Here is a 107,303-nt window from a genome sequence, read left to right on the forward strand (position 1 = left end):
CCCACAACTCGACCTTGGTCCCGTCAGCGGTGCCGTTGCCCACGATGTCCAGGCACCGGCCGATGGTGCTGAGGGAGCCGTTGGTGTTGTGCTGCCAGTGCTGGTCCTCGGCGTAGGTCTGGCAGTCCCAGAGCTGTACAGCGGTGCCGTTGCCGCCCGTGTCGTCCGCTGCGGCGTCGACGCACTTGCCGCCGGGGCCGGTGATCGTCCCCTGCGGCCCGTTGGGCACGTCCGTCTCACCGGAGTAGCCGACGGAGACGATGTTGGCCTGCACGGCGTTCTCGGCGGCGTCCGTCGGATAGCCGGCGACCATGACCCCTTCGAAGAAGGTGCCGCGGTTGCGGTTGCTGTTGTCGCCGCCGGTGCCCAGGATGATGCCACCCTCCTGCTGCATGGGCTGGTAGCCGCCGCGGGTGGGCAGGGCCCCGTCCCACCAGGTCGACAGGCCGCCGGACTGCGAGTTGCCGCCCTTGAGCGCGTACCTGGTCTGGCCGTTGTTCTTCAGCACCGCCGTCACATAGGTGCTGTTGTTGCCCAGGTTCGCCGTGTTGGAGCCGTTGTTCCCCTGGAACATGCCGTTCTCCATGTCGGCCTCGACCCAAGGACCCGAGCCGGTGCACGGCGCGAAGTAGCACGTCGTCGCGATGCTGACGGCGTCCATGTGGCCGTTGCCGGTGTCAGCCGGTGTGCTCTCCGCGTTGCCATAGTCGAAGCAGCAGTCGGACCCCACGTGTGTGCCGCTGGCCACCATGTAGGCACCCTCGGGCTGGCCGTTGACGGCGACGCCGGAGGCCACGCCGGTGTAGCGGTAGCCCACGCCCGGGGAGATCCAGATGCCGTACACCTTGTGGCCCCCGGCCGTCACCGCGATCTCACTCGCGTCTGCCCCGCGGTCGGCGCCGCCCGCGGTGCCCGCCGGACCTGGGGTGAGGTCGTTGTGGCGTGACGTCTGGTCGTAGACCTTCGAGATACGGCAGGTCGTGTTCTGGCAGAAGGTGTCCTGCTGGCCGGCGTTGGCGTAGCCGCCCTGCGCCAGCAGGCCGATGTCGGTCTTGGCGCCGTCGGAGGCCCGGGTGACCTGGTAGAGCGGCCCGTTGTAGGACGACAGCAGGGCACGCGTGGTGCTGTGCGCCGCGACGCACGGGGTGCCGGCGGATCCGTAGATGTCGCAAGGCAGTGAGCCCGCCGCCTCCGACGTCGTGGGAATGGCGATCAGGAATCCGATGACTAGTCCGATGACGGTCGCCGCGGCGGTGGACGTCCGCACCAGTCTGCGGGCGACGCCTCGGCCGTGTCTCAATCTCGCCTTGCGAATTGAGCGTAGTGACCTATACATGACATCCCTCTCTCAAGGGCCAGCCTCGCGGCCGGTTCGGTGTGGACCGGGAAGCTACGCACGTTGTTGATACCCGTCAATATTTGTTCCATTTCCTTGATTGGCCTTTTGCTGTCTCGTTCGAACATGATTGTTTCCGTCGTTCCTGCAACTCCCGTGCGCGCCAACCCCATTGACGCTCCGTCCGTCCGTCGCTACCTTCTGAGAGCGCTCTCAGAGGAGGCCCCATGACTCCCGTACGAAAGCCTCGAAGGTCGGAAGTACGCACCCACTCGCCCGCGGGCAGTCCGCCGCGGCATCGTCTTCGCGGTGCTCACCATGCTCGCCCCGCAGCGGGCCTTCGCGGCTGAAGCCTCCACCAACACAGTCGGCGCGACCATCTGCATCGAGTACTGCGACGCCCGCGCCCCCGGCGACTACTCCCGGCCACCGCCAGCATTGACGGACGGTTAGTCGTCCTGCATTTCGACCACACCGACGCGATGGGCTGGGCGTCCATCGACAACAGCAGCCCGAGCGACGAGGTTTGGCTCGACTGCTCCGTCGACGGCGGCCGCACCTGGAGGTTGCGGCAGCAAGATCGGCGGCACCAACATCCTGTCGGGTCAACGGGGTTGGCACGCCCTTGTACAACGTCGACGACCTGAACAACTGGAACAGCCACGGCAGTCGCCAGACCCCCTTGGGTTGCGACTCATACAGTCCTACGACGACACCGAAGGCGGCATGTGACACCCCAGAGTGGACTCGCCGCCGGTAGTGGCAGTGGCCGGCGACTGCTTGGCGTCTGCGCCGCCATTGCGACCGGCTCACCGCGCGCACACGAAGCGGTCGGCGGGGCCGGGATACGGAGCGAGCTGCCAGGAGCCGGCGCGCCGCCGCCACGGCGAGCGGAACAATGGTGACGGAACCGAATCCGCGTCCCCTTTTGCCCCTGCCTGGGCCGCCGTGGCAGCAAGAAAGGCATGGGCGAGCATGGCCATGGTGACATGGCGCATCCAGCCGACGTAGCGGCGGACTTCGTACTCGTCCGGGCCGCATTCGTTCTTCACGGCCTGGAAGCATTCCTCGATCGCCCACCGCCGCCCGGCGATCCGCATCAGCAGGTCGACGTCCGTGTCCGCCGGGGCATACGAGACAGCAGGCGATGTCATCGGGTCTGCTGATGCTGCGGCGGGCCGGCGCCCAGCGCTGACGCGTAGGCCCGTTGCCGTCGGTCCTCGATCGCGGGGATCTGGACGGCCGCCCAGTGATAGACGCGCGGGCCCTTGGCGCCGCTGCCGCACGAGCGTTTCCTTTACGGCTCGTCCGGCGCCTGCGTGAACGTGAACAGGTGGTCGATGCGGACGAACCGCAGCACCTGCTGGGACTTCGGGACGGCTGTGACGTATGCCGGGCGGTTACCCCAACCTGCTCGGGCCTGATGAGACAGTGCAGATCGCCCACGCCTACGGTCCGAACACCGCGCGGCTGCTCGCACTGAAGCGGCGCTTCGATCCGCATAATCTGCGAAACCGGACGACTCAGTACGCGGCGACCATCGGGTTGCTGGTGGCCACCACAGGGCTGGCCGCTCCTCAGGCAGTCGCGGCGACCACCGGCGTGAACACCGAACCCGCGAGCAGTGCAGCGGTCAAGCCACTGGGCAAGCTTGGTCCTTTGACGGGCCTGATCATCGAGCGCCTTCTTGTGGGCGACGATGTCGCGGCGTCCAAGTTCGGCACGGACTCGCCCATTGAAGACCCCGTGCGTGAGGCCCAGGTGCTGGAGCAGGTCCGCGTGCAGGCCGAGGCGGCCGGCGTGAACTCGCAGGCGGCGGTGGCGATCTTCCGCGACCAGATCACCGCGAGCAAGCAGGTGCAGCGCGGTCTGTTCGCCCGCTGGACCGCTCATCCCGAGGTAGCTCCCACGACGCGTCCCGACCTCGGTCAGATCCGGGCCCGACTCGACCAGTTGACCACGGCTCTGCTGGCGGAGCTCAAGAATACGGAGCTCCTGCGCGGCAGGCCGGTCGGCTGCTCAGTGCAGCTCACCCTGGCCGAAGTGACAGGAGCAGCGCTGGAACACCTGGACACGCTCCACCGCCAAGCGCTCAAGACGGCGACGGACTCGGTGTGCGGCACGAGGGAGCAGGGGCACAACGGAGTTGAGCATTCCTCGACCGGGGCCGGCGAGCATTCGTTCGCCGGCCCCGGTCGATGGGCGTGGTGCCGACCTGAACTGCGGCCTGCTGAACGCGACTCCCCGCGTCACCCATCGTGACCGCAGGTGCCGGTGACTTTCACTCAGGCCGTACGCATGCCCGCTCCACGTCGCCTTCTTCGGCGGTCAGGACTTCGCTGCGGAGGCGGTTGCGCCGCCGGTGAGTTCGGGGATGGTGCGGGCCTTGATGATGCCTTCGACGCCGTGGAGGAAGGTGTCGGAGATCAGCTTCGGGTCGAAGAGGCAGCCGGCTGCCATGGCGCCGTCGCGGAGCATGACGAAGTGCCGCCCGGCAGCGTCCGCCACCCCGTCGTCGGTTTGGGCCATCAGGCCGGTGACGGTGTCGAGGAACCACTGCCGGTGGGCCAGGACGGCTTGGTGGATCGGGTGGGCGGGATCGGAGTATTCGGCCGCCGCGTTGAGGAAGGCGCAGCCGCGGAACCCGGTGGACTGGATGCCGTCGGTGATCGACTTGGCCACCGCCCGGACCTGGTCGTCCGGCGACGGGCTGCTGGCCTGGGCGGCGGCGACCTGTCCCCGGATGGCCTGGTCGGCCTGCGCGAGGTAGGCCAGGACAAGGTCTTCCTTGCTCGCGAAGTGCCGGTACAGCGTGGCCCGGGTCACCTTCGCCTCGGCGACGATCCGGTCGATGCCGACCGAATGGATCCCCTCCGCGTAGAAGATCCGTGTTGCCGTGTTGAGCAGCCGCGTCCGCGCCTCGGAAACGGTGCCGCCTTCAGTACTCCGACTCATGCCGTCCACGTTACCAAAGGGTAGAACGGTCAGTCTTGACACTGGATGCAGGAGCCTTCTCCAGGATGTAGACCGAACATTCTACCTCCCTCACGCTTGGTGTGTCATGCGCTTCCATCGATACGTCGTCTTCCCGAGTTTGGCCTTGGCCACCGTCGTCGGCCTCGCGAGCGCGCTCCCCTCCGTCACTTCCGAGTTGTTTCCCGCACCGGCCGATACTCAGCACGCAGACGCACCGGCTGTGCTGCTGGTACAAGTGACCCGCGCCGACTCCTTGCACACGGTCTACGCATCCGGGCGTCTGCCGGAGGGCCGACCCGAGCCCATCGGCGACGTTCCCTCGCATGCGATGACCAGGAGCTCGGCACTTGGCGCGTTCGCGGAGTGGAAAGGCATCGACGCACCGAAGCGGGCGGGCGCCTTCCACTCCCCGGTGAACAGTCATCCAGGCAGCGGTGGTTCGTCCAAGTGAAGAGGCCACACCCAGGACGCACGCAGCCGTACGACATCCACATGATCGTCCTGAAGGGTCAGCCCACCGGCCACCCCGTTCGCCGCACCACCCGTCGGCGTCCCCTCATCTTCGCACTCGTGGGACAGCTTGCGGCTCGCCTTGGGAGCCTGCGCCGCCCTGGCGGTTCGTGATCACCAGTGGCTGCCGCTCACAAGGGTGCTCGGCACCACCGTCCGCGCTGAACGCAACGCGACGACTACCTGGCGTCCGACGTCCGCGCCTCGTCACGAGTTCGCCGGGCCACGTCGTCCGCCGGGCCACGGTGATCGAAGGCGATCAGCGGGTCCCCGGTGAGCGGGTGGTCGATCACCGCGGCCCGTACGCCGAAGACCGCGGCCATCAGCTCGGGTGTGAGGACCTCGCGTGGGGGACCTGAAGCGACGACGGTTCCGGCGTGCAGAACGTGCAGACGGTCACACACGGACGCGGCGGCGTTCAGATCGTGCCGCGATACGAGGGTCGTCCGGCGTTGCGTGCGCAGCAGGGCCAGGAGTTCGATCTGATGGCGGATGTCGAGGTGGTTGGTGGGCTCGTCCAACACCAGGACATCGGGCTGCTGCGTGAACGCCCGCGCCAGCAGCGCGCGTTGGCGTTCGCCTCCGGACAGTTCTGTGAAGCGGCGTCCGGCGTGGCCGTCCATGCCGACATCGCGGAGAGCTCGATCGATGATGTCCCGGTCGGTGGCGTCCTCGCCGGCGAAGGCCCGCTTGTAGGGGATACGGCCCATGGCGACGACCTCGCGCACGGTCAGTTCGAAGTCGCTGTCCCGCTCCTGCGGGAGCGCGGCGATGTGTCGGGCCGACTGCCTCGCGGGCATCGTTCGGATGTCGGTCCCGTCCAGCAACACGCGCCCGGCCACCGGACGCAAGTGCCGGTAGACGGTGCGCAGGAGAGTGGACTTGCCGCTGCCGTTCGGGCCGGCCAGTCCCGTGATCTCCCCCGCGGCCGCTATCAGGTGGGCACCGGCTACCACCGTACGGCCCGCGTAAGCGACGTGCAGGTCGTCGATGTCGATCCTCAACTGCCACTCCCCAGGCGCCTGTCCAGCAGATACAGCAGTGCCGGAGCCCCGATGAGCGAGGTGACCACACTGATCGGCAGTTCTTGTGTGTCCATGGCCGTACGGCAGACGATGTCGACCACCACCAGGAGCAGGGCGCCGAAAAGTGCGGAAACGGGCAGCAACCGGCGGTGGTCGCCACCGAGCACCAGGCGGCAGACGTGCGGCACCATCAACGCGACGAAGGCGATCTGGCTGGATCCCTGTTGTCTCAAAACATGCGCCGAACCATGGGTACTTGAGTACCGCCGCGCAGGAGTGCGACTCCAAGTGCCCCTTGCCGTAGACCTCCGCAGGGCCCATTTCGGTCCTTGTGGCTTCAAGTCGCCTATGGGGCGGGCGCGTTGCAAGGATCATTTTTCGACGAAGCGAACTCATTCGGGGGATCGGATCGTTGGTGTACCCCGGCACTCGAAAGGGTGGCTAGCATGAGCGCGACGCGTGATCCGGAAGCGGGCCGTCCCTGATCGGTCGTGGTCCGGAACGCCGAAAATGTCCATTTGCCTACCTGCTTCATGCTCATACAGACCAAGGGACCGCGCAATGCCAAAGCCTGCTCGCCCCCGCCAGCGTCGACGCGGGAAAGGGGCAGGCTCCTCGTCGACCGTGTTCCCGGTGATCCTGCTCCTCGCGACCGCGGGTGCCGTCGCAGCGGCCGTACTCGCTCCGGACGGAGCCCGCGCCTGGGTCCTGGGCGCGGTGATCACCGCCTGGTGCTGCATCGCCGTCATCGTCGCCACCGCCTCGTATCTCCTGCGGCGTGCCCGTCGCCAGGCGGCTGCCCGGGACAGTGAGCTCGGGGTGGCCAAGGACAACTGGAAACTGCAGAGCGCCGAGGTGGCCCGGCTCGTCAGTGTGAGCCTGCCGGGTGTGGCCCGGGACGTGAAGAACCGGGCCGGCGCCGACGAAGCTCTCACCCGTGTCGTCGAGCCTTCCGATCCGCAACTGCGTCAGGTGCTGCGCACTTTCGCCGAAGAGCTTTCCGAGGCGGTTCGGCGCGCGGCCGAGGCCGAGGCCGAGCTGCAGCGGATACGCGATGAACTCACGCAGGGAAGGACGGAACTCCAGCGCCTGACCGACGAGACGCTGCCTGCCGCGGTGGCCCTGCTACGGGACGGCAGTTCCGCCAACACCGTCCTCACCAAGTTCGATTGGCCGCAGAGCCCCGCCCTGCACCGGGCGGCCGAATCGTTCGTCCGCGAACTCGCCTACAGCGAACGGCGGTCCGCCGCTGCCCAGGCCGCCTCCGCCAAGGCCCTGAGCCGGGTCCAGGCCAAGACGGTCGCCATGCTGGCCGACCTGCGTGCCATGCAGGAGCGGCACCGTGAGGACGTCCTCGGCGACCTGCTGCAACTGGATCACAGCACTTCCCAGCTCGGACTCATGACCGACCGGCTGGCACTGCTGATGGGCGGCCGCTCCAGCCGCGTCTGGAACAAGCCGATCGTCATGGAAAGCATCCTGCGTGGGTCCGTCGGCCGTATCGCCGCCTACCGGCGGGTGCGTCTGCACTCGTCCAGCAGGACGGCGATCGCGGGTTTCGCCTCCGAGGGCGTGATGCATCTGCTCGCCGAACTCATGGACAACGCTGCCAACTTCTCGCCCCCCATCGACGAGGTCCACGTCTACGTGGAAGAGCGCAGCGCCGGTCTGGTCATCACCATCGAGGACAGCGGCCTGAAGATGTCCGGCGCCGCCATGCGCCGGGCACAGGAGGCCGTCTCCGGCCAAGTCACCGACCTGGCCTCCCTGCAGGGCACCCGGCTCGGCCTGGCGGTGGTGGGACGACTCGCCAACAAGTACAACATCAGCGTCAACTACCGTCCCTCCTCGCGTGGCGGCACCGGCGTCGTCGTACTGCTGCCGCCCGAGCTGGTGGCCCAGCAGCGCGAGCCCGTCGTCGAGCTGTCCCGCCCCGCTCGCGACGTCCCGGAGGCTCCGGCACCCATCGACGAGCCCGAGGCGGCACGACCTACGCCCACCCCGTCCATCACTTCCGACCATGTGACGGCCGCCTCCGGCGCCGAGATTCCTCGTAGCCGGGACTCGGCCACCGAGAACGGACTACCCGTCCGTGCTCCTGGCCGCACCATGGCCGCCGCCGAGGAGGCACGGCGCAAGCCCGCGCCTACGACGCCCTCTGCAGAGCCCCGCGAACAGCGGCCCGCGCGCGACGTCGGGAAACAGTTCGGCGCCTTCCACCGCGCCCGGCACGCCGGCGACCCGCTCGGCGACTCCGCCGCCCCTGACGACGACGAACACCGGACCACATCCGACTAGGTTTCCAACCCCCACACGTTTCGCCCTGCGCACCCCACAGGCGGGGTCCATCAACACCCCCTCACTTCATCACCGTTCGAAGGATTGGAGGAACGGGCCGGGTGACCACCGACCGGTCACGACCCGTCCCACGCACCATGGAGACCACTGACAACAGCCTCACCTGGCTCCTGACGGGCCTGGTGAAGCGAACCCCGGGCACGCGCCACGCGCTCGTGCTGTCGCGGGACGGCCTCAAGCTCTGCTGGACAGAGCACATGACCCTCGACCAGGCCGACCAGCTGGCGGCCATCTGTTCAGGCATCCAGGCCCTCGCTCAGGGCGCCTCCGTGGAATTCGGAGACGGATCGGGCGGCGTGCGGCACTCCATGACCGAATTCCACGGGGGGCTGCTGTTCGTCGTGGAAGCCGGCGAAGGGGCGCACCTCGCGGTCGTCGCGCAGGACGACGCCGACCCCGGGGTCATCGGCCACCAGATGACCGAGCTCGTCGAGCAGATCGGCGACCATCTACGGGCCGAACCGCGTACGCCCGCGGACCGGGGTGCCTCCGCGTGATGCGCAAACCCGTGGACGTCGGCGATCCCGACCGGCTCTACATGGTCACGGGCGGGCGCAGCACAGCCGACGACTCGTTCGACCTGGTGACGCTGATCGTCAGCGAGAACGAGCCCAGTGCCGGCATGCAGTCGGAGCACGTCAGAATCCTCGAACTGTGCCGACACCCCACGGCACTGGTGGAGATCTCCGCCGAGCTGAAGCTGCCCGTCACCGTCACACGGATCCTCGTCGGCGACCTTCACGACATGGGCAAGGTCAGCGCCCGCCATCCCCGCGCGGCCGAATCCGTCGCGTCCCTTCCCGAAACCGCCTTGCTCCAGGAGGTCCTTGATGGACTCCGCAACATCTGAGCTGCCCTCTCAGCGCACGCCGCTGACCGACACCGCCGAAACCGGTCTGAAGATCGTTGTCGTGGGCGGCTTCGGAGTCGGCAAAACCACCCTGGTCCGCGCGGTCAGCGAGATCCGGCCGCTCAACACCGAAGAGGTGATGACGCAGGCAGGGCAGGGCGTCGACGAGACGGCCGGCGTAGAGCGCAAGACCACCACGACGGTCGCGTTCGACTTCGGTCGCATCAGTCTCAACCAGCGCATGGTGCTGTACCTGTTCGGTGCCCCGGGTCAGGAGCGCTTCTGGTTCCTGTGGGACCGCCTGTTCTCCGGCACGCTGGGCGCGGTCGTCCTCGTCGACACGCGCCGTATGGAGGACTCCTGGTACGCGATAGACAGGCTGGAACACCACAAGACCCCGTTCGTGGTGGCCGTCAACCGCTTCGACGACGACACCAACCGCTTCTCCCTCGAGGAGATCCGCAAAGCCCTTGCCCTGGGCGAACACGTGCCGATGATCGACTGTGACGCCCGGCTCAGGTCCTCGGGCAAGGAGGTCCTCATCACGCTCGTGGACCACCTCTACTCAATGGCACTGTCCCAGGAGAGCACACCGTGAGCGACCCCGCCGGCTCCCCGTCCGCGCCCACTCCCCCACCCGGCTGCCCCGCACATCACTCGGCGGTGCAACTGGGCGGCCTGCAGTACCAGCAGACACCATCGCAGTTGTACCGCTCCATGCGTCGTGAGCACGGAGCGGTCGCGCCGGTGCTGCTCGACAACGACATCCCGGCCTGGCTCGTCCTCGGCTATCCCGAAGTCAGCTACGTGACCAGCCACGACGAACTGTTCGCGCGGGACTCGCGGCGCTGGAACCAGTGGGATCACATTCCGCCGGACTGGCCGTTGCTGCCGTACGTCGGCTACCAGCCGTCCGTCCTGTTCACCGAGGGGACCGAGCACCAGCGCCGGGCCGGTGTGATCACGAAGGCGCTGGAGGGCGTGGACCAGTTCGAACTGGCCCGCGAATGCGAACTGATCGCAGACCAGCTGATCTCCACGTTCTCCGGCAGCGGTCAGGCCGAACTCATGAGCCTGTACGCGCACGCGCTGCCGGCCCGAGCCGTGCTGTGGATGTGCGGCATGCCGCAGGACGGCACCGACACCGAGCGCCTCGTCGACGACCTGCGGATCTCCCTCGACGCGGGGGAAGGTGACGACCCGGTCGCCGCGTACACGCGTGTCGGCGAGCGGATCGCTCAGCTCGTCAAGGAGAAGCGGGAGCGCCCCGGACCGGATGTCACCTCCCGGATGCTGCTGGACCCGGCCGGGCTCAGCGACGAGGAGATCGTGCAGGACCTGATCTCGGTCATCGCCGCGGCGCAGCAGCCGACCGCCAACTGGATCTGCAACACGCTACGACTGCTGCTGACCGACGAACGCTTCGCGCTCAATGTCTCCGGCGGCAGGGTCAGCGTGGGAGACGCGCTCAATGAAGTGCTGTGGCTCGACACCCCCACGCAGAACTTCATCGGCCGGTGGGCGGTGCGCGACACCCAGCTCGGCGGGCGCCTCATCCGGGAGGGAGACTGCCTCGTCCTCGGACTCGCGGCGGCCAACACCGACCCTCAGATCTGGCCGGAGGCGCACGTCGGCGCCGAGAACTCGGCGCACCTGTCCTTCAGCAACGGCGAGCACCGCTGCCCCTATCCCGCACCGCTCCTGGCGGACGTGATGGCTCGTACGGCCGTGGAGACACTCCTCGAACGCCTCCCCGACCTCGTGCTGGCCGTCGAGCCGGAGGAACTCACCTGGCGTCCCTCGATCTGGATGCGCGGCCTGACCTCCCTGCCGGTGCAGTTCACCCCGTCCATGCATTGACGTCCTCCCCGGCCCATGGGGCCGGGGATTTCCGCCTGCTCGCACACAAGGAGGTGCGAACGCTGCTGCTCAGTAAGTGCTCGGGGTGAAACGCACCGGCAGCGACTGCGGGCCGCGGGTGAACACGCCCTGCTCGACCGGGTCGAACCCGTCGGCGAGACGAAGGTCGGGCATCGCGTCCAGCAGTTGGTTCACGCCGGTCTCGACCTCCGCCTTGGCCAGCAGCGCGCCGACGCAGAAGTGTCGGCCCAGCGCGAAGGCCAGATGGTCGGCGGCCGCTGAGAACGCCGACGTCGTGGTGAGGTCGTCACGGAAGATGTCGAATCGGTCAGGGTCGTGGAAGCGCTGCTCGTCACGGTTGGCCGCGCCGATGAGGCACGTCACCGTCGCTCCGGCCGGAATGGTGCCGCCGGTCACCTCGACCTCGGTGGCCGACTGACGCATGATCATGTGCACCGGAGGGGTGAACCTCAGGGTCTCGGCGAAGGCCGCGGGTATCAGGCTTCGGTCCTCGCGAACCGCTGCCAATTGCTCGGGGTGCATGAGCAGGTTGGCCAGGATGCTCGCGATGGCCTTGTCGGTGGTCTCACCGCCGGCCGCCAGCAGCAGGCTGCAGAACGCCTTGATGTCCTCGTCGCTCATCCGGACGCCGTCGACCTCGGCGGCGCAGAGCGTGGACAGCAGGTCCTCGCCCAGGTTGCCGCGCCGCTCCCGGATGATCGGAATCATGTACTCGGCGAACTCCACCCGCGTGCGCTCACCGGCCGCGGTCACCTCCGCATCGCCGGACAGATTGCCGAGGAAGGCGATGACCGCGGTGTACCAGCCGTGGAAGCGGGCGTGATCGGCCTTGTCCAGGCCCAGCATGTCCGCGATCACGTTGACCGGGAACCGGGTCGCATAGTCGTGGACGATGTCGGCGGAGCCGGTGTGCCGGAAGGCATCGATGAGTTCGCGCGAGTTGCGCTCGATGACCGGCAGGAACTTCTCCTGCAGGTCACTGCCGCGGAAGGCGGGGGCGACCAGCGCCCGGCGTACCGCATGCTCACGACCGCTGAGCTGCAGGATCGTCTTGCCGTGAACGGGCTCGAGTTGCCAGTTGTAGTTGTCGGTCGTGAACTCGGACTTCTTGTCCTTGAAGACGCGCTCGACGTCCTCGTAGCGCGAGATGATGTAGCTCTGGGTTGCCTCGTGCCAGATCAGGGGTTCTTTCTCTCGCATCACCGCGTAGGCGGGGTAGGGGTCAGCGGCGAATTCGGGCGAAAGGATGTCAGTAACCTGCGGGGCAGCGGACACGGGACTCCTCGAAGTAGATGCCGACGCTGCACACCAGATTAATGATCTTCCGGTGGCTTAAACAGGCCAGTCCTGGCCGAAGTTCAGCGTGCAGATCCTAGAGCCATCCGGCGTACCCCGCGGCCAGTCCGTGGTGCATGCTCACAGCGTTTGCCACGCCGTATACGCCGTCGAGCACCATGGCGTCAGCCCTCGGCAGCAAACTCGCCATCGCGGAAGCGACCTCGACAGCTTCGTGCTCGCGAACGGCGGCGGCCATCTGCGAGATGACCGCACGTCGCGCCTCCGCGCTTCGCTCCGCAGCCCTGAACTGAATGACACTCATCAATCCCAGGTCGGCGAGGAAATCGAGTCCGTCGGCGTCGCACTGCGCGAACGAGCCGATCAGCAGCACGCCCTGTACACGCCGAGGATCCACCTCCCCGGCGGCCATGGCATGGGGTCCGCCTGAAGACCACCTCGCCACCAGATAGCGCTCTACTCCGAGATGATTCATCAGGGCACAGCTCGCCTCGGTCGCATCGGCAAGGGTGCGCCCCGGCACTGGAGTCGAAGCACCATAGCCGGGGCGTGTGTACGTGACGACGCGGTATCCCCGTTCTGTGGCTGAGCGGAACAATGAGCCGACCGAAACCGCCGAACCCGGCATGCCGTGGTGGACGAATACGACCGGTCCGTCATCAGGCCCTCGTACTGCGTACTCGAGAACTCAACCGCCGCCCAGATCCAGGGACTTCACCGGCTCTTCTGCAGAGCCGCGCACCCGTCCGGCGGCGCCCCCACAGCACGTCGCCCATGCACCGCGCACTTGACGCACCACCGAGGCGCAAGTGACCCGGCCGACCTTCTACCGGCACTTCCCCAGCAAGGAAGATCTTGTGCTCGCTCACCTGAGGAGCCGCACCGAGCCGAACCCGACCAAGCTGACGCAGCCTTCGCTGCGGAGCTGCCGACAGCGGACACCCTCAGCGCGTCCATCGCACAGAGGATCCAGGTCCCTGGCTTCCGGGGCTGCGCGTTCCTCAATGCTGTCGCCGAATATCCCGACCCTGATCATCGGGTGCACCTGGCCGTACTCGCCCACCGTCAGCGGTTCCTCGAGACGGTTGCACAGTTGCTGGCCAAGGTGCGGGAAGCTCCGGCTGAAGCAGCCGCTCATCACTTCGTGATGATGCTGGATGGCGCAACAGCCGCCGGTTGCCTGTTTGACCAGTCAGTGGTGCGCGAGACATTTCTGCGCGGGGTCGACGTACTTCTGCGAGCCCACGCCACAGCTCCTTACGCCGAGCCGGATAAGATGTCGACTGCCGCGCACTGAACACCCCGGCCTGTCGCAGCAGTTCGCCGGCGCCTGTCGCCAACTGCCAAGCCACCTTCACCTGTTCTCGACCGCCGCTCCTGCTTCCTGTCTGCTGCGGCGCTGGACCGCGGGCGTACCTGACGGGGTGCAATAGGCGATCGAGTCGCCTGACTGCAGTCGGCTTCAGTGCTCGCGGCCTGCTGTGGTTACGGCCGGTCTCGTCAGCAGGGGTGCGCCCAGGACAGCGAGTTGCCGAACGCTGCCGCACAATGTCGTACACACCCCTGCGGGCATGTGTGAGGGCCGACTGTTGCTGAGCAAAGTCGGTCCCTCACACACGCTCCCACGCAGGGCCCGACCTTGTATCCCCGCTAAGGGTGTCAGCTCGGGGCCTTGGCGCGGATTAGTCCGTCTTCGCCGCCGTACGGCCCAGACGGAGGGCCGAGATGAGGAAGAAGATGGCACCCGGCACGGCATAGCCGATCGCGCTGGTCAGCTTGGGGTCGTCCGCGCCGGCCGACGCGATGAACGACGCGCCCGCCAGCACCGAGATGCCGCCACTAAGGATCATGGGCCACTGGCCGCCCATCGCGCGTCGCGGAACGGCGACGCTCAGCTGGACCAGACCGGCCACAACGGCCCAGGCACCCCACACGCGCAGCACAGCCGGAATGCCGGACGCGCAGGCGACGCCGACGCCGATGGCGGTGATGAGGCTGACGGCCATGTTCACGTACAGCAGTCGGGCGGATCCCTCCGTGCGGGAGACTTTCGCGTCGTAGATGGCGGCGCCGACGTCGAACAGCGGGTACAGCACCAGGAGTACGGCCCCGACCGGCGTGATCTTCGAGGCCATCGTGAGCATCACGGCGGCCCAGACGATGGCGAAGGCGAACCGGACGAAGTAGAGCCGCCGCAGGGCGGACGCGGTGCCGGATATGCCGGACGGAGCAGCGAGGGTGCTCACTGTGTTCCTTTCGATGGTCAGGAGGGGGCGGAAGGTCGGTCCGGCGGGGGAACACGTGAACGCCGCCGGTGAGACGACTGAGCGATCCGCAGCCATACGAGGCCGTGTTCGGCGACCGGCGAGAACGACCGATCCGTCTCGCAGCATGCCAAGGAGTCGGCTCACCGTCAAGACAGAACGTTCTCTCCTTAGCAACGGGGGTGACCGTCACCCCACACAGCGGGGCCGGAGTGATCAAGGAGCTGAGGCGCGAGGGATCCGGTCCGAGCGGCAGCGGCTGACTGCAGGCTCGTGACCGCGGCCATCAAAACCAGATCGAGCAAAAGTGACTGACACCATTTACAAAGGCATCGCCACGTCCACCGGCGACGGCAGAGCGGGAGGCCGGGCACGGACCAGCGATGGCCTGCTCGGCGTCACCCTGGCGATCCCGAAGGTCCACTCAGCCCTCAAGGCCGTGGCGGCACAGCAGAAGACTCAGCTCTTCGACTCCGCAGTCGCCGCCGAGGTGGGGGTGGAGAAGACCCCGGAGGGCGGGTTCGGTCTCAACGCCATCCTGCATGTCGAACTGTCCGGCGTTGAGCAGGAGGCGGCGGACAAGCTGGTTGAGGCAGCCCATGCGATGTGCCCATACTCCAACGCGACTCGCGGAAACATTCCGGTGAGCCTCGATGTCACGGTGGCATGACGCCGCTGATCGGGGGGAGGACTACGCCTGCCCCGGTCAACCGGACGTACTATGGTTTGAATCGAACGTTCTATCTCTTGGGGATGTGGTCGTGGGCGTATGAGTCGGAGCACTGAAGGCGGCACCGTTTCCGAGGCGCGGACGCGGCTGCTCAACACGGCAACGCGGATTTTCTACGCCGAGGGGATCCATTCGGTCGGCATCGACCGGATCGTCGCGGAGGCGCAGGTGACCCGGGCCACCCTGTACCGGCACTTCCCGAGCAAAGAGGACCTGGTGCTGGCCTACCTCAAGCAGGCAGACCAAGGCATACGAGGACAGGTCGAGGCTGCCCGGGCCAGCAGTCCGTCACCGACCGACCAGGTCCGGGCCGTAGCCAAGTCGATCACCGACGGCATTCAGTCCACTGGATTCCGCGGCTGCGCCTTCCTGAACGCGGCAGCCGAGTACTCCGATCCCAACCACCCTATCCACCAAGCCGTCCTGTCCCACCGGCAGTGGTTCCTCACCACCGTCACCGACCTGCTGGCGCAGACCAGCGAACAGCCGGCCGCCGCCGCAGGCCGCCACTTCATCATGCTCCGCGACGGCGCCATGGCAGCCGGCTGCCTCTTCGACCCGAAGCTGATCTCCGACACCTTCCTCCACGGCGTCGAAGGCATCATCAAGGCCCGCACCATCCCCGAACTCACCGCGCCTACAACCACCACCGCAGCACAGTCCTGACCGCACTCCCCCTCTGAGGTTCCATCGGTCCCCCGGCTGCTGCTGATCGGCGGCCTGTGGAACCACGGCCAACTGGCCTGTGGAACCACGGCCAACTCGCCGACGCACTCAGTCACATCTCCGGCAGGCACATAGTCGTCCAGGGTCGGCATGACCGCGCGCCTGGTGTGCAGGGCGCCTCGAGGACCAGGTGCGCGCGGCGGACCGGAGACCTTGTCAGGGACGGGGTGGAGCGTCCGCTTGTACGAGGGCCCGTGCGAGGTCGGTGCTCTGCGAAAGGGTGTCAAGTGGGACCGGCAACATGGCGAGAGCACCCTCGTGGAGGACGAGGAGTCGTATGGCGAGGGTGGCTGGATCACAGCAATGCGCTGTGGCTGCCAGGTCCTCGAACAGGCGCAACAGCCATCGCTTTTGGTCCGCCGCGATGCGATGCGCGGGATGTGTCGGCTCCGGGAGCTCGGCCAGCGCGTTGAGAAATGCACATCCGCGCGTGTTGGTGCTACTCCACGTCCGCAACGCGTCAAAGGGCGCGGTGACGGCCGCGACAGGGTCGTCACACGCTTCGACGGTGGCGAGGACGAGGGTGCGCCAGCGCTGGTCGCGTGCCGCGAGGTAGGTCGCGACGAGTTGGCTCTTCGATCCGAACTGGTTGTACAGGGTCCTCTTGGTCACACCGGAGTGCTCGGCGATCAGATCCACCCCGACCGATGTGATTCCGCGGTTGTAGAACAGGTCCTCGGCGACCGCCGCTATGCGCCTGCCGGCCGGCGTGATGGGTCGTTCGTCCCGCATCAGGTGTTCCCTCGTCGATCTGTGTACGGTGGATGAGTTCACAGAACAGTATATCTATCGAGAGGTTCGATCTTATGGATGTGCCCAGGACCATGCGGGCGGTTCGGATCACGAGGCACGGAGGACCGGAAGTCCTTGAGATGGCAGAGCTGGCGGTGCCCACCCCGCAGCCCGGAGAGGCACTGGTCCGGGTCGGCACAGTGGCTCTGAACAACACCGACCTGTGGACCCGAGAGGGCGCCTACGGCGTCCCGGGAGACCCACAGGCGCTGTCGGGCTGGCGGGGCCCGATCGACTTTCCGCGCATCCAGGGCGCCGACGTTGTCGGCCGCGTTGTGGCCGTCGGTGTCGGCGTCGACGGGAGCCTCGTAGGCCGGCGTGTACTCATCGACCCCGCCATCTACGACGCCGACGGGCCGGACGCGAACCCCGTGGGCCTGATGGGCAGCGAACGCGACGGTGGTTACGCCGAATTCGTGACGGCTCCGGCGGAACGTGTCCACGACGCGACGGATTCCCCGCTCACCGACGACCAGCTCGCCGCGCTGCCGACCGCCTACGGCACGGCCCTCGGCATGATCGAGCGAGGCCGGATGCGTAAAGGCGAGACCGTTCTGGTCTCCGGGGCATCAGGCGGAGTCGGCCTCGCGGCCGTTCAGATCGCCCGGGCACGCGGCGCAAAGGTGGTCGCTATCAGCAGCGGTACGAAGATCACCGCGGTGCGCGAGGCCGGTGCACACGAGGTCCTCGACCGTGCGCGGGACGTCACTGAACAGCTCCGCTTCGCCGCCCCGGAAGGCATCGACGTCGCACTCGACGTCGTCGCGGGCGATCTGGTCGGCGAACTACTGCCCCTGCTGCGTGAGGGCGGCCGGTGGGTCATTGCCGGTGCACTCGGCGGATACGGGGTGGCATTCGACGTACGCCGTCTGTACCTGCACAACGCTCAGGTGATCGGATCCGCCATGCACACGCCCACGCACTTCCGCCGGCTCATGACCTTGGCTCGCCAGGCTGAGATCCAGCCCGTTATCGCTGCGGTATTCCCCTTGGACCAAGCCGCCAAGGCACAGGAGGAACTCGCCCGCAGGGCCCATGTGGGGAAGATCGTCATGCACCCTCATGGGTGAGGTCGTCGAGGCCGACAGCCGGCCGGAATACGCATGCGGGGGCACCAGTTGCAACCGAACATGCAGGATGATCAGAAGCCACCCGGCGGCATACACCCTTTGCTCGCTGAGCGCTTCAGCCCCTATCAGTTCGATCCTTCCGTGGCCGTCGACGACCACGCGCTCGGACTGCTGCTGGAAGCCGCTCGGTGGGCACCGTCGGCGGGCAACTCTCAGCCGTGGGGCTTCTTCACGAGTAGGCCCGGTGAGCCGGACCACGACCGCGTTCTCCCCCACCTTGCACCCAGCTCGGCCCGCTGGGCGGCGGACGCAGGTCTGCTCGTCGTCGCGCTGACGCGCCGGTACGTCGATGACACGCAGCTGCTCTACTCCGAGTTCGCGGAGTACGACCTCGGCCAGGCCGTCGCCCACATGACCATTCAGGCGCAGGCCATGGGACTGGCCTCGTACCAGTTCCGGGCCTTCGACCTGGAGGGGCTCACCAAGGAGCTGAAACCCAACGCAGGTTGGGTGATCGTCTCCATGGTCGCGGTGGGCGGGGCGGCCGACGGACCCCTCAAGGCCCGCACCCGGCGCAGCCTCGCCGATGTGCGCTCCGCTCCCTGGTCACCCATGCCGTAGCGGTCGCCCCGTGGACACCTCTGCTCCTCGCCCGCGATGCGACCGCCTTCGGTCCGAGCTGCCATTGACCACCGGCTGACCGAACTCTGTGACAGCCGGCGAGGCAGGTCGCTCTCCAGCCTGAGAGCGGTCCCTGTGTGGGCACGTAGGACGTTGGCGGCGTACGTGTTCAAGTGGCCATTAGGCTACGGCTCATGTCGGACGACTCCCTCAGCGCTGCGCGCCCAGCGCATCGGGTTCGTGTTCCAGCAGTCCCATTCGGCCGTCGGCGTCCCGGTGGTGGACGCGGTGGCGGACGGCCTGCTGTATTCGGGTGTGCCCATGTGCTCCGACCCCGCGTGCCCCAACAGCGGACAGCTCTGACCGGCTGACTGCACTCGGTTACACCAACGTTCGCAAGTACCGCGAGGGCGTTCAGGACTGGGGGAGGCTGGACTGCCCATCGAGTCCGCTTGACCTGTCTGAGAGGTGGCGTCGTCTTCGGTGACTCTCATGCGTTGACCGGATTCGGCCGCACCATGGCCCCCTGAAGGGCGAGACAGCAGCCTACGAGAGACGGATGGCTGCTGTCAGCGTTGTACAAGACGCTGACAGCAGCCACCTATCTCCACCATTGCGCAGGGCTACTTGACAGCTGAGCTATTGGGCCTTGTGTTTGTCGAACGCAGCCGCGAGCGCGTGGATAGGGCCACGGCCCTCGAGCTCGACACTCTTTCCGTCCGCCATGGTGATCGTGAACGGCTGCCAATTCTTGCCGTTCTCGACCTTGATGGATGCGATGCGCTCCAGCGGCATCTGGCCGAGGTGCTGGCCAACTCGGTTAAGCATCGGGTCGGCAGCCCACACGTGCAAGGCGCTGTCGCTGAGACCGAAGACGACTGCGGCGTCGAGCGGGATATCGGTCTCTTCGGTCATCTTCTTCGCGGCCGCGCGGGCGGCCGGCCTGGCTATCAGGTAGTTGCCCAGGGGCGAAAGCATCCGCGCCGGGCTGAGCACGGTGTTAACCCTGGCATACGCTGCCGCGACGATCTTTTCGTCGCCGAGCTGCTCGGTCAGGGCGTTGACCAGTTCCGCATCCGTTGCGCGCATCAGCGGTTCCTCTCCATCAGGTTGGAAATGGGCCCATCCCGGCTATCACCCGCCCGCATCATGACAACGTTGTGGCTGCGGCCGTGTGGACGCGTGCGGGTGGTCGGGGCGGTGACAACATCAGGTAGGGGTGAAGCCCCTAGCAGGAACGGGCCTCTGAAGGCCATGTCCTCACCGGGGGGCTTCACTTGGCGTCCAGTATCGCCTACACCGGACCCCTCGGTGTCCACATGGAGACCAGCCGCAGTCGGCTTCACATCAGGCAGCGAAACCCACGTTGGTGACGTACTCGTACTGCCCCCACTGCGAGCCCAGGTCGACGATCTGGTCGGCCCACGCGTCGTCGAGCTTCTGGTCATCGCCCGCAGCCCAAGCGGCGACGATGCGGTCCCAGCGGCGCACGTTCAGGGCGCGGAAGTCCACCACCCGCTGCCGCGGCCGCGAGACACCGGACTGGTTGAGCGGGTGGATCTCCACGCGCGTGCCGCGGCCGTCACGGTTGAGGCGGGCGACGAGGTAGCGGGCGACGTTCTCGCGCCGCACGGTGCGATACGCCTGTTCGATGCGCCGCAGGTTCCGCCGCGACGGCGCGCGACGACCTTCCAGCCAGGCGCGCAGGGTGCGGTCGGTGACGGTCAGGCCGGCCGCGCGGGCCGCGGCGCGGGCGTGGTCGCTACGGGTGAGGTAGTGCAGGCGCGCTTGCAGGCCACGGCGGGCGGTGACGGGGGTGGCGATGTACCCGGCGAGGGCGTCCAGCTGCCGGGCGACGGCTTCGTAGCCCTTGATGCCGCGGGCGCCGTACTTCCCGAACTCGATGTTCCGCTCAGGCATTGGCTCTTCCGGTCCTGGGGTTGTGGATCACCATACGGCACTGTGCGGGCCGATCGTCCACCCTGGCGAGTACCGAGCAATGACGCCGTTGTGGGTGCCGACCGTCAGGAGGGTTACGTGGACTCGTCGCGGGCGACGCCGACGCGGTACGCGTCCTTGACCTTCACCTCGGCGACACCGCGGCCCTCGGCGAACACCGCGCGCCAGTCGCCGATGACGTGGAGTTCGTCGGTGCCCATCGCGCGGACGACCAACAGGCCCTCGTCGTAGGCGCGGTGGGCCTTCCACCACAGGTTCGCGAAGGCCTGTGAGCGGATCAGGTGCATCCAGTCCGTGCGGTACAGCTCTCGGTTGTAGTTCGACTCCCCCAGCGTGGAGACGAACTTCGAGTACATCGCCTTGACGTACTCCAGCGTCACCTCGTCGCCTTCGCCGATCGCCCGGTCCCGGGCGTCCTTCAGCGCGACTCGGAACTTCTCCAACAGGCCCTCCGTCGCCCCCGAGGTCCACGACTCGTGGATCTGCGGCGGGTCACACAGGCCGTACTTCGGGCCCGCCAGGCGCAGCAGGAGGCGCAGGGTCGGCTCGGTCACCCACAGTGGACCCGGCTCGTCCCGGCTGCCGATGGGGTTGGGCAGATGGTCCTCGTGGTCCCAGGCGGGCGGAGTGATCAGGTGGACTCCCGCGCGGCGCGGATTGTGCTCGTTGCCGGTGGAGTGCTCCAACTGGCCGATCGGCAGATGGGTCTTGAGGGCACTCAGGTAGGCACCGTTGATGTCGAGCGCGGTGACCTCGTGCTCGCCGGCCGGCAGTTCGGGCCTGGCCCAATTGGGGCGGGCCTCCCAGATCTGGTCCGCGCCGCGGGAGGACTGCTTGCGCAGGACGTCCGGCAGCCACGGGTGCGCGATCACGTCGTAGCGGCCGCCCTTGCGACTGTGGTCCAGCAACGCCATCGCATCCGGGATCGCCCGCTTCACCAACGCCGCGGTGGCCGCCTCGACATCACCGGCGTGCTCGTCGAGCGCGGCCGCGACAGCGGAGGCGATCAGGTCCGGGCTGTCGGCAGGCTGCATGCGGCGGCCGACGGGGACGACTTTGACACCGCGTCCCGCTTGCCCCCGCCGACCAGTGGTTGGTGCACGCCGAGATTCCGGGCGCGCAGCAGGCGTCACCGGCACCGCAGGCTCGCTTGTCTGCGCGGGTTCGGCCGCTTGGCACTCAGTGGGGTCCAGATGCTGGGGGAACCCCGCGACCTGATGTCGGGCCGGCTGTCCGCACAGTACGCACGGCTGGGGGGTGGCGAGCGTGTCGACGTCGTCGTCCTCACCGGCCGCCGGTTCGACATCCGCGTGATCGTCGTTCTGTTTCTCGGCCGAAATTTCCTTGGCCGGCGTCTCCTCGGCCGCCTCCGTTGCTTCGGCGGCCAGTTTGGTCCTCGCTCCCTCCAGGAAGTACGCGTACTTCTCCCGCACTTCGCCGCTCGGGTCCCGTCCCGACTCCCAGCCCCCGACCGTGGACGGGCTCACGCCCAGCACCTTGGCGAGCTGGGCGCGCGAGAGGTTCAGCCCCTCGCGCAGAGCGCGCCGTTCCTCGGCGGGCGGCAGCGCCACCTCCTTCCTGGCACCGGCGAGCAGGGCGTCGATCGCACCGAAGTCCGTCATCAGACGCCTCCCTCGACGGCAGCAGGACGGCGGGGACTGACCGGGCGGCCGGGGACGCGGCGGCGCGCATCGGGCAGCGCCTCCGTGGCCCGGGTGGGGCCCGCCATGAGTTCGAGTACGTCTATGCCGTAATGCGCGGCGACGGCCTCGCAGTCCGTCAGACTCCAGGCCGCGGTGCCGGACTGACGACGGCTCACCTGGGCCTGACTCACGCCCAAGGCGGCGGCGAGTTCGGTCTGCGACTCACCGGCCACATGCAGGAGCGCCGCCACCGCCGACCGCACCCGCTCTTCCAAGCCCATACGCATGGCGCAGAATCTACCACTCAAACCTCATCGCCCATGCCTATACCGCATAGTCCGCAACACACCCCGCACACGGCACGGCAGTCGCTACGCCCCTACCGGGACGGTGTGGCCGGTGGCGTGGCGAGTGGCAACGTACCTGCAAGGGCAGGCAGTTGCCGTCTCTTGCACGCGCCACCGTGTGGCGCCTGTCACCCTCTGTGATCAGCTGCGCCGGAGTGCTGCGATCTTCTGCTGGGCGGTCACGACCGCCCGCGCCAGTTCGCTGCGCGCGTCCTCCTGCTTCATGGCCTTGACGAGCTGGAGGCGGAGCTCCATGAGGCTCACATCCGCCGCCTGGCCCGGATTGGGCAGGGCGGTCGCGCAGTGCTCTTCTACGCACTCGACCACCCTGACCAGTTCGGGGCGGAGAGCCTCGGCGTGGTCGGCGACGCCGCACGCCCCCACGTCCGCCGGGCGCACACCACAAGGTCCTCCCCCGCCCCGCGCGCCCTACCCGCCGTCGCCGTGTCGGCCGCAACTTGCCTGGCGCTTCGGCGCCCCCGACTACCTCCTCGAAGCCTGCGCAGGCACTACCGGTGTCCGTCCACAGGCATCACCCGCAACTGGAGCATGGCGGCGAAACGTGCCTCCGGGTTGTCCAGGTCGATGCCGCCGACCTCGGCCAGCCGGTGGAGGCGATAGCGGAAGGTGTTGGGGTGGACGTGCACGGCCGCCGCGGCCGCGTTGATGTCCCCGAAGGCGTCCAGCCAGGCACGCAGGGTCTCGATGAGGTTGGACCGGCGTTGCTCGTCGTACGCGGCCAGTCGCGCGATGGGGCCGGTGAACTGGTCGCCACGGGCCGCCACGATGTCGCGCAGTTCGCACAGCAGCGCCTCGACATGCACATCGGCCAGCCGTGCCACCCGCCGCTCGGCCCCCTCGGTACGCAGCACTCGTAGAGCCAGGTCGGCACCGGAGCGCGCGCGGGCGAGGCCGCCGGCGTCCTCGCCGGTCGGACCGAGGCCGATCACCGCGCCGGTCCGCGCTCCGACCCGGTCGAGGAAGTCGGCCGCTATGCGCACGGCCCGTTCCTCACCGGCGTCGCGGTCCTGCTGAGCGGGAACCAGCCCGTAGACGGTGTCGCCGAGCAGAGCGGCGGCGCTGTGCGGATGCACGGCGCCCAGGTGCATCGCCAGCGCGTCGGCCAGTCGTTCCCGCTCGGTGGTCGCACTCGCGTCCTCGCCGACAGATGCACCCGCGTCGGCGGCGTCCCGCAGGCCGAGCGCCATGACCACCAGCGGCCGGCCGGCCAGGCCGAGCCTGCTCAGTGCCTCGCGCGCACCGGCTCTGCCCTCCAGGGCGGTGCTCATGAGATCGGCGCGCAGCCTGCGTTCGACGTCGGCGCCGGCCCGTAGGCGCAGCATGTGAAGGGCGACGACCTTGGCGGCGTCTTGCAGGGCCAGGGACCGCTGGGGGCTCAGTGGCTCGCGGACGGCGGCCCAGATCGAGCCGATCGCCTCGTCGCCCGCCCGCACCGCGACGGCGACGCGCGGCACGGTGGGGCCGTCCGAGCCGTCCTGCAGCGGCGGGATGTGCACTGGCCCGGCGCTGCGGTAGAGGTCACGGAAGACGCCACGGCTGGCGAGCATCCGCGAGAAACGCTCCGGGACCTGACGGCCCAGGATCGTCTCGATCCGGGAGGCGTCGGCTTTGTCCTGCTGCCCCGAGAAGGCCAGCACCCGTGAGTGCCGGTCCTCGATGGTCACGGGGGCGTCGATCAGTGCGGCGATCGCGTTGGCCACGGCGAACAGGTCGCCGAAGAGGGTACTGCCCAGCGTCTCGGGGCCGTCCGCGCCGATGTCCCCCTCGGCCAGGACCGCCCGCAGCAGGGCGGTGACCTGGACCCAGGACGCCCCGCGGGTGAGCCCGAGAACGCCGACGCCCGATGCTTCGGCCGCGGCCGCGAGCCCGGCATCCAGCGGAACCGGCGCCCGCACGATCAGGGCGACGGCACGCCGGCGTCCCAGTTCTTTCAGGAGGCGGGCGATCTCCTCTGGTTCGCGCAGGCCGACGCCGAGCATCAGCGCGTTCGGTGGCAAAGCGGAATCCTCGACAGGATCGTGGATGATGAGGCCGCCGATGTCCTCGGTGTCGCGCGCCCCGGGGTGGACGACGTCGAGCAGAGTGCTGCCCAGGTGATGCAGGACCCTGGCCAGGCTGCCATGTGCGTGTGCGTTCATGCAGCGGTGCCTTCCGAGGACGACGGCGACGACAGCACCACAGTCAGTGCGCGTTCACCAACCTGCCCACACTCAATGTGCGTTCACCAACCTGCCCCCCACTCGATGCGCATTCCCCAACCTGCCCCCACTTGCGCTGCCCGTCCACGCCATCATGGTCATACGGCCTGGCCGGGGATCCACTCGATACGGCGCGTGACGCCGTCCAGCTCTCCCTCCAGCGGGACCACGCCGATGCCGGGGTCGGTGGGCACCGTCAGATGGCCCTCGCGCACGACGAACGGCTCGGTGATGTCGGTCTTGTAGTAGCGCTCCGAGCCCGAGGTGTCTCCCGGCAGGGTGAAGCCCGGCAGGGCGGCGAGCGCGAGGTTCGCGGCCCTGCCGATGCCCGTCTCCAGCATTCCGCCGCACCAGACCGGCACGCCGTGCGCGGCGCAGACGTCGTGGATGCGTCGCGCTTCCAGGTAACCGCCCACCCGGCCGGGCTTGATGTTGACGATCGCGCAGGCGCCGAGCCGGATCGCGTCCGCCGCCGCGCGCGCCGACGTGATGGACTCGTCGAGGCAGATGGGTGTGCGGATCTGCTGAGCCAGCCGGGCGTGGGCGAGGATGTCGTCCTCGGGCAGCGGTTGCTCGATCAGCAGCAGGTCGTAGCCGTCCAGGCGGGCCAGGTGGCGGGCGTCGGCCAGGGTGTACGCGGCGTTCGCGTCGACCTGGAGCAGCAGGTCGTCCCCGAAGCGTTCGCGCACGGCACGCACCGGCGCCACGTCCCAGCCGGGCTCGATCTTGAGCTTGATGCGGACGTAGCCGGCGTCGAGATATCCGGCGACGCTGTCGAGCAGCGCCGGGATTGAGTCCATGATGCCGACCGAGACGCCACACGCCACCCGGTCCCGCACGGCGCCCAACTCGCGGGCCAACGGGCGTTCCGCCGCCCGTAGTTCGGCGTCCAGGACACCCATCTCCAGCGCTGCCTTGGCCATCCGGTGACCCTGGAACGGGGCCAGCGCGGTGGCAACCGAGCCGGCATCGAGACGGTCCGCGCGGGCGAGCGCCGGGATCAGGAAGCGGCGCAGCATGTCGGCGGCGGCGTCGGTGTATTCGGAGGAGTACAGCGGGCTCGCCATCGCCACGCACTCGCCCCATCCCTCGCCCTCGTCGGTGACGACGCGAAGGATCAGTGCTTCCCGGCTGGTGACGGTGCCGAAGGACGTACGGAACGGCGCCACCAGGGGCATGTCGATGTGGCGCAGCTCAACACCCGTCAGCTTCATCGTTCTTCCTCGCTCTTCGCGTCGGACTCCGTCATACGGGACGCCCCGGGGCGCCGCAGGATGTACCAGCCGCTCCGGTCGAAGCCGGTGACATGGGCGCCCTCCGCCATCAAGCCGCCCAGGACTTCGCGCAGTGCCGCGCGCCAGTCCTTGGCCGCCCCCGGAGCGGCAAGCCGCAGGCGCTCGATGTCCGCAGGGACCGCTACGAGCAGGGTGGAGGAGGCGAACGTGCCCGTCACCGGGCCGCCGCTGGGACCTCGGTCCAGGGCCACCGCGGCGCCCGCCGCCCGGCAGCTCGCGGCGTCGGCCGGGGCGAAATCGCCGGCGCAGGCCGCGCGGACCGGCTCACCGGCCAGCTGCCACCGCGTCAGCAGACGGTCGGTGTCGTCGCCGCCGTTGATGGCGTCATGGACGCCGCCGTAGAAGTTGGTCAGATACTCCTCGGGCCGGGCGCCGAGCTTGACCAGGTTGAAGTAGGCGTTGCGGCGGATCAGCGGGTCGAAGGTCCAGTGGATTTCCGACACGCCCCGCTGCAGGGACCAGGCCCGCTGATGCAGCTTGAGGGCATAGCCCACGCTGCGGCCGCGGGCCACCTCCAACACCCCGGCGATGTGGCTGTGCAGGGTTTCGTCGGCCGGCGCGCCGAAGAAGCCGACGCAGGCGCCGACCAGTTCGTCGCCGTCGAAGGCTCCGCCGACGTAGTTGCCCGACTTCGCCAGAGCCCGCAGCAGTTCGCCGGTCATCGGTGCGCCGAGGGGACCGGGCTGCCAGATGCCGTTGAACAGGCTGTGCACCGCGTCGAGTTCACGAGCGGAGGTCACCTCGCGGACCTGCGTCCCGGCGGCGGCCGCCGCCGCGGCGGCCTGGGTCACGGCTTCGCTCGCGACGGCGCGGATCGCTTCCCCGGCGGGTTCGCCAGGGTCGAGGACAGGCATGACGCTGCCTGCCGGTGGAACGTCCGTCATGAAGGGTCTCCCTCGGGCGGCCGGATGTTCCCGGCCGGCTGATACGCCCTGTCCCGGGGCGATGGATCGGCCAGCAGATCGTCCGTCAGGGCGGTCAACAGCGCGGTACGGCCGGGCAGTTCGGCGACGATCACATGCTCGTCGTCGGCGTGCGCTCCGCCCCCCACCGCGCCGAGCCCGTCCAGGGTCGGCGTGCCGACGCCCGCGGTGAGATTGCCGTCGGAGGCTCCCCCGACGGCCGCGCCAGTGGGCGCGGCCAGACCGAGCCGGTCGGCCAGGGTGACCGCGCGGGCGAAGAGCACGGCGGACGCCTCGTGTTCCAGCGGCGGACGGTTGGGGCCGCCGGTGATCTCCAGCCGGGCGCCGTCCGACACCGGCCGCAGCGCCCGCATCGCCCGGTCCACGCGCGCCTGTTCGGCCGCGTCCCGTACGCGTACGTCGACGGTGAACCGCCCGGCTTCGGGGACGGTGTTGGTGGTGGTACCCGACGTCAGTACCGTCGGCGTCACACTCGTACCCCGCCCGGGGTCGGCGAGCGCGCCCACCGCGATGACCTGATGGGCCAGTTCGAGCGTGGTGTTGACACCACGTTCGGGTTCGAGGCCGGCGTGCGCGGCCCGGCCGTACGCCTCGACCCCGTACAACGACACACCCTTGCGCGCGGTCTTGAGGGCGCCGCCGTCGGCGGAGGCCTCCAGCACGAGCGCCGCGGCGCAGCCGGACGCCTCCTCCTCGACCAGCCACCGTGACGTCGGCGATCCCATCTCCTCGTCGCCGGTGACCAACACGGTGACACCCGACGGGTCGGGCAGGGCCGCGACAGCATGGAACGCCATGACCAGTCCGGCCTTCATGTCGAAGCACCCGGGGCCGCGTACGACGCCGTCCTCGACCACGAAGGGGTGGCGGCCTAGCGAGCCGATCGGCCACACCGTGTCGTGGTGCCCGAGCAGCAGCACCCGCGCGGGCCCATCGCCCAGCCGCCACCGCAGATGCGTACGCCCCTCGATCGTGATCCGTTCGGGCCGGACGCCGAGCCGGGCGGTGCCCAGTTCGGTGACCACGTCGGCGCTCGCGGCGACGGCGTCGAGATCGGCGCTCGGTGACTCGCAGCGCACGAGGGTCTCGAGGTCGGCGAGCATCTGGGGCAGGGCCGCCGTCATGCGGGCGACAAGGGGGCGATCCGTCATGAGGTGGTCACCATGGGCGTGGCGCGTGCGCCGTGGTGCAGATACCGCTCGCCGCCGGCCAGTGTGTAGAAGATCACCGGACGCCAGGTGCGGGTGTCTTCGTCCCGTACGGCGAAGTGGTCACCGGAGGCGTCCAGGGGGAGCATGGTGTACTCCTCCACGGGGTCGGGGACCAGTTCGGCCAGCGGACCCGTGATGGTGATCCGCAGCACCCCCTCGCCGTCCCGCTCCAGGACCTCCATGCGTGCTCCGGCGCGCTCGTAGAGGCCGACGTGGGGTGCGAGGTCGACCGTGGGCGGATGCGCCGGTGGTGCCACCGTGCGCGGCATGTCGAGGCCGGCCAGCTCGGCGAAGAGCTCCTGGAAGAGGTCCTCGTACAGATCGCGTGCGTTGCCGCCGTTGGTCAGGAGTGTGACGGCGAGGCCCTCGGACGGCAGCAGGCGCAGGAACGCGGCCTGGCCGATGGTGTTTCCGTCGTGGCCCAGCACCAGTTGCCCGTCCCAGGTGAACCGGATCCAGCCGAGGCCCCAGGAGTCGCCGAGGGTGTACGGATCGGGCAGTTCGGCGTGCCGGTCGGCCATCTGCGTGGCCGCGGCCTCGCTGAGGAGTCGGCCGCCGTCCGCGGTGCGTCCGCCGTGCAGGTGTGCGCGGGCGAAGGCCAGCACGTCAGCGGCGGTGGAGGTGATCAGGCCGGCCGGTCCCAGTGAACGGGGCAGGCCCCACACCGGTGCCCGCCGCGGGGAACCGTCGTCGTCGAATCCGTCGTGGCCGACCGCCGCGCGGTACAGCAGCGCCTCCTCGGGCATGGTCACGGTGTGCCGCAGTCCCAGACGGGCGAAGACCCGCTCGTTGATCGCCTGGTCCCAGGTGGTACCGGTGATCTTCTCCACGACCCGGCCCATGAGGGAGAAGCCGGAGTTGCAGTACGACCATGTGGCGCCGAGGGGGTGGTTCTGCGGCACGTCCGCGAGGCCCGCGACGTATTTCTCCAGGCAGTCGTCGCCGCGCCCGGTGTCGGTGAAGACGTCGCCGTCGATGCCGCTGGTGTGCGTGAGCAGATGCCGCATCGTCACGGCCTTGGTGATCTCCGCGTCGGCCAGGGCCAGTTCGGGCAGAACGGTGATCAGTGGTGCGTCCAGGTCGAGCAGGCCCTCGTCGACCAGTTGCATGACCATGGTGGCCGTCCAGACCTTCGACACCGAGCCGATCTGGAAGAGCGAGTCGGTGGTCGCCGTCACCCCTGTCTCGACGTTGAGCACACCGTGGGCGGCCTCGACCAGCTCGTCGTCCTGGGCGCCGTTCGCGTCCGGACGGGTCCGCAGGATGCCGAGGGTCGCGCCGGGTACCCGGTGTCGCGCTGCCAGGGCGGCGAGCCGCCGCTGCCAGTGCGCGCGGTCGATCGGCGGCCGCCTCCTGCCCTCGCCGCCGGCGTACCGTTCCACCCACTCGGCGACCCGGCCGTTGAAGTCCAGCAGGTGCGACGGGGGGCCTTCGAGTACGAACAGGTGGGAGCCGCCGGGGTAGAGGACCATCTGGGTCGGCACGTCGCGCTCGCGCAGGGCGGTGTGCCACTGGGTGGCCTGGCCCACCGGGCAGACCAGGTCGTCGGTGCCGTGCAGGATCAGGGTGGGGGTGTGCACCTGGTCGACCCGGGTCAGGGGGGACATGGCGGCGTACCGGTCGGGATCCGCCCAGGGCGGTCCGCCGAATTCGTACGTGGCCAGGAAGTGCCCGTCCTCGGCGGAGCCGGCCATGCTGGTCAGGTCGCTGACGATGCCGCCGGCGACTGCGGCGGCGAACCGGTCGTCGTGGCTGGTCAGATAGCAGGTCATATAGCCGCCGTAGCTGTATCCCGTGACCGCGAGCCGGGCCGGGTCGGCGATGCCCTCGGCGACCAGCGCGTCCACCGGCTCCAGGAAGTCCTGCGCGTCGCCGACGCCCCATACTCCGTTGACGGCGTCGAAGAACGCCTCTCCGTATCCGTCGCTGCCGCGCGGGTTGATCAGCAGTACGTTCCAGCCGCGGGCGGCCAGGAGCTGGTGGTAGAGGTGAATGGAATCGGCGGCGGCGTTCCACGCGTTGTGCGGGCCGCCGTGTATGTCGAGCAGCAGCGGCCGCGGCGCAAAGTCATCCGCCGACCGCCCGCTGATCAGCCAGCCCTGGACCACGGTGCCGTCGGAGATGGTGAACTCCCGCTCCACGCGCGGGAACAGCTCGACGTCGGACAGGGGCGCACCGTGCGCGGTGCGGACGGTCCACGACCCCGACGTGAGGTCGAGGACGGCGATCTCGCCGAAGGAGGTGGGGGTGGCGAGGACGAGCGCGACGGTGCTGCCGCGAACCGTCATGCCGGAGATGGTGTGCCCGGCGCCGCCGAGCAGCAGGCGGGGTTCGTACCCCCGGTCCGTGCCGTCGAGATCGGCGGCGTAGAGGTGTGTGCAGCCGCGGTCGCGGACGCAGAACAGCACCGTGCGGCCGTCGCCGGTGAGTTGGGGCAGCGCGCCGGGGTAGCCGGGGCCTCCCGGCATGACATTGCGGTCGAGCGACGAGGCGAGGTCCGTGACACCCGTGCCGGATTCTCCGTCGACCGGGACGTGCAGCAGGCGTGCGTGGCCCACTGGTTCGCCGAGGTGGCCGACGACCAGCAGCGCGTCGCCGTCCGCCGTCCAGTCGGCGCTCGTGGCCACGCATTCGGCGGGGCCGACCCGTACGGGTGTCGCCGCGGGGTCGTCGACGGCGACGATGTGGGTGGCGGACTGCGCGGTCAGGTCGGCGTTGGGCGCCGTCGCGGCGGTGAACGCCAGCCGCGTGCCGTCCGGGGACCAGGCGGGCCGGGAGGCGTACCAGTCCCCGTCGGTGATCTGACGGCACCGGCCGGTGGTGAGGTCGAGGACGTGCAGATGCCGGCGGACGGTGCCGGCCAGCCCTGCCCCGTCGCTCTGGAAGTCGAGCCGGTCGACGACCACCGGCCGGCCCGTCGCGCTCGGTCCCGGCGCGTCCGGGACGGCGGCGATGTCGACCGGCGCGCTGAAGGCGATCCGGGTGCCGTCCGGGCTCCACAAGGGAGCACCGGCACCGAGGGGCAGCGAGGTCAACTGCTCGGCCTCGCCGCCGTCCACCGGCAGTTGCCACAGCTGCGGGGGGCCGTCGCTCGCGCGCAGGAAAGCGATCCGCGTACCGTCCGGCGACCAGCCCGGCGCCTGGTCACCGCCGCCTCGGGTCAACTGCCGGGCGTCGCCTGCGGCTCGGGCTATCAGCCAGAGGTTGTGGACGATCCGGTCGGCCTCCAGGTCGCTGGTGCGCAGCACGTACACGATCCGTTCGCCGTCCGGCGACAGCGCGGGATGCTCGGGGGTCGCGATGCCTGCCAGGTCCTCCAGGCGCAGGGACCGAGTCATGAAGGGCCTCCTCAGTGATGACGTGCGGGTGTGTAAGGGGCAAGAGAGCGCGGCGCGTTCACGTCGCCACGTCCGACGACGTGGACAGAGCGGCGGCGTAGTGGCAGGCGGTGGAGTGCATACGGCCAAGGGCGCCGACCGTGGGGTCGAGGCTCAGGCAGTCGGTACGGCTGGGCAGCGCCAGCGGTCCTACGGGACAGCGCGGGTGGAAGCGGCATCCGGCCGGCGCGTGGTGCGGGTCGGGCGGTTCGGTGTCCATGACGGCGCCGCTCTCCTCACGCACACCGTCCCCTGCGTATCCGTCCCGGTGCGGTGCCGCCGCCAGCAGCTCCCGGGTGTAGGGGTGCTGAGGGTCCGTCAGCACCTCGTGGGCGGGGCCGCATTCGACGATACGGCCGAGGTACATCACCGCGATGATGTCGCTGACGTAGCGCACCACGGCGAGGTTGTGCGAGATGAACAACATGCCCAGCCGGGTACGCCGTTGCAGGTCGCGCACGAGGTTGAGCACGGTGCCCTGCACCGACACGTCCAGCGCCGAGGTGATCTCGTCCGCGACGACGATCTGCGGCCGGGCCGCCAACGCCCGTGCCAGCGCGACGCGTTGGCACTGCCCGCCGGAGAGCTCGGCCGGCCGGGAGGAGACGTGCGCCGCGTCCAGGCCCACCAGGCCGAAGAGCCGGGCGACCTCGGCGCGACGCGTGGCGGCGTCGGTGCGCGGGATCGCCTCGGCCACCGAGTCGCCGGCACTCATCCGCGGGTCCAGGGAGGCGTACGGCTCCTGGAACACCATCTGCACCGCCTTGCCGGACCTGCCCGCCGTACGGTGACGGATGTCGCGGCCGTCGAGCAGGACCCGTCCCGCGGCGACCGGCGCCAGACCGACGGCCGCGCGGGCCAGCGTGGACTTGCCCGAGCCGGAATCCCCCACCAGGCCGACCACCTGCCCCGTGGGCACGGTCAGGCTCACCCCGTCGACGGCTCTCATGGCCCTGCGCCCGGTGCCGTAGCACACGGTGACATCCTCGAAGCGCAGCTCGCTCACGGCTGTTCACCTTCTTCAACGAGGGGTTCGGGCTCTTCGGCGGTGGGTCCGGCCTCCTCGGCGGCAGGTTCGGCCCCTACGGCGATGAATTCGGCGTCTACGGCGGTGAGTTCGGCGTCTTCGGCGGTGAGTTCGCCCCTTTCGCCGATGAATGCGGCCCCGTGCTCCGCGTCGGTCTGCGGATACCAGCAGGCGACCCGGTGGCCCGGCTCGACCATCTCCAGCCGCGGGTCGTCCGTGCGGCACCGGTCCTGCGCGAAGGGGCACCGGGCCGCGAAAGCGCACCCGGCCGGTATCCGGTCCGGTGTCACAGGCCGCCCCGGGATGACGGTGAGCGGCCTGTCGAGTTCGGTCTCCATGTGCGGCACCGCGGCGATGAGCGCACGTGTGTAGGGGTGTTGGGCCGTGGTGAGCAGCCGGTCCGAGGGGAGTTCCTCGACGATGCGCCCGGCGTACATCACCAGGACGCGGTCGCAGGTCTGCGCCACCACGTTGATGTCATGGCTGATCAGCAGGAGCGCGACGCCGTCCCCGGCGCGGATTCGGTCCAGCAGCCGCAGCACCTGCCGCTGCACGGTGACGTCCAGCGCCGTCGTGGGCTCGTCGGCGACGATGAGTCGGGGCCGGCCCATCAGAGCGAGGGCGATCATCGCGCGCTGGCGCATCCCGCCGGACAACTCGTGCGGGTACTGCGCAGCCCGCCGTTCGGCCGCCGATATCCGTACCTGGCGCAGTCGTTCGACGGCCCGCGACAGTGCCTCGGGTCGGCTGCTCCCGAGGTGCTGCTCCGCCGTCTCGGACAGCTGCCGCCCGATCCGCATGGTGGGGTTGAAGGAGGTCATGGGGTCCTGGAAGACCATGGCGAGCGAGGTGCCGAGCAGGCGCCGGTTGACGGCGCCGTGCGCCGGCTCGGTGAGCAGGGACGTACCGAGGAACTCGATCCGGTCGGCGTCCACCGCACCGGGATGCTCCACCAACCGGCTCACGGCGAGCGCGGTGAGGCTCTTGCCGGACCCCGACTCCCCCACGACGCCCACTGCCTCGCCCTCGCCGACGTGGAAGCCGACCCCGCGCACCGCGGTGACCGGACCGTCCGGGCCAGGGAAGCTCACCCGCAGCCCCTCCACCCTCAACACCGGCTGTTTGTTGGGGGCTTCGGCGTCATCCGCCACCGGTACCACCGCCGTGGCCGGGGTGGCCGTGGGCGACTTGGTGGGGCGTAGGGCGCGCGACCAGGACGCGGTGGGAACACCGACGGCCTTGGCCACGGCCTCTCCGGTGAGGTTGAAGGCCAGTCCGGCGATCACCACGGCGGCGCCCGGCGCCAGGGCGGCGGCGGGGTGGGTGTAGATGCCGTTGAGGCCCTCGCCGAGCAGCCGTCCCCAGTCGTACGACGGTGCCTGCACGCCCAGGCCGAGGAAGGAGAGCCCGGAGAAGGCGAGCAGCGCGCCGCCCGCGCCGATGGTGGCATTGACGATCAGCGGGTCGGAGACGTTCGGCAGGACATGGCGGGTGAGGACGCGCACGCGGCCGACTCCGGCGACGCGGGCCGCGTGGACGTAGTCCCGTTCGCTGAGGGACGCCACCAGGGTCTGGGTGAGCCGGGCGAAGCCGGGTGCCATCGCGAAGCCGATGGCGAGGACCGCGCCCTTGGCGCCGACCCCGAACACCACGGCGAAGAACAGCGCGAGCAGCAGCCCGGGGAAGGCCACGGCGACGTTGACGACCGCGGTCACCATTCGTCCGCCGCGGCGTCCCAGCAGGGCCGGTGCCACGCCGAGCACCAGGCCGGTCGCGACGCCCAGCGCGGTGGCGAGCAGGGCCAGGGCGATCGACAGCCGGGTGGCGACCAGCAACCGGTAGAAGATGTCCCGGCCCAGGTTGTCCGTGCCCAGCCAGTGCCGTCCCGAGGACCCCTGGAGGATCTGGCCGGTATCGATGGCGTCGGCTCGGCCGGACCACAGCAGCGGGGCGAACACCGCCAGCAGCAGGACGAGCAGCAGCAGCGTGGCCGCGCACCAGCCGAGCGGGGAACGCAGCACGCCGAGCAACCGGTTGCCGCCCGGTCGACCCCGCACATCACCGTCCTGCGCGGCGGCGCGGATCCCGCCTTGGGTTTCCTGCTCCTCGCCGGCCCTGAGGGCCTCGAACTCCACCGCCATCGGTCAGCTCTCCCGGATCGCGGAACGAGGGTCGAGCAGGGCCAGCGCGACGTCGACAGCGACGTTCACCAGCAGCACGCCGGTGCCGTAGACGAGGACGACGCCCTGCACGACGGGGTAGTCCTTGGACAGGATCGACTGCACGATGGTGCTGCCCAGGCCCGGCCAGGCGAAGACGTTCTCCACCAGCACGGTGCCGGCCACCAGGCTGCTCAGCAGCAGGCCGCCGATGGTGAGGCTCGCGGTCACGGCGTTGGGCAGGGCGTGCCGCAGATAGATCCTGCGGGGTGGCAGGCGTTTGGCGCGGGCGGTGCGGATGTAGTCCGCGTTCAGCACCGACGCCATCTCGATGCGCACGATGCGGGCCAGGACCGCCGCCGGGCCGGCGGCCAGGGACAGCACGGGCAGCACATAGGAGGACGGTCCGCCTCGGCCCGCGACCGGGAACCAGCCCAGTTGCACGCCGAAGACCCAGACGAGTCCCACGGCGAGGAGGAACTCCGGGATCGTCGCCACCAGGACACTGGTCGAGGTGAACACGAGCTCGCCGCCGTGGTGACGGCCACCGCGGGTCAGCACCGCCATCACCGTGCCCAGCGGCACCGACACCACCACCGCCAGCAGGAAGGACGCCACAGCGAGCGCGGCGGTGGACGGCAGCCGGTCACCGATCACCTGGCTCACGGGCAGGCCGCTGGTCACCGAGGTGCCGAGGTCTCCCCCTGCCAGGTTGCGCAGGAAACGCCAGTACTGCGTCGGCAGCGAGTCGTTCAGCCCCAGCATCTCCCGGCGCTGCTGCACCACCTGCTGCGAGGCGTTCATGCCGAGCGCGGCGCGTACGGGGTCGCCGGGGATGAGGTGGATCATCGCGAACGCCGCCGTGACCAGCACCCACACGGACAGCGCCAGCCGGGTCAGACGGCGCGCCGCGAAGCGGGCCCAGGGGTTCTCCAGCAGGCCGCTGACCAGGCCCGGCAAGGCGTGCGACTGCTCGGTGCCGGGACCGGAACCGGGGCCTGGGCCCGTGAGGAGCTGGTCGGCCGTCCGTGCGTTCATCCGTGTGCCTCCGGGTACGGCCGGCCGGTCATCCGACCATGCGGATCGTGGTCGGGGCGACGGAGCCGTCGGCCATGTCGAAGGTCGCGCCGTTGCCGAACACCGGCGTGGCCAGGTCGGCGAAGGGCACGACGTCGGCCTGCCGGAACAGCGCCTTCTCGGCGGCGGCCCATTCGGTACAGCCCTTCGCGCCGGTGAGCGCCGAGGCGGCCTTGACGTGGGCCTGGTACGCGGCGTTGTCGATCGAACCGAAGTTGTTCCCGCGTGGCGGGGTGGCACCCGAGACGAAAGGGACCGCCTGGGTGGGCAGGGTCACCGTCAGGGGCAGGAACATGGCGTCCCAGGAGCCCTGTCCGGAGATGACCTGGTCGAACTGGCTGTCGGCAGCGCCTCGCAGGGTGACCTTCACACCGGCCTTCTGCCAGACGGAGCGCAGCAGTTCCGCGGCGTTCTGCATCGGGGCGCCGCGGCTGCTCGGGTAGTAGAAGGTCAACGCGAGCTTCTTGCCGTCCTTCTGCCGAACGCCGTCGGAGCCCTTGGTCCAGCCGGCCTTGTCGAGGGCGGCCTCCGCGGCGGCCAGGTCGTGGCCCGGCAGGTTGCCGGCGACGGTGTCCGAGGTGCACGGTCCCTGGCCTTTGGCGACCAGGCCGGTGGGCGCTTCTCCGCTGCCGCTTGTGACCACCTTGCGCAGCTGCGTCAGGTCGAGGGCCTGCGTCAGCGCACGTCTGACCTCGGGGGCGGCCGTCGGCTCGCCGCGTCCCTGGTTGAACCACAGCTCACCCAGTGGCGCGTGCACCGCACGCTTGAAGTCGAGCCGGGCCGCCACCCGTTCCTTGTCCTGACCGGCGATCAGGGCCGCGTTGACCTCCCGGGCGAGCAACAGGTTGGCAGCGGTGGTCTCGTTGCTGACGACCTTCAGCACGACGGTGTCCGGAAGCCCCGCGGCATCGGCCTTCGAGCCGCCCGGCCCCCACGCATAGTCCTTGCGCCGGGTGAAGGTGTAGTGGTCGTCGACGACGGCCTGGGTGAGCGTGAACATGCCGGTGCCCGAGCCGCCCCGCTTCAGGATCGAACGGTTGGTGAGGCCCTTGCGGCACACGATGGGCAACGTGCCCACGTTGCGGCCGAGGAAGGCGTCGGCGCTCGGTGCGGTCACCGTGACGGTGCGGGATGCGTCGTCCGCCTTCGCCTTCGCTCCGACCGGCACATACAGCCCCGCCACGGTCGACCCGCTCTTCGGGTCACCGGCGTAGTTGATGTTGTCGGCCACGTCCTTCGCGGTGAGCGGGGTGCCGTCGGAGCAGGTGACGCCCTTGCGCAGGGTGTAACTCGCTGTCGTGGGCGTGCTCTTGTAGGAACTCGCCAGCGAGGGGACCTCCTTGCCGGAGGCGTCGACGGCCACCAGTGAGTCGTACATGAACAGGTCGGTCTGGTGCGCGACGGACAGTGTGGTGGCGTGCGGGTCGAGGTTGCCGGGGTCGGCGGGTATGGCGTAGGTGAAGGTCCCGCCGGCGGCGGGTCGGCCGGACGTGCTGGTGCCGCCACCGCTGCACGCGGTCAGCACGAGCGTCAGCGCCCCGGCCATCGCGATCGTCGTCGTCCCTGCGTACTTCATGGTGTCTCCAGCGGAAGGTCGCGGGCCGAGGCTCGCTGTCGGCCCGGGGCATCACTGAGCGGTACGGCGGTCCGCCCTGCCGGTGTGCAGGAACTGCGCGGGGCCGTCGGGCGTGCGCCCGACGAAGGCGTACGGCTGGTGGAAGCCGTGCTCCTCCTCCTTGGCGATGAGCGTGTCGCCGTCGAAGGCGACCAGCTCGACCGTGGTGGTCTCCATGCCCATGTCGGCAGCGAGCCCCTTGGGGACGCAGGTCACCCAGACCCGGCGGTCGTCGTCCTGGGTGACGGTGTTGTCGAACATGCGGGAGCTGTACGTGCCCAAAAAGCGGCCCGCGTCGACGGGTTGGGGGTCGGCGGGCGGCACCGGCATGGCGGGCAGGTCGACGTCCGCCAGTTCTCGCAGCAGGTGGCCCACGACCGCGTGGTAGAGGCCGAGGGTGTTGCCGCCGTTGGTCAGCAGGGCGATGGCGAGGTCGTGCTCGGGCACCAGCCGCATGAAGGCGGACTGCCCGATGGTGGAGCCGTCGTGCCCGATGAGCCCGGTGTCCTCACCGTCGAAGATCTCCCAGCCGAGCCCCCAGGCGTCACCCATCACGCCGAGGCGGGGCAGCTCCACCTCCCGCTCGCGCATGGCCTTGGCCGTGGCCTCGCTCAGTACGACGTTGCCGTTGTCGGCCGTGCCGTCGTTGAGGTGCATCCGGGCGAAGGCCAGCAGGTCGCGCGGGCGCATGGCGAGCAGGGAGCCCGCGGGCGAGTTCGAGGGGGCGATGTTCCATACGGGCGCAGGCTGAAGAGGCTCTCCGGGAGAGGGCGGCAGATGTCCGACCGCGGCCCGGTAAAGGATGGCCTCGTCCGCTCCGTGCGCCGCGTGGGTGAGACCGAGCGGAGTGAACAGGTGGTCACGCAGACAGGCGCCGTAGGGCTTGCCGCGCACCACCTCGACGAGCCGGCCCAGTACGCAGTAGCCCGCGTTGTTGTACGAGAACAGCTCGCCCGGCGCGAAGAGTTGAGGGACGTCGCCCAGACCGGCGACGTACTTCTCCACACAGTCGTCGTCCTTGCCCGTGTCCGTGAAGATGTCACCCTCGAACCCGGCGGTGTGGTTGAGGAGTTGCCTGACGGTGATCGCCGCCGCGGCGGACTCGTCGGCGATACGGAACTCCGGCAGGCGACCGCGTATCGGGGCGTCGAGCTCGACCAGGCCCTCGTCGACGAGCTGCATCACCAGGGTCGCGGTCCACACCTTGGTGATGGAACCGATCTGGAACAGTGTCTCGGCGTTCGCCTCCACCCCGGTCGACAGGCTCAGCACACCCGCACCGTGGTCGGCGACCTCTCCACCCAGGTCCACGGCGACCGCCGCACCCGGTACCTCGTACTCGTCGAGCAACGCGGGCAGTTGCTCTTCCCACCAGGCTCGTATCCGGTCGAGTTTCGTCATGCCGTGAACGTAGGGCCGCGCCCGCCGCCCCGATTCGTGACAGCGAACAAAGCCTCCCCCACGACTCCGTACGCCTGCACGAAGTCAGCGCCGGCAGGCCTGTGCCGAGGCCTCGCTCCACCGCCCGATCACACAACTCACTGCCCTACTGGGTTTTTCGGGCAGCCGCGGCGTCGTTCGGGGGACGGTGCCGGGTCCAAGGTCGGGCGTTCGGGGCGTGAGCCCGGTCGCGGGCTCTCACTCCAGCAGCAGCCGCGTCATCGATCTTGGTTCGTGGCCCGATGCCAGCCATGCCGTGGCCGCCGCGGTGAGCGGGAGGCCGACGGCGGTCAGGGCGAGGGGGAGGTAGGGGGCGCGGGCGAGGGTGCCCAGGTCGTCGGCGTAGGCGGCGAGGAGGATCGCGTAGGCTCCCGCGCCGCCCAGCAGGACGCCGCCCAGGGCGAGGAACCCGGCCGTCGCGGCCGTGAGGTTGCGCCGGATCGTCGTGGTCGCCCCGGTCGCCGTGAGCGTGCGCAGTTCGTCCGCTGCCTGGCCGCGGATCGTGCCGACGGTCATCGCGAGCACGCCGAGCGCCAGTACGGTGCCGCCGGCCACGGATGTCCAGCGCAGGGTGGCGAGTGTGTCCTGCTGGTCGCGGGCCTCGGTGACCAGGCCGTTGGCGGCGGCCAGATCGCGGGCTGCGGTGAGCTGCGCGGTGGTCAGGCCGTGTGGGGCCTGGATGAACCAGCCGACGGTGATCGGGTGCCAGCCGAGCCGGTGCAGTGCCGCGGGGGTGAGGAAGGCGTTGGGCACCGAGGTGTAGGCCGTGCCCCTGATGTGCTGGGTCCGGGCGGAGAGGTCGCGCTGCACGCTGCCCAGGAACTCCAGCCGGTTGCGGTTGGGGGTCAGCACGTCCGTGTCGGCGCGGGCCGCCGCCAGGTCGAAGCCGAAACGCTGCGCCGCCTCGGGGGTTGCGACGTACAGCGCCAAGCTGCGCCAGGTGTGCGCTCCCGCCTGCCGGCCGAGTTCCATGACCGGCTGCCCGTCGCCCGCGTCCACGTCGCCACCCTTGGACTGCGGGGTCTCGGGCGCATACGCCATCTCCAGCGGCGTCATCGTGGCGCCCAGGGCGGCGGCGTACTGGCCGACGGTGCCGCGCACCCGGGCCAGTTCGGCGGGACTGAGACGGGGGATGACGGGTTCCTTGGAACCGATCCGGATGAGGAGTTGGCCTGCCGCGAGGTTGCCCCGGTCAGCTGTCACCTGGCTTGCGGCGGCCAGCACGGACACGGCCACCGGGATGCCGATGGCGAGGGTGATCGCGGCGAGGGCGGCGCCGGAGCGGGCCTGGTGGCGTCCGAGGCCCCGCAGGGCGAGTCGCGCGGTGAAGGGCAGCCGGGTGGCTGTCGCGGCCAGCGTCCGGATACACAAGGGGCTGAGCAGAAGCAGGCCGAGGACGAACAGGGTGATGCCCAGCGAGATGAGCAGTCCGTTGGTGCGGTGTGCCGCCATCAGGGCACAAATGCCTGCGGCCAGCAGGGGTGCCGCCGCCCAGAGCGATTGCCGAGCCGGCACCGGGCGGGGCGGCCGCGCCGAGAGTGCCCGGGTGGCGGGGATGCGGGCCACCGTGCGGGCGGGCCACCAGGCTGCGGCCGTCGGCGCCGCCACGGCGGTCAGCGTCAAAAGGGCGAGCAGGGCCCAGGGCAGGGCGAGTCGGTCGATGCGGTGGCCGGCGGCCTGCTCCAGGTGCGGGGCGAGCGGCAGCCAGGCGACGGTGCCGGCGAGGGTGCCGGCGGCCGCGGCGAGGACACCGGTCAGGGCTCCGTGGGCGAGCAGAACGAGCCGTAGGTGGCGGGGGGTTGCACCGATCGAGGCCAGGATCCCGAGCTGACGCAGGCGGCGCTGGGCGAGGACGGCGAAGCCGGCGGCGGCGACCAGCGAGACGAGTAGCAGCACGATGCTGGCCAGGGCGAAGACGGCGGCTGTGACCGGCTGGCCCGGGCCCTTGCGGTCCAGGATGAATTTGGGGCTGTCGTCGGCCTGCCGGTATGCGGAGAAGGTATTTGGCGTGGCGTCGGCGAACACAACGGCCGAGGTCGCCGGGCGGTCCGCGACCTGTGGGCCGGGGGCGCTCAGAGCGAAGAGGTCGGCGAGCTTGTGCGGGTTTTCCACCAGGCCCGTGACGTGCAGCCGCTGTCCGTCGAGGGTGGCGTATGCGCCGGGCCGGGTATGGAAGAGGTCCGCGGCCACTCGGGTCAGGGCGACTTCCGTGGCCGAGACCGGATAGCGTCCGGCGACCAGCCGCAGCATGGGTGCGCTGTAGCGGCCATGGGGATTTTGTGCGCGGACGTCCAGTGCCCGCACCGAGCCGGGAATGGGCACGGCACGGTGGGAGATGACTTCCACGGTGCCCAACTGTGCTCGGGCGGCTGCTATTTGGACGCGGATCTGGTGCGTACTGCTGCCGTCGAGGCGTACCCGCTGCTGCGCTGAGCCGAAGGTGCCGGCGTCGGAGGGCGGATAGGCGTGTGCGGCGGCGAGGCCGCAGACGGCCGCGGCAACGGTGAAGGCGAGGAGGCAGACCAGCAGCAGCTGCTGTCGCCACTCGCGCCGCAGCATCCGCCACACCCAGCGCACCACGGCGCCGCGTGCGGGCAGGCCGCCGTCCGGCGGGCGGGTGTGCGGCGGGGCGGTGATCAAGGCGCTCACCGGCCGCTCTCCCCGGGGGAGGGCAGCAGGATCTCCGGCCCGTCCGGCGCCGCACTGGTGTCGACGATGCGGCCGTCGCGTACGAACACGACCCGGTCTGCCCAGGAGGCGAGTTGGGCTTCGTGGGTGACCAGCACAGCGCCCGCGCCCTGCCGGCACGCGGAGCGGATGAGGCGCATCACGCCCTCGCTGGTGTCGGTGTCCAGGGCGCCGGTGGGTTCGTCGGCGAGCAGCAGTCGCCGCTCGCCGACCAGGGCCCGGGCGATGGCCACCCGCTGGCGCATGCCCCCGGAGAGCTCGTCGGGGAAGGCGCTCGCGCGGTCGGCCATCCCGAGCTCCTCAAGGGCGCGCAGGCCCTCGGCGCGGGCCTGTCGCGCCCTCATGCCGTCGAGTTCGAGAGGCATGCTGATGTTCTCCACGGCGGTGAGGCCGGCCAGCAGGTTGAAGTCCTGGAAGACATAGCCGATATGGCGGCGGCGCAGACGGGCCCGGGCGTTGGGGCTCAGGCCGGACAACGGGGTGCCCTCGAAGAACACCTGGCCTTCGGTGGGTTCTTCCAGGCTCCCGGCGATGGTGAGCAGGGTCGACTTACCGGAGCCGCTGGGGCCCATGACGGCGACGAGTTCTCCCGCACATACCTGGAGATCGACGTCGTGGAGAGCGCGTACGCAGGCGGGTCCGGCGCCGTACGTCTTGGAGACGCTGCAGAGTTCGAGCAGGGCGGCGGTCATCGGGACACTCCGGGCAGCTCGGGCGCGGCGGCGGGGGCAGGAGCCTGGGGAGCGGCGTCCACTCGGTGGTGCCGGAGCCGCCCTTCGGCGGAGTCCAGCCAGCGGACCAGGGATTCGAGGCGGAACAGCTGCGCATCGGCGACCAGCAGGAGCGAAAGGTCGTCGGCCGCATCCTCCTTCAGGCGGGTGTACTGCCGCATCTGGCCGACCAGGTGCCGCCGATGCGCCTGCAGGATCTCGCGGACGTCGACGCCGGGCAGCCGCAGCGCGACCAGCACCTTGATCACGAGCTCGTCGCGGGGCGGCGCGTCGACGCCGGGTGGCGTACGCAGCCATGCGGCCAGTTCGTCACTGCCGGGCGGGGTGATCCGGTAGCGCTTTTGCGGCCCGTCCAAGGCGTCACCGGGATCGGAGGCGACCAGCCCGTCCCGCTCGAGGCGCTGCATCGTCGTGTACACCTGCCCGGTGTTGAGCGGCCATACCTCGCCGGTCCGCACCTCGAACTCCTGCCGCAACTGCAGCCCGTACTTGGGCCCTTCGCTGAGCAGCGCCAACAAGGCGTGCCGCACACTCATGAGACCTCCACACCCGCTCGCTGTATACCGGGTAGAGTACTCGGTATACAGGAGGTCGGCCAGAGCCGCGGGGCCTGTACCAAGGGGCCGGGCGCCGAGGACGCGTGGGCTTTGCCAGGGTGTGCGCCGTGGACGCCGGCGCGTCCTATGAACAGGCCGCTACGCGGGAACCGGCTGAAGCGCCGGGCCTTCGTGTACTGCCACGCTTGCTCGAACCGGTCGCCCCCCGAGGATTGCCAACCGTCAACACCGCCCCGGTGCGGCCCGACGACCAGACCGGCACCGGCAGGCGGCTGCCCGCGCCTCAACCAGCCGGAACAACACACACCACTGTTGGGGGCACCACGGCGGTCAGGGTGTGGGGCTCCGGGATGGCCGGTCCCCTGCTCCGGCGTCAACGGGTGTGCTGGGCAGACTCGTTGAGCGCTTTTTCCAGGTACCTATGGGCCGTCCACGGGCGTCGCGTGAAGAGCGGACGCGTCGTGCGCGCGCCGCTCCGGCGGTCAAGTGGCCTGCGCTGACGCACCGTTAGTGCTTCCGCACGCTCACCCACATGATGGACTCGCTCCGAATTCATCTGAATACGAAGGGTAGTTGACGGGGACGTCAGCGTTTTCGTCACGGCACGGGAGTCGTGCGGCCCGCCATCGCCGCAAGGTACTCACAGCCCTCTGGCGCGGCCGCGCCGTCTTCGACCCCTTCGAAGGGAGTTCTTGCTGGTGGACACTGTGATGTCCCGCCCGTACCAGCTGACCGCGCCGCCCAGGGGGCGGTGCATATCCATCGTGGCCCGGGTGTACGGGTATCCGCCGGACCACAATGCAGGCTCCGAATGGATGCTGCACTCGATGCTCCGCCCTCTGGCCGAACGCGGTCACCGGGTGGAAGTCTGGCTGTCGCACCCAGGGAGGATCGAGAAGAACTACGAGATCGACGGGGTGCAGGTCGTCCCCTATCAGGAAGGCATGGACTTCGCCGCTCATGCCCAGAAGGCGGACGTGCTGTTGTCCCACTTCGAGAACGTGCCTCTGATGGCAGGACTCGCCCGGGACCGGCTGATCCCCCTGGCCGTGATCTGCCACGACAACTTCGCGGTGAGCTTCCACAACGCGGCGGGAGCCGATCTCGTCGTGTACAACAGCGAGTGGATCAGGCGGGACGGAGAGATCTTCTACGCCCGTTACCCGCGGGAGTTCCTGCCCAGGAACAGCATCGTGGTCCGGCCCCCGGTGATCGCGGAGGAATACCACACCCAGCCAGGGGATTGTGCGACCCTCGTCAATCTCAATCCCGACAAGGGCGGCGAGGTCTTCTGGCAGATCGCCGCGTGGACCCCGGAATGGAATTTTCTCGGTGTCCGCGGCGCCTATGGGCGGCAGGTCATGCCGCCGCCACGGCTGCCCAACTGTGAAGTGGTGGACGGAGTGCCCGGGCAGCGCATGCGCGAGCACGTCTACAGCCGGTCGCGCGTGGTGTTGATGCCGAGCCTGTACGAGTCTTGGGGGCGGGTGGCCGTGGAGGCGTTCGCTTCGGGTATCCCGGTCGTCGCCCATCCCACACCCGGGCTCGTCGAGTCCCTGGGAGAGGCCGGGATCTTCGCCTACCGCGACGACCTCAACGCCTGGATCCATGCTCTGTCGTCGCTGCGGGACCCGGACAACTGGGCGCGGGCCTCCCGTCGGGCCAAGGCCCGCTCCATCGAACTGAGCGCGGCTCCCGACCTCGACCTGTGGTCCGACGCCGTCGAAGCACTGAGCAGGACCGGCCGGCGCCACGGAGTGCGCAGGCGGGCCATCGGCACGCTCGTCGACGCCGGCGACATACGCCCTGTCCCCGGTGACGGTGCCGCGGATCCGGCGGCCGACCGACGCACCTGCCCCTGAAAGTAACACCCACGGCAACGCCACGCCTTACCTGGGAAACGCCCGCGACGGCGGCCAGGCACCGGCCTTCTCCGACATCGACCTCGCCCTCAACGACAACGGATCACACGTAGTGATGTGGGTCTGCGCCAGCGCCGACAACAACGCGCCGGGAGGCAACAGCCAGGTGGCCTCCACCATCGGCCACCGCACGTCACCCTTCACCGCCGTCGCGATCATCTGAGGACCGCGACGGCGTCCACCCCCTTGCCACGGGAGGCAGACCGCAATGCCGCCAAGGACGGATTCAGCACGTCACCGACCACGCGGGCCACCCACGCGAGGCGTCCCTAGGGCTCTCGGCGCTGCCGAAGCGCCGGCACAAACACGCGATGGCTTGCCAGCAAAGGAGATCAGCATGATCGATACAGCGACACCCGAAGACACCACCTCAGCGCCGGCCGCGCTGACGACCGGAATCGAGACACTGGGCCACGCGAACCGGTTCGCCGTCTGGGACTCCGAGTTCCGCTACGACGGCCGTCTTCGCGTCCCGGTGGGCGTGAGGATCACCAAGGTTCGCTACGCGTACTACGGCAACGACAAGGCCGAGACGGAGGCAGTCCGGCTGCTGCGTGGCAGCATGGGCGTGGACCAGCAGTACGAGGTCATCGACCTGACCTTCCTGGCGGACTCCGACGTCATCACCTTCACCCTGCGCGGTGACCTCAACGTCGACGCGGCGCCCGACAAGGGCCAGTACAGCAAGACGTACCCGATCCTGGTGAGGGTCGACCTCAGCAACGGCGAGACCCGCACGGCCAGCCCGCAGGTGGAGGTGCTCTGGCCCGAATACATTCCGGACCAAGGCAGGATCGGGCGCCCCTTCGTCCGCCTGCCCTGGGACTACGTCTGGGGCGGAAATCCCAACAGCCAAGCCGGGTTCGGCTACGTCGCGGACAGTGGTTACATCCCCGGCGACAAGCTCATCGTCGACCTGGTCAACCCGCGCCAGGGCAGGGACGTCCCCGGCAGTCACAGCGACTTCGTCTACTACCAGCTGGTACACGAGGACGGCACTCCATCCCACCTCACCACCACCCCACGCAAACTGAAGGTGGAGGGGCACGCCGACGCCGGGACCAGCCGCAAGCAGACGCTGGGTGCCATCGACCTGCGCGAGGCAGGTGACAAGCCGGGGTACTACCGCTTCCTGGTGTGGCCGCAGGCCACTGACCCCAGTGGCGAGCCGAGCGCGACCAGCTGGGACCCGAGCAGGCCCGGGGACGCCTTCCAGGTCGGCAGCCTCTACTACCGCTACACCGCCCCTCACAGCGCGCAGTTCTCGGTGAGGCCGGGCGGTCCGCCGGACGTGCGGCTGGACGGCGACCATTCCGTCGGCTATCCGGGAGTGCGGCTGGAGGCCCAGGACGGCCCCGTACCTCCGCAGACCGTCCGGGTCACTCTGCCCCAGGGCATGGGGCTGCAGTTCGTCGAAGAGGGCAACCCCGGCTACCAGTTGACCGTCCAGGACGCCGACGGCACTGTGAAGCCGTACCCAGGGCGCCTGTCGGGGGACGGCCAGACGCTCACGTTCGATAACGTCGATCTGGACCTTCTGACCAGGGGATCCAGGTCCACGATCTGGGTGGCGGTGAAGGCCACCGACACCACCACCGCCGCACGCACATCCCTGACGTTCCACGTGGGAAACCAGAGCAGCCAGTCCACCCCGATCGAGGTCACCTAGGCCGGCGCGCGCCCGGCAAGTCTGGGCGCGGGCAGGCCGGTGTCGCGCGCAGCACAACTGCCCGTTGCTGCACTGGCGTTGGGGTAGTCGAAGGGACCGGCAGCCCGGGACGTATCCTGCCGTCCCGGGCCCGGTGCCGGTGCCGGTGCCTGGGGTCAGGCGGTCGGGGTCCACCTCTGCGCCGCCGTGCCGTTGCAGTCGTAGATCTGCAGTTGGGTTCCGTCGGCAGTGGCGGCTGCCGGGTCGTCGAGGCAGCGGCCCGACTGCGGGTTGACCAGTGAGGAGTTGGGGCCACTCACCCAGCGCTGTGCCCCGGTTCCGTTGCACTGCCAGAGCTGGACCTTCGTCCCGTTCGCCGTGCCGCTGTTGCTCACGTCGAGGCAGCCGCCGCGCGCACGCAGGGTGCCGCCCGCGTCCGGCACGTACGTCCACTGCTGGGCGTCGGTGCCGTTGCAGCCGTACAGCTGTACATGGGTGCCGTTGGCCGTTCCGCCGCCCTGCACATCGAGGCACTTGCCTGCGATGCCCGAAGAGAACGCCGCGGTGTGCAGCTCGCCCTGGGACTTGAGCGCCGTCTCCACGAGCGTGGCCGCCGCCCGCATTCCCGCCTCGTTGGGGTGGTAGGTCGAACGCCCAGCACTGGGACGGTAGTTCTCCACCCAGGGGTCCGCGGAGCAGGCGTCGTGTCCGTGGCTCGCGGCGGCCAGGTCGACCAGGGTGGCTCCCGTGGCGTGTGCCGCAGTGGCGGTCGCGTCCGCCAGGCGCGTGGCGATGCTGCGCTCGAAGGCTGCCTGGTCGCCGGTCAGCGGAACATTCGTGCACACCCCGGCATCCGGCAGGATGGTGAAGTAGTTGACCAGGTAGACATGCGCCTGTGGTGCAGTGCTGTGCACGGCGTTCACGACGTTCTCGATCCGACCGGCCACCTCCGGGAAGGTCCGGTTGATCGCGTCCTGGTCCACGCTGCCGCAGTTGGTGCCGCCAGCGGTCTGGCAGGAATAGACGTTGATGCTGCCCAGGTAGTCGACATCGTTGCCGCCGATGGTCACCGTGACCACACGGGTCGACGGGGTCACGGCCTGGACCTGCGGAGGTTGCCCCGCCTGACTCACCGTCAGCAGGTTCGCGGTGGTCGCGCCGCTGCACGAGACGTCCGTAAGGTTCGCCCCGGACTCACGGGCTACGACACTGGCGTAGTTGTTGGCCGACCGCGCGCACGCCGACGCTCCGCTGCCCGTCTGTGCGGGCGGAATGCCGGGTCCAGCCGCGTAGGAACTGCCCATAGCGACGTAGTCGAGCCCGGAGGCAGCGGCTGAGGCGGCTGCGGGGCGAGGAGCATCCTGTGTCGCTGCTTCGGCCTGGGCAGTCGCCGCGGGCACGGTCAGTGCCGCGGCAAACGCCGCCGCGACGGCGCACGCGGCGCGAGCTCTCTTCCAGGGGTGGACGCGGCTTTTCGTACGCGGACCCAGCATCGGGTTCCTTTCCACTCCACGTGGCCGGGAACGGCAAGGGTGCGGGACCGCACCGCGGCCTGGCAACGTTGTCGCCCCGCACCCTAACGGGCGACGGCGCCCGGGCCAAGAGCACAGAAGAGCACAGAATCAGCCTCACCTGCTCGGTACAGGAACCGCGTTGCCTGCGGCGTTGCACCGCACCGTCCATGCAGTCGTCTCCCCCGGCTCGTAGACCCTGACATCCACATCGGGGGGACGTCGGCTGCCTGACGTGTCGGCGTTGGCGGCCGTGCAGATGATCTGGCTGAGGCCGAGGCCGCCTCCGTTCATCTGCGCGACGGACACCGGGAGATGCACATCCACGGCTCCGTCTGCGGCACTCGCCGTCAACCGACCTGGGAACGAGGGCACTTCAGTGACCAGGCCGCGAGCCTTCTCAGCCGTATCGGGCCCCTTGAGGAGGAGGTCGAGGGCCTGTTGCGGGGTCGCTCGGGCGTCGACTTTGCGGGGTGCGGCCTCAATGCCGTAGGGGCCGACGAAGTAGAGACGGGCGTACTGGGCCACGGAATCGGCCCTCAAGCCCGAGGCCGGGGCACCGGCCGGAACCGGACCGGTCGAACCGACACCGCAGCCCGCCAGCATCAACGCAAGCGCCGACACAAGGATGACGTGGCAGGTGAGCCGGCGCACTACGCCTCCCCCTCCTTCGCGGGCCGGTGCGGGAGGACGATCGTGAACACCGCTCCCCCCTCAGGGAGGTTGGCCGCGGTGAGACTTCCGTCGTGCAGGCGTACGTTCTCCCGCGCGATGGCGAGCCCGAGCCCGCTGCCTTCGGAGCGGCTCCGAGCGGCGTCCGCCTTGTAGAAGCGGTCGAAGACGTGCGGCAGGACCTGGTCGGGGATGCCGGGGCCACGGTCGGCGACGGTGATCACCACGGCTTCCTGGCCGACCGTCGCCCGGACGGTGACGGGTGCGGCGCCGTGTTTGAGCGCGTTGCCGATCAGGTTGGCGAGGACGATGTCGATACGGCGTGAGTCGATACGGATCCGTGCATCGTGTGCGGGCAGTTCGGTGATGACCTTGTCCGGCGCCGGCCAGCCGCGCAGTTGAAGCGTCTTGTGGATGAGGGTGTGCAGACTCACCTCGTCCCGCTGGAGCGTCGCGGCGCCCGCGTCGAAGCGGGATATCTCCATCAGATCCTCCACCATGACGACCAACTTGCGCGTCTCGTCGCTGATCAGACGGACCGCGTCGGCGGTGTCCGGGGGCAGGCCGCCCGTGCGGGCGTCGTCGTCGAGGGCGTCGGTGACGGCCACCATCGCGGCCAGCGGGGTGCGCAGTTCGTGGGAGACGTCGGAGGCGAACCGGCGGGCGTTTGCCTCCATGCGCCGCAGTTCGGCGTCGTCGTGCTGAAGTCTGGCGGCCATGGTGTTGAAGGTGTTGGTCAGTGCGGCGAGTTCGTCGCTGCCGTTGACGTCGAGACGCGTGTCCAGATCCCCCCGCGTGATCTTCTCGGCCGCCGCGCGCAGCCGGCCCACCGGGCGCAGCACCCGCCGGGCGGCGAACAGGGCGGGCAGGACGGCCAGGACGAGCGCCGGGACGGCTCCCGCCCAGGCCGCGGTGATCAGGGCGGAGACGTCGGCCTGTTCACGATCCAGTGAGACCACCGCGTAGACGACGAGCCCCGATCGCTTCTCCGCTGTCGCGCCCAGGTCGGTGTGGTTCACGGGCATCCCGATGATCAGCCGCGGCTCACCGGGGCCCGCCACACGCTCGTAGAACGTGCTGCTGCCGCTCTTCACCGCGGCGCGCAGCGAACCGCTGACGTCACTGGCCGTGCCGATCAACGGACCGCCGGCACGGGAGACGGCCGTGTGCCAACCGCGCGAGCCGGAGGCGAGGTCGAGTTGGCGCGCGAAGACGCGCAGGTCCGCATCGGTCGGGTCGGACGGCAGATTGGGGACGAGCGAATCGACTTGGAGACGCAGGTCGTTGACGGCGCCCTTCTGGGTACGGTCCAGGATCGAGCTACGCGCCTGGTGGAAGGTGAGCGCTGCGGTGATGAGCGAGCTGAGCGCCGCGACGAGCAGGAAAACGACGACCATGCGCGGGCGCAGACCGTGGACGGGCGCGAGTCTCATGCGGGCAGCGGGCCGAAGCGGTAACCGAACCCGCGCACGGTCTGGACGTACACCGGATGGCGCGAGTCCTCCTCGATCTTGGCGCGGAGCCGCATCACGCAGGCGTCGACCAGGCGGACGTCTCCGTAGTAGCTGTGCTCCCAGATGTCCTCGAGCAGCTGCTGACGGCTGAAGGTCCGCTCGGGTGCGGCGCTCAGGAACAGCAGTAGCTTCAACTCCGATGGAGCGAGGGCGAGTTCCGCTCCGCGTTTGCGGACGATGAGCGCGCTGCGGTCGATGTCCAGATCGCCCACGGTGACCCGCCCGGCGTCCGCGCCGGTGTCGGACGGGGAAGGCGCCACGCGACGCAGGACCGCACGCATACGCGCCTCGATGAGCGCGACACTCGCGGGCTTGACGACGTAGTCGTCCGCGCCCGCCTCCAGTCCGATCACCACGTCGACGTCGTCGGTGCGCGCCGACAGGATCACGATCGGCAGGCGGCTGGTCGCGCGGATACGGCTGCAGACCTCCAGACCGCTCATTCCGGGCAGCATCAGATCGAGGAGTACGAGGTCGGGTTTGAAGGCGGCCAGCGCCTCCAGACCACTCTCGCCGGTGCCGACGGCCTCGGTCTCGTGCCCGTTGCGGGACAGGCCCAGCACGACGCCCCGGCGCACGGCCGGATCGTCCTCGATCAGCAGCACACGGCTCATGCGGACGGGATCCCTTCCCACAGACTCCGGACATCAGGTTTCACAGGAGCATCAGTCGGCTTCCGACCACGCGGTCAGGCCGCGCCCGCAGGCGTGACTCACCTGAGGCGGCTGACGTCGACCGTGCCCGCACCCAGCACCGGGACCGGGATTGCCGCCCACAGCACGACCCCGGTGAAAACCAGCGCCACCAGTGCCGCCGGTCCGCGCCGACCGCGTGCCCAGCCCGAGCGGAACCGTACCGGATCCTCGATCAGCCGTGCTGTCGCCGCAGCGGCCGCAAGCGACACCACGATCGCGACAGCCGCGCCGCCCCACCTGCCGAGCGGGGAGAGCCGGGGCAACAGCAGCAGGTACACCGGCCAGTGCCACAGATACAGGCTGTACGACAGGGTGCCCAGGCGGCGCGGGAGCCGGCTGCCCGCCACCCGGGCCGCGAGGGTGCGCGGCACTTCCACCAGGAGAACGATCAGCACGGCCGAGGCCAAGGAGTGCAGGAAGAGTCCGCCGTGGAAGAGAAGCGGCTCCTTCTCACCATCGGTGACCCCCCACGCGGCGGCGAGCGCGCACGCCAGCACCAGGCACGCCATGTCAGCGGCGCGGCGCGGCACCCGGCGCGCGATACCGCGCACGGGCTCGGTCGCCACCAGCGCCCCGAGCAGCAGTGCGGCAGCACGCGTGTCGGTCCCCTCGTAGGCCCGGGTGGTGTCCACAGCGGTGCCGAGGGAGGAGGTCAGAGCCAGGGCGACCAAGGCTCCCGAACCGGCGAGCAGCGCCACGACCCGCTCGCCGTACGGACTCCGTGCCGCCACGGCCACCACGAGTGGCCAGGCCAGATAGAACTGCCACTCCACACCGATGCTCCACAGGTGGGCGAAGACACGGGTGTCGGAGGCGTTCCAGTAGCCGATCTGGTCAGTGATGTAGTGCCAGTTGAGCACCTGGGCCCCGACCCACGGCGCATCGTCGAGCGCGAACCGCAACTGTGCCAAGGTGCCCCAGGCCCAGGTCGCGAGCAGGGTCACGGCCACCACGCAGGCCAGGGCGGGCAGCAGGCGGCGAGCACGACGGCCCCAGAACGCGATCAGGTTGATGCGGCCGCGCTCTCCCTCACCGAGCAGCAGCCCGGTGATCAGAAACCCGGACAGCACGAAGAACAGGTCGACGCCGAGGAAGCCGCCGCGGACGAACCCGGCATGGAAGAGCAGTACGGCCGCGACCGCGAATCCGCGCAGGCCGTCCAGGGCGGCAATGTGCACACGACGCTCGCTCATGAAACGCGCCGCTCCCTCAACTGTCGCACTTGAGCTTGCCGTACCGGTCGTCGCCGGTCCACGAGCCGTTCGCCCATGCGTCGACGGACGCGGGCGCGAAACCCTCGCGCTTACCGAGCTGTTTGGTGAACCAGGAGGCGAACTCGGCTGCTCCCTGCTGGCAGTTGTGGATCCCGTCCGAAGACCGCTGGGCCTTGGCGGCGGAGGCGTCGGTGCCCCACAGGTGTGAGGCGTCCAGGAACACGGCCGATCCGCCGCTGTTGCTGGCGACCCCTTTAGCGAACTCTTTGGCGACCTCTTTGGCGACCCGGGGAGCGGTACGCATCTGCGGCGCGTACTTCTTGTAGAAACCGTCGGTCTTCACGGGCGGAGCCGGAACGAACACCGCCTTGGCCCCGGCGGCCACAGCCGACTTGACGAACTTGTCGTATGCGGCGCGTTGCTGACTCTCGCTCCCCCAGTCGTACGTGGTGATCTGATAGGCGACCAAGGTGGGCCGGAACGAGTCGATGTTCTCGGTCAGTTGTTTCCACGTCTCGGCAGCGATCATCTTCGTGATCTTCTCGCTGCCGGCGACAACCGTCCCCCCGCCGTCCGACGACATGTCCTTGAACGCCACACCGCTTGCGGTCAGGGCCGCCCGCAGGGCAGGGGCTTCGGTGCCCGCAATGGAATCGCCCACCCACAGCACTTTCGTACCGGTACTTGCCGCTCTGCTCGGCGTCCGATGTGCGCCCTCCGCCCGGGGGCTGGAGTCCGCTCCACCACAACCGACCAGGGTGGTCGCGAGGGCAGCCACTGCGGCGCTTGCCGCCAGTGCGGCCGGCGCGGTCGAGGTGTTACGGGAGGGACGGCCGGGCGTGGGCCGATGCGGCCAACTGGGCTTGCGCTTGCTGTTCATGAGCCCAGCAGACCAGCCGGGAGACCGCCCGCAGCTCGCCGTCATCGTCTGCTCATAATGCGGGCAACAAACGCTCATGCACGAGCACGAGCACGAGCACGACCGCGAACGCGGACAGCCCCTCGGTGGATCTCCGACTCCTCCTGCACACACCCACCCGCCCCACCGCACGCGCAGCGTCGAACAACGGACTTCCACTCGTCCGTCAGCCGCCCCCTGGGACCGGACCGCACCGTGGTAGTGCCGGGGCTTGTCGCATGCCCCCCGCGTCTGATTGGGTTCAGCGCGTTTCATATGCGAAGGAGACGCAGGGCGGAAAGGAACAGGCAGCGTGCATCCGACGGCGCAACACAGGACCCAAGAACCGCTACCCCACGGACTCGCGCGAGCGATACGGGAGACGGCCGGTGACATTGCAACCCTGCTGCGCGGCGTCGACGACACCAGCGTTGCCGTACCCGACTCGCAGTGGACCCTCGGCGAGGCAGCCGCCCACCTGGCCCAGGCCAACGAGCTGATGGCCGACGTGGCAGCCGGGCGTGAACGCCCCTATGGAGACGGCACGCCGCAGAGTCTGGCGGCCGCCAACGCGCAAGCGCTCGCCACTTTCGAGGAGCGCAGGGCGCAGCCTCTGACGTCGATGATCCAAGAACAGGCCGACGCATTCCTCGACGCCGTTCATCGAGGAGCGAGCGACGAGAACGCCGCCCACCCGCCACTCGTCACGCCACTGGGTTCCATGAACCGGCACGTGTTCGCGTCCTACCTGCTGACCCACATGCTGGGCCACGGCTACGACCTCGCTCGCGCCCTCAAACGCCCCCACATGATCGACCGCGAACGGGTCGAACTGTGCATGCCGTTCTTCCTCTCGGTCATGCCGCGCGTCGCCGACCCGACCGCCATCGCCGATCTGGCCGCCCGCTACACCATTCGCCTCAGGGGCGGCCCGGCGTTCGGCGTCAGCCTCGCCGACCGGGCAGTGGTGGTGACCCCCACCCCGCTGGAACGCGCCGACTGCACCATCCTGCTGGAACCCGTCACCTTCCTCCTCATCGCGCTCGGCCGTCGCAACCCATGGCGGGCCATGGCACAGGGACACATCCTCGCCTGGGGCCGCAAGCCCTGGCTCGCACCCCGCTTCCCGACCCTGTTCACGGCGCCCTGACCCAAGATCCCGTGCCCAGCTGGTCCACCGATGCCGACCGGCAGCCCTTCCGCCCAGGGTGCCCGTGTGTCCTTGGCCAAGGGAAACGGAGTGCGTTGGGTCGGTGAGCAGGGCAGCATGGCGGGGTGGCTGATCTGCTGTGGGATGACGTGAGTTCCTTCTTCGACCCGGACCTGACGGCGTCGCTGCCGGACGTGAGCATTCCGGACGCATCCGGCAACAGCGGGCCTGGGCCCGGTCCACATGGAGACCAGTCTCCCTCGGTCCGCCACCCGACCGGCCAGGCACCGCAACCGTACTTAGGTTGCCACGCTGGCAAAGGGCGACCGGCCGCCGGCCCGCGAGCGGCGGCACAGGCGACCTCTATATGGACCGGGACCATCACCCCGTCCGGCAACTCGCCCAAGCGCGAGGTGAGAGACGAGATGCTCTGCTGATCTGCGGGCGGCGTGGGGAGCGACGCCTTTTGATGTCCGGCTTCCCTTCTATCGCTTGATGCGTCCGCGGATGGCGAGTGCGGCGAGACCGAGCAGGACGGGTTCGGTCAGACGGGAGATCATTTCAGTGTAGGTGCCGGCCGTGGTGAGATTTTGGTCGGATGAGCGGAAGATGACCGAGTTGACCACCACCCGCAATCCCTTTTCGAAACGTCCGCTGGAAAGGCGCTCGTGCAGAGCGTTGGTGGGGTTGATCGGGTCGGGCGGGTCGGTGGGCAGCCGTATCTGCTGGCCGGTCACACTGCCGACGGCCTGCGGCCTCCAGCCATCGGCCGGAAGGCCCCAGAGCATCATCGTAAGCAGCGTGCCGATCATCGCGAGCAGCAGCCACACCAGGGCGCGGGTAGCGCGCAATCCGTACCCGGACAGCGCCCAATACGCGGCAAGGAGAGTCCGTTCGGCACGCGGCCGGTGGTGATCATGGCGGCGCATCTCCATCTCGCCGTAGTAGAAGTCTGCCGCGTCCGGCTCGTTCTTGCTGTCCTCGAATGCCTTGCGCAGGGCCCGGTAAACCGGCGCAAGTTGCGCGGGACTTACATGTTCCAAATGCCCGGTGCCGTTGATGTTCTGCTGCCAGCCTGGAACCGCGGCCGGCCAGCAGGAGCGCCAATGGTGTTCCTCGGCGAGGGTTCGACGCTGGGTGAAGCGCAGAGGGCGCAGCCGCCGCCAGTGTGTGCCGCACGGTACGGCAGCGAAGGTGCAGTTCCCTTCCAGACGGATCTGGTCGAGGTGAACCGCCCCGGTGAACAGGCAGCGCGTCAGGTCGATGCCGGCGAGCACGAGATGGGCGGCGTCTACCCCGCGCAGCGACATGACGCGCACACCGGGGCCGGTGGTGTCGGCGAGGCAGTCTTCCAAGACGATGGAGCCGCGATCACCGCGGGAGTGAGGGAAGGGTGCTTGCGCGGCCGCGATGGTCAGGGGGTATTCGAAAACAGCGTGCGCGAAGTCGACGTCCGTATGACGCAGGCGCAGCGTGGCGGTCGATGCCCAGCCTGTCCGATAGCACTCCAGGCGCCTGGCCGCGACGGAGAGCGTCACCGGGCTACGGAACGTCGCCCCCGACAGACAGACCGTCTTCCTGCAGACCAGCGGCCCCACCTCTCCAGCTTGCTCGAACCTCGCCGCACCGAAGTCGACGTTTTCTGTGAAGCCCGTCGCCTCGAACCAGGCGTTGCCGGTGAAGGTTGCCGAGTCGAACCAGGCGTCGCCGGTGAAGGTGGCCGACTCGAACGACGCGTTGCCGGCGAAAGCGGTCTTGTGAAACCGGGCGTCGCCGGTGAAGGTGGCTGATCCGAAATCGGCGTTGCCGGCGAAGGTGGTCGACCCGAACTGGGCAGTCCCGATGCAAGTGACCGCGGGGAACCAGGCGTCCCTGGTGAAAGTAGCGCCGGTGAACCGGGCACCGCCGTTGAAGGCGGCCGCCCGGAACTGGGCGTCGGCAAAGGTGGCTGAGACGAACACAGCTGCGTCAGTGAAGTCAGCCAAGAGGAACACGGCTTGGTCGGTGAAGACGGCTGAGTGGAACTGCGCGATATCGGCGAAGGCGGCCGATTCGAATACGGCAACGCCGGTGAACGTGACCGAGTCGAACTGTGCCTCTCGGCGGAAGGTGGCCTCGTTGAACCAGCAACCGCCGGTGAAGGTGGCAGCGGAAAACCTCGCAGTGGCGTTGAAATTGGCCGAGGCGAAATCGACGCTGCCGGCGAAGGCAGCCGAGGCGAAATCGGCGGTCCCGGTGAAGGTGGACGACTCGAAGCGGGCGTCGCCGAAACGGGCGTGACCCGTGCTGGGATCCTTGAGAGCGTTGAGAAGTTGGTCAAGCAGATGGTCGGTGAATCGCGTGCCCCGGTAGTCGATGGCGGCGCCCGCGCTCAGGCTCGCCAGGTGACCAACCCGGTCAACGTCAGGCAGGTGTGCCAGGCAGGCAGAGTGCGGGTCGACGGAGCGTCCGATACAACCCGCACGCTCCCCGCCGGTGACACCGTCACCGCAGCACGGCCACTCCGGGACGACAGGAGCTGGAGTAAACAGCATGAAGTGAGTACACCCTTTGCCTACCGATCACTGCCAGGGGCTAAGCAAAAGGTGCAGCGTCCATCACAGTGGCGGAGCTACCGGCGGGCCCCAGGGCTGTCTATGCCGTGAACGACCGGTAGGAATCGTGAACATGATCGGGTCAGTGATGCTGAGTACCGGGACCCGGCTCGTGGCAACACCGCAGCTATGGGCCGCCCCCCCCCATGCCGTCGCACTGACACTGATAACGTTCCTCAACACCGCCGTCGCCCGGGCCCCCCAAACCGCCCTCCCCGCACTGTCCCAATTCGCCGCATAACGCGACACCTGCCGGCTCGCTTCCCACCGATGCGGAGGCCGTCCTCTACGACACCGGGCGCGATGCGGCCGATCAGCTGCACGATGCCGACTCTAGCCACGTTCACCTGCTGCCCGGTGCACCGCACAACGCATCGAGCAGGCGGTGCGGTATCTGCACACCACTCGTTACGGCAACCGCCGCAGCAACCACGCGACGAGCCCCCGGCAAGATCAAGCCCCGGCTGCCTTCGTTAGCAGACGCGGCCCGTGCCTCGCACCCGTCGCAAAACCCCTTTGCCCGGACTAACGCCGTGGCTCGAAGCTGAGGTCATGCTCGGATTCGTCAGGACCGACAACGAAGCCCTCGTCGCATACCTGGGCGACCCTCAGCGCACCGTTGCGGCCTACCGTGTACTGCTACGGCGCGGGCCGGCCGCGCTGAGCGCCATTCGCGCCGGCCTGCGACAGGAGAATCCCTCCATCCGCGAGGGATGCTGCCGCCTGCTCGACCACCTGGCCGACACCGACTCGGTGAGCGACCTCATCACCATGACCGACGACCCCGACGCCCGCGTCAGAATCGCCGCGTTCCACGCGCTGGCCTGCGACCGGTGCGAGGGCGACACCTGTGCACCGGGCCCGGACCTGGTCCTCGAACCTTCTCTGCACCACCTGGCCTTTGACCCCGACCCGCACGTCCGCGCCATGGCCGCCGAACTCGTCGGCAAGTTCGCCCACTCGGAGGCACGCGCCCTGGCCACCCTCAGGACATGCCACGCCGACGACCCGAGCCCCGCCGTACGCAAGAAGGCGGGCTGGTACATACCGGGCGGAGCCATCTACGAACGAACCATCCTGACTACGGCCCGACCTCGAGCAGCTCCTTGAAGGAATCACCGAGAGCCTCACCGACACGACGCCCGAAACGGCTGCCGGCTTAGACGTGGTGAGATCGATGGGCCCTGCGGGCCCGTACTGAGCGCGGCAGAGCGGGGGTTCAGCTCAGTCCGTGAGTTCGAATCGGTCGGCGATCTGCTCGATGAGCCGCAGATGCTCCTCCCAGGTCGCGCTCCCCATGCCGAGCACAAATGCTGCGTTTCCGCGCACAGTGAAGTACTCCCGGGTCTGGTAGATGACCGTTCCCTTGCTGTCGCGGCGGGTGACGAAATCCAGCGCCACCCCCGGTTGCCCGGCGAACCGGGCCTCAGTACGTGTGAAGGCGTCGTAGCCGTGGGCTTCGAGTTTCTCCTGGGCGATGTCCGCCACCTGCGCAGCGGTCTTTCCGTTGGCAGGCACCTTGAAGACGATCAGGTTTCGGCCGGGCCCCCCGGTGGCCCGCAGGATCTCCGGACCGTTGGCCGGGACGGGAGGCAGCGCCTCCCAACCGAGCGGTACGTGCAGGACAGCTCCGTAGGGGACGATCGGGATTGCTTGCCAGGTGGCATTGCTGAGATCGGACATGCGGTGGCCTTCCAGGCTCGGCGTTGCGCGGTCGCCAGTGGGGATACCGGCAATCGGCCACAGTGCGAACCTCGCACTGCGTGCCCGGCTCGGTATCCGTAACAACGGCAACCAGACGGGCATCGATCCCCGGGAGATCACCACCGTGAGCAGTCACCAGGCCGAACCGGACGCCGTCGAGCGGGAACGCCTTGTGGCGATGCACGGCCGTCTCGTCGAACGCGAGGTCGCTCGCTATCGCACGTGGCATATCGACCGGGCGGACCTGCGACAGGCCGGCATCCTCGGGCTGCTGATTGCCGCATGCCGCTTCGATCCCGATCGGGCAGTGCCCTTCGGGGCATATGCGCACACCTGGGTATGCAAGGAAATCCAGCGGGCCATCGCCCGCCAGGAGTTCCCTGCCGTCGTGCCCACCGACCTCGTCGGTCGAACCGTCGCTGTGCGACGGGCGCTCGACGAGAACGCTGACAGCCTGAACCTGGCGGCTGCCGCGCTGGGCATCTCACCAACGACAGTCGCCGCACTCCATCGGCAACTGCGCGCCGCACCCGTCGAAGACGATGACGAACTGCCCGCACCTGGCTATACCCTGACCGACCCCCAACACACCGCTATTGCAAGGGACTTCACCAGCACGGTCCGCACGGCCCTGACCCGCATCGACCCGCGCGAAGCCGAGGCGCTGATTCTGCGCTACGGCCTCGACGACCTGCCGGAAAGGTCCTTCCGGCAGATCGGCCGCCACCTGGGCATCTCCGGCCACACCGCTAAGAAACTCGTCGAACGCGCCCAGGTCGAACTACGTCGCCTCATCGACTGACGCCGCATCCATGCCGTCCAACCACGGCCGGGCACTCAAAAACTCTCCAAACTGCATCTTTACAAGTCGACAGCCCCTTGTGAAGCACGCATTACCCCAGCAAGGCCGCTGCTACGCTTTACGCCATGGCACGTAAAGACTTCGGGCAGTACTGCGGACTCGCCCGAGCCCTCGAGCTGGTCGGCGAGAGGTGGGCACTGCTGATTGTTCGCGAGCTGTTGGCCCGGCCGAGCCGTTACACCGACCTGCTCGAGGACCTGCCTGGCATCCCGACGAATGTGCTCTCCACTCGACTCAAGGAGCTCGAGCAGGTCGGCATCGTCGAGCGCAAGGTCGCTCCGGCGCCGCAGCGGGGTGTGCTGTACACGCTCAGTGAGGAGGGCCGAGCACTGCAGTCAGCCGTGTTGACCCTGGCGATGTGGGGAAATGACCGGCTCGGTGAGCAGCGAGCCGACGAATTCGTGCCTCCCTCGTCGATCGCCATGGCGTTCCGTGCCACGTTCAACGCCGAGGCAGCGCACGGCCTTTCTGCCGCCTGGGAGATCCACATCGCGGGCGTGGTGCTGTACATCGTCATCACCGAAGGGCAGTTGACCACCGGGATCGGCCCGGCACCACGTGACCCGGATCTCGTCATCACGATCCGATCCGCCCGGCTGCCGGCGTTCCAGGCGATCTTGACGGCCATCGCGAGCGGAGAGGCCGAGACGAGCGGCCGAGAAGAGCTGTTGGACACGTTCTTCGAGGTCTTCGCTCCCGCCGAGCTACGTGACAGCCTCAACCGCTGAGCCGAACCAGCCGACACCCACACGGGCTTGCCGTACCTGATCACCGGTCTAGCACGCCGCGTCGCGGTAACTGCTGTCCGTGAAGCGGTAGTTGAGTGTCAGTCGCTGTCAGTGGGCCCTGGCATGATCCCGGTCATGACTACTTCGATCGTGGAAAAGCTCGTTCTCGGAGCGGCCGAGAGGCATGGCGTCCCCGAGCCGGTCGCACACGAGATGCTCACCAGCTCCCGACCGTGCGTCCACCTGATCCCCTTCGAGGACATGACTTCCGCCCAGCAAGAAGCGGCCCGCCCTGCCGCGCGCACGGGAGGTCTCCCCTGCCTGCCGGATGGCATCGACTGGCCCGAGGGGCGCGAACCTCTGGTGCTGACCGTCCACTGTGCGGCACTCCCCCGCGAAGCGCTGGACATCGAACTGCCGCCCGACGGGGACCTGTTGTTTTTCGTCGAGATCGAGTACGAGCCGGAGTCGTCGACTGTGCTCCACGTTTCGGCCGGCGCGCGGACCACGGAACGCTCGGCGACGTACGAACTCGACGGCGAGCCTGAGCAGGCCAGGGTCTACGAACCGGCCGTTCTGTATCCGGTGCCTGGACTGACCGTCGCGCCCGACTGGCGCGACGCCCCGGCGACCCGCGCGTTCCTGGACGGCAGCGCGGAGCGATACGGCATCTTGGACGCCTTCGAGGACGCCGTGCGGGACGCGGCAGCGGGCGGTGCCTCACAAGGAGTCTCCGTCCAGCTGGGGGGTTTCTCCAGCGCCTGGCAGTCGGCTCCGGACGAGGGCGACCTGGTTCTTCTGGCACAGATACACGGCCAGTCGATCGATATCGACGTCTACACGCAGACCCTGATCGTCGGCACCCGCAAGGACATCGCAGAGCGCCGGTACCACGCCCTGCAGTTCGAACAGCAGGTCTGACACCCACCCCAGCTACCAGTTTGCGCACCACAGCCCTGGCCGGGCGAGCGTCCGCGAAGGACTGTGCCGCCTGGCCGGCCGGAGGCGCAGCCCGAAGCGTCGGTGTGCGTTCGCCAGCCTGCACAAACACATCGATCCGGATGCCTGCGCACAGGGTCCGGCCAAGTCGAGGTCGGCGTACACCAGATGGTGATCTGAATGCGCCGTGGGGCGCACGCCCTGCCCTAGGGACACAACACCTCGCAGGAATACGTAGTCGAACCTGCTGTGCCAGTCGGTGCTCGGCTCGCAGAGGTGAGCGGTCGACGGACGGCAGCGCGGGTCGGCGTCCTCGGCCAGCTTCCACAGGGCCTTGAGTTCGGGGGCGTCCGGTACGGCGTTGAAGTCACCGATGACGATCGCGTGGTCGTGCTCGGCGACTGCTGCCGCCAGGACGCGGGCCTGGTCCGCCCGGACCGTCTCCTGGCGCCGTTCGGCGAAGTGGGTGTTGAAGACCCGGACCGACCGGCCGCCCACCTCAGTGGTGACCGCCAGGTAGCCGCGGTCCTCGGAGCCGCCGTCGGGGTATTCGACGGTGGCGCGGTCCGTCATCGGTGCCGCCGAGAGGATCGCTTGGCCGTAGGCCCCGGGCTTCCAAGGGACGCCCCCGCAGCGCCCCCAGTTGCGCAGCACCGGCCCGTAGGCGACGTGGTACACCAGCCCGTAGAGGCCCTTCAGGTACTTCCGGATCCTCTCGACGTCACCCGCGCACGCCTCTTGCACACCGATGACCTGGGGCGCGTACGCGGCGATCTCCGCTGCCTGATCGACGTTGCTCGCCCCGCACGGGTTGCACAGGTTCCATGTCATGACCCGGTTCGGCACCACCTCGCGGGCCAGACCGGCAGGCAGTGACCTGGCGAAGGGCGCCCATCCTGGCGCGCCGAATCCGGTGAGCATCATGCACGCCACGATCACGACGCACGCCACCAACCGCCCATCACGTCCCAGCACATCGCCCCCTCGCCGGTTCCTGAAATGAACCTCGCCCGCTCGCTGACGTCGCAGCCTCAGACCTGCCTGGCAGCGGGCCTGAGACCGTCCATCAGGAGGTTCAGCAAGCGACTGGCCTTGGCTTCGTGCTGGGGCCGGGGGGCCACGGTGAAGATGCCGATGAGGGAGGCCGCGATGTCCTCGGCGGTGATGTCGGAGCGGAGGTCGCCCGCTGCCTGGCCGGCGTTGAGGATCGTGGTGATGGCCGTCAGTAGCTCCGCTCGGGTCTGCGCATGGGCGATCTCACCCGACTCGACCATGGCGACCAGCGTGTCGAGCATGCCGTTCTTGGTCGCGATCCAGTCCCCGAACAGGTCCATCCAGTGCCGCATCGCCTCAGCCGGGGGCATGCGGTCGAGCAGCTCCCGGGCGCCGGCCGTCAGCCGTACGACCTGGTCGCGGTAGACCGCATCGACCAGCGACTCGCGGGTCGGGAAGTGCCGGTAGAGCGTGGCGATGCCGACCCCGGCCTCGCGGGCGATCGCACGCATCGACGGCTCGTTGTCGGCGGACGCGAACACGCGGGTCGCCACCGCGAGCAGTTGGTCGCGGTTACGGGTCGCGTCCGCGCGTGGCGTGCGCATAGCTGCCTCAGTCAAAACGGATCACGCTCCGGTTATGCTACGGTCATTCATGTAAACGGAGCATAGTCCGTTTGCCTACGTTCCCTCGGTTCCAAGGAGACAGACGCACATGCTGGAGCAGAACGGTCAACCGTCGGTGGGCGCGAGCCGGGCAGTCCGGCTCGATGCATTCGGCGGTCCCGAAGTTCTGAACGTCCGCGAGGTTCCCGCACCGCAGGCAGGCCCGGAGCAGATCCGCGTGCGGGTCACCGCGGCCGGTCTGAACCCGATGGACTGGATCATGACCGCCGACGCGGACACCGCCGCCCGGTTCGGCCTGAGCCTCCCGGTGGGGTTCGGGACCGACTACGCGGGAGTGGTCGACCAGGTCGGTGACGGAGTAACCGGCTTCGCACCCGGCGACCGCGTGTTCGGGAGCGCGCTGTCCCGCGCGGTCGCCGACTTCGTGGTGATCGACCCGGCCGGGGGGCTGGCGGCCAACGAAGCCCATCACATCCCCGACGGCGTCGACGATCGCACCGCCGCGACCCTCACGATCGCAGGTCGCACGGCATCCGCCGCCCTCGCCGTGGTCGCCCTCGGCCCGGGCGACACCGTGCTGATCGGCGGCGCGGCGGGCGGGGTGGGGGTGTTCGCCGTGCAGCTGGCCCGCATCGCGGGAGCGCGCGTGATCGGGACGGGATCGGCGACCTCATTCGATTTCCTGCGCGGCCTCGGAGCCGAGCCAGTCGTCTACGGCGATGGTCTGGCCGACCGGGTCCGGGCCCTTGCTCCCGACGGTGTCACCGCCGCCCTCGACCTGCACGGAGTGGAGACAGCGCACGCAGCACGGGAACTCGGCGTCCCGGACGGCCGCATCTGCACCATCGCCGCCCAGGTCGACGGCGTATCGGCGGCCACCGGCGCGAACGCGACTCCGAGCGACCTGGAAGAGATCGCCCGCCTGGTCGCGGCGGGTCAACTGCAGGTGCCCATCGCGGAGAGTTTCCCGATCGAGCAGATCCGCCAGGCGACCGAGCTTCAGGCCGGTCGGCATGTGCACGGAAAGATCGTCATCGACCTCTGAGGTTGCACACCGCCTTCACGCGCACTGCGGCCGTCGATTTCTGCGCCTACCGTGGTGTGATGGGCATCACATTGGCGGAGAAGGTGCTGATCGTCGGTGGGGTGCTGAACCTCGCCTACGGGGCGCTGCTCGGTTTTCCCATCGTGGTGATCCGCGCGAGAGGCGCAGCTGCCGCGCCGAGGTATCTGATGTCGGCGCACATCAGCACCCTGCTGCACGGAACGGCACTGCTCGGCCTGGTGTGGGCGGCGCGGTTCTCCACCCTGGGAGCGGGGTGGGAGGAGGTGGGCGCCTGGCTGCTCATCGCCTCTTCCACGTTGGTCGCGGCCAAGGACACCTTGAACTGGCTCACCGGTGTTCAGGACGAGTTCGGCGAGAAGGCGAAACCCGCGCTGCTGGGCGCGCTCGCAGCGCTGCCGGAGACGGTGGGCATCGGGATCTTCGTCGTCGGTGTCCTCCAGGCGTTGTGACACCCGGTCGGCGGCCGTCACTCTCGTACGGCGGACCACAGTCGCCTGCCCGCCGCAGGCCACGAGCCGCATCTGCAGCGAGCAGGGGCATCCGCTGAGGCGGACGCCCCTTCGCAGCCGCAGCCTGGGCTCAAGTTGGCCCTCGTGCCCTCGGGTTACTTTCGCCAGAACAGCTCGCGCTACTTTCGCCAGAACAGGTGGTGCGTCACCCCGCTCGGGCTGGGCACGACCTCCAGGTTGAACCGATCGAGCAGCTCATCGGGGGACTCCCAAAGGCGCAGTCCGGAGCCGAGTTTCACCGGCGATACCGCCACATGCATGGTGTCCACGAGGTCGGCCTCGAGGAACTGCCGGATGGTGGTGACCCCGCCGCCGAGCCGGATGTCCTTGCCCTGCGCCGCGTCCCGTGCTCGTTCGAGGACAGCGGCCGGGGTGCCGTCGACGAAGTGGAACGTGGTGTCGGAGAGCGTGAACGACGGGCGCGTGTGGTGGGTCATGACGAACACCGGGGTGCGGAACGGGGGCTCCTCACCCCACCAGCCGCGCCACTCATGGTCCTGCCAGGGCCCGCGCTGGGGCCCGAACTTGTTGCGGCCCATGATCTCGGCACCGATGTTGCGTGCGAAATCTCGGGTGAAGTAGTCGTCGAGGCCCCGGCTCCCGCCGGGATCTGTGCGCATCGGCCAGCTCGCCGTGGCACCGGCCCAGGCGAACAGCTTCTCGGGATGGTCGTAGCCGAACGGTCGCTCGAGACTTTGGTGCTCGCCGGCACCGATGCCATCGCTCGAGACGATGAAGTTCATGACTCTCAGCAGTTGTTCCATGTGTGTCCTCGCCAGTCCTCTTACGTCATCGTGCGGCGAGGTGCCGCACATCATGACGTCGAACGGGATGAGGGCGGATCGACACCGGTCCGCAAAGTTTTCTCGTCGGGCTGTGTGAGTTCGGTCAGCATGGGCTGAAGGCGCGCGGTCAGAGCTGGGTCGGTGCGTTCGAGTTCGCGGACCAGCAAGGCGATGACGGCTTTGAGGGCTCGCCGAAGTTCCGTTTCGTCGAGCGATCGGACGAGAGTCGCTTCCAGCTGTGCGGTCAGGTCGTCCGGCAGCAGGTGCGCCCCTTTGGCGTAGCTGGTGGGGTACCCGAGGCGGAGGCAGGCCAGCGCGATCACCTGTCCGCGAAGAGCGCTGATCCAGTGTTCGGCCTGCAACGACCTGCGTCGTTCGATGCAGACGCGTGCGTGCAGGGCGTGGTGCCAGGCCAGGCCGATCAGGTGATCGCCGACTGGTGGAGCTGAGGGTTCGAGCTGAGTGGTTCGACCGAAGACCGTGCGCCAGGTGGGGCCGAACGGGCCGAAGTCGTCTGCCGGGGTGAAGGCGATGTCGACTTCCAGCCAGCCGGGGAGGAGGAACACGCGGTAGATCGAGGTCCGGGACGGCAGGTCCCAGTGGTGTACGGCGGCGAAGTTCCTGTAGAGCGTTTCGGTCCAGCGGGCCAGGGCCGGAGCGAGCTCACCGCTGACGCCGAACGCCAGATCGATGTCCGACCAGCGATCGCCTTCACCGACTGCTACGGAGCCGGTGATCGCGGCGCCCACGACCTCCGTGTCCGCCTCGGCCAGTGCCAGGAGCTGCCTCCGGACCTGTTCTCGCTGTTGTACATCGAACATTGCACAACCCTATGCGCCGTCCGTGACCAACCTTCCCTGGAGTTCGCCCAGTTACGGCCCGGTGCTGAACCGGCGCTCAGTCTTGGTGTGTCGACCGGACCGTACGGGTGATCCACAGCAGCACCAGCGCCGCGGCCTGAATTCCGGCAACCGCAGTGATCAGTGCAGGGATGGAGACGTCGTACAGAGCCCCGGTCAGGGCGCCGCCGGCCAGCGCTGTGGCCCCCATGATCCCGGCGAAGATGCCGTATGCGGTGGCCCTGCGACCGGTTGGTACGAGGTCGGCGACGGTGGCGCGCAGCGTGGATTCCTGGACCCCGACCGCTGCACCCCACACCAGCGCGCCTACGACAGCGACCCACACCGTGTCGGTGAAGGCAAGGGCCGGAACGGCCGCGGACAACAGCGGCAGGACGACCAGGACTTGGGCGCCGAACCGGTCGTAGAGCCAACCGGTGGCCAGCGCCGCCACCGCGTCCGCGGCCATGGCCGCCGCGTACAGCACCGGCACCATCGCGGTGGGCATCAGGTCGCGGGTGACCAGGTGGTAGGAGAGCACGCCGAAGGTGGCGAACCCGGTCAGGGTCGCGGCGGTGAAGGCCGCGTAGACCCAGAAGTCCCGTGGGAGCTTCGTTTCTTGGGATTCGACGGGGGCGGGGTTGCCGGGTGCCGCCGCGCCCATGGCCGTCTCGTAGGCGATCGGTTCGGGGACTCTGGCGCGGAGCCAGAACAACAGCGCGATGGCGGCCGCGCCGGGCAGGGCGAGTACGCCGAACGCCGGGGCGTAGTCGTCGCCGGTCAGGGCGAGGATGCCCGCCACTGTCAGCGGGCCGAGCAGGGCACCGATCTGGTCCATCGCCTCGTGCACCGCGAACCCGCGGCCTCGTCCGGTGACGGCGGTGGCATGTGAGAGGAGGGTGTCCTTGGCCGGGGAGCGCACCGCCTTGCCGACGCGTTCCGCGATCACCAGGGCGCTTGCCACCCACAGCACACCGGTGAGGCCGAGTACCGGGACGCTGGCCGCGGTCAGCACGTATCCGGCGATCGTCCAGGTCCAGAAGCGGCGGCTGCGGTCGGTCAGTGGTCCCGAGGCCAGCCGTAGTCCGAGCGAGGCGGCCTCGCCTGCCCCGGTGACCACGCCGACCACGGCCGCGGAGGCACCGAGGTGAGCGAGCAGCGGGCCGGTGACGGAACGAGCGCCCTCGTAGACGAAGTCCATCAGCAGGCTGACGACCCCGAACGCCATCACGAACCGCCACGGCGACAGCCCGGGGACAGGGCCGTCCCCCTGCGCGGGCGTCGTGGACGTGGTGCGGGCGGGCTTCACACGGTTCTCCCCTGGGATGTCACGCGTCGGGTGAACGGCGGAGCGCTGTTCCTGTCGCGCTCGCCTCCCCCAGATCGCCGAGCTCACCCCGATCGCCCAGGCGCACCCGGCTCGCACATCCTCCCTCTACATGACGTAGTAGCCAAGAGTCGGGTCATGTGTTGGGCCGGGCGAGGCCGTGGTCGTAGGCGAAGATGACGGCCTGGATGCGGTCGCGAGCGCCGATCTTGGCGAGGACGCGGCCGACGTGCGTCTTGACCGTGGACTCGGCCAGCACGAAGCGAGTGGCGATCTCACTGTTGGTCCAGCCCTTGCCGACGGCTACGAGGATCTCGCGTTCGCGATCGGTGAGGGAGCCGAATCCCGAGTCCTCGGCGGCGTCTGCGCGGTGAGCGGGGACGTAGCGGGCGAACTCGTCCAGGAGGCGGCGGGTGAGGGCGGGCGCGATGACGGCGTCGCCGGAGGCGACCGCCCGGATGCCGGCGAGGAGTTCCTCGGGGCGCGCGTCCTTGAGGAGGAAGCCGCTGGCGCCGGCCCGGATGGCGGCGTGGACGTACTCGTCGAGATCGAAGGTGGTGAGGACGAGGACGCGCGAGCGGCCGCCGGAGGCGACGATACGACGGGTGGCCTCGATGCCGTCCATGCCGGGCATGCGGACGTCCATCAGGACGACGTCCGGGCGTAGTTCGGCGGTCATGCGCACGGCCTCGGCGCCGTGGGCGGCCTCACCGACGACATCGGTCTCGGGGACGGAGTCCAGGAGGATGCGGAAGCCGTAGCGCTGCAGCGGCTGGTCGTCCACGACGAGCACGGTCGTCACCGGGCACCGCCCTGGGGTGCGAGGTCGAGGACGGCCTCGACGCTCCAGCCACCGCCGCCCGCCGGCCCGGCGCTGACAGTTCCGCCGTACATGGCCGCTCGTTCCCGCATGCCCACCAGGCCGTGTCCTTCCTCGTGCGGTCCGGGCTGTGTGGCCGGACCGGTGTCCTGGACCCGGATGGACAGCCGGCTGTCCTCGACGAGGATCGCCAGGTGCACCCGGGTGTCGCTGTCCGCGTGCTTCAGGGTGTTGGTGAGAGCTTCCTGGACGATGCGGTACACCGTCAGCTCCACGCCGCTGTCCAGGGCGTCCACGTCGCCCGAGGTGCGGTAGATGACCTCCAGACCGGCGGCACGCACGTTGGCGCAGAGCGCTTCGATGTCCGCGATGCCGGGCTGCGGTCTGAGTTCGGGTGCCACACCGGAGCGGTCCGGCGACTCGCGCAGTACGCCCAGCACGCGGCGCAGCTCGCTGAGGGCCTGGCGGCCGGTGTCGCCGATGAGTTGCAGGGCTTCCTTGCCGCGTTCGGGTGCGAGGTCGGTGGCGTATCTGCCGGCGTCGGCGAGGGTGATGATGACGGAGAGGTTGTGGCCGACGATGTCATGCATCTCGCGGGCGACCCGGGTGCGTTCGGTGGCCGCGGCCAGCCTGCTGCGCTGGTCGCGCTCGATCTCCAGCCGGGCCGCCCGGTCGCGCAGAACGGCGAGCTGGGCCCGGCGGATCCGTACCATCAGGCCGAGCGCGAGAGCGGCGGTCGCCGTGCTCAGCAGGAAGAACAGCGCGTCCCAGACGGACACGGCCGACGACGCGCGTACCGCCACCAGCACCATGCCGGCCGCCATGGCCCCGCATGCCCACGGCAGCTGCCGCAACCGCCCGTGCAGGGCCAGGCTGTACAGGGCGATGAAGAGGGCGATGTCCGCGCGCAACGCCGCGTTCAGAGACCACTGCAGGACGAACACCGCGGCGATGACGCCGAAGGCCGCCGCGGGCCTTCGCCGCCGCCACAGCAGGGGCAGTACGAGTCCGGCCTGCAGTGCCAGCATTTCCGTGACAGGCAGATGGGGGAACGCCAGCCGGAAGCGACGCGGGCCGTCCCCGTCGTCGACGCCGCCGTGGAACAGGTCGGGCAGGCAGAACATCAGGAAGACCAGGACCACCACCCCGGTGTCGAGCACCCACGGATGGGCCCGGTCGGCCTGCCGCAGCCGCTGGCCGCCCCGGGTGAGCCGGGCGACCAGCGGTCCCATTCCGCTGAGGTCATCGGTGGTCACGGACGTCACCTGTCCAATAGTGACGGTGTCAGACGTCGCTGCGCACGAGCCGGTACGCCGCTCCGCCCAGCGCCAGCGCCGTCCAGCAGAGGAAGACCAGCAGCCCGGCACCCGGCGACAGGGTCGTGGAGTCGTGGGTCAGCGCGAACAGCGACTGCCCGGCGTTGGACGGCAGATAGGGGCTGATGTTGTCCTGCCAGGAGCTCGGCAGCAGCGAGATCAGTCCGGGGATCAGCATGAGGGCGGCCACCAGTACCGAGATGCCGCCGGCCACCGACCGCAGGAGCGCGCCCAAGGCCGTACCGATCACGCCGACCAGACCGAGGTAGAGCCCAGCACCCAGCAGGCTGCGCAGGACTCCGGCGTGCGAGAGGCCCATGGCCGCGGGCGTGCCCGAGACGATCCCGCTGCCGATCAGGAAGGCGACGAACGCCCCTACGGTGCTCACCGCCAGCGCGACCAGCCCGAACACTCCTGCTTTGGACCACAGCACCGGCAGGCGGCGAGGCACCGCGGCGAGCGTCGAGCGGATCATGCCGGTGGAGTACTCCCCCGCGGTGACCAGCACGCCGAGCACGCCCAGGGCCAGCTGGGCGAAGTTCGTCCCGAATAGGGACAGGCTCACGGCCGTCGAGTCGGCGAAGTCAGGGTCCATGTGGCCGGAGTTGATCCCCGACTTGTAGCGACTCGCGGCGATCAGGCCGAACGCCACCAGGAACAGCAGGGCGAGGCCCAGGGTGATCCAGGTCGAGCGGAGGGACCACAGTTTGGCCCACTCGGAGGCGAGCACGCGCCGTCCTGTCACCCGGTAGGCGGGACGGGCGGGGATGGGCGTGACTTCCTCGGCGGTTGTGGTGAGGGTGCTCATGCGGGCCTCCCGAGGCTCTCGAGTCCGGTCGTGGAACCGTGGTACTCCACGGCATCCCTGGTCAGGTCCATGAACGCCGTCTCCAGAGAGACCGTCCGCGCGCTCAGCTCGAACAGCGCGATCCCGTGCTCCGCCGCCTTCAGCCCGACCTCACGTGCGGTCAGCCCGGTCACCTGCAGTTCCTCGGAGCCGATCCGGCCGGTGACCTCGACGCCCGGTCCGGCCAGCACGTCCCGGAGCCGCGCCGGGTCCTGCGTCGCGACCGTGACCGTGTCGCCGCCTGCCTTGCGGATCAGGTCTCCCACGGTCGTGTCGGCCAGCAGCCGTCCGCGCCCCACGATGATCAGGTGGTCCGCCACGAGAGCCATCTCGCTCATCAGGTGCGAGGACACGAACACCGTGCGGCCCTCGTCGGCGAGCGCCTGGAGCAGGTTGCGGATCCAGAGCACGCCCTCCGGGTCCAGCCCGTTGACCGGTTCGTCCAGCATCACGGTCTGCGGATCGCCCAGGAGCGCCGCGGCGATGCCCAGCCGCTGGCCCATTCCGAGGGAGAAGGCGCCGGCCCGCTGGTTCGCCACGCTGCCCAGCCCGGCGAGATCGATGACCTCGTCGACCCGGCTGCGCGGGATGCCGTGCGTGAGCGCGAGGGCCCGGAGGTGGTTGTACGCGGAGCGGCCCGGGTGGATCGACTTTGCCTCCAGCAGGGCGCCCACTTCCTGCAGCGGTGCCTGATGGCGGGCGTAGTGGCGTCCGTTGACGGTGACGGAGCCGCTCGTGGGGGCGTCAAGGCCCACGATCATGCGCATCGTCGTGGACTTGCCCGCGCCGTTGGGTCCCAGAAAGCCGGTCACCGTGCCGGGCTTCACCACGAAGTCCAGCCCGTCGACGGCCGTCTTCTCGCCGTACCGCTTGGTCAACTGCCGTGAGTCGATCATCCGTGCTCTCCCTGTCGGGTCCGGCGTCCATCGCCGCCTCACCGGCCACGCTAAGCGCCGGATCACCCCGATCCCGTGGTACCGGGAGGCTGAACCACCGGGGCGGTGTAGTACCGCGGTACTACGCCGCTGCCTGCGGTGACGGCACGTGTCGCGCTGCCTTTCGCCGGGCGGGCGAGCCACTGTTCCGCGCGTGGCCAGGACCACGGTGACCAAGAGCGGGACGTGGACGCCGATCGTGGTCACCGGATCACGGCCCGTCCTCGTCGTGTCCGGCGTCCTGCCCGCCCAGAAGGCGCTGCAGCAACTGCTCGTCCTCCGGCGAGAGTTCGGACACGAAGCGGGACAGCACGGCCGCTCGATCCGAGCCGCGCTCCAGCAGGCTGTGCATCCGTACGGCGGTATCGGCGGCCTCGTCCCGGACGGGTGCGTAGGCGTAGCCGCGGTCGGCGGGCTGCCGTACGAGCATGCCCTTGGCGTGCAGACGGGAAAGGATCGTCAGCACTGTCGTGTAGGCGAGGTTCCCGGGCAGCTGTTCCAGGACCTGACGTCCGGTCAGCGGCCCGTCCGCGGCCCACAGGGCTCCGAGGACGGCGCTCTCCAGCTCCCCGCGCGCCCGCCTGCCGGCCGCTGCACCGCCTTCGCCGCTGTTCCGGTCGCGCACCGTGCACCGCCTTTCGACACGACGGCCCAGCGTAGCGGGATCTACTACGGCTTGTAGGAAGCGGGACGGGTCTCCTCCCCCGACCGGCTTGTCGCGACACCGCGCAGGCCCTGCAGGGGTGGCCGATCGCCGGGCACGGGACCCGGCAAGCGGCGCGTCCACCCGTGACCGGACCGGATCAGGGACCTTCCTCGCCTTGGGCGACCTCGACCGCGTGATGAAAGTCGATGACGCCGGCCGCCCCCGCGGCGACGGAGAAGAGCGCGCAGACCACAAGGAGGAACGCGGTGGGGCGCGTCGCTCGCGAGCGTCTCCCGGCGGGGGCGAGGAGGGCCGCGACTCGTTGTGGGACCGGACCGGTGGTCGCCGCGGGCGCGAAGTCCGGGCGGCTGGAGGGGGAGGCGTTGCCCGCGAGGGCGGCGCGTGCGATGGCAGTGGCGATCAGACGGCGATTTCCGATGACGCCGGCGGCGGCCTCGTCGGCGGCCCGCTCGGCGGCGAGCCGGATGTCGTCGCGCGCTCGGCGCAGGGCCGGGTGGCAGTGGGCGGCGAGTTCGGCGGCGGCGAGGAAGTAGTGGTGGCCCGCCCGGTTGTGGGCACGTTCATGGGCGAAGAGCGCCTCGCGCTCGACCGGTCCCAGACTGCGCAGCATCGCGGTGGTGACGACGATGCGGTGGGGTCGTCCGGGCAGGGCATAGGCGTCCGCGTGGGGCGAGTCGACGACGCAGAGGTCACCGGCTGCCGGACGGCGGTCGGCCTGCGTCCGGGCGGCGCGGAAAGCGCGGGCCTGCCGGAGGGCCGAGCGCACGAGAGTCAGGACGCTGAGGGTGAGCACCCCGGTGGCCGCCGTCGCCGCGGGAACAACGACGTAGTCGGAAGGTGTGCGCAGCGGGTGGATGAGTTCACCCAGGGTGGCGAAGGCGGGGAGCTTGAGCAGTCCGGTCAGGACCAGGGCTCCGAGAGCGGCGACGCAGGCTCCCGCCAAGGCCAGGGCCGATGCGGTCAGGACCCACAGGGCGGTGGCGGGGGCGAGACGGTCGAGGGTCCGCCGGGCCAGCGTCGGCGCGAGGAAGGGAAGGATCAGCGGGACGAGCAGTACGGCGGTCATCGCTCGTCACCGTCCAGGAGCTGGCGCAGGATCTGCTCGTCGCCCGGATTGAGCTGGGCGACGAAGCGGGCCAGAACCGTCTCCCGGTCGCTGTCCCGGTCGAGTTCGCTGTGCATTCGTCGGGCCGTCAGGCCGGGAGCGTCCTGCACGGGGAAGTAGACGTACCCACGCCCCTGCCGCTCACGGCTGACGATGCCCTTCTCGTGCAGACGGGTCAGGATCGTCGCCACCGTCGTGCGCGCCAGGCCGGTGCCGAGTTCGGTCTGTACCCGCCCGGGCGTGAGCGGGATTCCTGCGGCCCACAGTGCCGCCATGACGGCCGCTTCGAGCTCACCGGCGGGCCGCCTCTCATCACGCGAGTCGGTCATGGGAACTTCCCTCACTCCACGATCGTCTACAGTTGCGTAGACCGTCTACAGGATTGTAGTCGCTTGTCGGATGCCTTCGCCGCGGCGCATCCGGCGGTCCGGACGAACCACGAAGGGGCTTTCGACGATGACCACAGCCATGCACCTATCGTCGCAGCTCGCTGTCAATGTGCTGGACGCACGCTCACTGCTGTCCGCCTTCGGCGTGCTGGGCGTGGGCGTGGCGCTGTTCGCCGAGACCGGACTGCTGATCGGCTTCTTCCTGCCGGGCGACTCGCTCCTCTTCACGGCCGGCCTGCTGTGCACCGGCACCGCCGACCGCGGCCTGAAGCTGTCGCTCGGCCCGCTTCTGGTCGCCGCTGCGGTGGGGGCCCTGGCGGGCTCGCAGTGCGGATATCTCCTCGGCCGAAGAGCAGGCGGCGCCCTGCTCGCCCGAAGCCGCTCGGCCCGCCTGCACGAGGGCGCGAAACGCGCGGAGGAACTGCTGGAGCGCTACGGGCACGCGAAGGCGATCGTGCTCGCCCGCTTCGTCCCGGTCGTTCGCACGGTCCTGAATCCGATGGCAGGCGCCTTGCGGGTGCCGATAGGAACGTTCTCCCTCTGGCAGGTCACCGGCGGGCTGGTGTGGAGCCTGGGTCTCACGCTGGCGGGCTACGCGCTGGGCTCCTCCGTGCCGAACGTGGACCGGTATCTGCTCCCGATGGTCGCGGTGATCGTGATCCTGTCCCTGATCCCGCTCGCCTCGGAGATATACCGCTCGCGGCAGGCGGCGAGGGCGAAGGAGGCGCAGGGATGACGGCCGCCTTCGACGGGTCGTCCATCGACGGCTCCGCCTACACCGCCGTGGTCCACCTCGCCGACCATTCTCCCACGTGGCTGGACGACACGGTGTCGGCGTGGTCGACCTACGGTCTCGCCCTGTTCGCGGTGCTCATGACCATCGGCTGGTGGGGCGCCCGTCGGGTGGGCGCCACCGCGTCGTTGACGGCGCTGGCGGTGCCCTTCGTCGTGGTCGTGGGCTACGGAGTCGATGCCGCGCTGAAGCTGCTGGTGCGTGAGGACCGGCCCTGCCAGAGCCTGCGGGTGTCCACCCTGGAGGCATGTCCGGCGCCGGGTGACTGGTCCTTCCCCAGCAACCACGCGGCCGTCGCCGCAGCCGCGGCCGTCGCCCTGCTGTACGTCTCCCGCCGACTCGGCGCCGTTGCCACGGTGGCCGCCGTAACGATCGCCGCCTCGCGGGTCTGGGTCGGCGCGCACTACCCCCACGACGTCGTGGCAGGGATCGTGGTGGGTGCCCTCACCGCCCTGCTCGCCATGCCGGTGTCACGCGCCCGGGCGGACGCCCTGGCCGGGAGACTCACCGCCACCCGGCTACGCCCCCTGCTGGTGGCGTCATGAAGCGCGGCGACGTCCCCGAACTGGCCGGCAGTTGCGGTATCGGAGCATGGACGGCGTTCGGCGTGCTGACCATGGTCGTCGTGGGCCATGACGGCAAGCCGCTGTTCGCGGACCACCGCGTTCTCACGTGGTCCGTCGGCCACCGGCCGGACGTGGCAGTGGCATTCGCCCACGGCCTGACCGCCACAGGGACGGGTGTCGTCCCGTACGTGCTGGCGGTGCTCGCCGGCATCATCGCGGGACGGACCCTCCGGCAGCGTGCGCTGGCCCTCGCGCTCTGTCTGGCCTGTCTCGGAGTGGGCCAGGCGCTGCGGTACGGCGTGATGGCACTCGTCACTCGGCCACGGCCACCCCAGACGGACTGGGCCACCCATGCCTCGGGCTGGGCCTTCCCGTCCGGACACACCACGACTGCTGCCCTCACGGCGGGACTGCTGATAGTCGCGGTCTGCGTGCGCGGTCTCCGCGGCAAGACTCCGCTCGCCCTGGCCATCGGCTGCTGGGGCGCCCTGGTCGGGCTGACCCGTCCCTACCTCGGCGTGCACTGGTTCACGGACGTGGTCGGCGGCTGGCTGTTCGCCCTCGGCTGGCTGGGGGTGTGCCTGGGCACGGTGGCCCGCTGGCTGCCCGAACGTTGGACCGCCGGCACCACGCAATCGGGCGCAGTGCAGGGCGGGGCCGGGGCGGCGGAATCAGCGGAACCGGCGGGCGGCCGGGGCGACAGGACGAGGACGTGCGGGCCGAGGGAGGGCCGCGCGGCAGACCCTCCCGGTCGTCGATGACGAACACGTTCTTCGTGACGCGCTGGTGAGGGGACTAGTGCTGCGGCCGTAGATCGCCGGTGAGACGTCCCACCGAAGCCGTAGATCGCTGATGAGGCGTCCGATCGACCTCGCCTACGGGTGCGTGTCCGTGATCGCGATGACCTCGTCGAGGCGGTCCAGAGCGGCCTGCAGGTCGTCGACCTTGGCTTGGATGCGGTCGCGCTCGGCGCGCAGCATGGCTCGTTGATCGGCGTCGGTGTGCCCGGAGTCCCAGCACGGAAGGAGTTCCGCGATCCTTCGGCTGGTCAGGCCGGCGGCGAACATCTGCTGGAAGAAGCGCACCAGGGTGACGGCGTCCTGCCGGTAGAGGCGCTGGCCGGACGGGCTGCGCTCGGAGATGAGCAGCCCCTGCTGCTCGTAGTAGCGCACGGCGCGTGTCGAGACGCCAGCGGCCCGCGCCACCTCGCCGATGCGGACGAGCCGACCGGCCGCGGTCTCTGTGACGGTCATGGTGATGCCCCTCACCCCGGTCCTGACGACCAGCACTTGCCTTTGACGTTAACGTCAGGTTTTAGCGTACCGGTCATGGACATCAACAACTCAGTCGCCCTTGTCACCGGAGCCAATCGCGGCCTGGGCCGCGCCTTCGCCCAGCGTCTGCTCGAACGGGGCGCGCGCAAGGTCTACGCGACGGCCCGCCGACCGGAGTCCGTGGACCTGCCCGGGGTCGAGGTGCTGTCCCTCGACATCACCGATCCCGCATCCGTGCAGGCCGCCGCCGAGGCCGCCCCGGACGTCTCGCTGCTCGTCAACAACGCCGGGATCCAGACGGGGACCGACCTGGTGACCGGTTCGCTGGACGCGGTGCGGCACGAGATGGAGACCAACATGTTCGGCCACCTGGGAATGATCCGGGAGTTCGCGCCGGCGCTCGCCAGGAACGGCGGGGGTGCGATCGTCAACGTCCTCTCCGCCATGTCGTGGTTCGGGGGCAAGGGCGCAGGCGCCTACCACCTGACCAAGGCCGCCGCATGGGCCATGACCAACAGCGTCCGCCCGGAGCTCGCCGAGCAGGGCACGCTCGTAACGGCGGTGCATCTCGGCCTGGCCGACACCGACATGGCCGTGGGCTGGCCCGTGGACAAGATCGCCCCGTCCGACCTGGCCGACACGGCGCTCGACGGTGTCGAAGCGGGCTCCGCCGAAGTCCTCGCCGACCAGTGGAGTCGGGACGTCAAGTCCCGGCTGCCGCTGACACCGGAAGAGTTCAACGCCGCGATGGATCGCGCGATGGCGGCGTTGACGGCGGCCTGAGGCCGCAGTTGTGGAACTGCACGTTGTGGCGTCGCGTCGGCGGTAGTGGCAGGCAGTCGCGGGCGCGGGCCCGGTGTCGGCGACGCCATGGGGACCAGCGCAGGCCGCGGGCTGAGGCGGCCGTACTTCGTCTTCACACACCAGGACCACCGGTGGCCGCACCCGTCGCCCCCCCAGCCGAATACCCGGATTGGATAATTCCTGCCAACCATTCCCGCCAGCCTTCGCCAGCCGGGTGCGATCATTCCATTAACGCATCGCTTGTCGGCAGATTGCGGCTTCCGAAGGAAGCGTCCTTTTGTCCGTACGTGTCGTTACACTCACGGTACGCGCAAGTACGTAGCATGCCGCGTGATCCTGATCCAGAGATCCCAACGCGCGGAGGCGTAAATGTTCAAGGGTTTCAAGAACTTCTTGATGCGCGGCGATGTCATCGTCCTAGCCGTAGGCCTGATTGTCGCTCTGGCTTTCAGCACCTTGATCAAGTCATTCACCGATTTCGTGATCAATCCCATCATTGCCCGCGCCCAAGGAAGTAATTCCGCAGGATTGGGATGGCAACTCGGTCAAGGCGGCAACAAGGCCACGTACCTGGATATCGGTTCTTTCATCTCGGCAGTCATCTATTTCATCATCTTCATGGCTGTCGTCTACTTCCTCATCGTCGTGCCCTACAAGCACTACTCAGCACGACGCGGGGCGGTGGTCTTCGGTGAGCCGGGGCCGGTCAAGACGTGCCCTGCCTGCCTTTCCGAGGACCTGGCCGCCGCTGCCACCAAGTGCCGCCACTGCGGCACCGAGCAGCCGCCGGTCGCGGGAGTGTAGGTCCAGCATTGGATCCGACAGGCACGCATCCTCATCGGCCGTAGTAGGCGTGATCACCGATAGCGAATCCGCCCGACAACGGCAACGGCACCCTGGCCGACCGTCGCCCCATCTGCCATCATGGGCGAAACGGAACGTCGCTCCGCCGTAGTGCGGAATATCATTCCGCTTTGCAGGGGGCCATCAGGGAGGGAGCAGCGCGGTGACCGACGGTGGCAAGGGTCCGGGAAGCTCGGCGCAGTCGAAGCGCAAGGACGCCCGCCGCAACCAGCAGACCCTGCTGGACGCGGCCGCCGCGGTCTTCGTCGCCTCGGGCGTGGACGCGCCAGTACGCGACATCGCGGCCAAGGCGGGCGTCGGGGTGGGCACGATCTACCGCCACTTCCCCACCCGTGCGGATCTCGTCATCGCCGTTTACCGCCACCAGGTCGACGCCTGCGCCGAGGCCGGCCCGGCACTGCTGGCAGCCGGCCCGACACCCCACGCCGCCTTGGCGCGCTGGGTCGATCTCTTCGTCGACTTCCTGGTCACCAAGCACGGCCTGGCCGCCGCGATGCAGGGGGACGCCGCCGGCTTCGAGAAACTCCACGCCTATTTCCTCGACCGCCTCCTGCCCGTGTGCGCCCAACTCCTCGACGCCGCGGCCGCCTCAGGCGAGATCCAGTCCGACCTCGACGCCTATCACCTCATGCGCGGCATCGGAAACCTCTGCATCGGCGCCGAGAACGACCCCCAGTACGAGGCACGCCGACTGGTCGCGCTCCTCGTCGCAGGACTGCGCCAGCCGCGCCTCTGACGCCAGCCGGTCAGGACGTTGACCACCGACGTCCCGTCTATGGCCTTTTCGCCGACCTTTTCGCCAGACCAGTTCGAGCCGCTGATCTCTTGCCGGCCTGACTTCTACCGACCCACGACTACGAGGTGCGCAACTCAAGCTTGGCGCGCCCGGTCCTCTTCCTGCTCAACCCCTTCCGGCACTTTCCGGACGTAGGAGTTGCGGTAATTGGCGGGCCGACCCTCGACGTCGACCGGCTGCAGCCTGCGGAGCGGTCGTCCGCCGTCGACGTCGAGCAGGACGGAGTGCTGCTCCCCTTCCGTGAAGAGGTGTCCCTCACCCCACTGCCTCAGTGCCACGAGAATCGTGAAGAGATCGGCACCCTTCTCGGTGAGCGCGTACTCGTGGTACGCCGTGCCGTCCGAGGCTGGGCGGGTCTCGAGAACGCCTTGTGCGACGAGGGTGCGCAACCGCTCGGTGAGGATGTTCCGCGCGAGACCGAGGCTGCGCTGCAGTGCTCCGAATCGGCAGATCCCGTCGAACACGTCGCGGATGATCAGCAGCGACCAACGGTCCCCGATCACGTCCACCGCACGGGCGACCGGGCACGGCGCCTTCGCGAGAGCCACCTTCGACGCTCCCATCAGTTCTCCTGTCTGCCCGCTGGAGCAAGCCGTTCCGAAGTGGTTGCAAAACTAGACCACTCATCATACTCTCCATCCACCTGGTCTTGTTTTGAAACCAGCTGGCGCCTCCAGCCATCACCGGGCGAGCTGTCGAAGCAGCCACCGTCAAACCAGCTGCCACACCAGCCATGGCCACACCAGCCATGGCCAAACCCGCCATCGCCGCCCACCAGCCATCGCCGACCAGCCATCAAGGAGTGACTGATGTCCAACGAAGTGGCCGAGACCCACCACGCCCGCGCTCGCGTGAGCCCGGCCAGGGTCGCCGTCGTTCAGTTCGAGCCGCAGGTCGGACTGGAGAACCTCAAGGCCAATGCGACTGCGGTCGAACAGCGTCTGAACGCCGCCGGTGAGTCCGGTGCAAACCTGGTCGTCCTGCCCGAACTGGCAACGACCGGCTACGTGTTCGAGACCCGAGAGGAGGCCTTCGCCCACTCCGAGACGATCCCGGACGGACCGTCGCTGCAGCTGTTCGAGCGACTCGCCGCGCAGCACGGCATGTATGTCGTCGGCTGCATCGTCGAGCGAGACGGTGAACGGCTCTACGACACGGCTGTGCTGGTAGGACCCGACGGCTATGTCGGCCGCTACCGCAAGACGCATCTGTGGAACACCGAGAAGCTGTGGTTCACGCCCGGTGACGAGGGATTCAAGGTCTTCGACACCCGGATCGGGCGCATCGGTTTGCTGGTGTGCTGGGACATCTGGTTCCCGGAAACCGCCCGGATCGTCTCTCAGATGGGCGCCGACATCATCTGCATCCCGACCGGCTGGGTGTGGACCCCGCCGCCGCTCTACGACGCGAGCGGCGTGTGCATGGCCGCCCACCTCACGATCACGGCGGCGCACGTCAACAACGTCTTCATCGCCACGGCGGACCGCACCGGACAGGAGCGCGGGGCGGGCTTCATGGGCAACTCGCTCATCGCGAGTACCAACGGGTGGCCGATCGATCGCATAGCCGGTCCCGACGAGGACACGATCATCTACGCCGACGTGGACCTCACCGCGACGAGGACGGCGCCGATCTGGAACGAGCTCAACGACCTGCACCGGGACCGGCGGACAGACCTCTACGACCAGATGCTCGGCTACCGCGGCGCCCCGCCGCTGCCACGGTGACGGCATGAGTGGCGTCGTCGACCCGACGAAACCTACGTACGGGTCTGCGCTGCGGACCCTCGTGACGCTTACGTTCGTCGTCCTGGCGTGCGTAACCGTCTGGGCCTTGGCGGGCGGGCACAGCTGGGAAGGCGACTACGGCGACCTTTCGGGGTTGGCCCGGTGGGTGCTCGCCGCGTTCTCCGAACCGCAGTTCTACGCCGTCGGATCAGCGGGAGCTCTCCTGCTTGCCGGTGGCCTGGTCGGCCACATCGCGCACCGCCGCGGCTGGTACCTGCAGGGCTTCGTCCAGGCTTGCGGGACCGGGATCTGGCCTTCGGTCGCCGGCTCCGCGCTGCTCAGCGTCGTACTCGGCGCCCTGGTGTGGGGTGGGACGCTGGCGGGCGGAACGTGGCAGCCGCTGTTCGTGCCACTCGCCTCGGTCGCCCCGGCGGTGGTCGCCCTCTACGGGCCTGGCCGTCGGGTGTTTGTCACCGGTGCCGTTTCCGGGGCGCTGCTTGCCCCTCCGGCGGCAATCGGGCTGGTCAGATGGGTCTGCCAACCGCTCGACCTGCCACCGGTCGTCGGTGCGACGGGCGGCATGGCACTGGCCGCGACGGTGACGTTCCTGATCTGCCCCCAGCTTCGTTGGATGCCCGAGCCGTGGGCATGGCGATCCGAGGCCCCTGCCGCGCCGGCCTCCGGTCGGCGGGCGGCACAGCAGGGGCCCGTATGGGTACTCCGCCGTGCGTTGGCCGACCTGTCCGAAGCGCAGTTCTTCGGCAACGAGTGGGCGAGTGCGGCACTCATCGTCGGGGCACTTCTCGCGTACGCGACGTCGCCTCAGTCACTGGCCTACGGTTCGGGCCTGTTCGTGACCATCCTCGTCGGACAGTTCATGTCGACCCTCACCGGCGTATTCGTCTGGCGGCACCGCTGGCTGGCAGCCGGCTTCTACCCGACCTTCGTACCAGCCGCGTCCCTCGTACCGGCCACGGTCCTCACCTACGACGGCGCACTGCTGCCGACCCTGGTCGCGGCCCTCGCCGGAGCGCTCATCGCTCCCCCGACCGCCGCGGCGATCTCGGGCCGCCTCCCGGTCGGGTTTCACCCCTTCGTGGGCAACGTCGCCGCCATGAGCATCTGTACGGCGCTGATCGTGCCCCAGCTCTCCGTACTTCCAGGAGTCAAGCAATGAGCAGCCTCGTCACCACACCCTTCACCATCTCCGAATTGGGGCGCGTGCTCCGTCAAGGGACGACGTCTTCGGTCCAACTGGTCCGTGATGCGCTGCACCGTATCGAGGACCGCAACCCGGCCGTGAACGCCTTCGTCCTGGTCGACACGGCCGGCGCACTGGCCGCCGCCGAGCAGGCGGACGCAGCCCTCGCCGCCGGACGCGATCTCGGACCGCTGCACGGCATACCCGTAGCGGTGAAAGACCTCATCGACATCGCGGGGCTGCCGACGACATGCGGATCAGCGTCGTCCTTCGGCACGCAACGGGCCGACCAGGACGCGGAGATCGTCACCCGGCTACGGCGAGCGGGCGCCGTGATCGTCGGGAAGACGACCCTGCACGAGTTCGCCTACGGTGCGACCGGCGACCGTTCGGTCCATGGTCCGTCCAGAAACCCGGTCAACCCTCAACACATGTCCGGCGGCAGCAGCGGCGGCAGTGCAGCCGCGGTCGCCGCCGGAATGGTGCCGCTCGCTCTGGGCACCGATACGGCGGGATCGGTACGGGTGCCGGCCGCCCTGTGCGGCGTGGTCGGCTTCAAGCCGGCCTTCGGCGCGCTTCCTGTGAGCGGGGTCTATGCGCTGGCGCCGACGCTCGATCACGTCGGCCTGTTCACGGCGACCAGTCATGACGCCCTGCTGGCGTCTCGCGCCCTCACCGTCGGACCCACAGAGCACAAGCTCATGTCGGCAAGTGACTTCTCTGTGCGCGATGTTGCCGTCGCGTGGCTGGCGCCCGACGAGATCGCGCCCACCGATCCACGGGTCACCCAGGTCGTACATGGCTCCTTGACACACAACGGAGTTGACCCAGCAGTCGCCCCCCACACACACTCCGGAGTACTGGGCGACACCGCCGACCTGTTCCGGACGTTCTCGACATTGCAGGGGCGCGAGGCATTCGCCGTTCACGAGGCTCATCTCAACGGCGAGGAGTCACTGATCGACCCTGACGTCCTCGCCCGGCTTCGCCGCGGCCAATCGGTCAGCGACGAGCAGTACGCGGCGGCCGATCGTGCACGAGGCCAATTCCGCGACCGTGTACTGCACTTGCTCGAAAAGCATCCGGTCCTCGCCATGCCGACCGTTCCGGTGACCGCCCCGCACATCGACCAGCGAACGGTGCGGCTCGGCGACACAACCATCGACACCCGCGCAGCTCTGCTCTCACTGACCAGCCCGTGGAACATGGCGGGTGTTCCCGCGCTGAGCGTGCCAGTTGGGCACATTGACGGGCTGCCGGTAGGGCTCCAGCTGATCACCAACACAGGCGACGAGGAACTGCTCTTCGAAATCGCCGCCAGGGTCGAGAACCGCTCCGCAGCAATGTCGCGCTGAAGACCCACAGACACTCCCACAGACACTAACGAGAGACCCCCACCCATGCCATCCATCCAGATCGACCTGCCGGTCGACGCTTCGGTGGCCTCCAAAGCCTTGAAGCAAGAACTCGCGAGACGTGTGGGACGGATCTACGCCGACCACATGAAGGTCAATGCCGACCTACTCACCGTTTCTGTCCACGCTCTCGGAGATGGCGGCGTCTGGCGTTGCCATGAGGATACGGACCCCACGCCGTCCGCACTCATCATGTGCGACATCCGAAGCGGCCGTACGCGCGAGACCCGGGCAGCGCTCGCACAGTCACTGATCGACACCTGCGTCGACCTGTTCCAGCTCGACAGTCTGTGGATCAAGGTCGAGTTCACGCAACACACGGGGGACGAGATGTACCACCCGCATCTCAGCGGCTTCAACAAGGACTGGACAGGCGACGAACGCACCTGATCCAGGGGCAGGCGGGGGCGCAGTCACATCCTGTCGTCGCTGCCGAACGGTGGGCGGTTCTCTGCGCGTTGGGAACCGCCCATCAACTCCAACCATGGCCGTATTGAACTCCGACGGCGCTTCACGCGCGCCTGACGGCCAGCGAGTTCCTGACGGCCTCCAGACCGGTGGCGTGCGAGACAACGGGCTCGTAGCCGAGTTCGGCCACGGCCTTGTCCGTCTGCAGGGTGCACTGCTGCCCGAGGAACCACCGGGCGGGAACGGGGACTTCGCGGACGGCGGTCTCGGCGTCCATGTCGGGGATCGGGGCACCGACGCCGTAGATCTCGAACTGGGTCTCCAGGAACTCGCGGAGGGTGACACGGTGCTGGTCGGTGACGAAGTAGGCCTGACCCGGTCGGCCGCGCTGCCATCCGAGCATGAGCCCCTGGACGGCGTTGTCGACGAACGTGACGTCAGTTGTGTGCCGGCCTCCGTCGATCCAGGCGAACTGCCCGGCCTTCGCCGCCTCCGCCAAGCCTTCGACGAGGATGCTGCCGGGCCCCCAGACAAACCTCGGGCGAATCGACACTGTGGCGAAGTCCGCGGTGTTCGCGTCGAGCACGATCTTCTCGGCCACGGCCTTCACCGCGCAGTAGGCGGCTTCCGAGTCGGGGCGCAGCGGCGCGGTCTCGTCCACGTCCACGAGCGGCTCACCGGCGAGGAGCGCGGCTTCGCTCCCGCAGTGGACGAACCGGGGGACGTGCGCATGGCGGGCCACGTCTACGGCTGCCTGGGTACCGCGGACCGTCACCAACTCGTGGCGCTCACGATCAGCGTTGATGTCCGTCTCCGCAGCGAGATGGAACATCACGTCGCTGCCCGCCACGCCGTTGAGCCACGTCGTCGGGTCGGTCAACTCGCCCCGAACAGGCTCGGCCCCCAGCGCCGACACCTTCGCGGCCGATGCCTCACTGCGGACCAGAACGCCCACTGAATGCCCCTCTTCGAGGAGCCTGCGCACCAATACCCTGCCGATGAACCCCGAACCGCCCGTGACGAATGCTCGTGCCATGAAACTCTCCTCCGTCGAGATTGGCCTTCTCGCCGGCTTCGGGGCGAGAAGGACTCACGGGTGAAGCAGTCCCCAGCCACGACCCATTCCCTCGAAAAGATTCATTGATTGACGGTCTGCGATAAAATTGCCGAATGCCTTCTCTTCGGGCGCTGGAGTGCCTTGTCGCGGTCGCGGACTCCGGGTCGGTCACACATGCGGCACGGTTGCTTCATTCGTCGCAACCGGCGGTCTCCCACCAACTCGCGGCGCTGGAACGCGAGGTAGGAACGGTGCTGCTCCACCGCGAACCAAGGGGAGTCAAGCTCACTGCTGCCGGGCGCGCCGCCGTCGCGGATGCCAGACGAGCGATCGAGGCGGCTGCCTCCGCGGTACGGTCGGCCCGCGCCGTCGGCGAAGCGACAGGGGGATCGCTGCGGTTGGCTTGCGCGCAGAGCCTCGTCTCCGTACTCGCGCCGGTCGTTCGTGAGTGGCACCACCGTTACCCCACGGTGACGATCACAGTGCGTGAGTCCACCTCGGCAGAAGAGATTCACGGCTTCATTGACGCCGACGAAGTGGACGTGGTGCTGATGCCCGCTCCAGTGCCCGACCGCTTCACGGCCACCGTGGTCGCGGACGAGGAAATTGTGCTGGCGGCACCAACGGACCACCCTCTCGCCGGCCGGCCCGTCGTCCACATAAAGGATCTCGATGGTGTGCGCCTTGTCCACTTCGCTCCGGACAACGGCCTCGGCGCGTGGCTCGACCGGTCCTTCACCAAGGCCAAAGTCCGCCCGGAACCTGTGATGCGGACGTCGGTGACTGTCGCAGCCCCGCAACTCGCGGCCGCCGGCCTGGGGGTCGCGGTATGCCCGGTGAGCGCGATCAGCGCCGGTTTCCCGGGCGCGGTCCGGTCGTTCTCACCAGACTGGGTCAGGCAACTGGTGGCGGTCACCTCCACCACAGCCGACCCGCTCGCCGCGCGGTTCATCGCCGACATGCGCAGACACGGCGTGCACGTGCCCCACGACGTGCGCACTCAACTGGGAGGGGACAACTCGACTCCTGCGAAGGCGCGGCCGTCCTCCTGAGGATCACCCCGCCGAGGCGGCAGGCGACCGGTCGTTCGCCGGCGACAAACAGCGGGGGCCGAGAGCGTTATAGAGGCAGCCCGCTCAATCCGCAGGGTCCGGAGGCCAGGGTCCCAGTGTCGGCAAGAGAGGGTCAGTCGAGGTCAGACTGGCGTCGACCTCGCGTCCGGCCATCCAGGCCGCGAGGTCACGTGTGGGACCAGCGACCTCAACTGGTCTGCCAACGCCCAGAGTTCGGGCAAAAGCCGCGTCCGTGGCGCGCAGGATGAGCTGCGTGCCGGTCGGCGTGCGCGCGGACAGGAAATCCAGAGTGTGCAGGGCGAAGTCCACTGACCAATCACGAGGGCGGTAGCCGACGTTGAGGTCTACGGCATGAATCTCGGCTTCGCGCCACCTTGCCAGCGCAGTGTCCACGACCGTGGCACGACGGAAACGGACAGGGCGTCGCCAATCGCCTTCCGTCAAGCGACTCCACGTCTGTTCCAGAGCCCGCTGGGCCAGGTCCAGTTCCTCGTACAACTCCCCCAAGGGCCGAGCGGCTCCCGAGTCGATCGACCGGTCACGCTCCGCCTGGCCGCCGTCGTACATGTCGACCATCTCGCCGTGCATGGCTGCACGTGCCTGCCGCTCGAAGGCACGGGCGTTGTCAGAGAGGTGCTGCACGACGTGCCCACGGCTCCAGCCCGGGAGGGCAGAGGCGGCGTCTTTTTGCTGGTCATCGAGCCGCTCGACGAGCCCAAGCAACCGCGCATGCGCCAGCGAGACCCGGAGCACCACTTCGTCAACGCACGGAATCATTTCGCTGGTTCCATACCCAATACGACCAGAGCAAGATTGTCCTTGTCCATCGCGTCCCCCTCGATTTCCTTGGGCGCCAGGAAAACTCGGCCATCTTCCACGATGATGTCCGCCATCGAGGGATCCTGCACCTCGGGACCCGTCTGCGTATCGAGTCCGAAAAGCAGGTACGGAGTTTGCTCTGCCGTCCTGGGGTCGATGCTGATGACGGCGGAGAGTCCCACGTCGATACCGCTCTCGCGATACGCCAGGAGTTTGTCTCCGCTCATCCTCAGGGGGTAGATCGGCGATGCGGCTCTCCCCTCGAACTTGCGCACAGTTTTTCCCGTCGCCAAGTCGAACGAAATGATCCAGTTGGAGCCTTGGTCCACTTCGATGGAGTCTTTGCTTGCGACGAAGAGTTGTTCGCGTCCGACGACGAGTGCGTCGCAGCGCTCTATTACGCCGTATTCTTGACGCGAGCACATGGGGTCGTACGAATCCTGCATCGGGATCGTGGCGCGATGCCTGCCTTGACCATCCAGCGTAATTAGGTCGGTGACCTTGTCATCGCCTGCCGCGACGGCAAGTACCGGAGGATCGGAGGATGGTACGTACACGCTCTCGATGCCGCGACTGACTCGGTAGGTCCATTTCGGCTTTCCCGTGTGCGGATCGACTTTCTGGACCTTATAGGTGGGGTCACCGTCTTCTTCGCAGTTGACCAGCGCGAGCAGAGCACGTCCGCCCGCGAAGCCTATGTCACGGCAGGCAGACGCACCCGTGCTCGCCCAAAGCCGCCGCCCGTGGTCCATGGTGTACGCCGCCGAGCCGTCGCCCCACGCCACGGCCACGGTACCGCGGGTCATGGTCACGTTCGTGTTGAATACAGTTGCTGATTGGGCTCGGGGAAGTTTCGCCGTCCAAATCCTCTCCCCCGTGTCAATATCGAAAAAGATCACCTCGTCGCAGCCGTCGAGCGCAGGAGCGCCGTCTTCTGTGTGCGCCGGCTCCGACTGGGCGACAACAGCCGTTTCACCGTCGTTGGTTACGTGCTGTGTCGTCGCGCAGATATGTCCCTTGAGTTTGAACGTCCACGCTTTGTCGCCCGTCCGAACGTCGACACCGGTGACGGTACCGGTGCCGATTCCCCTGGCGACTATCTTTGCGGTGGCCCAAGTGCCGGGCGCCTTATGCGTCTCGTACTTCTTGTATCCGCCTTCGTACCACTGGGCGCCCGTCTGGCCCTCCGGGTTTCGTCGAATCTTCTCGACGGTCTCCCGTATGCCGTCCGGCGACTGCACCACTCTTCGTTCATTCGAAGTGGAACGGGAATGACCGCTCGGCCACAGCATCCATCCCCCGATACTGAGGAGGACGGCCAAGAGGCCAGTAAAAGCACACCAAATCTTGCTACGGCGCAGCTTTCGCTGTTGCGCTGTGCGCGTCGATTGGGTGAAGACTGAGGGCGGCGGCCCGAAAGACATAGTGCGCGGATCCCGATCTCTTCCAGTTCACTGATTTCACCGAATTCGCCGCTACTCGCGCACACGGGAGACCCGAGTAACAGGCCACGCACATCAGACCATGGGGCGGTGAGCCGCAAGCCACGCCTGTCGTAAATACGTCACGTACGGTCCGCAATCGGCGGATGTGTGGTCAGATGGGCAGCTGCTGGGTTCGGACCCTGCGGCACCTAGCGATAGCACGGAAGGCAAAACATGACTGCTGAATATCTGCAACGCGGCGTCGTGACGCGCAACGCTCGCCCAGAGGACTATGACGTAATCGTGCGCGTGATAGACGGATGGTGGGGGCGACCGGTGACCGGGCTGCTCAACCGGCTTTATCTGAACCATTTCTGCGACACGAGTCTCATCGCTGAGAGCGAGGACGGCGAACTCGCCGGATTCGTCATCGGCTTCATGTCTCCATCACGGTCGAGCGAGGCTTACATCCACTTCACCGGGGTGGCTCCGAATATGCGGCGCTCCGGGCTGGCTCGATCCCTGTACGAGCAGTTCTTCGCCATCGCGCGCAAAGAAGGCCGTACGACCGTCAAGGCCGTAACCTCGCCGCACAACAGCCGATCCATCCTCTTTCATACAGCCATGGGTTTCGACTGCTCTGAACCGATGATCGGCTACGACGGTCCGGACCAGGACCGCGTAGTGTTTTCCCGGTCTCTATGACAGTCGCCTTCAGCCGTCAGACGAACCTCTCATGTCTCATGCGCCCGCCCGCGCCCGCGCCCGGCGATCAGTACGCCACGCCGCGCATCAGTCCCTCAAGGTCGCGTTCACCGGCCCGTGTCTGCGCCCCGCCCCGCAGACCCCTGCTGATCAGGCGTTGAGCGGTCGGCAGGCTGACCGTAGAAGCCCAGGCGTCGTTCTCACGCAGGAGCCCTTCCTTGAAGTCATCGGCGGGCAGCGCGAGCTTGGCTGCTTCGATGACGCCGGCAGGCAGTTCGGCGATGTTACGGGCGATACGGTCGACGTACTCATCGAGCTCGTCCGCCGGCAGGGCCCGGTTGATCCAGCCGTAAGAGGCTGCGGTCTCGGCATCGAACAATTCGGCGGTGAGGACCACTTCCAGGGCGCGGTTGCGACCCACGCGGTCCCGGAGGTACTGCGTTCCGCCTCCGCCCGGAACGATTCCCATGAGTGCTTCGATCTGACCCAGTCCGGCAGTCTCGACAGCGGCGAAGGCCATGTCGGCTGCGGCCACGAATTCCGCCCCTCCCCCGCGGGCCTTTCCGGCGAGCTTCACGATGGTCACCTGGGGCTGGTGGCGGATCAGCTCGCTCAACGCCTGGAACACGTTGACGTCCGCCGGTGCGGAGGCGGCGAGTTCCTGAAGGGCGTCCATCTCTTCCGCGATGTGCATGTCCACGTGAGCAATGAAGAATTCCGGGTCGGCGCTTGAAAAGACGATCACGCGGACCGATGGATCGTCCTTGAGGGCGTCGAGTACCGTCCGGAGCTCGCGCATCATCGTTATTCCGAGCGCGTTGACCGGGGGGTTGTCGAGGACGATCCGGGCGACGCCGTGTTCGCTGCTCACGCGCAGGGTCGAGTAGGCATCGTTCGTCATAAGGTTCTCCATCGGTTACTCCTGGGCATGTAGGTTTGCAATGCATACCTACCGTCGGCGACGGCACCCAGACGGTCAAGAACGCACTTTGGGAGCACCTAGGATCATGAAGGACACCGGTCTGCACGGCGTTGACGCCGAAACACGGATGGTTTTCCGGGCGGACTGCCCCAGCCGGCCGATCCTCGACCAGATAGCGGACAAGTGGTCGATGATGGTGATGGCGCTGCTGGAGCGACCCACCCGGTTCAATGAACTGAAACGAAGCCTGGAGGGCATCACGCAACGTGTCCTCACCCAGACACTGCGCCGCCTCGAACGCAACGGCATGATTCACCGCACGGTGCTGCCGACCTCACCGGTCGGCGTCGAATACTCACTCACACCCCTGGGCGAGTCACTGCGCGAGCCCTTCGGGCACCTCTACGACTGGACCGTCGAGCACAGCGAAGAGATCCAGAGCAGCCAGCGGGCGTACGACGCCAGGGTGGACGCCTGACCAACGCACAACCACTCCTCCAAAGATATCAACCCCACGGGTTGGTATCCTGGCCTGGTGTCCGACATCCACGGCCTGCTGACCGGCACCTCACACATCCCTGCTCTCCTGCTCATCGGCCGGGATGAGAGCGGCCTTGATCGAACGAGTCAGGCGTACCGCGCGATCAGGCGTCAGATCATCGATCTGACGTTGCCCCCTGGCAGCGGCTTCACCGAGACGTCGCTCGCCCACCAGTGGCACATCAGCAAGACACCCGTACGCGAGGCGCTGGCGCGGTTGAGGCGCGACGGCCTCGTGAGTGCCCTGCCGCGCGCGGGGTACGTCGTCAGCCCCATCACCCTTCAGGACACCGACGATCTGTGCGCCTTGAGATCGCTGCTGTCGAGCGAGGCGGCCGCCGCCGCGGCGCGCAGCGGACTCACGACGCCGGCGCTGGAGCGACTCGAAGCGCTGTCCAAAGTGCCCATGGCGCTGGCGGCAGGTGAAGCGGAACAGGAGGAATCCCTGCGGGCAGGGATAGAGTTCGAAGGCATCATCGCCAACTTCAGCGGCAACAACCGTCTCGGCAAGACGGTCGTGGACGTACTCGACGAGTTGGAACGAGTCCTGCGCATGGCCGCGTTGATCGATCCCGGCATCGCCAGTCCGCCCGGGGAACTCGAGACCATCTTCGAGCGGTTGCGCGACCGAGACGCGGAAGGCGCTCTAGCCGCCACACGTGCACGATGTGAGCGCGTCCGACACGATGTGCTTCTGGTTCTCGCCAAGAGCGCTTCCGTGAGCCGGGCGCACATCCAACTCCCTACGTGACCGGGCGCGGGCCGGCGATGGCGGCCAGGTGCCCCTCCAGGAGTTCGATCTGCCGGGCAGGCGGAAAGGCCGTCGGCGCGAACAGGGCCTGGACGACGAGTCCCAGAACGAAGGACTGGACGTCGGCCGCGACCTGCTCGGGATCACCCGCAGGCAGCTCGCCGAGTTCCTGAGCGGCGGCCACGCGGTCGCGGAGCGCTTCGCGGCTCTGGGCGTACTTGTGGGCGTACGCGGTCGTGAGATCCGGGTCGGACAGGGCCTGGTCCCAGGAGGAGACCCAGATTCGGTTGCTGGAGGTGGTCTCCTCGGTCAGCGGCAGCATGTCCAGCAGTGCTGCCCTCAGCGCCTCGATCCCGGCCCCCGCGGGGCGCCGGGGCCGGGACACGGTCCGCTCCTCCAGCAGGTCCAGTGCGTACGTCACAAGGGCACGTTTGTTGGGGAAGTAATGCGTCAGCAGGCCGGTCGTCGCGCCCAGTTGGTCGGCGACCGCGCGCAGGGTGAGACCGCTGAAGCCGCGCGTGGCCATCACCTGCCAGACCGCTTCGGAAACGTCGCGTCTGCGGGCCTCGTGATCTCCCTTTGTACGTGCCATGACCCCACGGTATATTATTGTAACGCTTGTTATGCGAATAGGGGATGTCATGTTGGGTTTGACGTTGCGGGACGGCGCACGCCTGGGAGCGCTGGAGTTGTGGCATGCGGAGGAGTTCGCCGACCACATGGATCGGGCGCGCGAGCACATCCGGCCCTGGGTCGGGGCTCGGTTCGTGACCGACGACGTGGACGAGGCACGGGCCACGCTGAAGCGGTACAGCAAGTCACAGGCCGCTGACGGTGCCCGCCTGTACGGCATCTGGCGCGACGACGTACTGGTGGGCGGCGTGATGTACGTCCACTTCGACGCGGCCCTCGGCAACTGCGAGATCGGGTGCTGGCTGGAGCCGTCCGCCGAGGGACATGGCCTCGTCACCTCGGCATCCGGCGCCTTGGTGGACTGGGCCCTGACCACGCGTGGGCTGCACCGGGCCGAATGGCACTGCCGTGCCGACAACACGCGCAGTTCCGCAGTGGCCAAGCGACTCGGCATGACCCGGGAGGGCTTGCGACGCGAGGCATGGCCGTACGAGGGCAGGCGCTACGACAAGGAAATCTGGGCGGTTCTCGCAACCGAGTGGAAGAGCGCCGCCAACTGAACGCCGGCGCGACGGTCATCAGCGCGGCGGCACCATGATCCCGGCATGGTCCGGAACGACCAGGAGGAGAGGGGTTGCATGCTCACTCTCAATCACCTCATCGAGACACGACCGGACCTACGGCTTCGCTGGACGCATCCGGCGCAGGCAAGCGCGTACGGCGAGACGCACGTAGCCGAGGTCACCGCGGTCGTTCCGGCGCGGCAGACGGGACATGACATCAGGTCGCAGCATCTCCCCGTGTCCGGCGGCGGTCTGGCGTTGGTGACATGGGGACACCCTTCAGGGGGGCGTGGCGCGAAGAGACTGTGCGATCTCATCGCGGATCTACGTCTCCACAACGCGGCTGGACTGGTTCTGCGCACACATGAGAGCTCGGTCGCCACTACGCCTCAAGTGCGGGCGCAGGCAGACGAGTTCAGGCTCCCGGTCCTGACGACGGACGCAGATTCGGAGTGGGTCGGTGTCAACCACTTCATCCAGCAGCAGCGGGCCGCCGTGGCTGAGCGTCATGTCGAACGACTTGAAGACCTGATGCAGCGGCTGCCCGCCCGGGTCCAGAACTCCCGTGCCGCCAAAGACATCATCACCTGGCTGTCCTCCGCCCTCGATGCGGATGTGGCCCTGGGTTCACAGGAGAGGGGAGTCCTGGCGGCCGCCCCTGACGACCGCACGAACCGTGCCCTTCATCTGGTCACCATGACGCAGGCCGACAGCGCCGTACCAGCTCAACACACGCGCGCGATCCGGGTTTTCGGCGGCGACACTCTCGTACTGGGCATCTCGTCGCACCGCCCCTTCGACGCACCAGAAGTTCGCCTGATGCGCCACGCGGCCAAGTTCCTCGGATTCTTTGAACAAGTGCGGCGCGGGCATCGGGAAACATTGCTTGAACCGCGTCAAGTGAGCCAGGCCGCAGCCCAGTTGCTGCTCGGCACCGGAACGGCCAAGGCACAGATCATCGCCCCCGCGCTCGCCCCGTCCCTCGCGGACACCGGGCAAGTCCGTGTCCGGATCCTCGACACCGGAAGACATGACCGAGAGGCCACGTTGCGATGGTGTGAGGACAACCTGAGTGGCCGGGCTCTCGTGACACCCTGCCCCGACAAGCCGACCCACATCATCGTCGTCACGTCTGCACGACACGATGCGAGCGTGGGGGCCGAGCTCCGTGCTCTCGTCAATGAGCGCGGCCGGCTCGTGATGGGCGCCAGCCGTTCCTGCGACATGGAGGCCGGCGCCCACGCCTACGCTGAGGCCGCCCAGGCGCTCCAGAACGCGGCGCGTGTACCGGGTCGGATCAGTACGGGTGTCCAGCCGAAGCTGGCTCCGCTTCTTCCGCGCTCGGCAGCGTATGCCTGGGCCGTGAACCTGCTCCGACCGGTGTTGGGACACCCCGCGCAGCATCAACTTCTCGACACCCTGCGCATCGGATGCTCCGTCAGACCGGCGGAGGCCTCCCGAGGTCTCGGCATTCACCGCAACACCCTGCGCCAGCGACTGGCACGGGCGAACCGTGTCCTCGGGCTCGACCTCAACACCACGAACGACCGCATCCTTGTCCTGCTGGCCCTGGACATCCTGTCCCTGCCCGACACAACACCGGTTGTCCCGGGCCCTGTTGGCGACCTCGACGACCTATTGGCGCACGAGGCCGAAGCCGTCCGGTCATGGGCCGAGAGCCGACTGAGCCCTTTGCGGTCCGATCAGCGAAACCTCGAAAGCACGTTGTGCGTATGGCTCGAGAACGACCTGTCGGCGCGAAGGACCGCAACGGCACTGGGAGTTTCCGAGGCAACGGTTCGCCATCACATCCACGACGCCACAGTGCTCCTCGGCATGGACGTCGAAGCAAGGGCGGCCGACCTGCACGACATCAACAGGATGACGATCGCGGACGTAGGTGTCGCTGCCCACGTCCTGCTGGGGCGTCCGCAACTGCGTCAGCCCGCAGCTCAGCCCTCACCCCAGCCCACCCGGTCGTCGGCCTCGTCCTGCGTCTGAAGCGACCTCAAGGACCCATACCAACTCGACTGCGCACATTGCTCGGTCAGGACGGACGACTCCGTGATCACTTGTCATCTGCGCTATGAAATCGACCCCCGTCAGGTCTCCGCGTTCGAGGAGTACGTGACTGGGTGGATACCGATCGTGAACCGGCTGGGAGGCACCCATCACGGCTGCTTCCTCCCGAGTGAAGGAGCGAACGACATCGCCTACGCCCTCTTCTCGTTTCCCAGTCTCGCCGCCTACGAGACCTACCGCGAGGCCATACGCCGCGATGCCCAGGCCCGCAAACTCTGGCGGCTCAGTGAACGAACCGGCTGCATTCGCCGTTTCGACCGGACCTTTCTCAGGCCGGTCATCGAGATGCCCGATGCCGGGGAATCGCTCACCGCGAAGGCCGGGGGCGTCGGGACAGCGCCTGCAACCTAGCCCTGTCGGCGTCGGAAAACCGTGGTCGGGTGTGCTCGGGCAGTGGCATGACCGCCTTGCCCGAGCACACCCGCTCAGCGCCCGGCGGGGTGGCCCGCTATGGCCGCCTCGGCCGCGGACGGGCCCGGATACTTCACATCCTCCGGGTCGTCCTGCTCGGAGCCTGCTGGACGCCGATGGAGAGCAGGACGAAAACAGCGCCGAGGATCTGGAGCCCGCTCAGGTGGTCATGGGCGAGCAGCACAGCCAGCAGTGTGGCCGTGAGCGGTTCGAGGAGGACTGCGACGATGCCTGCGGCTGCACCTGCGTGATGCAAGCCGGTGAAGTAGCTGGTGTAGGCGACGGCCGTGGGGACCAGCCCGAGAAACAGCACGGCACCGACTGCGTCCATGTGCGGCGGCAGTCCCATCCCGGACAGCAGACCGGCGGGCAACAGCAGCAAGCCCCCCGTCAGGAAACCCAGTCCGGTCGCGGCGTTCCGGTCCATGCCGGGCAGGGGCGCCCGACGGTCCAGCGTGATCACGGCGAACCCCAACGCGGCGAGCAGGGCAAGGCCGGCCCCCGCGATGCCACTGCCGCCCTCGCTGGTTGGGGAGTTGAGCAGCAGCATCAGCCCGCCGACAGCGATCACGATCGCTGCGACCGCACGAAGCGTGGGCGGGCGCCGGTCGAGGACGGCGGTGCCGATCGTCACGAGTACAGGGATGGCAACCATGGTGGTCAGGGTCGCCAGGCTCACTGAAGTGGTCTCCACCGCAGCGAAGTAGGCGGTCTGGTAGGTGGCCATCAGTACGCCGGTGGCAGCCAACCGAGCTGCCGCCGCACGCGTGCGCGGTACCGTCCTGAACCCGCCTGCGACGACGGCGTAGAGAGTGATGAAGACACCCCCGAACAGCAGCCGGAAGGCGGCGACCGCAACAGGCTGCATCCCGGTGCGAGAAGCGAGGAGAGAGCCGGCGAGGCCGCCGGTGCCCCACAGCAGTCCGGCGAGGACCAGGAGGGCGGTGCCCCGTGGAGCTGGGGCAGTAGAGAGTGATGTGCGTGTGAGCATGGAAAGGCTCCGGCTTCGACGTAGATCAAGGGCTTCGTCGGAGCGGGGCATCAGCAGAACATCGGCGGCTTTACGCAACGCCGGACTGGGGCCGCAGCCGTATGCGTCGGCCAGGCCCTGGCAGCACCCCGCTCAGAAGCGGGGCGGCGGGCAGATGAGCCGGCGAGAATGCATAGTGCACAGCATAGTTGGGGCGACCTTCCGGCTACCGTGTCTTTTCGGGGATCATGATTGTGTCGGCACATAGGTGCCGGTACGGAGAAGTCCGAGTTCACTCACGCGCAGTCCAAGTGCGAACCGGCTGACCACGCTGGTCCTCACCATCATTCGCTGCACGCGCCGTTGGACGGTTCGGTGGCTGAGGGTCAGACGTCTGGCAATGGTCGAATCGGGCAGTCCGTGACCCATGAGTTCCAGTATGCGTAGATCAACCAGGTCAAACGCGGCGTCTACGGTCGGAGCACACTCATCGACGTCCCGACCTTCCGGCTCGCGAGTCAACTGCATTGAATGACTTCGAAGGGGACGCCCGCCTCCGAACATGCCTGCTCCTTTGAAGTGGGTGCGTGCTCCTCGGCGCAGGGCCAGAACACCACGTAGTTACGACCGACTTTAGGAAGCCATCGGCACCCTGGGCCACTACGGAAATGCACTCTGCGGCCTCATCGGGTTTCGGCACGCCCCTCGGCGGCCGCCATGACCGCCCTGGACTGTGCAGTTCACAACCACGTGAACTCCACAACTGCACATGCGCCATCGATGGAGTTGGCTTGGCCTATTGTGTTGCGGTCGCGCGGATCTGGCGGACAGCTGTCGGTACGCTCGCCAAGATCGTGATCGCCAGCGCGACGGCCACGAGGAGCACGAACAAGGGGCCCGCCTGGGCCGGAATCAACGTACCCGTGCGGACCACGCTGAAGGGGAGCACGGTCACCGCGGTGGCGACGCCTCCGAGAATTGCGGCGATCACGGTGGTGATGAGCGCTTCGGTGCCTACCACTGCCAGGATCTGGCGACGTGTGGCGCCGGTGAGGACCAGGAGCTTGAAGTCGTGTCCACGGGCCCGGGTTGCTGCGACCAGTGTGTTGCTCGCGGCCACGACGGCGAATCCGACGATGGCCAGTACGATCAGGTAGTTGACGGTGGCCAAGTGCGGTCCGTCGGTGGCCGGTTGGCTGTCCTCGATGCGCTGCATGGCCAGTGTCCCGCTGCCGACGCCGATGAGCAGGGTCAACGGGGCGATCAGGCTGCCTTGTTGGCGAGCGCGGGTCTTGAGCGTGCGCCCGGCCAGGCGCATGACCACCGAACGGGAACGAGCCAGTCCTCCCCCGCCCGCGGTAGCGGCAGCAGGAGCCAGCAAGGCCAGGCCCACAGCAACCGCAACCCCTGCAGGCCCGGCCGTGCTGGACAGCAGAGGGCCGTTCTCCTGCGCCAGCGTGCTCATCCCGGTGCCCAGGCCAAGGAGCGTGATGACGCCACCGGTGACAACTTTGGCGCGCGTGAGGGCCTTTCCGGCGGTGTCGACGCCCGCGCTCGCGGAAAGTGCGGCGACGGGTGGCACCTGACCGGCTCGGCGCCCGGCGAGCATGGCACCTGCGACAGCGGCTGTGAGAGCGACTCCTGCCCCGACGGTGACGGTGAGCCATCCGTCGTCAAGGGCGGACACCGACTTGACTGCGTGTGCCGCGCTGAGTCTGGACAGCAGCAGGCGGCCCAGCAGAACGCCCGGTACCAGGCCAGCCAAGGCGGCCGGCAGGGCTGTCGCGATCACTTCGACCAGGGTCAGTATCTGTACCTGTCTCGGGCTGGCCGCAATGGTCCTCAACAGAGCCGTCTCGCGCTCCCGTTGCCTCACCACAAGCGAGACGGTGGAGACGACACCGAAGGTCACGATCAGCAAGGACCAGCCGCCGAGAATGGCCGGCAGCCTGATCAGAAGGGTGCGGTCCTTGCCGCTCGCGGCCAGTCCTGTCTCGAGCAGTGCGGCCAGAGCGGTGAGCAGCGCCGAGCCGATGAGCAGTACCAGGCCGGCGGCAAGTTGTGTGGCGGGCCGGGCGCGCAGGCTTCGTAGAGCCATGAGGAGGAGCGCGTTGGTGGGCCGTGTGTTGCGAGTCCGTATCGCCGTGGTGGAGGTGGTCACCGGACGCCTTCTCCCAGTCGTGTCATATGGGCCGCCACGGCTTCTGCGCTGGGGCGGGCAAGGGTGTCGACGATGCGACCGTCAGCCAGGAAGATCACCGAGTCCGCATAGGAGGCGGCATTCGGATCGTGGGTGACCATGACGATGGTCCGCCCGTTCTCCTTCACCGCCGAGCGGAGCAGATGGAGCACGTCACGTGCGGCGTTGGTGTCGAGTGCGCCTGTGGGCTCGTCAGCGAAGATCACGGCCGGTTCCGCCAGGACGGCGCGAGCGAAGGCGACGCGCTGTTGCTGGCCACCCGACAGCTCGCCGGGCAGGTGATCCGCCCGCTCCTCGATCCCGAGCCGAGCGAGGAGGGCGTCGACATCACTCCGGCGGGGTCGCCTTCCCGCGAGTTCGAGCGGGAGGGTCACGTTCTGCCGGACGGTCAGGGTCTGCAGCAGATTGAAGGTCTGGAACACGAACCCGATCCGGTCCCGGCGCAGACGGGTCAGGCCGGCCTCGTCGTACCGGGACAGGTCCTCCCCGTCGATACGCACGGTGCCGGAAGTGGGCTTGTCCAGTCCGGCGGCGCAGTGGAGCAGGGTGCTCTTGCCCGACCCGGAAGGGCCCATCACAGCGGTGAAGGTGCCGGAGTCGAACGTGAGGGAGACGTCGTCCAGCGCTCGGATTGCTCCCGCGTCGCGTCCATGAATCTTGGAGACCGAGAGAAGCTCGACGGCGGCCTGCCTGACGGGCACGGTCCTGGCTGACATCCGAGCTGATGGGTACGGCGTATGCGTCATGCGTGCATCGTACGCCGCGATGGAACGAAAGCCAATTCGCCGACTCTTCACATGGTTTGACGGCCGCACTCCCCTATCAATCGTTCGGCTGCTATATTTCGTGACAGCTGGAGTGCGTCACGAAAAGAAGCGAGGGACCTTATGCGCTGCGAGGAATGCGGGCAGCCCGTTCATGCCAAGGGGCGAGGCAGGCCGCCGCGGTACTGCTCGCCGGCCTGTAGATCTCGGGCTTACCGCACGCGTCGCGACGCACAGGTGGGCGACAGCCACGGTGTTGGATCAGAGAGTCCCGTCGGGCCACCCTCCCCGGCTCGGAGGACGGTCGGCAGCACCCAACGGAGAGGCGAGGCGGCGGAGTCGGCCCTCACCGCGGAAAGCATCGTGGAGGCGGCCATCAGGATCGCCGACCGCGAAGGGCTCGATGCCCTCTCCATGCGTCGCACCGCGGCAGAGCTGGGCGTGGGGGTGATGTCTCAATATCGGCATGTGCCGGACAAGGAGGCGTTGATCGACCTGGTGGTCGAGACACTGTTCGCCGCCCATCCACTACCCGCTCACGGGACGGACGACTGGCGAGCCGACCTGGAGCTTTCCGCGCGTTGCGAATGGGAGATCTACCGGGCGCACCCGTGGCTCGCACTGATCGTGGCCGGGACCACCCGCCCGCCGCTGGCGGCGTCCCTGATGGCATACACGGACTGGCGCATGAGTGCGGTCGCTGACCACGGCCTGGCGATTCCGGAGATGCTACAAGTGGCTGTAGCTGTCAGTACGGCGGTGCAGGGCTGTGCACTGACCCTGGCCCGGGCCACCAGCGCCGCGGAGGACGAGGCATGGCTCGCCTCTCGTCAGACGGCCGTCACCGCTGTGTTCGCGAGCCGAGATCTGCCGCTCATCTCGCAGTTCGGAGCTGCCGAATTCCAGGCCGTCACGCCGCAGAACATGTTCGAGTTCATGCTGCGCTGCACTTTGGACGGCATCAAGGTGACGCTGGAGGATCGCCGGGCGCGGTGACGTGGGCAGTACGCAGTCACCCGCATTCGAAGAGGCGACTGGGCACTTCGGCCCAGATCGTCTTGCCGTCATCGTGCGTCTCGGTCGTGAGACGTCCCCCATATTCGTCAAGCAGGGCTTCCACGATGACTGTTCCACGGCCATTCGTTGCGCACATCGACGGAGCTCGGCGCCGAAGACGGTCCGCGTGGTTGTCCCGGATGCCGATCCGGACCGCACGATCGTCGAGCCTCACGGTGACCAGGATGCGCGGCGTGTGCTTTCCGGCATGAGTGACGGCGTTGGTGACCAGCTCGGAGACGATCACACCCAGCATGTAGTGCACCTCACCGTCCTGCGGACATCCCCACTCCAGCAGCGATGCGACGACGCGACGCCGGGCGGTGGAAGCCGCGGACGGATGGCTCGGGAGCTCTATGAGACAGCGGGTGGGAAGAAGTGTAGTGCTCATGATGATCTCGCAGTGGTACTGGACGAGCGTCACACCGTGACACTGAGATCTCTTTTACTCATTCTGAGATATCAGTCCACCATGCGTGGTGCTATTAGTCAATTGCGAGCCTTGAGCGAGGTCATCCAGGTCTCGACCTCGTCGGAGCGGCGCGGCAGTGCTGCTGACAGGATTCGGCAGCCGTTTTCGGTGACCAGGATGTCGTCCTCGATACGGACGCCTATGCCTCGGTACTCCTCGGGGACCGTCAGGTCGTCGGGCTGGAAATACAGTCCCGGTTCGACGGTGAAGACCATGCCGGGCACCAGCGTCCCCGCGACGTGCGATGCGACCCGTGCGGCGGCGCAGTCATGGACGTCCATGCCGAGCATGTGCCCGGTGCCGTGCAGGGTCCAGCGGCGCTGCAGTCCGAGTTCGACCACACGCTCGGCCGGTCCTTCCAGTACGCCCCACTCGACGAGTTTCCTCGCCAGCACCAGTTGAGCCGCATAGTGAAAGTCCCGGAAGCCGGCACCCGGTCGTACGGCGGCGATACCGGCCTCCTGCGCCTCGTACACCGCGTCGTAGATCTTCCTCTGAACGGCGCTGTAGCGACCGCTGATCGGGAGGGTGCGGGTGACGTCGGCGGTGTAGAGGGTGTGGGTCTCCACGCCGGCGTCGAGCAGGAGCAGGTCGCCCGGTACGACGGGGCCGTCGTTGCGGGCCCAGTGCAGGGTGGAGGTGTGCGAGCCTGCCGCGCAGGTGGAACCGTAGCCGACGTCGTTGCCCTCGACCCGGGCGCGCAGGAAGAAGGTGCCCTCCACATACCGCTCGCTCGTCACCTGGGCCTTGTCGAGATTCTTCACGACGTCCTCGAAGCCACGCACGGTGGAGTTGACGGCTTTCTGCAGTTCGCCGATCTCGAAGGCGTCCTTGACCAGGCGCGCCTCGGAGAGGCAGACGAGCAGCTCTTCGTCACGGCGAGCGGTGGTCCGGTCAGCGACGGCCGCTTCGAGCTGTGTGTCATGACCGCGGACGATCCGGACCCGGCCGCTGCTCTCGCGCAGCGTGTCCTGCAGATCGCGTACATCGGCCGTGGGCATGCCGTACATCTGTTCCGCTTCAGCGAGGGAGTGGCGGGGGCCGACCCACAGTTCACCCTGTTCGTCCAGCCAGAACTCGCCGCTCTCGCGGTCCGAGCGTGGCAGAAGGTAGAGCGTTGCCCTGTGTCCGGTGGTGTTCGGCGCCAGGACCAGGACTCCCCCTGCGCTCTGATCGCCCGTGAGATACGCGTATTCCGTGGCGGCTCGGAAGGCGTACGCCATGTCATTCGAGCGCGTCTTCAGACGGCCCGCGGGAACTACCAGCCACTCGCCCGGGAATCGGCGCGACAAGTCGGCGCGGCGGGCGGCAGTCTCGGCGACCTGGGTGATCGGGGTGACGTCCCGCGCCTCGGGCTTGGCCCAACCGGATCTCATATTCTCGGCCAGTTCATGGGACACGCCAGGGTAAAACCCGTTCTTGCGCAGCTTGATCGGTTCTTCGGGCATGAATCCTCCATAGACGTTGTCGCAGCGCTTTGACTGTTGTTTGGTCGGCTGGTGTCAGCCGAGGGCAACATGCATGTTGCTGAGTGCAAGCAGCAGCCCGAAGACATCGACGACCGCAACACCCAGCAGCACAGACCAGGACCACGCGCGGCGCCCGGTCGTGGCGCGGATGAACTGCCGACCGGCCAGCGCCAGCAGAAGACCCTGAATCAGGAAGCACGGCTCGAAGAGCCCCAGGTCTCTCACCGCCGAGACGTGGTGATCGTGCGCCAGCGTCGTCGCGTCCACCCCGACTGCCTTCGGGAAATCGACGGCACCATGCATACCGGCCAGATAAAGACTCTTCGTGACGAAGCCAAAGACTGCATGAGATACACAGATCACGGCGCCGCCCCAGAGCGGAGCGAGTACTACCCAGCTCGGCATTCGCCTGGCGAAACGGTGGTTGAGGGCGAGCACCCAGGCCGCACCGATCAACATGATCGCGGATACGACCCAGTTGGCGTTCCGAACCGCGTCGGCGTTCTGCTGTGCCGCCAAGGGCACGCCCCAGGTGCCGCCCACTGCCCAGTACACATGGATTGCCATATAGAGGAGGGTGAAGGCGACCGTCAGACGGACCAGCCAGGGCCCCTCCGTCACGTCAGCTTTTCCGAGTGCCCGGTCGAGGGGTCTTTTGTCCAATGCAGCCAAGGGATGCTTCTTTCTACATGAAACAGCCGATGTCCGCGCGCGTGCCCCTCCTTGCGCTGAGCAATGAGGACCGGGGACTGGGAACTGGGGATTCTGACGCGGGCGGTCACGGGGTGCTGGTCGGCCAAGGCCATCGCAAGAGTCGCTGTCGACATTAGGAAACCATCGATGGCCTGCGCCACTACGGGTATGCACTGTTAGCCGACATCGGGTTTCGAGATGCCCACGGTGTCTTGGAGCAGGGCGCGGCAGTGTGCAGATGTCGAACCCATGCGAGTTGTGAACTGCACAGTCCTATGTCGGCACAAAACAGAGCGTAGCCAACACTGCTGACCCCGAGCGCCGGAATGTTGACGTATTTGCGCCGCAGGGGAGCCTCGGTCGGCCGGGGTGGTGACAACTCCAGGTCAGCAATATGGTGGCTGGTTGGTCAGGGACGCCGCCACCCGCATCCAGACCCCGAACAGCCGATAGAGGTCAGGCAGAGTTCCTTGTGCCTGAACGGTCCGGGAGTCGGTCGTCGTAACTCCTGGAATTCCCAAGAGAGTCGAGGCCACTGAGGCCGACTGCCAGCGGACCGTGAGGGTGGAGGGGGCCGTAGCAGCGGCCACTGAAGACCTCGGCGGCGCGGAGAGACGGGCCGCGACTGCCTTCTCGATGGCGGCACGTGCTTCGTCCGTCGGACGCAGTTCAGCTGCGAACCGGTCGCGCGCGTATTTCACGGCCACTGTGCTCACCGAGGCATCCCATTCCGTCATCTCTGTGCAGGCACAGTCGTCGCCGGTGAGGACCGTCAAGGCAACACCGATGGCGGCCGCGGTCGCGTGAGCCAGGCCGATCTCACCTACGAGCCGGCCATCCAGCCACATGTCCTCGATCTCGTGGCCCATGAAGCTGTGGCTCAGCACGCCGAGAGCTCCTGCGCGGGAGTGGTAGCCAACGCAGATCATGGCGTCGTGCTCGGGGGTGAGGCCTTCGAGCATGCCCATGTGCTTGGGCTTGCCGCGGATGAGGCGTGCGGCCGGATGCAGGGACTCCGGCAGGATGTTGCGCATCGGCCCGTGCGCATCGTTGACGGTGATGTCGGTGGCACCGGCCGCGACGGCGCCACGTACGGCTGCGTTGACGTCTTCCGCCATCATCAGCCGTCCGCGCTCGTAGTCCCGGCCGCCGGGCTGGACATCCTCGGCGTCGACGAGTCCCGTGACGCCTTCCATGTCAGCACTGATGTAGATCCGCACTGCGCAGTCTCCTCAATCTTGATCGATTGGGAGACGTGCGCCGCTCTTCCTCCGGTTCCGACCTCCGGTTCCTTGGCCGACTTGCGGCCGTCTGTCTCAGTCCTCGGTGACGCGGATGATGGTTCTGCCTGGGGTGCGTGTGGCGGTGGGGGCGTATGCGGAGGGTGCTTCGGCGAGGGGACGTACGGTGCCGATGTTCAGCTTGAGTCGACCGTCCCGTACCCGTGTGGCGAGGTCGGTGAGCCTGGCGCGGTCGGGTTCGACAATGAAGAAGACGGCCCTCCCGTCCTTGGGCTGGATCTTGGGCGGCGCGGCGATGGTGACGAGGGTGCCGCCGGGGCGTACGAGAGCGGTCGAGCGGTCGAGGATGTCTCCGCCGATCACGTCGAGTACGACGTCAACCTGGTCGGCGTCCTCCAGCGTGTCCTTCTGCAGGTCCAGGAAGGTGTGGGCGCCCAGGGCGAGTGCCAGGTCCCGGTCGCGGGCCCGGCCCGTGCCGATGACGCGGGCGCCTGCCTCGCGGGCGAGCTGCGCCGCGATCGAGCCGACGCCGCCCGCGGCGCCGTGGATCAGGACGGTCTGGCCGGTGGTGAGGCGACCGTGGTCGAACAGCGCCTGCCAGGCGGTCAGCCCGGAGATGGGCAGTGCGGCGGCGGTGGTGTGGTCGATGTCCGCGGCCAGCGGGGCGAGGTTGCGGGCTTCCACCGCGGTGTACTGGGCGAGCGTGCCGTTGCGCCTCCAGTCGGCCAGGCCGAACACCCGCTGACCGACGCTCAGGCCGGTGGTGCCGTACCCCAACTCGACGACGACACCGGACAGTTCGTGCCCGGGCACACTGGGTGTACGGTCGCGGCCGGCGTGATCGGCCCAGGTTCCCGGCCAGTCCAGCTCGCCGGGGGTGAAGCCCGCGGCGTGCACCCGCACGACAACGTCGTTCTCTCCTGCCTGGGGGTAGGGCATGTCGGTCAGGGTCATGCCGGCAAGACCGGCGTCACGGTCTTGGACAGTGATTGCGTGCATCAGGTCCTCACTTGGATCGGCGACGCGAGAGCGCGGCTCGTTCACGTGTTGTCCCATTGGTGACGTCCACTCGCGCGTTCCTTCGTCATCCGTTTGCTCTCTCATCAGGGGGACGAGGCAGCCCCTACGAGTGTGACGGCTCAGAGGCGCCCGAGCTTGTCGGGATCGATGGCGCTGCGGTACGGGTGGTCGGGGGCCCGGTGATCGCGCGGACGGCGGCACCTGCTTGCCCTGCTTGCCCTACCCGGCCGACCAGCAGGTCAAGTTGCTCTGGGCAGGGCGGCCCTCCCCCGCCAGCTCCGCTGCGCGGAAGAGCGCGGCCGCCTCTGTGTCGAGCAGGCGGTACGAGCGCAGGATGGACGCGCCGACGTCCAGCGTCCGGTCCTCCTCGCTCGCGAAGACGTCCAGAGTTCTGTAGTCCGCAGACTCGTACTCGTCCTGCTTGACCGCCGGCAAGGGACCGTTATCCCCCAACATACCCCAGGACCGTTCGTTTTTCAGGACTAAACAGTCCTCGCCCCGCCCCCGACACCCGGACGCTCAGCGCGCCACCACTTCCCCTTCGGGCGCGTTGCCGTCTTCGGCGGGGACGGCATAGGCCCGTACATGGGCGATCGCCATGTCGAGAGCGATCCTCATGGGTTTGACGTCCTGGGCGGTCTGCGCGAGGAGGTATCCGCCTTGGAGAGCGGCCATGAGGCCGGTGGCGAGCTCCGCGGCGTCCGCATCCGCCCGGAGGACTCCTGAGTCCTTCATCCGCAGCAGCCCGGCTTCGAGGAGCCCTTCCCAGGTGACGAAGTGGCGGGCGATGGCCTTGCGTGCCTCTTCGTCCTGATCGGCCAGCTCGCTCGCGAGGGAGCCGAGAGGGCAGCCGTACGCCCCGTTCCGGAGTGCGTTGCGTTCCACCACCGCGTCCCGCCAGCGCTCCAGCCCGCGGAAGGAGTTGAGTCGTCGCAGGAGCTGCTGGTTGCGTTCGAGCACTTCCGCGGCCTGCAAGGCGACGACGTCCCGCACCAGCGCTTCCTTGTCGGGGTAGTGGCGGTAGAGCTGGGATTTGCTCGTTCCGCTGGCCGCCCTGACGTCGTCGAGGGTCGTGAGGGAGACGCCCTTGACGTACATCATGTCGACGGCGGCCCTCAAAATGCGCTCTCGAGTCGCCCGCCCGCGCTCGGTCAGTCGGGAGCCGTTTTCCTCGCGTGCCTGTTCCGCCACATTGGCCAGGTTACCGCTGCGGACCGTAGCATGAACCAGAGTGGACCTCAAGGTCCTTTTTCGAAGATCGAGGAGGGCGAAGCGGGCCGACGCCCAGCTCCCCCGCGATTCAAGGGACGAGTACCAGTTTCCGGCCTGCTGTGCGGTCCGCGGCCACCCGGTCGAATGCGATTGGCCCGTCCGTCAGGGGCAGAGGTTCGACAGTGAGACGAAGCAGTCCTCGTGCGAGGGCGGTGGTGAGCTGGGTGAGCTGCGCTGCGTCAGGTCGTACGTAGAGGTTGGTGCTGGTGATTCCTCGCTCGGGATTGGGTGCGTCGGAGGTCAGGGAGCACAGCTGGCCGCCGTCACGGACGAGTGGCAAGGCGATCGCCGCCGTGCCGGGGGCGGCGATGAGGGCCGCATCGAAATCGGCCTGTACTCGATCGGACCATGCCCGGTCGTGGTAGTCGATGACCTCGGATGCTCCGAACTCGCGCAGGCGTTCCGTGGCGGACGGTGAGGCTGTTGCCGTTACCTCCACACCGGCGGCCGCTGCCAGCTGGATCGCCAAGGCACCGGTGCTGCCGCCTCCGTTGGTGATCAGGAGGCGTTGCCCTGTGGTGAGTCCCAGTGCTTCCAGGGCCTGCATCGCGGTGAGGCCGTTGACGGGGAGTGCTGCCGCCACGACTGGGTCCATCTCGGTGGGGACGGAGGCCGTGTGGGCGGCGGTGACGAGGACCTCCTCGGCCCAGAAACCACTACCGCCCGGTAGCGGTGCCTCATGCGTCACCAGACGGTCTCCGACGGAGATCCCCTGGACTCCGGGTCCGATGGCGCGTACCCGGCCGACGCCCTCGACGCCCAGTGCGGCAGGGGGCCGTAGACCGACATCCCACCCACCCGTGTTCAGCAACTGGTCCCAGGGGCCCACGCCGGCGGCCTCGACCTCGATGAGCAGCTGGCCCTCGCCGGGCGGCGGAGGGTCAGGAAGGTCGAGGGCGACGACCTCCGTCGCCCCGGGGGCGGAGACTCCGATTGCTTTCATTGCTCCTCCTCAACGCGATGCAGTCCGGGAGGAATTCGGCTGCTCGCCGGCCTCGCAGCGCAATTTCAGGCGGCCAACGTGCCCTGGTGGAAGTACATCCGCCAGCCCGTCTCTGTCGCTCGCCACAGGGAACTCCGCCAGACTCTACGGCCCTGGTTGTCGGCGAAGTAGGTCAGATGAACGACGCCTGGAGCAAGAACGGCTCCGGACATCTCGGTGACTTTGACCGGGGACTCCGGGGAAATACTGCCGCCGCTGGTCACGGTGAGGATCGACTCCACGTCCCACCAGCGTCCGGAAGCCCCGATCTCGGTGAACTCCGAATCCAGGAGTTCCAGGACACGGTCCGGCGAAGCGCGCACCTCGGGATCGAGAAGGCGCAACTCCCCGTCAATGGCCGCTTGTACGGCCTGCTCTCGCTCGTCCTGTACAGCCTGCTCTCGCTCTTCATTCGTCATGCAGGAACCCTAGGAGTACGGCCCATCGAGGAATAGCGAATTGTTGGCGCGACGCGACGGCGGCACTCCGTTTGCCGGCCCCGGACAGCAGATGGCGCGCCTCTGCCATCAGACCCCGCCCTCCTTGAGGTGCGAGACCAAGCCAAGAACGTCCTCCAGTACGAGCCGGCCGATCGCCCCGCTGAAGTAGACCGTGCCGGCCTGCTGGGGGCGGAGTCGACGATGTAGGACGTGAGGCTGCTGCTGGCCAAGCCCGTACCGATGCCCACCAGGACCCGACCGGTCAGCAGGGTGCCGACGGCGTGCACGTTCAGCAGCACCAGGCACCCGAGCAGGAGCAGGCCGAGACTGGCGAGCGCCGTGAGCCGTCGGCCCAGGTTGTTGGACAGTCGTCCCAGCACCAGCAAGGCGGCGATGGTGCCGACGGAGTAGGTGACGACAGCCAGCGAGATGCCGGCGTTGCTGAATCCGTCCTCGGCTCGGTACGTGTTGTACAGGGGGATCGGCGCGGCCGCCGCGGCGAACGAGGCCACCAGGGAGACCACCGCCGACAGGAAAGCCAGCCGGAGTGTGCCGCCACGGCGAGCCAGGGCTATTGGTGGTGCCACGTCTTGCATCGGGCCGTGCCTTCCTGTTTGTCAGAGCGGAGCCAGATCGGCAGGTGCCGGGGGCCAATCGCCCCGCCGGACTCTAGAGTCCACCCATCCCACTCTCTAGGAGGTACGCCTGGGAGCATGGACTCTAGACTGGACTATATAGTCCATTCAAGCGTCCCTGGTCGACCCCTCTCGAAGACTCAGCTCCACCAACTGGAGACGAGCGAAGCAAGACGAGACCATGGAGTCATCACCGGCCGCCGTTGAGGTACGCGAGGGCGAGGCAACGAGTCGGCAAGGAGAGGTGCGGGATGAAGGCGATTGTGGTGACAGATCAGGCCGC

At 68.4% G+C, this 107,303-nt stretch carries 106 protein-coding genes and 4 pseudogenes; 43 read left to right on the forward strand and 67 right to left on the reverse strand.

The genetic code is table 11. From position 1 onward, the window contains the following. The coding region (locus JYK17_RS25405) for an arabinofuranosidase catalytic domain-containing protein (RefSeq protein WP_372465274.1) at positions 1-1,300 on the reverse strand (1,300 nt) is incomplete at its 3' end. A 345-nt stretch (positions 1,301-1,645) separates the two neighbouring features. On the opposite strand from JYK17_RS25405, the gene JYK17_RS41045 reads away from it, so the two are divergent. Further along, entirely contained in the window at positions 1,646-1,789 is a 144-nt protein-coding gene (locus tag JYK17_RS41045; protein ID WP_222811245.1) for a hypothetical protein, read from the forward strand. A gap of 356 nt (positions 1,790-2,145) precedes the next feature. On the opposite strand, the pseudogene JYK17_RS41380 reads toward JYK17_RS41045, so the two are convergent. After that, positions 2,146-2,433, reverse strand: a pseudogene (locus JYK17_RS41380) (IS701 family transposase); the annotation flags it as partial. A 334-nt stretch (positions 2,434-2,767) separates the two neighbouring features. Between JYK17_RS41380 and JYK17_RS40685 the strand changes: the two are divergent. Beyond that, the gene (locus JYK17_RS40685; RefSeq protein ID WP_234548382.1) at positions 2,768-3,598 is read left to right on the forward strand and encodes a chorismate mutase; all 831 of its coding nucleotides are present in this window, start codon (positions 2,768-2,770) and stop codon (positions 3,596-3,598) included. Positions 3,599-3,664: 66 nt separating this feature from the next. Here JYK17_RS40685 and JYK17_RS25425 read toward each other — a convergent pair whose 3' ends face one another. Then, on the reverse strand, positions 3,665-4,291 hold the full coding sequence (locus JYK17_RS25425; RefSeq protein WP_108015243.1) for a TetR/AcrR family transcriptional regulator: 627 nt from the start codon (positions 4,289-4,291) through the stop codon (positions 3,665-3,667). Positions 4,292-4,397: 106 nt separating this feature from the next. Here JYK17_RS25425 and JYK17_RS25430 point away from each other — a divergent pair, with 106 nt between their 5' ends. Beyond that, positions 4,398-4,763 (forward strand): hypothetical protein, encoded by a 366-nt coding sequence (locus tag JYK17_RS25430; protein WP_146191752.1) that lies wholly within the window; start codon positions 4,398-4,400, stop codon positions 4,761-4,763. A 238-nt stretch (positions 4,764-5,001) separates the two neighbouring features. Here JYK17_RS25430 and JYK17_RS25435 read toward each other — a convergent pair whose 3' ends face one another. Then, entirely contained in the window at positions 5,002-5,826 is an 825-nt protein-coding gene (locus JYK17_RS25435; protein WP_108015242.1) for an ABC transporter ATP-binding protein, read from the reverse strand. After that, a pseudogene (locus JYK17_RS25440) lies at positions 5,823-6,065 on the reverse strand (iron chelate uptake ABC transporter family permease subunit); the annotation flags it as partial. The pseudogene JYK17_RS25440 and the gene JYK17_RS25435, both read right to left, overlap by 4 nt. A 343-nt stretch (positions 6,066-6,408) precedes the next feature. On the opposite strand from JYK17_RS25440, the gene JYK17_RS25445 reads away from it, so the two are divergent. The 5 genes from JYK17_RS25445 to JYK17_RS25465 all read left to right on the forward strand — a co-directional run bounded on the left by JYK17_RS25445 (position 6,409) and on the right by JYK17_RS25465 (position 10,915). Further along, a complete protein-coding gene (locus tag JYK17_RS25445) occupies positions 6,409-8,145 on the forward strand; it encodes an ATP-binding protein (RefSeq protein ID WP_108015241.1) in 1,737 nt (578 codons plus the stop codon). 137 nt (positions 8,146-8,282) lie between these two features. After that, positions 8,283-8,702 carry a roadblock/LC7 domain-containing protein gene (locus tag JYK17_RS25450; protein WP_108015315.1) on the forward strand — a complete coding sequence of 140 codons (420 nt, stop codon included), beginning with the start codon at positions 8,283-8,285 and terminating at the stop codon, positions 8,700-8,702. Next, the gene (locus JYK17_RS25455) at positions 8,699-9,055 is read left to right on the forward strand and encodes a DUF742 domain-containing protein (protein WP_164932091.1); all 357 of its coding nucleotides are present in this window, start codon (positions 8,699-8,701) and stop codon (positions 9,053-9,055) included. Before JYK17_RS25450 ends, JYK17_RS25455 begins: the two co-directional genes overlap by 4 nt. Continuing rightward, positions 9,036-9,653, forward strand: coding sequence for a GTP-binding protein (locus JYK17_RS25460; RefSeq protein ID WP_108015239.1), 618 nt, complete (start codon positions 9,036-9,038; stop codon positions 9,651-9,653). The genes JYK17_RS25455 and JYK17_RS25460 overlap by 20 nt, the downstream gene beginning before the upstream one ends. Next, complete coding sequence (locus JYK17_RS25465) at positions 9,650-10,915, forward strand: cytochrome P450 (protein ID WP_108015238.1); 1,266 nt, start codon at positions 9,650-9,652, stop codon at positions 10,913-10,915. The genes JYK17_RS25460 and JYK17_RS25465 overlap by 4 nt, the downstream gene beginning before the upstream one ends. A 69-nt stretch (positions 10,916-10,984) precedes the next feature. On the opposite strand, the gene JYK17_RS25470 is transcribed toward JYK17_RS25465, so the two are convergent. After that, positions 10,985-12,211, reverse strand: a complete 1,227-nt coding sequence (locus tag JYK17_RS25470) for a cytochrome P450 (RefSeq protein ID WP_222811246.1) — start codon at positions 12,209-12,211, stop codon at positions 10,985-10,987. A 97-nt stretch (positions 12,212-12,308) separates the two neighbouring features. Beyond that, positions 12,309-12,872: pseudogene (locus JYK17_RS25475) on the reverse strand (alpha/beta fold hydrolase); the annotation flags it as partial. A gap of 169 nt (positions 12,873-13,041) precedes the next feature. Here JYK17_RS25475 and JYK17_RS41050 point away from each other — a divergent pair. Both JYK17_RS41050 and JYK17_RS41055 read left to right on the forward strand, forming a co-directional pair. Further along, a complete protein-coding gene (locus tag JYK17_RS41050) occupies positions 13,042-13,380 on the forward strand; it encodes a TetR/AcrR family transcriptional regulator (protein ID WP_308011704.1) in 339 nt (112 codons plus the stop codon). Beyond that, positions 13,272-13,529 (forward strand): hypothetical protein, encoded by a 258-nt coding sequence (locus JYK17_RS41055; protein ID WP_308011707.1) that lies wholly within the window; start codon positions 13,272-13,274, stop codon positions 13,527-13,529. The genes JYK17_RS41050 and JYK17_RS41055 overlap by 109 nt, the downstream gene beginning before the upstream one ends. A 385-nt stretch (positions 13,530-13,914) precedes the next feature. Here JYK17_RS41055 and JYK17_RS25485 read toward each other — a convergent pair whose 3' ends face one another. Then, a complete protein-coding gene (locus JYK17_RS25485; RefSeq protein WP_222811248.1) occupies positions 13,915-14,478 on the reverse strand; it encodes a hypothetical protein in 564 nt (187 codons plus the stop codon). 325 nt (positions 14,479-14,803) lie between these two features. On the opposite strand from JYK17_RS25485, the gene JYK17_RS25490 reads away from it, so the two are divergent. After that, positions 14,804-15,166 carry an OsmC family protein gene (locus JYK17_RS25490; protein WP_222811249.1) on the forward strand — a complete coding sequence of 121 codons (363 nt, stop codon included), beginning with the start codon at positions 14,804-14,806 and terminating at the stop codon, positions 15,164-15,166. 99 nt (positions 15,167-15,265) lie between these two features. Continuing rightward, positions 15,266-15,892 (forward strand): TetR/AcrR family transcriptional regulator, encoded by a 627-nt coding sequence (locus JYK17_RS25495; RefSeq protein WP_222811250.1) that lies wholly within the window; start codon positions 15,266-15,268, stop codon positions 15,890-15,892. Between the two features lie 216 nt (positions 15,893-16,108). Here the strand turns inward: JYK17_RS25495 and JYK17_RS25500 are convergent, their stop codons facing one another. After that, positions 16,109-16,684: a TetR/AcrR family transcriptional regulator gene (locus tag JYK17_RS25500; protein WP_108015232.1), complete on the reverse strand. Its 576-nt coding sequence runs from the start codon at positions 16,682-16,684 to the stop codon at positions 16,109-16,111. 74 nt (positions 16,685-16,758) lie between these two features. On the opposite strand from JYK17_RS25500, the gene JYK17_RS25505 reads away from it, so the two are divergent. The 3 genes and pseudogenes from JYK17_RS25505 to JYK17_RS25515 all read left to right on the forward strand — a co-directional run. Beyond that, positions 16,759-17,814 carry a zinc-binding dehydrogenase gene (locus tag JYK17_RS25505; protein WP_128800819.1) on the forward strand — a complete coding sequence of 352 codons (1,056 nt, stop codon included), beginning with the start codon at positions 16,759-16,761 and terminating at the stop codon, positions 17,812-17,814. Between the two features lie 60 nt (positions 17,815-17,874). Further along, positions 17,875-18,435, forward strand: coding sequence for a nitroreductase family protein (locus JYK17_RS25510; RefSeq protein WP_222811251.1), 561 nt, complete (start codon positions 17,875-17,877; stop codon positions 18,433-18,435). 210 nt (positions 18,436-18,645) lie between these two features. Further along, positions 18,646-18,759 (forward strand): annotated as a pseudogene (locus JYK17_RS25515) (ABC transporter ATP-binding protein); the annotation flags it as partial. 315 nt (positions 18,760-19,074) lie between these two features. Here JYK17_RS25515 and JYK17_RS25525 read toward each other — a convergent pair. The 18 genes from JYK17_RS25525 to JYK17_RS25610 form a co-directional block, all read right to left on the reverse strand. Then, positions 19,075-19,524, reverse strand: coding sequence for a hypothetical protein (locus JYK17_RS25525; RefSeq protein WP_222811252.1), 450 nt, complete (start codon positions 19,522-19,524; stop codon positions 19,075-19,077). Between the two features lie 258 nt (positions 19,525-19,782). Further along, positions 19,783-20,355, reverse strand: a complete 573-nt coding sequence (locus JYK17_RS25530; protein ID WP_128800822.1) for a transcriptional regulator — start codon at positions 20,353-20,355, stop codon at positions 19,783-19,785. A gap of 113 nt (positions 20,356-20,468) precedes the next feature. After that, positions 20,469-22,016, reverse strand: a complete 1,548-nt coding sequence (locus JYK17_RS25535; protein WP_222811253.1) for a helix-turn-helix domain-containing protein — start codon at positions 22,014-22,016, stop codon at positions 20,469-20,471. After that, the gene (locus tag JYK17_RS25540; protein WP_222811254.1) at positions 22,016-22,324 is read right to left on the reverse strand and encodes a helix-turn-helix domain-containing protein; all 309 of its coding nucleotides are present in this window, start codon (positions 22,322-22,324) and stop codon (positions 22,016-22,018) included. The genes JYK17_RS25535 and JYK17_RS25540 overlap by 1 nt, the downstream gene beginning before the upstream one ends. Positions 22,325-22,525: 201 nt before the next feature. After that, a complete protein-coding gene (locus JYK17_RS25545; RefSeq protein ID WP_108015227.1) occupies positions 22,526-22,783 on the reverse strand; it encodes a hypothetical protein in 258 nt (85 codons plus the stop codon). A gap of 110 nt (positions 22,784-22,893) precedes the next feature. Then, the gene (locus JYK17_RS25550) at positions 22,894-24,543 is read right to left on the reverse strand and encodes a PucR family transcriptional regulator (RefSeq protein WP_222811255.1); all 1,650 of its coding nucleotides are present in this window, start codon (positions 24,541-24,543) and stop codon (positions 22,894-22,896) included. A gap of 158 nt (positions 24,544-24,701) precedes the next feature. Continuing rightward, on the reverse strand, positions 24,702-25,817 hold the full coding sequence (gene menC / locus JYK17_RS25555; RefSeq protein ID WP_108015225.1) for an o-succinylbenzoate synthase: 1,116 nt from the start codon (positions 25,815-25,817) through the stop codon (positions 24,702-24,704). Next, complete coding sequence (locus tag JYK17_RS25560; protein ID WP_108015224.1) at positions 25,814-26,782, reverse strand: GNAT family N-acetyltransferase; 969 nt, start codon at positions 26,780-26,782, stop codon at positions 25,814-25,816. The genes menC and JYK17_RS25560 overlap by 4 nt, the downstream gene beginning before the upstream one ends. Further along, the gene (locus tag JYK17_RS25565) at positions 26,779-27,972 is read right to left on the reverse strand and encodes a M20 family metallopeptidase (protein WP_222811256.1); all 1,194 of its coding nucleotides are present in this window, start codon (positions 27,970-27,972) and stop codon (positions 26,779-26,781) included. Before JYK17_RS25565 ends, JYK17_RS25560 begins: the two co-directional genes overlap by 4 nt. Continuing rightward, positions 27,969-31,370, reverse strand: a complete 3,402-nt coding sequence (locus JYK17_RS25570) for a serine hydrolase (RefSeq protein WP_222811257.1) — start codon at positions 31,368-31,370, stop codon at positions 27,969-27,971. Before JYK17_RS25570 ends, JYK17_RS25565 begins: the two co-directional genes overlap by 4 nt. Positions 31,371-31,428: 58 nt before the next feature. After that, the gene (locus JYK17_RS25575; RefSeq protein ID WP_222811258.1) at positions 31,429-32,415 is read right to left on the reverse strand and encodes an ABC transporter ATP-binding protein; all 987 of its coding nucleotides are present in this window, start codon (positions 32,413-32,415) and stop codon (positions 31,429-31,431) included. Then, a complete protein-coding gene (locus JYK17_RS25580; RefSeq protein WP_222811259.1) occupies positions 32,412-34,577 on the reverse strand; it encodes a dipeptide/oligopeptide/nickel ABC transporter permease/ATP-binding protein in 2,166 nt (721 codons plus the stop codon). The genes JYK17_RS25575 and JYK17_RS25580 overlap by 4 nt, the downstream gene beginning before the upstream one ends. 3 nt (positions 34,578-34,580) lie before the next feature. Then, a complete protein-coding gene (locus JYK17_RS25585; protein WP_219917706.1) occupies positions 34,581-35,633 on the reverse strand; it encodes an ABC transporter permease in 1,053 nt (350 codons plus the stop codon). Positions 35,634-35,661: 28 nt separating this feature from the next. Continuing rightward, on the reverse strand, positions 35,662-37,248 hold the full coding sequence (locus tag JYK17_RS25590; RefSeq protein WP_128800827.1) for an ABC transporter substrate-binding protein: 1,587 nt from the start codon (positions 37,246-37,248) through the stop codon (positions 35,662-35,664). Between the two features lie 51 nt (positions 37,249-37,299). Continuing rightward, complete coding sequence (locus JYK17_RS25595; protein WP_222811260.1) at positions 37,300-38,688, reverse strand: serine hydrolase domain-containing protein; 1,389 nt, start codon at positions 38,686-38,688, stop codon at positions 37,300-37,302. A 237-nt stretch (positions 38,689-38,925) separates the two neighbouring features. Further along, entirely contained in the window at positions 38,926-41,376 is a 2,451-nt protein-coding gene (locus JYK17_RS25600; RefSeq protein ID WP_108015218.1) for an FtsX-like permease family protein, read from the reverse strand. Continuing rightward, positions 41,373-42,107 carry an ABC transporter ATP-binding protein gene (locus JYK17_RS25605; RefSeq protein WP_108015217.1) on the reverse strand — a complete coding sequence of 245 codons (735 nt, stop codon included), beginning with the start codon at positions 42,105-42,107 and terminating at the stop codon, positions 41,373-41,375. The genes JYK17_RS25600 and JYK17_RS25605 overlap by 4 nt, the downstream gene beginning before the upstream one ends. Continuing rightward, positions 42,104-42,682, reverse strand: a complete 579-nt coding sequence (locus JYK17_RS25610) for a PadR family transcriptional regulator (protein WP_108015216.1) — start codon at positions 42,680-42,682, stop codon at positions 42,104-42,106. The genes JYK17_RS25605 and JYK17_RS25610 overlap by 4 nt, the downstream gene beginning before the upstream one ends. Positions 42,683-43,401: 719 nt before the next feature. Between JYK17_RS25610 and JYK17_RS25615 the strand changes: the two genes are divergently transcribed. The 3 genes from JYK17_RS25615 (at position 43,402) to JYK17_RS25625 (ending at position 46,294) form a co-directional block, all read left to right on the forward strand. Then, positions 43,402-44,565 (forward strand): glycosyltransferase family 4 protein, encoded by a 1,164-nt coding sequence (locus JYK17_RS25615; protein ID WP_372465277.1) that lies wholly within the window; start codon positions 43,402-43,404, stop codon positions 44,563-44,565. Beyond that, positions 44,519-44,788 carry a hypothetical protein gene (locus JYK17_RS25620; RefSeq protein ID WP_222811261.1) on the forward strand — a complete coding sequence of 90 codons (270 nt, stop codon included), beginning with the start codon at positions 44,519-44,521 and terminating at the stop codon, positions 44,786-44,788. Before JYK17_RS25615 ends, JYK17_RS25620 begins: the two co-directional genes overlap by 47 nt. A gap of 174 nt (positions 44,789-44,962) precedes the next feature. Further along, entirely contained in the window at positions 44,963-46,294 is a 1,332-nt protein-coding gene (locus JYK17_RS25625) for a hypothetical protein (RefSeq protein WP_108015214.1), read from the forward strand. A gap of 155 nt (positions 46,295-46,449) precedes the next feature. Here the strand turns inward: JYK17_RS25625 and JYK17_RS25630 are convergent, their stop codons facing one another. The 6 genes from JYK17_RS25630 to JYK17_RS25655 all read right to left on the reverse strand — a co-directional run bounded on the left by JYK17_RS25630 (position 46,450) and on the right by JYK17_RS25655 (position 52,759). Continuing rightward, the gene (locus tag JYK17_RS25630; RefSeq protein ID WP_222811262.1) at positions 46,450-47,766 is read right to left on the reverse strand and encodes a ricin-type beta-trefoil lectin domain protein; all 1,317 of its coding nucleotides are present in this window, start codon (positions 47,764-47,766) and stop codon (positions 46,450-46,452) included. A gap of 135 nt (positions 47,767-47,901) precedes the next feature. Further along, a complete protein-coding gene (locus tag JYK17_RS25635; protein ID WP_222811263.1) occupies positions 47,902-48,438 on the reverse strand; it encodes a hypothetical protein in 537 nt (178 codons plus the stop codon). After that, the gene (locus JYK17_RS25640; protein WP_222811264.1) at positions 48,438-49,889 is read right to left on the reverse strand and encodes an ATP-binding protein; all 1,452 of its coding nucleotides are present in this window, start codon (positions 49,887-49,889) and stop codon (positions 48,438-48,440) included. Before JYK17_RS25640 ends, JYK17_RS25635 begins: the two co-directional genes overlap by 1 nt. Then, positions 49,886-50,584, reverse strand: coding sequence for a response regulator transcription factor (locus JYK17_RS25645; RefSeq protein ID WP_222811265.1), 699 nt, complete (start codon positions 50,582-50,584; stop codon positions 49,886-49,888). Before JYK17_RS25645 ends, JYK17_RS25640 begins: the two co-directional genes overlap by 4 nt. A 98-nt stretch (positions 50,585-50,682) precedes the next feature. Continuing rightward, positions 50,683-51,858 (reverse strand): acyltransferase family protein, encoded by a 1,176-nt coding sequence (locus tag JYK17_RS25650; RefSeq protein WP_181362630.1) that lies wholly within the window; start codon positions 51,856-51,858, stop codon positions 50,683-50,685. Between the two features lie 16 nt (positions 51,859-51,874). After that, positions 51,875-52,759 (reverse strand): SGNH/GDSL hydrolase family protein, encoded by an 885-nt coding sequence (locus JYK17_RS25655; protein ID WP_261996145.1) that lies wholly within the window; start codon positions 52,757-52,759, stop codon positions 51,875-51,877. A 331-nt stretch (positions 52,760-53,090) separates the two neighbouring features. Between JYK17_RS25655 and JYK17_RS25660 the strand changes: the two genes are divergently transcribed. Continuing rightward, on the forward strand, positions 53,091-53,927 hold the full coding sequence (locus JYK17_RS25660) for a maleylpyruvate isomerase family mycothiol-dependent enzyme (RefSeq protein WP_222811266.1): 837 nt from the start codon (positions 53,091-53,093) through the stop codon (positions 53,925-53,927). 485 nt (positions 53,928-54,412) lie between these two features. Here JYK17_RS25660 and JYK17_RS25665 read toward each other — a convergent pair whose 3' ends face one another. Beyond that, a complete protein-coding gene (locus tag JYK17_RS25665) occupies positions 54,413-56,461 on the reverse strand; it encodes a pentapeptide repeat-containing protein (protein ID WP_108015207.1) in 2,049 nt (682 codons plus the stop codon). Positions 56,462-57,073: 612 nt separating this feature from the next. Between JYK17_RS25665 and JYK17_RS25670 the strand changes: the two genes are divergently transcribed. Beyond that, complete coding sequence (locus tag JYK17_RS25670) at positions 57,074-57,631, forward strand: HEAT repeat domain-containing protein (protein WP_128800837.1); 558 nt, start codon at positions 57,074-57,076, stop codon at positions 57,629-57,631. Positions 57,632-57,745: 114 nt separating this feature from the next. Here JYK17_RS25670 and JYK17_RS25675 read toward each other — a convergent pair whose 3' ends face one another. After that, positions 57,746-58,204 (reverse strand): hypothetical protein, encoded by a 459-nt coding sequence (locus JYK17_RS25675; RefSeq protein ID WP_222811267.1) that lies wholly within the window; start codon positions 58,202-58,204, stop codon positions 57,746-57,748. A gap of 37 nt (positions 58,205-58,241) precedes the next feature. On the opposite strand from JYK17_RS25675, the gene JYK17_RS25680 reads away from it, so the two are divergent. The 3 genes from JYK17_RS25680 to JYK17_RS25690 all read left to right on the forward strand — a co-directional run bounded on the left by JYK17_RS25680 (position 58,242) and on the right by JYK17_RS25690 (position 60,736). Further along, positions 58,242-59,027, forward strand: a complete 786-nt coding sequence (locus JYK17_RS25680; RefSeq protein ID WP_222811268.1) for a sigma-70 family RNA polymerase sigma factor — start codon at positions 58,242-58,244, stop codon at positions 59,025-59,027. A 125-nt stretch (positions 59,028-59,152) separates the two neighbouring features. Continuing rightward, positions 59,153-59,815: a winged helix-turn-helix transcriptional regulator gene (locus JYK17_RS25685; RefSeq protein WP_128800840.1), complete on the forward strand. Its 663-nt coding sequence runs from the start codon at positions 59,153-59,155 to the stop codon at positions 59,813-59,815. A 135-nt stretch (positions 59,816-59,950) separates the two neighbouring features. Beyond that, a complete protein-coding gene (locus JYK17_RS25690) occupies positions 59,951-60,736 on the forward strand; it encodes a DUF1963 domain-containing protein (protein ID WP_234548379.1) in 786 nt (261 codons plus the stop codon). A 12-nt stretch (positions 60,737-60,748) separates the two neighbouring features. Here JYK17_RS25690 and JYK17_RS25695 read toward each other — a convergent pair whose 3' ends face one another. Both JYK17_RS25695 and JYK17_RS25700 read right to left on the reverse strand, forming a co-directional pair. Then, positions 60,749-61,678, reverse strand: coding sequence for an endonuclease/exonuclease/phosphatase family protein (locus JYK17_RS25695; protein WP_222811269.1), 930 nt, complete (start codon positions 61,676-61,678; stop codon positions 60,749-60,751). Between the two features lie 107 nt (positions 61,679-61,785). Further along, the gene (locus JYK17_RS25700) at positions 61,786-62,352 is read right to left on the reverse strand and encodes a TetR/AcrR family transcriptional regulator (RefSeq protein ID WP_222811270.1); all 567 of its coding nucleotides are present in this window, start codon (positions 62,350-62,352) and stop codon (positions 61,786-61,788) included. Between the two features lie 109 nt (positions 62,353-62,461). On the opposite strand from JYK17_RS25700, the gene JYK17_RS25705 reads away from it, so the two are divergent. Together JYK17_RS25705 and JYK17_RS25710 are read left to right on the forward strand one after the other, a co-directional pair. After that, positions 62,462-63,418, forward strand: coding sequence for an NADP-dependent oxidoreductase (locus tag JYK17_RS25705; RefSeq protein ID WP_222811271.1), 957 nt, complete (start codon positions 62,462-62,464; stop codon positions 63,416-63,418). Between the two features lie 59 nt (positions 63,419-63,477). Continuing rightward, the gene (locus JYK17_RS25710) at positions 63,478-63,888 is read left to right on the forward strand and encodes a hypothetical protein (RefSeq protein ID WP_128800843.1); all 411 of its coding nucleotides are present in this window, start codon (positions 63,478-63,480) and stop codon (positions 63,886-63,888) included. Positions 63,889-64,067: 179 nt separating this feature from the next. Here JYK17_RS25710 and JYK17_RS25715 read toward each other — a convergent pair whose 3' ends face one another. The 10 genes from JYK17_RS25715 to JYK17_RS25760 form a co-directional block, all read right to left on the reverse strand. Then, the gene (locus JYK17_RS25715) at positions 64,068-64,712 is read right to left on the reverse strand and encodes a dihydrofolate reductase family protein (protein WP_128800844.1); all 645 of its coding nucleotides are present in this window, start codon (positions 64,710-64,712) and stop codon (positions 64,068-64,070) included. A 50-nt stretch (positions 64,713-64,762) separates the two neighbouring features. Continuing rightward, entirely contained in the window at positions 64,763-65,482 is a 720-nt protein-coding gene (locus JYK17_RS25720) for a hypothetical protein (RefSeq protein ID WP_222811272.1), read from the reverse strand. 148 nt (positions 65,483-65,630) lie between these two features. Next, positions 65,631-66,881, reverse strand: a complete 1,251-nt coding sequence (locus JYK17_RS25725; protein ID WP_234548378.1) for an MFS transporter — start codon at positions 66,879-66,881, stop codon at positions 65,631-65,633. A gap of 154 nt (positions 66,882-67,035) precedes the next feature. After that, complete coding sequence (locus tag JYK17_RS25730; protein WP_108015198.1) at positions 67,036-67,701, reverse strand: response regulator; 666 nt, start codon at positions 67,699-67,701, stop codon at positions 67,036-67,038. After that, positions 67,698-68,975 (reverse strand): sensor histidine kinase, encoded by a 1,278-nt coding sequence (locus JYK17_RS25735; RefSeq protein WP_164932095.1) that lies wholly within the window; start codon positions 68,973-68,975, stop codon positions 67,698-67,700. The genes JYK17_RS25730 and JYK17_RS25735 overlap by 4 nt, the downstream gene beginning before the upstream one ends. A gap of 28 nt (positions 68,976-69,003) precedes the next feature. Further along, positions 69,004-69,843 carry a hypothetical protein gene (locus tag JYK17_RS25740; RefSeq protein WP_108015196.1) on the reverse strand — a complete coding sequence of 280 codons (840 nt, stop codon included), beginning with the start codon at positions 69,841-69,843 and terminating at the stop codon, positions 69,004-69,006. Next, positions 69,840-70,778, reverse strand: coding sequence for an ATP-binding cassette domain-containing protein (locus JYK17_RS25745; RefSeq protein ID WP_108015195.1), 939 nt, complete (start codon positions 70,776-70,778; stop codon positions 69,840-69,842). Before JYK17_RS25745 ends, JYK17_RS25740 begins: the two co-directional genes overlap by 4 nt. 250 nt (positions 70,779-71,028) lie before the next feature. After that, complete coding sequence (locus JYK17_RS25750) at positions 71,029-71,442, reverse strand: BlaI/MecI/CopY family transcriptional regulator (RefSeq protein WP_222811273.1); 414 nt, start codon at positions 71,440-71,442, stop codon at positions 71,029-71,031. Between the two features lie 178 nt (positions 71,443-71,620). Beyond that, on the reverse strand, positions 71,621-72,550 hold the full coding sequence (locus JYK17_RS25755; protein ID WP_108015193.1) for a M48 family metalloprotease: 930 nt from the start codon (positions 72,548-72,550) through the stop codon (positions 71,621-71,623). Further along, positions 72,547-72,918 (reverse strand): BlaI/MecI/CopY family transcriptional regulator, encoded by a 372-nt coding sequence (locus JYK17_RS25760; protein ID WP_108015192.1) that lies wholly within the window; start codon positions 72,916-72,918, stop codon positions 72,547-72,549. The genes JYK17_RS25755 and JYK17_RS25760 overlap by 4 nt, the downstream gene beginning before the upstream one ends. Before the next feature lie 127 nt (positions 72,919-73,045). On the opposite strand from JYK17_RS25760, the gene JYK17_RS25765 reads away from it, so the two are divergent. The 3 genes from JYK17_RS25765 to JYK17_RS25775 are packed head-to-tail and all read left to right on the forward strand — an operon-like array spanning position 73,046 to position 75,098. Next, positions 73,046-73,714 carry a DedA family protein gene (locus tag JYK17_RS25765; protein ID WP_108015191.1) on the forward strand — a complete coding sequence of 223 codons (669 nt, stop codon included), beginning with the start codon at positions 73,046-73,048 and terminating at the stop codon, positions 73,712-73,714. After that, positions 73,711-74,316: a phosphatase PAP2 family protein gene (locus JYK17_RS25770; protein WP_222811274.1), complete on the forward strand. Its 606-nt coding sequence runs from the start codon at positions 73,711-73,713 to the stop codon at positions 74,314-74,316. The genes JYK17_RS25765 and JYK17_RS25770 overlap by 4 nt, the downstream gene beginning before the upstream one ends. Then, positions 74,313-75,098, forward strand: a complete 786-nt coding sequence (locus JYK17_RS25775) for a phosphatase PAP2 family protein (RefSeq protein WP_108015189.1) — start codon at positions 74,313-74,315, stop codon at positions 75,096-75,098. The genes JYK17_RS25770 and JYK17_RS25775 overlap by 4 nt, the downstream gene beginning before the upstream one ends. A gap of 114 nt (positions 75,099-75,212) precedes the next feature. On the opposite strand, the gene JYK17_RS25780 is transcribed toward JYK17_RS25775, so the two are convergent. Continuing rightward, complete coding sequence (locus JYK17_RS25780; protein WP_108015305.1) at positions 75,213-75,590, reverse strand: MerR family transcriptional regulator; 378 nt, start codon at positions 75,588-75,590, stop codon at positions 75,213-75,215. A 75-nt stretch (positions 75,591-75,665) separates the two neighbouring features. Here JYK17_RS25780 and JYK17_RS25785 point away from each other — a divergent pair, with 75 nt between their 5' ends. The 3 genes from JYK17_RS25785 (at position 75,666) to JYK17_RS25795 (ending at position 78,015) form a co-directional block, all read left to right on the forward strand. Further along, a complete protein-coding gene (locus JYK17_RS25785; RefSeq protein ID WP_128800848.1) occupies positions 75,666-76,394 on the forward strand; it encodes an SDR family oxidoreductase in 729 nt (242 codons plus the stop codon). A 390-nt stretch (positions 76,395-76,784) separates the two neighbouring features. Next, complete coding sequence (locus JYK17_RS25790) at positions 76,785-77,219, forward strand: MscL family protein (protein ID WP_108015187.1); 435 nt, start codon at positions 76,785-76,787, stop codon at positions 77,217-77,219. A 202-nt stretch (positions 77,220-77,421) separates the two neighbouring features. Then, the gene (locus JYK17_RS25795) at positions 77,422-78,015 is read left to right on the forward strand and encodes a TetR/AcrR family transcriptional regulator (RefSeq protein WP_108015186.1); all 594 of its coding nucleotides are present in this window, start codon (positions 77,422-77,424) and stop codon (positions 78,013-78,015) included. A gap of 134 nt (positions 78,016-78,149) precedes the next feature. Here JYK17_RS25795 and JYK17_RS25800 read toward each other — a convergent pair whose 3' ends face one another. Beyond that, positions 78,150-78,638, reverse strand: coding sequence for a winged helix-turn-helix transcriptional regulator (locus JYK17_RS25800; RefSeq protein ID WP_108015185.1), 489 nt, complete (start codon positions 78,636-78,638; stop codon positions 78,150-78,152). Positions 78,639-78,884: 246 nt separating this feature from the next. Here JYK17_RS25800 and JYK17_RS25805 point away from each other — a divergent pair, with 246 nt between their 5' ends. Genes JYK17_RS25805 through JYK17_RS25820 form a run of 4 tightly spaced genes read left to right on the forward strand, consistent with a single transcriptional unit; the run spans position 78,885 to position 82,808 of the window. Then, entirely contained in the window at positions 78,885-79,802 is a 918-nt protein-coding gene (locus tag JYK17_RS25805; protein WP_108015184.1) for a nitrilase family protein, read from the forward strand. Between the two features lie 4 nt (positions 79,803-79,806). Further along, positions 79,807-80,979, forward strand: coding sequence for a hypothetical protein (locus JYK17_RS25810; protein WP_222811275.1), 1,173 nt, complete (start codon positions 79,807-79,809; stop codon positions 80,977-80,979). Further along, entirely contained in the window at positions 80,976-82,358 is a 1,383-nt protein-coding gene (locus tag JYK17_RS25815) for an amidase (RefSeq protein WP_222811276.1), read from the forward strand. Before JYK17_RS25810 ends, JYK17_RS25815 begins: the two co-directional genes overlap by 4 nt. 45 nt (positions 82,359-82,403) lie before the next feature. Further along, positions 82,404-82,808, forward strand: a complete 405-nt coding sequence (locus JYK17_RS25820) for a tautomerase (RefSeq protein WP_128800851.1) — start codon at positions 82,404-82,406, stop codon at positions 82,806-82,808. Positions 82,809-82,929: 121 nt separating this feature from the next. On the opposite strand, the gene JYK17_RS25825 is transcribed toward JYK17_RS25820, so the two are convergent. Then, positions 82,930-83,862: an NAD-dependent epimerase/dehydratase family protein gene (locus tag JYK17_RS25825; protein WP_222811277.1), complete on the reverse strand. Its 933-nt coding sequence runs from the start codon at positions 83,860-83,862 to the stop codon at positions 82,930-82,932. A gap of 134 nt (positions 83,863-83,996) precedes the next feature. Between JYK17_RS25825 and JYK17_RS25830 the strand changes: the two genes are divergently transcribed. After that, positions 83,997-84,935 carry a LysR family transcriptional regulator gene (locus JYK17_RS25830; protein ID WP_222811278.1) on the forward strand — a complete coding sequence of 313 codons (939 nt, stop codon included), beginning with the start codon at positions 83,997-83,999 and terminating at the stop codon, positions 84,933-84,935. 84 nt (positions 84,936-85,019) lie between these two features. On the opposite strand, the gene JYK17_RS25835 is transcribed toward JYK17_RS25830, so the two are convergent. Together JYK17_RS25835 and JYK17_RS25840 are read right to left on the reverse strand one after the other, a co-directional pair. Beyond that, entirely contained in the window at positions 85,020-85,733 is a 714-nt protein-coding gene (locus tag JYK17_RS25835) for a maleylpyruvate isomerase family mycothiol-dependent enzyme (RefSeq protein WP_181362627.1), read from the reverse strand. Next, the gene (locus JYK17_RS25840) at positions 85,730-87,019 is read right to left on the reverse strand and encodes an outer membrane protein assembly factor BamB family protein (RefSeq protein WP_222811279.1); all 1,290 of its coding nucleotides are present in this window, start codon (positions 87,017-87,019) and stop codon (positions 85,730-85,732) included. The genes JYK17_RS25835 and JYK17_RS25840 overlap by 4 nt, the downstream gene beginning before the upstream one ends. 414 nt (positions 87,020-87,433) lie before the next feature. Here JYK17_RS25840 and JYK17_RS25845 point away from each other — a divergent pair, with 414 nt between their 5' ends. Continuing rightward, positions 87,434-87,904, forward strand: a complete 471-nt coding sequence (locus JYK17_RS25845) for a GNAT family N-acetyltransferase (RefSeq protein ID WP_108015177.1) — start codon at positions 87,434-87,436, stop codon at positions 87,902-87,904. 67 nt (positions 87,905-87,971) lie between these two features. Here the strand turns inward: JYK17_RS25845 and JYK17_RS25850 are convergent, their stop codons facing one another. Beyond that, positions 87,972-88,817, reverse strand: coding sequence for an enoyl-CoA hydratase/isomerase family protein (locus tag JYK17_RS25850; protein WP_241662240.1), 846 nt, complete (start codon positions 88,815-88,817; stop codon positions 87,972-87,974). 94 nt (positions 88,818-88,911) lie between these two features. Between JYK17_RS25850 and JYK17_RS25855 the strand changes: the two genes are divergently transcribed. Further along, positions 88,912-89,304 carry a winged helix-turn-helix transcriptional regulator gene (locus JYK17_RS25855; RefSeq protein WP_108015175.1) on the forward strand — a complete coding sequence of 131 codons (393 nt, stop codon included), beginning with the start codon at positions 88,912-88,914 and terminating at the stop codon, positions 89,302-89,304. Between the two features lie 57 nt (positions 89,305-89,361). Then, complete coding sequence (locus JYK17_RS25860; protein ID WP_108015174.1) at positions 89,362-90,117, forward strand: GntR family transcriptional regulator; 756 nt, start codon at positions 89,362-89,364, stop codon at positions 90,115-90,117. Here the strand turns inward: JYK17_RS25860 and JYK17_RS25865 are convergent. After that, positions 90,110-90,709 (reverse strand): TetR/AcrR family transcriptional regulator, encoded by a 600-nt coding sequence (locus JYK17_RS25865; RefSeq protein WP_108015173.1) that lies wholly within the window; start codon positions 90,707-90,709, stop codon positions 90,110-90,112. The two genes, JYK17_RS25860 and JYK17_RS25865, sit on opposite strands and share 8 nt — an antisense overlap. Before the next feature lie 49 nt (positions 90,710-90,758). On the opposite strand from JYK17_RS25865, the gene JYK17_RS25870 reads away from it, so the two are divergent. The 3 genes from JYK17_RS25870 (at position 90,759) to JYK17_RS25880 (ending at position 93,746) form a co-directional block, all read left to right on the forward strand. Then, positions 90,759-91,310 carry a GNAT family N-acetyltransferase gene (locus JYK17_RS25870; protein ID WP_108015172.1) on the forward strand — a complete coding sequence of 184 codons (552 nt, stop codon included), beginning with the start codon at positions 90,759-90,761 and terminating at the stop codon, positions 91,308-91,310. Between the two features lie 78 nt (positions 91,311-91,388). Continuing rightward, positions 91,389-93,314, forward strand: coding sequence for a helix-turn-helix domain-containing protein (locus JYK17_RS25875; protein WP_222811280.1), 1,926 nt, complete (start codon positions 91,389-91,391; stop codon positions 93,312-93,314). A 63-nt stretch (positions 93,315-93,377) separates the two neighbouring features. Further along, the gene (locus JYK17_RS25880; protein WP_219917700.1) at positions 93,378-93,746 is read left to right on the forward strand and encodes an NIPSNAP family protein; all 369 of its coding nucleotides are present in this window, start codon (positions 93,378-93,380) and stop codon (positions 93,744-93,746) included. A 133-nt stretch (positions 93,747-93,879) separates the two neighbouring features. Here the strand turns inward: JYK17_RS25880 and JYK17_RS25885 are convergent, their stop codons facing one another. From JYK17_RS25885 to JYK17_RS25895, 3 genes are all read right to left on the reverse strand, one after another. Continuing rightward, the gene (locus tag JYK17_RS25885) at positions 93,880-94,797 is read right to left on the reverse strand and encodes a DMT family transporter (protein ID WP_108015170.1); all 918 of its coding nucleotides are present in this window, start codon (positions 94,795-94,797) and stop codon (positions 93,880-93,882) included. Positions 94,798-95,572: 775 nt separating this feature from the next. Continuing rightward, complete coding sequence (locus tag JYK17_RS25890) at positions 95,573-96,937, reverse strand: FtsX-like permease family protein (protein WP_222811281.1); 1,365 nt, start codon at positions 96,935-96,937, stop codon at positions 95,573-95,575. Further along, the gene (locus JYK17_RS25895; RefSeq protein ID WP_222811282.1) at positions 96,934-97,692 is read right to left on the reverse strand and encodes an ABC transporter ATP-binding protein; all 759 of its coding nucleotides are present in this window, start codon (positions 97,690-97,692) and stop codon (positions 96,934-96,936) included. The genes JYK17_RS25890 and JYK17_RS25895 overlap by 4 nt, the downstream gene beginning before the upstream one ends. 411 nt (positions 97,693-98,103) lie before the next feature. Here JYK17_RS25895 and JYK17_RS25900 point away from each other — a divergent pair, with 411 nt between their 5' ends. Continuing rightward, positions 98,104-98,736, forward strand: coding sequence for a TetR/AcrR family transcriptional regulator (locus JYK17_RS25900; RefSeq protein ID WP_164932099.1), 633 nt, complete (start codon positions 98,104-98,106; stop codon positions 98,734-98,736). A 16-nt stretch (positions 98,737-98,752) separates the two neighbouring features. On the opposite strand, the gene JYK17_RS25905 is transcribed toward JYK17_RS25900, so the two are convergent. From JYK17_RS25905 to JYK17_RS25950, 10 genes are all read right to left on the reverse strand, one after another. Next, on the reverse strand, positions 98,753-99,220 hold the full coding sequence (locus JYK17_RS25905; protein WP_108015166.1) for an ATP-binding protein: 468 nt from the start codon (positions 99,218-99,220) through the stop codon (positions 98,753-98,755). 65 nt (positions 99,221-99,285) lie between these two features. Next, on the reverse strand, positions 99,286-100,716 hold the full coding sequence (locus JYK17_RS25910) for an aminopeptidase P family protein (RefSeq protein WP_222811283.1): 1,431 nt from the start codon (positions 100,714-100,716) through the stop codon (positions 99,286-99,288). A gap of 54 nt (positions 100,717-100,770) precedes the next feature. Beyond that, on the reverse strand, positions 100,771-101,409 hold the full coding sequence (locus JYK17_RS25915) for a DUF3995 domain-containing protein (protein WP_222811284.1): 639 nt from the start codon (positions 101,407-101,409) through the stop codon (positions 100,771-100,773). A gap of 407 nt (positions 101,410-101,816) precedes the next feature. Further along, positions 101,817-102,650 carry a M55 family metallopeptidase gene (locus JYK17_RS25920; protein ID WP_222811285.1) on the reverse strand — a complete coding sequence of 278 codons (834 nt, stop codon included), beginning with the start codon at positions 102,648-102,650 and terminating at the stop codon, positions 101,817-101,819. Positions 102,651-102,746: 96 nt separating this feature from the next. Next, positions 102,747-103,670 carry an NADP-dependent oxidoreductase gene (locus tag JYK17_RS25925; RefSeq protein ID WP_181362623.1) on the reverse strand — a complete coding sequence of 308 codons (924 nt, stop codon included), beginning with the start codon at positions 103,668-103,670 and terminating at the stop codon, positions 102,747-102,749. A gap of 240 nt (positions 103,671-103,910) precedes the next feature. Continuing rightward, positions 103,911-104,126, reverse strand: a complete 216-nt coding sequence (locus JYK17_RS25930) for a hypothetical protein (protein ID WP_128800862.1) — start codon at positions 104,124-104,126, stop codon at positions 103,911-103,913. 84 nt (positions 104,127-104,210) lie between these two features. Beyond that, positions 104,211-104,882 (reverse strand): TetR/AcrR family transcriptional regulator, encoded by a 672-nt coding sequence (locus JYK17_RS25935; protein ID WP_234548377.1) that lies wholly within the window; start codon positions 104,880-104,882, stop codon positions 104,211-104,213. Between the two features lie 109 nt (positions 104,883-104,991). After that, a complete protein-coding gene (locus JYK17_RS25940; RefSeq protein WP_222811286.1) occupies positions 104,992-105,906 on the reverse strand; it encodes an NADP-dependent oxidoreductase in 915 nt (304 codons plus the stop codon). Between the two features lie 65 nt (positions 105,907-105,971). Beyond that, a complete protein-coding gene (locus JYK17_RS25945) occupies positions 105,972-106,364 on the reverse strand; it encodes a nuclear transport factor 2 family protein (RefSeq protein ID WP_222811287.1) in 393 nt (130 codons plus the stop codon). Continuing rightward, entirely contained in the window at positions 106,361-106,981 is a 621-nt protein-coding gene (locus JYK17_RS25950; RefSeq protein ID WP_222811288.1) for an MFS transporter, read from the reverse strand. The genes JYK17_RS25945 and JYK17_RS25950 overlap by 4 nt, the downstream gene beginning before the upstream one ends. Between the last annotated feature and the right edge of the window lie 322 nt (positions 106,982-107,303).

The organism is Streptomyces plumbidurans (genome assembly GCF_019857225.1).
Lineage (GTDB): Bacteria > Actinomycetota > Actinomycetes > Streptomycetales > Streptomycetaceae > Streptomyces > Streptomyces plumbidurans.

Excerpts from the sequence above, each read along its gene's own strand:
- JYK17_RS25745 (WP_108015195.1), bottom strand. The coding sequence starts at position 70,778 with ATGATCGACTCACGGCAGTTGACCAAGCGGTACGGCGAGAAGACGGCC.
- JYK17_RS25675 (WP_222811267.1), bottom strand. The coding sequence starts at position 58,204 with ATGTCCGATCTCAGCAATGCCACCTGGCAAGCAATCCCGATCGTCCCC.
- JYK17_RS25425 (WP_108015243.1), bottom strand. The coding sequence starts at position 4,291 with ATGAGTCGGAGTACTGAAGGCGGCACCGTTTCCGAGGCGCGGACGCGG.
- JYK17_RS25695 (WP_222811269.1), bottom strand. The coding sequence starts at position 61,678 with ATGATGCTCACCGGATTCGGCGCGCCAGGATGGGCGCCCTTCGCCAGG.
- JYK17_RS25445 (WP_108015241.1), top strand. The coding sequence starts at position 6,409 with ATGCCAAAGCCTGCTCGCCCCCGCCAGCGTCGACGCGGGAAAGGGGCA.
- JYK17_RS25885 (WP_108015170.1), bottom strand. The coding sequence starts at position 94,797 with ATGCTCACACGCACATCACTCTCTACTGCCCCAGCTCCACGGGGCACC.
- JYK17_RS25655 (WP_261996145.1), bottom strand. The coding sequence starts at position 52,759 with ATGAACAGCAAGCGCAAGCCCAGTTGGCCGCATCGGCCCACGCCCGGC.
- JYK17_RS25605 (WP_108015217.1), bottom strand. The coding sequence starts at position 42,107 with ATGACCGCCGCCCTGCTCGAACTCTGCAGCGTCTCCAAGACGTACGGC.
- JYK17_RS25610 (WP_108015216.1), bottom strand. The coding sequence starts at position 42,682 with ATGAGTGTGCGGCACGCCTTGTTGGCGCTGCTCAGCGAAGGGCCCAAG.
- JYK17_RS25855 (WP_108015175.1), top strand. The coding sequence starts at position 88,912 with ATGAAGGACACCGGTCTGCACGGCGTTGACGCCGAAACACGGATGGTT.
- JYK17_RS25525 (WP_222811252.1), bottom strand. The coding sequence starts at position 19,524 with ATGCGCGCAACGGATGCGGAACTGGTCAACGCCCTGACCGAGCAGCTC.
- JYK17_RS25740 (WP_108015196.1), bottom strand. The coding sequence starts at position 69,843 with ATGAGCACCCTCACCACAACCGCCGAGGAAGTCACGCCCATCCCCGCC.
- JYK17_RS25565 (WP_222811256.1), bottom strand. The coding sequence starts at position 27,972 with ATGACGGATCGCCCCCTTGTCGCCCGCATGACGGCGGCCCTGCCCCAG.
- JYK17_RS25500 (WP_108015232.1), bottom strand. The coding sequence starts at position 16,684 with ATGCGGGACGAACGACCCATCACGCCGGCCGGCAGGCGCATAGCGGCG.
- JYK17_RS25780 (WP_108015305.1), bottom strand. The coding sequence starts at position 75,590 with ATGACCGTCACAGAGACCGCGGCCGGTCGGCTCGTCCGCATCGGCGAG.
- JYK17_RS25825 (WP_222811277.1), bottom strand. The coding sequence starts at position 83,862 with ATGGCACGAGCATTCGTCACGGGCGGTTCGGGGTTCATCGGCAGGGTA.
- JYK17_RS25715 (WP_128800844.1), bottom strand. The coding sequence starts at position 64,712 with ATGGAACAACTGCTGAGAGTCATGAACTTCATCGTCTCGAGCGATGGC.
- JYK17_RS25765 (WP_108015191.1), top strand. The coding sequence starts at position 73,046 with ATGACCACAGCCATGCACCTATCGTCGCAGCTCGCTGTCAATGTGCTG.
- JYK17_RS25670 (WP_128800837.1), top strand. The coding sequence starts at position 57,074 with ATGCTCGGATTCGTCAGGACCGACAACGAAGCCCTCGTCGCATACCTG.
- JYK17_RS25505 (WP_128800819.1), top strand. The coding sequence starts at position 16,759 with ATGGATGTGCCCAGGACCATGCGGGCGGTTCGGATCACGAGGCACGGA.
- JYK17_RS25760 (WP_108015192.1), bottom strand. The coding sequence starts at position 72,918 with ATGACCGACTCGCGTGATGAGAGGCGGCCCGCCGGTGAGCTCGAAGCG.
- JYK17_RS25430 (WP_146191752.1), top strand. The coding sequence starts at position 4,398 with ATGCGCTTCCATCGATACGTCGTCTTCCCGAGTTTGGCCTTGGCCACC.
- JYK17_RS25570 (WP_222811257.1), bottom strand. The coding sequence starts at position 31,370 with ATGACTCGGTCCCTGCGCCTGGAGGACCTGGCAGGCATCGCGACCCCC.
- JYK17_RS25835 (WP_181362627.1), bottom strand. The coding sequence starts at position 85,733 with ATGATTCCGTGCGTTGACGAAGTGGTGCTCCGGGTCTCGCTGGCGCAT.
- JYK17_RS25810 (WP_222811275.1), top strand. The coding sequence starts at position 79,807 with ATGAGTGGCGTCGTCGACCCGACGAAACCTACGTACGGGTCTGCGCTG.
- JYK17_RS25830 (WP_222811278.1), top strand. The coding sequence starts at position 83,997 with ATGCCTTCTCTTCGGGCGCTGGAGTGCCTTGTCGCGGTCGCGGACTCC.
- JYK17_RS25775 (WP_108015189.1), top strand. The coding sequence starts at position 74,313 with ATGAAGCGCGGCGACGTCCCCGAACTGGCCGGCAGTTGCGGTATCGGA.
- JYK17_RS25560 (WP_108015224.1), bottom strand. The coding sequence starts at position 26,782 with ATGACGGACGTTCCACCGGCAGGCAGCGTCATGCCTGTCCTCGACCCT.
- JYK17_RS25805 (WP_108015184.1), top strand. The coding sequence starts at position 78,885 with ATGTCCAACGAAGTGGCCGAGACCCACCACGCCCGCGCTCGCGTGAGC.
- JYK17_RS25535 (WP_222811253.1), bottom strand. The coding sequence starts at position 22,016 with ATGACGGACTTCGGTGCGATCGACGCCCTGCTCGCCGGTGCCAGGAAG.
- JYK17_RS25700 (WP_222811270.1), bottom strand. The coding sequence starts at position 62,352 with ATGCGCACGCCACGCGCGGACGCGACCCGTAACCGCGACCAACTGCTC.
- JYK17_RS25875 (WP_222811280.1), top strand. The coding sequence starts at position 91,389 with ATGCTCACTCTCAATCACCTCATCGAGACACGACCGGACCTACGGCTT.
- JYK17_RS25540 (WP_222811254.1), bottom strand. The coding sequence starts at position 22,324 with ATGCGTATGGGCTTGGAAGAGCGGGTGCGGTCGGCGGTGGCGGCGCTC.
- JYK17_RS25690 (WP_234548379.1), top strand. The coding sequence starts at position 59,951 with ATGACTACTTCGATCGTGGAAAAGCTCGTTCTCGGAGCGGCCGAGAGG.
- JYK17_RS25785 (WP_128800848.1), top strand. The coding sequence starts at position 75,666 with ATGGACATCAACAACTCAGTCGCCCTTGTCACCGGAGCCAATCGCGGC.
- JYK17_RS25865 (WP_108015173.1), bottom strand. The coding sequence starts at position 90,709 with ATGGCACGTACAAAGGGAGATCACGAGGCCCGCAGACGCGACGTTTCC.
- JYK17_RS25530 (WP_128800822.1), bottom strand. The coding sequence starts at position 20,355 with ATGCCTGAGCGGAACATCGAGTTCGGGAAGTACGGCGCCCGCGGCATC.
- menC (WP_108015225.1), bottom strand. The coding sequence starts at position 25,817 with ATGAAGCTGACGGGTGTTGAGCTGCGCCACATCGACATGCCCCTGGTG.
- JYK17_RS25755 (WP_108015193.1), bottom strand. The coding sequence starts at position 72,550 with ATGACCGCCGTACTGCTCGTCCCGCTGATCCTTCCCTTCCTCGCGCCG.
- JYK17_RS25450 (WP_108015315.1), top strand. The coding sequence starts at position 8,283 with ATGGAGACCACTGACAACAGCCTCACCTGGCTCCTGACGGGCCTGGTG.
- JYK17_RS25625 (WP_108015214.1), top strand. The coding sequence starts at position 44,963 with ATGATCGATACAGCGACACCCGAAGACACCACCTCAGCGCCGGCCGCG.
- JYK17_RS25945 (WP_222811287.1), bottom strand. The coding sequence starts at position 106,364 with ATGACGAATGAAGAGCGAGAGCAGGCTGTACAGGACGAGCGAGAGCAG.
- JYK17_RS25640 (WP_222811264.1), bottom strand. The coding sequence starts at position 49,889 with ATGAGACTCGCGCCCGTCCACGGTCTGCGCCCGCGCATGGTCGTCGTT.
- JYK17_RS25950 (WP_222811288.1), bottom strand. The coding sequence starts at position 106,981 with ATGCAAGACGTGGCACCACCAATAGCCCTGGCTCGCCGTGGCGGCACA.
- JYK17_RS25585 (WP_219917706.1), bottom strand. The coding sequence starts at position 35,633 with ATGAACGCACGGACGGCCGACCAGCTCCTCACGGGCCCAGGCCCCGGT.
- JYK17_RS25925 (WP_181362623.1), bottom strand. The coding sequence starts at position 103,670 with ATGCACGCAATCACTGTCCAAGACCGTGACGCCGGTCTTGCCGGCATG.
- JYK17_RS25650 (WP_181362630.1), bottom strand. The coding sequence starts at position 51,858 with ATGAGCGAGCGTCGTGTGCACATTGCCGCCCTGGACGGCCTGCGCGGA.
- JYK17_RS25550 (WP_222811255.1), bottom strand. The coding sequence starts at position 24,543 with ATGAACGCACACGCACATGGCAGCCTGGCCAGGGTCCTGCATCACCTG.
- JYK17_RS25910 (WP_222811283.1), bottom strand. The coding sequence starts at position 100,716 with ATGCCCGAAGAACCGATCAAGCTGCGCAAGAACGGGTTTTACCCTGGC.
- JYK17_RS25630 (WP_222811262.1), bottom strand. The coding sequence starts at position 47,766 with ATGCTGGGTCCGCGTACGAAAAGCCGCGTCCACCCCTGGAAGAGAGCT.
- JYK17_RS25590 (WP_128800827.1), bottom strand. The coding sequence starts at position 37,248 with ATGAAGTACGCAGGGACGACGACGATCGCGATGGCCGGGGCGCTGACG.
- JYK17_RS25850 (WP_241662240.1), bottom strand. The coding sequence starts at position 88,817 with ATGGAGAACCTTATGACGAACGATGCCTACTCGACCCTGCGCGTGAGC.
- JYK17_RS25645 (WP_222811265.1), bottom strand. The coding sequence starts at position 50,584 with ATGAGCCGTGTGCTGCTGATCGAGGACGATCCGGCCGTGCGCCGGGGC.
- JYK17_RS25665 (WP_108015207.1), bottom strand. The coding sequence starts at position 56,461 with ATGCTGTTTACTCCAGCTCCTGTCGTCCCGGAGTGGCCGTGCTGCGGT.
- JYK17_RS25685 (WP_128800840.1), top strand. The coding sequence starts at position 59,153 with ATGGCACGTAAAGACTTCGGGCAGTACTGCGGACTCGCCCGAGCCCTC.
- JYK17_RS25460 (WP_108015239.1), top strand. The coding sequence starts at position 9,036 with ATGGACTCCGCAACATCTGAGCTGCCCTCTCAGCGCACGCCGCTGACC.
- JYK17_RS25870 (WP_108015172.1), top strand. The coding sequence starts at position 90,759 with ATGTTGGGTTTGACGTTGCGGGACGGCGCACGCCTGGGAGCGCTGGAG.
- JYK17_RS25790 (WP_108015187.1), top strand. The coding sequence starts at position 76,785 with ATGTTCAAGGGTTTCAAGAACTTCTTGATGCGCGGCGATGTCATCGTC.
- JYK17_RS25820 (WP_128800851.1), top strand. The coding sequence starts at position 82,404 with ATGCCATCCATCCAGATCGACCTGCCGGTCGACGCTTCGGTGGCCTCC.
- JYK17_RS25770 (WP_222811274.1), top strand. The coding sequence starts at position 73,711 with ATGACGGCCGCCTTCGACGGGTCGTCCATCGACGGCTCCGCCTACACC.
- JYK17_RS25710 (WP_128800843.1), top strand. The coding sequence starts at position 63,478 with ATGGGCATCACATTGGCGGAGAAGGTGCTGATCGTCGGTGGGGTGCTG.
- JYK17_RS25595 (WP_222811260.1), bottom strand. The coding sequence starts at position 38,688 with ATGACGAAACTCGACCGGATACGAGCCTGGTGGGAAGAGCAACTGCCC.
- JYK17_RS25895 (WP_222811282.1), bottom strand. The coding sequence starts at position 97,692 with ATGTCAGCCAGGACCGTGCCCGTCAGGCAGGCCGCCGTCGAGCTTCTC.
- JYK17_RS25815 (WP_222811276.1), top strand. The coding sequence starts at position 80,976 with ATGAGCAGCCTCGTCACCACACCCTTCACCATCTCCGAATTGGGGCGC.
- JYK17_RS25800 (WP_108015185.1), bottom strand. The coding sequence starts at position 78,638 with ATGGGAGCGTCGAAGGTGGCTCTCGCGAAGGCGCCGTGCCCGGTCGCC.
- JYK17_RS25845 (WP_108015177.1), top strand. The coding sequence starts at position 87,434 with ATGACTGCTGAATATCTGCAACGCGGCGTCGTGACGCGCAACGCTCGC.
- JYK17_RS25510 (WP_222811251.1), top strand. The coding sequence starts at position 17,875 with ATGCAGGATGATCAGAAGCCACCCGGCGGCATACACCCTTTGCTCGCT.
- JYK17_RS25495 (WP_222811250.1), top strand. The coding sequence starts at position 15,266 with ATGAGTCGGAGCACTGAAGGCGGCACCGTTTCCGAGGCGCGGACGCGG.
- JYK17_RS25940 (WP_222811286.1), bottom strand. The coding sequence starts at position 105,906 with ATGAAAGCAATCGGAGTCTCCGCCCCCGGGGCGACGGAGGTCGTCGCC.
- JYK17_RS25580 (WP_222811259.1), bottom strand. The coding sequence starts at position 34,577 with ATGGCGGTGGAGTTCGAGGCCCTCAGGGCCGGCGAGGAGCAGGAAACC.
- JYK17_RS25705 (WP_222811271.1), top strand. The coding sequence starts at position 62,462 with ATGCTGGAGCAGAACGGTCAACCGTCGGTGGGCGCGAGCCGGGCAGTC.